This window comes from Sphingomonas sp. 35-24ZXX, from assembly GCF_000786215.1.
Lineage (GTDB): Bacteria > Pseudomonadota > Alphaproteobacteria > Sphingomonadales > Sphingomonadaceae > Blastomonas.
This window is the reverse complement of the sequence record NZ_JROG01000007.1, coordinates 54,404-169,429: the sequence shown is the minus strand read 5'-3', so window position 1 is coordinate 169,429 and position 115,026 is coordinate 54,404. Positions and strand designations below refer to the sequence as shown.

At 64.8% G+C, this 115,026-nt stretch carries 106 protein-coding genes (1 of these 106 running past the window's edge); 68 read left to right on the top strand and 38 right to left on the bottom strand.

The features are described 5' to 3' along the window. The 24 genes from LI72_RS13875 to LI72_RS13765 all read left to right on the top strand — a co-directional run. Positions 1-741: the end of a cytochrome c3 family protein gene (locus LI72_RS13875; protein ID WP_033926530.1), read on the top strand. The gene continues 1,131 nt to the left of window position 1, outside the view; the window shows 741 of its 1,872 coding nt (coding positions 1,132-1,872); its start codon lies beyond the left edge, outside the window; it ends in the stop codon at positions 739-741. A 44-nt stretch (positions 742-785) separates the two neighbouring features. Continuing rightward, positions 786-1,634 (top strand): phosphodiesterase, encoded by an 849-nt coding sequence (locus tag LI72_RS13870; RefSeq protein ID WP_033926529.1) that lies wholly within the window; start codon positions 786-788, stop codon positions 1,632-1,634. A 159-nt stretch (positions 1,635-1,793) separates the two neighbouring features. Further along, positions 1,794-3,968, top strand: a complete 2,175-nt coding sequence (locus LI72_RS13865; RefSeq protein ID WP_033926528.1) for a M3 family metallopeptidase — start codon at positions 1,794-1,796, stop codon at positions 3,966-3,968. A 114-nt stretch (positions 3,969-4,082) separates the two neighbouring features. Beyond that, positions 4,083-5,072: a cysteine synthase A gene (locus tag LI72_RS13860; RefSeq protein ID WP_033926527.1), complete on the top strand. Its 990-nt coding sequence runs from the start codon at positions 4,083-4,085 to the stop codon at positions 5,070-5,072. A 57-nt stretch (positions 5,073-5,129) separates the two neighbouring features. Next, entirely contained in the window at positions 5,130-5,444 is a 315-nt protein-coding gene (locus LI72_RS13855) for a hypothetical protein (RefSeq protein ID WP_156139622.1), read from the top strand. Further along, positions 5,441-6,238: a Gldg family protein gene (locus tag LI72_RS13850; RefSeq protein ID WP_052129850.1), complete on the top strand. Its 798-nt coding sequence runs from the start codon at positions 5,441-5,443 to the stop codon at positions 6,236-6,238. Before LI72_RS13855 ends, LI72_RS13850 begins: the two co-directional genes overlap by 4 nt. 301 nt (positions 6,239-6,539) lie before the next feature. Continuing rightward, positions 6,540-7,034, top strand: coding sequence for a division/cell wall cluster transcriptional repressor MraZ (locus LI72_RS13845; protein ID WP_033926525.1), 495 nt, complete (start codon positions 6,540-6,542; stop codon positions 7,032-7,034). Continuing rightward, positions 7,034-8,053, top strand: coding sequence for a 16S rRNA (cytosine(1402)-N(4))-methyltransferase RsmH (rsmH, locus tag LI72_RS13840; RefSeq protein ID WP_052129848.1), 1,020 nt, complete (start codon positions 7,034-7,036; stop codon positions 8,051-8,053). Before LI72_RS13845 ends, rsmH begins: the two co-directional genes overlap by 1 nt. Next, on the top strand, positions 8,050-8,655 hold the full coding sequence (locus LI72_RS19130; protein ID WP_052129846.1) for a hypothetical protein: 606 nt from the start codon (positions 8,050-8,052) through the stop codon (positions 8,653-8,655). The genes rsmH and LI72_RS19130 overlap by 4 nt, the downstream gene beginning before the upstream one ends. After that, entirely contained in the window at positions 8,652-10,376 is a 1,725-nt protein-coding gene (locus LI72_RS13830) for a peptidoglycan D,D-transpeptidase FtsI family protein (protein WP_033926524.1), read from the top strand. The genes LI72_RS19130 and LI72_RS13830 overlap by 4 nt, the downstream gene beginning before the upstream one ends. Positions 10,377-10,473: 97 nt before the next feature. Then, positions 10,474-11,901: a UDP-N-acetylmuramoyl-L-alanyl-D-glutamate--2,6-diaminopimelate ligase gene (locus LI72_RS13825; protein WP_033926523.1), complete on the top strand. Its 1,428-nt coding sequence runs from the start codon at positions 10,474-10,476 to the stop codon at positions 11,899-11,901. Beyond that, a complete protein-coding gene (locus LI72_RS13820; RefSeq protein WP_033926522.1) occupies positions 11,898-13,316 on the top strand; it encodes a UDP-N-acetylmuramoyl-tripeptide--D-alanyl-D-alanine ligase in 1,419 nt (472 codons plus the stop codon). The genes LI72_RS13825 and LI72_RS13820 overlap by 4 nt, the downstream gene beginning before the upstream one ends. Then, on the top strand, positions 13,316-14,386 hold the full coding sequence (gene mraY, locus LI72_RS13815; protein WP_033926521.1) for a phospho-N-acetylmuramoyl-pentapeptide-transferase: 1,071 nt from the start codon (positions 13,316-13,318) through the stop codon (positions 14,384-14,386). The genes LI72_RS13820 and mraY overlap by 1 nt, the downstream gene beginning before the upstream one ends. Then, positions 14,383-15,723, top strand: coding sequence for a UDP-N-acetylmuramoyl-L-alanine--D-glutamate ligase (murD, locus tag LI72_RS13810; protein ID WP_033926520.1), 1,341 nt, complete (start codon positions 14,383-14,385; stop codon positions 15,721-15,723). The genes mraY and murD overlap by 4 nt, the downstream gene beginning before the upstream one ends. Continuing rightward, positions 15,720-16,967 (top strand): FtsW/RodA/SpoVE family cell cycle protein, encoded by a 1,248-nt coding sequence (locus tag LI72_RS13805; RefSeq protein ID WP_231562480.1) that lies wholly within the window; start codon positions 15,720-15,722, stop codon positions 16,965-16,967. Before murD ends, LI72_RS13805 begins: the two co-directional genes overlap by 4 nt. Beyond that, a complete protein-coding gene (gene murG, locus LI72_RS13800) occupies positions 16,964-18,154 on the top strand; it encodes an undecaprenyldiphospho-muramoylpentapeptide beta-N-acetylglucosaminyltransferase (RefSeq protein ID WP_033926519.1) in 1,191 nt (396 codons plus the stop codon). The genes LI72_RS13805 and murG overlap by 4 nt, the downstream gene beginning before the upstream one ends. Then, positions 18,151-19,563, top strand: a complete 1,413-nt coding sequence (gene murC / locus LI72_RS13795; protein WP_033926518.1) for a UDP-N-acetylmuramate--L-alanine ligase — start codon at positions 18,151-18,153, stop codon at positions 19,561-19,563. Before murG ends, murC begins: the two co-directional genes overlap by 4 nt. Before the next feature lie 26 nt (positions 19,564-19,589). Continuing rightward, positions 19,590-20,471, top strand: coding sequence for a UDP-N-acetylmuramate dehydrogenase (gene murB / locus LI72_RS13790; protein WP_033926517.1), 882 nt, complete (start codon positions 19,590-19,592; stop codon positions 20,469-20,471). After that, complete coding sequence (locus LI72_RS19660) at positions 20,468-20,965, top strand: DUF4262 domain-containing protein (RefSeq protein WP_197051916.1); 498 nt, start codon at positions 20,468-20,470, stop codon at positions 20,963-20,965. The genes murB and LI72_RS19660 overlap by 4 nt, the downstream gene beginning before the upstream one ends. Beyond that, the gene (locus tag LI72_RS13785) at positions 20,962-21,912 is read left to right on the top strand and encodes a D-alanine--D-alanine ligase (protein WP_081985000.1); all 951 of its coding nucleotides are present in this window, start codon (positions 20,962-20,964) and stop codon (positions 21,910-21,912) included. Before LI72_RS19660 ends, LI72_RS13785 begins: the two co-directional genes overlap by 4 nt. Continuing rightward, positions 21,896-22,789, top strand: a complete 894-nt coding sequence (locus tag LI72_RS13780) for a cell division protein FtsQ/DivIB (RefSeq protein WP_033926516.1) — start codon at positions 21,896-21,898, stop codon at positions 22,787-22,789. The genes LI72_RS13785 and LI72_RS13780 overlap by 17 nt, the downstream gene beginning before the upstream one ends. Further along, positions 22,786-24,099, top strand: a complete 1,314-nt coding sequence (ftsA, locus tag LI72_RS13775; RefSeq protein WP_197051915.1) for a cell division protein FtsA — start codon at positions 22,786-22,788, stop codon at positions 24,097-24,099. The genes LI72_RS13780 and ftsA overlap by 4 nt, the downstream gene beginning before the upstream one ends. A 137-nt stretch (positions 24,100-24,236) precedes the next feature. Next, the gene (ftsZ, locus tag LI72_RS13770) at positions 24,237-25,676 is read left to right on the top strand and encodes a cell division protein FtsZ (protein ID WP_033926515.1); all 1,440 of its coding nucleotides are present in this window, start codon (positions 24,237-24,239) and stop codon (positions 25,674-25,676) included. A 137-nt stretch (positions 25,677-25,813) separates the two neighbouring features. Then, on the top strand, positions 25,814-28,216 hold the full coding sequence (locus LI72_RS13765) for an SPOR domain-containing protein (RefSeq protein WP_033926514.1): 2,403 nt from the start codon (positions 25,814-25,816) through the stop codon (positions 28,214-28,216). A 15-nt stretch (positions 28,217-28,231) separates the two neighbouring features. Here LI72_RS13765 and LI72_RS13760 read toward each other — a convergent pair whose 3' ends face one another. The 3 genes from LI72_RS13760 to LI72_RS13750 form a co-directional block, all read right to left on the bottom strand. Further along, a complete protein-coding gene (locus tag LI72_RS13760; protein WP_033926513.1) occupies positions 28,232-29,566 on the bottom strand; it encodes an ABC1 kinase family protein in 1,335 nt (444 codons plus the stop codon). A 74-nt stretch (positions 29,567-29,640) separates the two neighbouring features. Then, positions 29,641-30,609, bottom strand: coding sequence for a radical SAM protein (locus tag LI72_RS13755; protein ID WP_033926512.1), 969 nt, complete (start codon positions 30,607-30,609; stop codon positions 29,641-29,643). A gap of 48 nt (positions 30,610-30,657) precedes the next feature. Beyond that, positions 30,658-31,629: a bile acid:sodium symporter family protein gene (locus LI72_RS13750; protein ID WP_033926511.1), complete on the bottom strand. Its 972-nt coding sequence runs from the start codon at positions 31,627-31,629 to the stop codon at positions 30,658-30,660. Positions 31,630-31,708: 79 nt separating this feature from the next. Here LI72_RS13750 and LI72_RS13745 point away from each other — a divergent pair, with 79 nt between their 5' ends. After that, positions 31,709-32,632: a glutaminase gene (locus LI72_RS13745; RefSeq protein ID WP_033926510.1), complete on the top strand. Its 924-nt coding sequence runs from the start codon at positions 31,709-31,711 to the stop codon at positions 32,630-32,632. Positions 32,633-32,682: 50 nt separating this feature from the next. Then, positions 32,683-33,258, top strand: a complete 576-nt coding sequence (locus LI72_RS13740; RefSeq protein ID WP_033926509.1) for a hypothetical protein — start codon at positions 32,683-32,685, stop codon at positions 33,256-33,258. On the opposite strand, the gene LI72_RS13735 is transcribed toward LI72_RS13740, so the two are convergent. Then, a complete protein-coding gene (locus tag LI72_RS13735) occupies positions 33,221-34,270 on the bottom strand; it encodes a CaiB/BaiF CoA transferase family protein (protein ID WP_033926508.1) in 1,050 nt (349 codons plus the stop codon). The genes LI72_RS13740 and LI72_RS13735 overlap by 38 nt on opposite strands. Before the next feature lie 389 nt (positions 34,271-34,659). Here LI72_RS13735 and LI72_RS13730 point away from each other — a divergent pair, with 389 nt between their 5' ends. Further along, entirely contained in the window at positions 34,660-37,149 is a 2,490-nt protein-coding gene (locus tag LI72_RS13730; protein ID WP_052129845.1) for a TonB-dependent receptor, read from the top strand. A 143-nt stretch (positions 37,150-37,292) separates the two neighbouring features. Here LI72_RS13730 and LI72_RS13725 read toward each other — a convergent pair whose 3' ends face one another. From LI72_RS13725 to LI72_RS13695, 7 genes are read right to left on the bottom strand one after another with little or no spacing between them, the layout of a single operon-like run. Beyond that, positions 37,293-38,264 carry a type II secretion system F family protein gene (locus LI72_RS13725; protein WP_033926506.1) on the bottom strand — a complete coding sequence of 324 codons (972 nt, stop codon included), beginning with the start codon at positions 38,262-38,264 and terminating at the stop codon, positions 37,293-37,295. A gap of 43 nt (positions 38,265-38,307) precedes the next feature. Continuing rightward, positions 38,308-39,279 carry a type II secretion system F family protein gene (locus LI72_RS13720; RefSeq protein ID WP_033926505.1) on the bottom strand — a complete coding sequence of 324 codons (972 nt, stop codon included), beginning with the start codon at positions 39,277-39,279 and terminating at the stop codon, positions 38,308-38,310. A 57-nt stretch (positions 39,280-39,336) separates the two neighbouring features. Further along, a complete protein-coding gene (locus LI72_RS13715; protein ID WP_033926504.1) occupies positions 39,337-40,632 on the bottom strand; it encodes an AAA family ATPase in 1,296 nt (431 codons plus the stop codon). Beyond that, a complete protein-coding gene (locus tag LI72_RS13710) occupies positions 40,629-41,270 on the bottom strand; it encodes a CpaD family pilus assembly protein (RefSeq protein ID WP_033926503.1) in 642 nt (213 codons plus the stop codon). Before LI72_RS13710 ends, LI72_RS13715 begins: the two co-directional genes overlap by 4 nt. A gap of 30 nt (positions 41,271-41,300) precedes the next feature. Then, positions 41,301-42,977: a type II and III secretion system protein family protein gene (locus tag LI72_RS13705; RefSeq protein ID WP_052129844.1), complete on the bottom strand. Its 1,677-nt coding sequence runs from the start codon at positions 42,975-42,977 to the stop codon at positions 41,301-41,303. Then, positions 42,974-44,005, bottom strand: a complete 1,032-nt coding sequence (gene cpaB, locus LI72_RS13700; protein ID WP_033926502.1) for a Flp pilus assembly protein CpaB — start codon at positions 44,003-44,005, stop codon at positions 42,974-42,976. The genes LI72_RS13705 and cpaB overlap by 4 nt, the downstream gene beginning before the upstream one ends. A gap of 41 nt (positions 44,006-44,046) precedes the next feature. Next, positions 44,047-44,520 (bottom strand): A24 family peptidase, encoded by a 474-nt coding sequence (locus LI72_RS13695; protein ID WP_033926501.1) that lies wholly within the window; start codon positions 44,518-44,520, stop codon positions 44,047-44,049. Between the two features lie 21 nt (positions 44,521-44,541). Between LI72_RS13695 and LI72_RS13690 the strand changes: the two genes are divergently transcribed. The 3 genes from LI72_RS13690 to LI72_RS19655 all read left to right on the top strand — a co-directional run bounded on the left by LI72_RS13690 (position 44,542) and on the right by LI72_RS19655 (position 46,876). Continuing rightward, positions 44,542-45,525 (top strand): alpha/beta fold hydrolase, encoded by a 984-nt coding sequence (locus LI72_RS13690; RefSeq protein WP_033926500.1) that lies wholly within the window; start codon positions 44,542-44,544, stop codon positions 45,523-45,525. Further along, positions 45,525-46,637 carry an NAD(P)/FAD-dependent oxidoreductase gene (locus LI72_RS13685; protein ID WP_033926499.1) on the top strand — a complete coding sequence of 371 codons (1,113 nt, stop codon included), beginning with the start codon at positions 45,525-45,527 and terminating at the stop codon, positions 46,635-46,637. Before LI72_RS13690 ends, LI72_RS13685 begins: the two co-directional genes overlap by 1 nt. Positions 46,638-46,699: 62 nt before the next feature. Continuing rightward, the gene (locus tag LI72_RS19655; protein ID WP_081984993.1) at positions 46,700-46,876 is read left to right on the top strand and encodes a YegP family protein; all 177 of its coding nucleotides are present in this window, start codon (positions 46,700-46,702) and stop codon (positions 46,874-46,876) included. Positions 46,877-46,897: 21 nt separating this feature from the next. Here the strand turns inward: LI72_RS19655 and LI72_RS13680 are convergent, their stop codons facing one another. Beyond that, complete coding sequence (locus LI72_RS13680; RefSeq protein WP_081984991.1) at positions 46,898-48,028, bottom strand: DUF2891 domain-containing protein; 1,131 nt, start codon at positions 48,026-48,028, stop codon at positions 46,898-46,900. Between the two features lie 148 nt (positions 48,029-48,176). Between LI72_RS13680 and LI72_RS13675 the strand changes: the two genes are divergently transcribed. From LI72_RS13675 to LI72_RS13645, 7 genes are all read left to right on the top strand, one after another. After that, entirely contained in the window at positions 48,177-49,604 is a 1,428-nt protein-coding gene (locus tag LI72_RS13675) for a circularly permuted type 2 ATP-grasp protein (RefSeq protein ID WP_033926498.1), read from the top strand. A gap of 31 nt (positions 49,605-49,635) precedes the next feature. Continuing rightward, on the top strand, positions 49,636-50,577 hold the full coding sequence (locus LI72_RS13670) for an alpha-E domain-containing protein (RefSeq protein WP_033926497.1): 942 nt from the start codon (positions 49,636-49,638) through the stop codon (positions 50,575-50,577). A gap of 53 nt (positions 50,578-50,630) precedes the next feature. Next, complete coding sequence (locus LI72_RS13665; protein ID WP_033926496.1) at positions 50,631-51,530, top strand: transglutaminase family protein; 900 nt, start codon at positions 50,631-50,633, stop codon at positions 51,528-51,530. A 103-nt stretch (positions 51,531-51,633) separates the two neighbouring features. Further along, on the top strand, positions 51,634-52,365 hold the full coding sequence (locus LI72_RS13660) for a proteasome-type protease (protein ID WP_033926495.1): 732 nt from the start codon (positions 51,634-51,636) through the stop codon (positions 52,363-52,365). A gap of 41 nt (positions 52,366-52,406) precedes the next feature. Then, positions 52,407-53,810 (top strand): PQQ-dependent sugar dehydrogenase, encoded by a 1,404-nt coding sequence (locus tag LI72_RS13655; protein ID WP_033926494.1) that lies wholly within the window; start codon positions 52,407-52,409, stop codon positions 53,808-53,810. Positions 53,811-53,900: 90 nt separating this feature from the next. Next, positions 53,901-54,137, top strand: coding sequence for a hypothetical protein (locus tag LI72_RS13650; protein WP_033926493.1), 237 nt, complete (start codon positions 53,901-53,903; stop codon positions 54,135-54,137). 5 nt (positions 54,138-54,142) lie between these two features. Then, positions 54,143-54,457, top strand: coding sequence for an HPF/RaiA family ribosome-associated protein (locus LI72_RS13645; RefSeq protein WP_033926492.1), 315 nt, complete (start codon positions 54,143-54,145; stop codon positions 54,455-54,457). A 75-nt stretch (positions 54,458-54,532) separates the two neighbouring features. Here the strand turns inward: LI72_RS13645 and LI72_RS13640 are convergent, their stop codons facing one another. Further along, positions 54,533-56,734, bottom strand: coding sequence for a M13 family metallopeptidase (locus LI72_RS13640; protein ID WP_033926491.1), 2,202 nt, complete (start codon positions 56,732-56,734; stop codon positions 54,533-54,535). 162 nt (positions 56,735-56,896) lie between these two features. After that, positions 56,897-58,582, bottom strand: a complete 1,686-nt coding sequence (locus LI72_RS13635; protein WP_052129843.1) for an alkaline phosphatase D family protein — start codon at positions 58,580-58,582, stop codon at positions 56,897-56,899. 214 nt (positions 58,583-58,796) lie between these two features. Here LI72_RS13635 and LI72_RS13630 point away from each other — a divergent pair, with 214 nt between their 5' ends. The 9 genes from LI72_RS13630 to LI72_RS13590 all read left to right on the top strand — a co-directional run bounded on the left by LI72_RS13630 (position 58,797) and on the right by LI72_RS13590 (position 71,065). Next, positions 58,797-59,207, top strand: a complete 411-nt coding sequence (locus LI72_RS13630; protein ID WP_033926490.1) for a tetratricopeptide repeat protein — start codon at positions 58,797-58,799, stop codon at positions 59,205-59,207. A 428-nt stretch (positions 59,208-59,635) separates the two neighbouring features. Continuing rightward, positions 59,636-61,186, top strand: a complete 1,551-nt coding sequence (locus LI72_RS13625; protein ID WP_033926489.1) for a hypothetical protein — start codon at positions 59,636-59,638, stop codon at positions 61,184-61,186. A gap of 76 nt (positions 61,187-61,262) precedes the next feature. Further along, positions 61,263-63,977, top strand: coding sequence for a TonB-dependent receptor domain-containing protein (locus LI72_RS13620; RefSeq protein WP_033926488.1), 2,715 nt, complete (start codon positions 61,263-61,265; stop codon positions 63,975-63,977). A gap of 192 nt (positions 63,978-64,169) precedes the next feature. Continuing rightward, positions 64,170-65,075: a type II secretion system protein N gene (locus LI72_RS13615; RefSeq protein ID WP_081984989.1), complete on the top strand. Its 906-nt coding sequence runs from the start codon at positions 64,170-64,172 to the stop codon at positions 65,073-65,075. Beyond that, positions 65,072-67,270 (top strand): type II secretion system secretin GspD, encoded by a 2,199-nt coding sequence (gspD, locus tag LI72_RS13610; protein WP_033926487.1) that lies wholly within the window; start codon positions 65,072-65,074, stop codon positions 67,268-67,270. The genes LI72_RS13615 and gspD overlap by 4 nt, the downstream gene beginning before the upstream one ends. A gap of 95 nt (positions 67,271-67,365) precedes the next feature. Further along, positions 67,366-68,862, top strand: a complete 1,497-nt coding sequence (gene gspE, locus LI72_RS13605; RefSeq protein ID WP_052129923.1) for a type II secretion system ATPase GspE — start codon at positions 67,366-67,368, stop codon at positions 68,860-68,862. Beyond that, on the top strand, positions 68,855-70,060 hold the full coding sequence (gspF, locus tag LI72_RS13600) for a type II secretion system inner membrane protein GspF (RefSeq protein ID WP_033926486.1): 1,206 nt from the start codon (positions 68,855-68,857) through the stop codon (positions 70,058-70,060). Before gspE ends, gspF begins: the two co-directional genes overlap by 8 nt. Continuing rightward, on the top strand, positions 70,057-70,539 hold the full coding sequence (gene gspG, locus LI72_RS13595) for a type II secretion system major pseudopilin GspG (RefSeq protein ID WP_156139619.1): 483 nt from the start codon (positions 70,057-70,059) through the stop codon (positions 70,537-70,539). Before gspF ends, gspG begins: the two co-directional genes overlap by 4 nt. Further along, on the top strand, positions 70,511-71,065 hold the full coding sequence (locus tag LI72_RS13590; protein WP_231562479.1) for a GspH/FimT family pseudopilin: 555 nt from the start codon (positions 70,511-70,513) through the stop codon (positions 71,063-71,065). Before gspG ends, LI72_RS13590 begins: the two co-directional genes overlap by 29 nt. On the opposite strand, the gene LI72_RS13585 is transcribed toward LI72_RS13590, so the two are convergent. From LI72_RS13585 to ypfJ, 3 genes are all read right to left on the bottom strand, one after another. Further along, positions 71,066-72,232: an alpha-hydroxy acid oxidase gene (locus tag LI72_RS13585; protein WP_033926485.1), complete on the bottom strand. Its 1,167-nt coding sequence runs from the start codon at positions 72,230-72,232 to the stop codon at positions 71,066-71,068. Between the two features lie 130 nt (positions 72,233-72,362). Continuing rightward, positions 72,363-72,890 (bottom strand): hypothetical protein, encoded by a 528-nt coding sequence (locus tag LI72_RS13580; protein ID WP_033926484.1) that lies wholly within the window; start codon positions 72,888-72,890, stop codon positions 72,363-72,365. Between the two features lie 77 nt (positions 72,891-72,967). Next, on the bottom strand, positions 72,968-73,843 hold the full coding sequence (ypfJ, locus tag LI72_RS13575; protein ID WP_033926483.1) for a KPN_02809 family neutral zinc metallopeptidase: 876 nt from the start codon (positions 73,841-73,843) through the stop codon (positions 72,968-72,970). Between the two features lie 156 nt (positions 73,844-73,999). Here ypfJ and LI72_RS13570 point away from each other — a divergent pair, with 156 nt between their 5' ends. From LI72_RS13570 to LI72_RS13560, 3 genes are all read left to right on the top strand, one after another. Then, positions 74,000-75,154 (top strand): patatin-like phospholipase family protein, encoded by a 1,155-nt coding sequence (locus LI72_RS13570; RefSeq protein WP_052129842.1) that lies wholly within the window; start codon positions 74,000-74,002, stop codon positions 75,152-75,154. Positions 75,155-75,181: 27 nt separating this feature from the next. Then, a complete protein-coding gene (locus LI72_RS13565; RefSeq protein WP_052129841.1) occupies positions 75,182-75,775 on the top strand; it encodes a DUF4893 domain-containing protein in 594 nt (197 codons plus the stop codon). 70 nt (positions 75,776-75,845) lie between these two features. Next, positions 75,846-77,186 carry an amidohydrolase gene (locus LI72_RS13560; protein ID WP_033926482.1) on the top strand — a complete coding sequence of 447 codons (1,341 nt, stop codon included), beginning with the start codon at positions 75,846-75,848 and terminating at the stop codon, positions 77,184-77,186. Here the strand turns inward: LI72_RS13560 and LI72_RS13555 are convergent, their stop codons facing one another. Continuing rightward, complete coding sequence (locus tag LI72_RS13555; protein ID WP_197051914.1) at positions 77,187-78,005, bottom strand: division plane positioning ATPase MipZ; 819 nt, start codon at positions 78,003-78,005, stop codon at positions 77,187-77,189. A gap of 114 nt (positions 78,006-78,119) precedes the next feature. Between LI72_RS13555 and panC the strand changes: the two genes are divergently transcribed. Beyond that, complete coding sequence (gene panC / locus LI72_RS13550; RefSeq protein WP_033926481.1) at positions 78,120-78,965, top strand: pantoate--beta-alanine ligase; 846 nt, start codon at positions 78,120-78,122, stop codon at positions 78,963-78,965. A gap of 106 nt (positions 78,966-79,071) precedes the next feature. After that, on the top strand, positions 79,072-79,368 hold the full coding sequence (locus LI72_RS13545) for a sel1 repeat family protein (protein WP_033926480.1): 297 nt from the start codon (positions 79,072-79,074) through the stop codon (positions 79,366-79,368). A gap of 1 nt (position 79,369) precedes the next feature. On the opposite strand, the gene LI72_RS13540 is transcribed toward LI72_RS13545, so the two are convergent. From LI72_RS13540 to LI72_RS13515, 6 genes are all read right to left on the bottom strand, one after another. Further along, a complete protein-coding gene (locus tag LI72_RS13540) occupies positions 79,370-81,421 on the bottom strand; it encodes a S9 family peptidase (protein WP_033926479.1) in 2,052 nt (683 codons plus the stop codon). Between the two features lie 71 nt (positions 81,422-81,492). Then, positions 81,493-82,641, bottom strand: coding sequence for a GNAT family N-acetyltransferase (locus LI72_RS13535; protein WP_033926478.1), 1,149 nt, complete (start codon positions 82,639-82,641; stop codon positions 81,493-81,495). Beyond that, positions 82,638-83,438: a glycerophosphodiester phosphodiesterase family protein gene (locus LI72_RS13530; protein ID WP_033926477.1), complete on the bottom strand. Its 801-nt coding sequence runs from the start codon at positions 83,436-83,438 to the stop codon at positions 82,638-82,640. Before LI72_RS13530 ends, LI72_RS13535 begins: the two co-directional genes overlap by 4 nt. Then, positions 83,410-83,877: a RidA family protein gene (locus LI72_RS13525; protein WP_033926476.1), complete on the bottom strand. Its 468-nt coding sequence runs from the start codon at positions 83,875-83,877 to the stop codon at positions 83,410-83,412. The genes LI72_RS13530 and LI72_RS13525 overlap by 29 nt, the downstream gene beginning before the upstream one ends. A 26-nt stretch (positions 83,878-83,903) precedes the next feature. Then, positions 83,904-84,575, bottom strand: a complete 672-nt coding sequence (locus tag LI72_RS13520) for a hypothetical protein (protein WP_033926475.1) — start codon at positions 84,573-84,575, stop codon at positions 83,904-83,906. Between the two features lie 16 nt (positions 84,576-84,591). Continuing rightward, complete coding sequence (locus LI72_RS13515) at positions 84,592-84,882, bottom strand: DUF3572 family protein (protein WP_081984982.1); 291 nt, start codon at positions 84,880-84,882, stop codon at positions 84,592-84,594. Positions 84,883-84,958: 76 nt separating this feature from the next. Between LI72_RS13515 and LI72_RS13510 the strand changes: the two genes are divergently transcribed. Further along, positions 84,959-85,321, top strand: coding sequence for a response regulator (locus tag LI72_RS13510; RefSeq protein ID WP_033926474.1), 363 nt, complete (start codon positions 84,959-84,961; stop codon positions 85,319-85,321). A gap of 30 nt (positions 85,322-85,351) precedes the next feature. Here the strand turns inward: LI72_RS13510 and LI72_RS13505 are convergent, their stop codons facing one another. Next, positions 85,352-86,599, bottom strand: coding sequence for an acetyl-CoA C-acetyltransferase (locus LI72_RS13505; protein WP_033926473.1), 1,248 nt, complete (start codon positions 86,597-86,599; stop codon positions 85,352-85,354). A gap of 67 nt (positions 86,600-86,666) precedes the next feature. Next, positions 86,667-88,532 (bottom strand): ABC-F family ATP-binding cassette domain-containing protein, encoded by a 1,866-nt coding sequence (locus LI72_RS13500; protein ID WP_033926472.1) that lies wholly within the window; start codon positions 88,530-88,532, stop codon positions 86,667-86,669. 267 nt (positions 88,533-88,799) lie between these two features. Here LI72_RS13500 and LI72_RS13495 point away from each other — a divergent pair, with 267 nt between their 5' ends. The 6 genes from LI72_RS13495 (at position 88,800) to LI72_RS13470 (ending at position 93,813) form a co-directional block, all read left to right on the top strand. Then, entirely contained in the window at positions 88,800-89,423 is a 624-nt protein-coding gene (locus LI72_RS13495) for an EF-hand domain-containing protein (RefSeq protein ID WP_033926471.1), read from the top strand. Positions 89,424-89,525: 102 nt separating this feature from the next. Further along, positions 89,526-90,260 (top strand): response regulator, encoded by a 735-nt coding sequence (locus LI72_RS13490; protein ID WP_033926470.1) that lies wholly within the window; start codon positions 89,526-89,528, stop codon positions 90,258-90,260. Further along, positions 90,257-91,675, top strand: coding sequence for a sensor histidine kinase (locus LI72_RS13485; RefSeq protein WP_033926469.1), 1,419 nt, complete (start codon positions 90,257-90,259; stop codon positions 91,673-91,675). Before LI72_RS13490 ends, LI72_RS13485 begins: the two co-directional genes overlap by 4 nt. Positions 91,676-91,735: 60 nt before the next feature. Further along, a complete protein-coding gene (gene hemB, locus LI72_RS13480) occupies positions 91,736-92,749 on the top strand; it encodes a porphobilinogen synthase (protein WP_033926468.1) in 1,014 nt (337 codons plus the stop codon). A 4-nt stretch (positions 92,750-92,753) separates the two neighbouring features. Next, positions 92,754-93,305, top strand: coding sequence for a gamma carbonic anhydrase family protein (locus LI72_RS13475; RefSeq protein WP_033926467.1), 552 nt, complete (start codon positions 92,754-92,756; stop codon positions 93,303-93,305). A gap of 1 nt (position 93,306) precedes the next feature. Then, positions 93,307-93,813 carry a PAS domain-containing protein gene (locus tag LI72_RS13470; RefSeq protein ID WP_033926466.1) on the top strand — a complete coding sequence of 169 codons (507 nt, stop codon included), beginning with the start codon at positions 93,307-93,309 and terminating at the stop codon, positions 93,811-93,813. 11 nt (positions 93,814-93,824) lie between these two features. On the opposite strand, the gene LI72_RS13465 is transcribed toward LI72_RS13470, so the two are convergent. Then, positions 93,825-94,079: a hypothetical protein gene (locus LI72_RS13465; RefSeq protein ID WP_033926465.1), complete on the bottom strand. Its 255-nt coding sequence runs from the start codon at positions 94,077-94,079 to the stop codon at positions 93,825-93,827. Positions 94,080-94,252: 173 nt separating this feature from the next. Between LI72_RS13465 and LI72_RS13460 the strand changes: the two genes are divergently transcribed. Beyond that, on the top strand, positions 94,253-94,615 hold the full coding sequence (locus LI72_RS13460) for a DMT family protein (protein ID WP_033926464.1): 363 nt from the start codon (positions 94,253-94,255) through the stop codon (positions 94,613-94,615). A 58-nt stretch (positions 94,616-94,673) separates the two neighbouring features. Further along, complete coding sequence (locus LI72_RS19125; RefSeq protein WP_052129840.1) at positions 94,674-95,210, top strand: thermonuclease family protein; 537 nt, start codon at positions 94,674-94,676, stop codon at positions 95,208-95,210. A gap of 9 nt (positions 95,211-95,219) precedes the next feature. On the opposite strand, the gene LI72_RS13450 is transcribed toward LI72_RS19125, so the two are convergent. From LI72_RS13450 to LI72_RS13425, 6 genes are all read right to left on the bottom strand, one after another. Next, positions 95,220-96,227 (bottom strand): retroviral-like aspartic protease family protein, encoded by a 1,008-nt coding sequence (locus tag LI72_RS13450; protein WP_052129839.1) that lies wholly within the window; start codon positions 96,225-96,227, stop codon positions 95,220-95,222. Between the two features lie 82 nt (positions 96,228-96,309). Next, positions 96,310-98,718: a ligase-associated DNA damage response DEXH box helicase gene (locus LI72_RS13445; protein ID WP_052129918.1), complete on the bottom strand. Its 2,409-nt coding sequence runs from the start codon at positions 98,716-98,718 to the stop codon at positions 96,310-96,312. Between the two features lie 69 nt (positions 98,719-98,787). Next, positions 98,788-99,468: an NnrU family protein gene (locus LI72_RS13440; protein WP_033926463.1), complete on the bottom strand. Its 681-nt coding sequence runs from the start codon at positions 99,466-99,468 to the stop codon at positions 98,788-98,790. 61 nt (positions 99,469-99,529) lie between these two features. Continuing rightward, a complete protein-coding gene (locus tag LI72_RS13435; protein WP_033926663.1) occupies positions 99,530-100,837 on the bottom strand; it encodes an amidohydrolase family protein in 1,308 nt (435 codons plus the stop codon). An 8-nt stretch (positions 100,838-100,845) separates the two neighbouring features. After that, positions 100,846-102,264: an amidohydrolase gene (locus LI72_RS13430; RefSeq protein ID WP_033926462.1), complete on the bottom strand. Its 1,419-nt coding sequence runs from the start codon at positions 102,262-102,264 to the stop codon at positions 100,846-100,848. Positions 102,265-102,305: 41 nt separating this feature from the next. Further along, complete coding sequence (locus LI72_RS13425; protein WP_033926461.1) at positions 102,306-103,889, bottom strand: peptide MFS transporter; 1,584 nt, start codon at positions 103,887-103,889, stop codon at positions 102,306-102,308. 153 nt (positions 103,890-104,042) lie between these two features. Here LI72_RS13425 and LI72_RS13420 point away from each other — a divergent pair, with 153 nt between their 5' ends. Next, positions 104,043-104,636: a nitroreductase family protein gene (locus LI72_RS13420; RefSeq protein WP_033926460.1), complete on the top strand. Its 594-nt coding sequence runs from the start codon at positions 104,043-104,045 to the stop codon at positions 104,634-104,636. Between the two features lie 4 nt (positions 104,637-104,640). Here the strand turns inward: LI72_RS13420 and LI72_RS13415 are convergent, their stop codons facing one another. From LI72_RS13415 to LI72_RS13405, 3 genes are all read right to left on the bottom strand, one after another. Continuing rightward, positions 104,641-104,904: a hypothetical protein gene (locus LI72_RS13415; protein ID WP_033926459.1), complete on the bottom strand. Its 264-nt coding sequence runs from the start codon at positions 104,902-104,904 to the stop codon at positions 104,641-104,643. 123 nt (positions 104,905-105,027) lie between these two features. Then, positions 105,028-105,246, bottom strand: a complete 219-nt coding sequence (locus LI72_RS13410) for a toxin-antitoxin system HicB family antitoxin (protein ID WP_033926458.1) — start codon at positions 105,244-105,246, stop codon at positions 105,028-105,030. An 8-nt stretch (positions 105,247-105,254) separates the two neighbouring features. Further along, positions 105,255-106,169, bottom strand: coding sequence for an SPFH domain-containing protein (locus tag LI72_RS13405; protein ID WP_081984977.1), 915 nt, complete (start codon positions 106,167-106,169; stop codon positions 105,255-105,257). Positions 106,170-106,383: 214 nt separating this feature from the next. On the opposite strand from LI72_RS13405, the gene LI72_RS13400 reads away from it, so the two are divergent. After that, on the top strand, positions 106,384-106,662 hold the full coding sequence (locus LI72_RS13400) for a hypothetical protein (RefSeq protein WP_033926456.1): 279 nt from the start codon (positions 106,384-106,386) through the stop codon (positions 106,660-106,662). A 16-nt stretch (positions 106,663-106,678) separates the two neighbouring features. On the opposite strand, the gene LI72_RS13395 is transcribed toward LI72_RS13400, so the two are convergent. Next, the gene (locus LI72_RS13395; RefSeq protein WP_033926455.1) at positions 106,679-107,101 is read right to left on the bottom strand and encodes a hypothetical protein; all 423 of its coding nucleotides are present in this window, start codon (positions 107,099-107,101) and stop codon (positions 106,679-106,681) included. A 150-nt stretch (positions 107,102-107,251) separates the two neighbouring features. Between LI72_RS13395 and LI72_RS13390 the strand changes: the two genes are divergently transcribed. The 3 genes from LI72_RS13390 to LI72_RS20065 all read left to right on the top strand — a co-directional run bounded on the left by LI72_RS13390 (position 107,252) and on the right by LI72_RS20065 (position 111,069). Then, the gene (locus LI72_RS13390; RefSeq protein ID WP_231562478.1) at positions 107,252-108,793 is read left to right on the top strand and encodes a M20/M25/M40 family metallo-hydrolase; all 1,542 of its coding nucleotides are present in this window, start codon (positions 107,252-107,254) and stop codon (positions 108,791-108,793) included. Positions 108,794-108,874: 81 nt separating this feature from the next. Next, on the top strand, positions 108,875-109,996 hold the full coding sequence (locus tag LI72_RS13385) for a zinc-binding dehydrogenase (RefSeq protein ID WP_033926453.1): 1,122 nt from the start codon (positions 108,875-108,877) through the stop codon (positions 109,994-109,996). 140 nt (positions 109,997-110,136) lie between these two features. After that, positions 110,137-111,069: an STM4504/CBY_0614 family protein gene (locus LI72_RS20065; protein ID WP_156139618.1), complete on the top strand. Its 933-nt coding sequence runs from the start codon at positions 110,137-110,139 to the stop codon at positions 111,067-111,069. Positions 111,070-111,196: 127 nt separating this feature from the next. Here LI72_RS20065 and LI72_RS13380 read toward each other — a convergent pair whose 3' ends face one another. After that, complete coding sequence (locus tag LI72_RS13380) at positions 111,197-112,078, bottom strand: LysR family transcriptional regulator (protein WP_033926452.1); 882 nt, start codon at positions 112,076-112,078, stop codon at positions 111,197-111,199. A gap of 123 nt (positions 112,079-112,201) precedes the next feature. Between LI72_RS13380 and LI72_RS13375 the strand changes: the two genes are divergently transcribed. Genes LI72_RS13375 through mmsB form a run of 3 tightly spaced genes read left to right on the top strand, consistent with a single transcriptional unit; the run spans position 112,202 to position 115,001 of the window. Beyond that, entirely contained in the window at positions 112,202-113,701 is a 1,500-nt protein-coding gene (locus LI72_RS13375) for a CoA-acylating methylmalonate-semialdehyde dehydrogenase (RefSeq protein ID WP_033926451.1), read from the top strand. Between the two features lie 16 nt (positions 113,702-113,717). Continuing rightward, the gene (locus LI72_RS13370; protein ID WP_033926450.1) at positions 113,718-114,125 is read left to right on the top strand and encodes a VOC family protein; all 408 of its coding nucleotides are present in this window, start codon (positions 113,718-113,720) and stop codon (positions 114,123-114,125) included. Then, the gene (gene mmsB, locus LI72_RS13365) at positions 114,126-115,001 is read left to right on the top strand and encodes a 3-hydroxyisobutyrate dehydrogenase (RefSeq protein ID WP_033926449.1); all 876 of its coding nucleotides are present in this window, start codon (positions 114,126-114,128) and stop codon (positions 114,999-115,001) included. Positions 115,002-115,026: the final 25 nt, after the last annotated feature.

Below are 115,026 nucleotides of genomic sequence, written 5' to 3'. Positions count from 1 at the left end.
TCCGATTGCCACCAGGCGGACAAGAACAATGTCGGCTTTGTGGAGGTCGACATGGAGAAGAGCTGTGCGATGTGCCACAGTCTGGCGTTCGACAAGATCGGTGGGACTTTCCGCACCCTTCGCCACGGCCAGCCCGAACAGGTGAAGGCCGATCTGCGTGCTTTCTATCGCTCCACCCCGCCAGCGCGGCCGATCAATCTGGGCAGCCTGGCGCGCCAGCGGCCCGGTGTCGTCAACTCGCGCAGGACCGCGTCCGATTATGCGCGCGCGGTGAACTTCCGCGGTGGCCGCGCCGATCAGGCTATCCGCCAGGTCTTCAGCCGTGGCGGTGCCTGTTACGACTGCCACGTCGTTGTCCCGCCCTCGTCATCGGGCGCTCTCGACTTCCGTATTGCACCGGTCGCACAGACCAGCCGCTATCTGCAGAAGGGCTGGTTCACGCACGATGCGCACGACAAGGAAGAATGCACCAGCTGCCACCTTGCCGAAAAGTCGACCGAGGCATCGGACCTGCTGTTGCCCGGGATCAAGGATTGCCGCACCTGCCATGTGGGCGAAACGGGCGAATCGTTGAACAAGGTGAAAAAGCCGGTCGAATCGACCTGCGCAATGTGCCACGATTACCATGCCGACAAGGGGGCTCCATGGCTGCTTCGCGAGCAAGACAAGAAGAAAAAGCGGCCAGAGATAACGGCCTCGATGGCGCATCCGGGCGGCGCGGCGGCCCGATTGCGACGATAGAGGACGGCACCTGCACCACCCAAGACGAAGGATCGAAGCGCCGGATGCTGATTGCTCAGATCACCGATATTCATCTGGGCTTCGATCCGGACAATCCGGCGGAATTCAACCGCAAGCGGTTGGACCAGGTCATCGCGATGCTGCGCGATCTCGATCCGGTGCCCGATATGCTGCTCGCGACCGGCGACCTGATCGACCGGGGCGACGAGGACAGCTATCGGCGGCTTCGCAACGCACTCTCGGTCTGCCCCTTTCCGGTCTATATGTGCATGGGCAACCACGACCAGCGTGATACCTTTCTGGCGCAGTTTCCCGATGTCCCGACCGCGGACGGCTTCGTCCAGTATGAGGTGGACGCAGGGCCGATCCGCCTGCTGGTACTCGATACGCTGGAAGAGGGGCGTCATGGCGGCGCGTTCTGCGAAGTCCGCGCCGACTGGCTGCGCGCACGCCTGGCCGAACAGACCGATCGGCCGACGCTGATCGTCCAGCACCACCCGCCGATCGAGGTGGGGATCGAGTGGATGAACACCCATCCCGAGGAACCCTGGGTGGAGCGGCTGCGCGGCTGCTTTGCCGGCCACAGCAACGTCATCGGCATGGTGTGCGGCCATGTGCATCGTGCGATCGTCAGCAGCTGGAGCGGCTTTCCGGTGGCGATCTGCCCGTCGAGCGCGCCGCAGGTGGCGCTCGAGCTGGCTCCGATCGATCCGGATGTACCCGATGGCCGCAACATGATCATCGCCGATCCGCCCGCCTTTGCGCTGCACTGGTGGAACGGGCGCGAGCTGATCACGCATTACGAAACCGCCGACGAACACGTGATGCTCGCGCGCTATGACGAGAAGATGCAGCCTCTGGTGCGCAGCCTGCTGGCCGAAAGGCCCAGCTGATCCCTGACTGATGGCCCTGCAGGGCTGGAAACCCGAAGCTGGATGTGCGACCACGGGCCATGGGCTTGGGGTTGCCGCAAAGCGGCGCATCCCCTTGCGACCCCAGTCCGGCTGCCCACATGCGGTGGCAGCGGGTGGGCACCGAAAAAAGGGATCATCATGGTAAAGACATTTCTGCTGATGGCAGCATCGGCATTGGCCGTGGGCACGGCCATGCCCGCGATGGCGCAACCGGCGGCTCCGGCCAGCACCGATGCGCAGGCAAAGCTGATCTATCAGGACTGGACTGGTCCTTACGAAGGCGTGCCGCCCTGGGACCAGGTATCCACTGCGGCGTTCCCGGCGGCGATCCAGGCGGCCATGGACGAGCTGAAGGCCGAGTATGAGGCGATCGCCACCGACAAGAGCGAACCCACCTTCCAGAACACCAACCTTGCGCTCGAAATGGCGGGCGACAAGATGGACCGCGTGTTTGCGATGTGGGGCGTCTATACCAGCAACCTCGCCGACAAGCAGGTCCGCGCGCTGCAGGCCGAATGGGCGCCGAAGATCAGCAAGTTCTACAACGAACTGACGCTCGATCCGCGCATCCTCGCCCGCATCAAGTCGGTTTATGACCGCCGCCAGACGCTGGGCCTCGATGCCAAGCAGATGCGGCTGCTCGAGCGCGATTATGACGGGCTGGTGCGGGGCGGCGCGCTGCTCGATGATGCAGCCAAGGCGCAGCTGATCGCGATCAATGGCCAGCTTGCGGGCCTGTATTCGACCTTCAACGAAAAGCTGCAGGCGGACGAGGAAAAGTACATCGTCATCACCGACAAGGCCGAACTGGCAGGACTGCCCGACAGCTTCGTCGCTTCACTCAAGTCGGCGGCGGAAGAGCGCAAGGTCGATGGTTGGGTGCTGGTCAACACCCGGTCGGTGATGCAGCCGGTGCTGGAGAATGCCACCAACCGCGCGCTGCGCGAGAAGGTATGGCGTTCGTATGTGATGCGCGGCGACAATCAGGACGCCAACGATACCAACGCCACAATCGCGCAGATCCTCAAGCTGCGCCAGCAGCGCGCCGAGCTGTTGGGCTTCAAGACCCATGCGTATCTGCGGATGGACGACACCATGGCCAAGGATCCTGCACGCGCCATGGACCTGATGATGAAGGTCTGGCCAGCAGCCGTGGCCAGGGTCCGCCAAGAGGTCGCCGACATGCAGGCGGTGGCCGATCAGGAAGGCGCGGGCCTGAAGATCGAGCCGTGGGATTATCGTTTCTATTCTGAGAAGGTGCGCAAGGCGAAATACGATCTCGATCAGAACGAGATCAAGCCGTACTTCCAGCTCTCCAAGATGATCCAGGGCATGTTCGATGCCGCCGGCAAGCTCTATGATCTGGAGTTTAAGGAAAACACCGGCGAGGTGCCGGTCTTCCACCCCGATGTCACCACCTATGTCGTCACCAACAAGCTGACCGGCGAGAATGTCGGATTGTTCTACATGGATGCCTATGCCCGCACCGGCAAGCGCTCCGGCGCCTGGGCGACGTCGTATCGCGCGCAGCAGCGGCTGGGCGGGGACCGCAATGTGCTGGCATCGAACAACAACAATTTCGTCAAGCCTGCGCCGGGCGAACCTGCACTGATCAGCCTGGATGACGCATCGACGCTGTTTCATGAATTCGGCCATGCGCTGCATTCATTGCTGACCGATGTCGAATATCCCGGCCTGCGCGGCACGCCGCGCGACTTTGTCGAATATCCCAGCCAGGTGAACGAGAAATGGTTGCTGACGCCGTACATCCTCCAGAACTACGCGACCCATTCCAAGACCGGCGAGCCGATCCCGGCGGAGCTGCTGCAGAAGATCAACGCCAGCGAGACCTTCAACCAGGGCTTCTCGACCGTCGAGTATCTGTCGTCGGCGATCGTTGACATGAAGCTGCACAACCGCACCGATCCGGTCGCCGATCCGCGTGCGTTCGAAAAGGCGACGCTCGCCGAAATCGGCATGCCCTCGCAGATGGTGATGCGCCATCGCCTGCCGCAGTTCGGCCATCTGTTCTCGTCGGACAGCTACTCGGCGGGCTATTACAGCTATCTGTGGTCGGAGACGATGGACGCCGATACCTGGGCCGCGTTCGAGGAATCGGGCGATGTCTGGAATCGCGAGATTGCCGATCGTTTCCGCAAGACGTTGCTGTCGACCGGCAACGAGTCCGAGCGGGTCGAGGCCTATCGGGCGTTCCGCGGGCGCGATCCTGACGTGAATGCGCTGCTCAAGCGCCGGGGCTTCCCGACCACGACGGCAGCCGTTGCTGCCCCGGCAGCGGCGGATCGCGACTGACCCTGTACGCCTCGCGGCTGGGATATGGCGGGCGTGCTCCGCCATATCCCAGCTAGGGGCGTGACAACAGCAACTGGCTTGCCGCCCCGCGGGTGCCAGCCTATCTATCCCCCGATGACAACGATCCCCAGCACGCTCGACCTGATCGGCAACACCCCGCTCGTCCGTCTCGCTGGCCCCAGCGAGGCCGCCGGATGCGACATCTTCGGCAAATGCGAATATGCCAACCCCGGCGCATCGGTGAAGGATCGCGCGGCGCTCTACATCGTGCGCGATGCCGAGGAACGCGGCACCCTGCTGCCCGGCGGCACGATCGTCGAGGGAACGGCGGGCAACACCGGTATCGGCATCGCGCTGGTGGCCAATGCCAAGGGCTACAAGACCATCATCGTCATGCCCGAGACGCAGTCCAAGGAAAAGATGGACACATTGCGCGCGCTGGGGGCCGAGCTGGTGCTGGTGCCGGCGGCGCCCTATGCCAACCCGGGCCATTTCGTGCATACCTCGCGCCGGATCGCGGAAGAGACCCCGGGCGCGGTCTGGGCGCAGCAGTTCGACAACATCGCCAATCGCCGCGCGCATATCGAGGGGACGGCCGAGGAAATCTGGGCGCAGATGGACGGCCGCATCGACGGCTTCACCTGCGCGGCGGGCACCGGCGGCACGATTGCCGGTGTCGGCATGGGCCTCAAGGCGCACGACCCCAATGTCACCATCGCGCTCACCGATCCGCACGGCGCGGCGCTGTTCAATTACTTTGCCAATGGCGAGCTCAAGGCCGAAGGCTCGTCGGTGGCAGAGGGCATCGGTCAGGGCCGCATCACCGGCAATCTCGAGGATGCACCGATCGATACCCAGTTCCGCATTTCCGACGAGGTCGGGATGTACTGGGTGCAGCGGCTGCTCAAGGAAGAGGGGCTGTGCCTCGGCCTGTCATCGGGCATCAATGTCGCAGGCGCGGTGGAACTGGGCAGGACATTGGGCGCGGGATCGCGCGTCGTGACCATCCTGTGCGACACCGGCTTTCGCTATCTGTCGACGCTGTACAACCCCGAATGGCTGCGCGCCAAGGGATTGCCCGTCTTCCCCTGGCTGGCCGATTGACCTATATTGCCACCCATGGTCGCTGACAAAGCCCGCAACACCGGGGGCACCCCCATCATGCATCGCCTGCAGATCGGCGTTGGCGGCATCTTCGCGGTGCTGGTGACGGTGGCGCTGGCCGACATGCTGCTGCAGCGCGCCGGATCGGACGCGCCGGTGGAAAGCGCGGGCGTGATCGATCCCGGCCTGCCCGAAGCGTCCGCACCCCCCGTCGTGCAGACCCCGGCAGCCAGCGAGCCGCTGGTCGATCTGGGGGTCGTCCCCGATCTTCCCGCCGAGGGCACGCAGCACAGCGCCGGGGGGCAGACGCCGGTTGTCGGCGAACTGCAGCCTGATCCGCAAGCCGGTCCGCCCGCACAGCCCCAGCCGTGACCGGGCGAGCGGTCGCCCTGGCGGCGATAGCGCTACTGGCGGCGGCCTGCTTTCCTGCTTCCACCACCGAACGCGGTTCGCGCGATGACGCGGCATCACCGCTATCGGCGACCCCGATTTTCCCCAATCTGCCGCGCCAGCGGATCGTGCTGATGAGCAGCCTGCCGCTGGTCTATGGTGCCGGGGTCGACATGGCGGGCATGATCGCGGGCAAGGCCCGGCCGCATCCGCTCTACAGCGCGCTGGTGCAGGACCATGATCTCGTCGTCGCCGATGTGCTCGATGGCAAGGCGTTATCCGGCGCGCGGCTGATCGTGCTGGTGCAGCCGCGCGCGCTGACGCCGCAGGAACTGGTGGCGCTGGACGGGTTCGTCCGGGGCGGAGGCCGGATGCTGCTGTTTGCCGATCCCCGGCTCGAATGGCCGGCCGGCATGGGGCTGGGTGATCCGGCCGGGCCGCTGCGCAGTTCGCTGGTTTCGCCGTTGCTCGCGCATTGGGGGCTGGAGCTTGTCGACCCCGGTCTCGACCAGGTCCGTCTCGCACCATCGCAGGCGGTGCTGGTGCATCCGGGGCAGTTCGGGGAACGGCCGGGGAAATCTGGGGACGCATCCTGCCGCATCGCCGCAGAGGGCCATGTCGCGCGGTGCAGCGTGGGGCGGGGCAGGGCGGTGCTAATCGCCGATGCCGATCTGCTCGACCCGGAAAGGATCGATGTTTCCGCTGATTCGGCGCGCGCCAACCGGCAATGGGTCCACGATATTGTCGCTGAACTGGACGGGGAGGACAGCTCTTGAGCGATCCGACGAACAGGGTCTTCGTTTCGTCCCGAATCTGAAGTACTGACCCCAATATTGCCGGGTTGGACCCAAAAAAACCCTTCCATCCCCAAATCTCCCCTGTTATGGATGCCCTTAATCGGGGTTCAACCATTTGTGATGTCCTGCCCTCCTGCGGTGCTTGCGCACCTCGGGCGCATGAAGACTTTATCCCTTGCCTGGCGAGGGAGAGTCGTCGGCAGGGACAGGGCAGGCCAACGGAACACCCCCGAACAGTCAGGGAAACGCATCGGCGCGGATTAAGGGGTGAATTGACCAAGTGGCGGAAATCAGTGCCTTTCTTGGTTCTGCATTGACCACCATCGACCCCAAGGGCCGGATGGCCATCCCGGCTATCTTCCGCAATCCCATCATCACCAGCTCCAGCGGCGAAAGCTCGGTCGTCTTCTCGTACAACGCGCAGGCGCAGTGCCTGCAGGGCTATGGCACCGAGCGGCTGTCCGCGCTGCTGGCGCAGATGCGCCGCCGCGAGGAGCTGGCCAACGAATCGGGCGAGGAGTTCCGCACGGAGATCGTCGGCGGACCCCGCTTCAATGCGACCGCGACGATCAGCTTCGATGGCAGTGGCCGCCTGATCCTGCCCAAGATGCTGGTCGCCATGGCCAAGATCGAAAAGCACGTGTTCTTCAGCGGCAACGGCACCGATTTCAGCGTCTGGGGCGTCGAGCATCTGCTGACGCTCGACGATCCGCGCCTGGCGTCGCACCAGTTCAATGCCCGTTTCCTGATGGAAGAGCTGGGGGGCAAGCGCTGATGGCCGGCCCAGCAACTCCCGACGCAATACCCGGCGCAACCCGCGGCACGCTCCGCAGCGACGCGCCGCACATTCCGGTGCTGCTCGATGAGGTGCTCGACGGCCTCGCCATCCAGCCCGGCGAAGTGCATGTCGACGCGACCTTTGGCGCGGGCGGTTACAGCCGTGCGATGCTGGGCGCTGGGGCCAGCGTCCACGGTATCGACCGCGACCCCGATGCGGCGGCAGCCGGTGCAGCGCTCGCGCTCGAGACCGATGGGCGCTTCGTCTTCCATGCCGCGCGCTTCTCGCAGATCGCGCACGTGCTGCGCGAAGCGGGCGTCGCTCAGGTCGATGGCATCGTGTTCGACATCGGCGTCTCGTCGATGCAGCTCGACCAGGCAGAGCGCGGTTTTTCGTTTCAGTCCGATGGCCCGCTCGACATGCGCATGGGCCAGGACGGGCTGAGCGCGGCGGATTTCGTCAACACCGCCGATGAAGCCGATATTGCCGACATCCTCTACTTGTATGGCGAAGAGCGCCAGTCGCGCCGCATCGCCCGCGCCATCGTCGCCGCCCGTCCGTTGCAGAGGACGCTCGAGCTGGCGACGGTGGTGCGCAAGGCTCTGGGCTATCGCCCGGGTGCGCCCAAGGACCCCGCGACGCGCACCTTTCAGGCGATCCGCATCCATGTGAACGGCGAGCTTGATGAACTGCGCGACGGCCTGGTCGCCGCAGAGGCGATGCTGGCCCCCGGCGGGCGGCTTGCGGTTGTCAGCTTCCACAGTCTCGAGGATCGCATCGTCAAGCGCTTCCTGAAGGCACGCAGCGGCAGCGAAGGCGCGGGCTCGCGTCACCTGCCCGACATGTCCGGCCAGCGCCGGGCCCCCAGTTTCGAGAAACCCGCCAGGCCGACCCGGGCGGGCGAGGCCGAATGCGCGCGTAACCCCCGCGCGCGTTCGGCCACCTTGCGGGTCGCGGTTCGCAGCGAGGCTCCGGCCTGGGGCGCGGACGACGATGCGGAAAGGCGTGCGGCATGATCCTGGCAGTCAAGCGCCTCAAGACCATCGGCTGGATCGCCTTGATCTTCATCGTGGCCATCGCGCTCTACCCGCTGTCGCTGAGCGTCGCGACGCTGCGCAGCGACCTGACGCGGACCGAGCGCGACATCCTGCGCACCCGCGCCGAGATCCGCTATCTGGAAACCGAATTCGCCACCCGCGCCAGCCTGGCGCAGCTCGCGATGTGGAACGACCTGGAATATGGCTATGAGGCGCCCAGCGCCGCGCAATATCTGGATGGCGAGCGCGAACTGGCCAATCTGGGCGATGCGACCAAGCCGCTCGACCGGCCGGTGCGGGTGGCCGCGATGACCATCAAGCCGCAAGCCGAACCTGCCGCGATCAAGCCGGCCGAGCTGGCCGCCAATACCGTCAAGACGCCCGAGCCGCTGTCGGTTTCGGCGAGCGTGGCGATCATCAGCCCGGCGCGCGCGGCTACTGCCGCAACCGCGCCCAAATCTGCCAAGGCAGAGCCGGGCACCGGCGGCAAGGCGGAAGGCCGCCGGCTGCTCGACGACCGGCTGCTCGACCGGATCAACAAGCAGGCCGATGCCGAACTGAAGAAAACGGGGGGACAATGACCGCGCTTGCATCTGGCAGTCACAGGGTCCGTCTGGCCAGCAAGCGCCAGCATCTCACGCTCACCGCGCAGGTTCGCCTGGTTGCGGTGCTGGCGCTGTTTGGCCTCGGCATGGGCGCGATCCTGCTGCGGTTGACCTTCATCGGTGTGTTTGGCGAACAGGCGCAGGCCGCGTCGCGATCAGCGCTGGTCGATCCAGGCCGCGGCGACATTGTCGACCGCAACGGTGTGCCGCTCGCGCGCACGATCGATGGCTATGCCGTTCGCGTCGTGCCTTCCCGGCTGATCGGTGATCGCAAGGTGCTCGCGGGCAAGCTCGCGGCAATCTTCCCCGATACCAGCGAAGAGCGTTTCCTGAAGCTGCTCAGCCGCGACAAGCCCACCTATCTGCGCCACCGCGCAGTGCCCGAAGAGGTCAACCGGGTGCATGCGCTGGGCGAGGTCGGCATCGAGTTCCCGCGCGAGAAGGAGCGTTTCTACCCGCAGCTGCAGCTCGCAGCGCACGTGCTGGGCTATGTCCACCCCGATGGCCATGGCGTCTCCGGCATGGAGCGCGCGATGGACGCCGACCTCATCGACCCCAAGAAGCGGCTGACCCCGTCCGCGCTGTCGGTCGATATCCGCGTGCAGGCAGCACTGGAGGACGAACTCGGCCGGGCGATGAAGTCCTATGATGCCAAGGCCGCCGCTGGCCTGGTGCTCGATGTCGAGACCGGCGAGGTGATGGCGATGACCTCGCTCCCGAGCTTCAACCCCAACCGTTTCGATGCCAGCAGCGCAGCGTTCGAGGCCAATCAGGTCACCTATCGCTTCTTCGAGCTCGGATCGACCTTCAAGCCGCTGACCGTCGCGGCCGCGATCGATGCGGGCACCGTCACCGACCTGTCGCGCCGCTATGACGCCAGCCGCCCGCTGAAGGTCGCAGGCTTCCAGATCCGCGATTCCCACTCGTCGGGCCGCTGGCTGAACGTGCCCGAGACCCTGGTGCACAGCTCGAACATCGTGACCGCGCAGATCGCCGATGAACTGGGGCCTGAACGTCTGCAGGCGGTGATGCGCAAGCTGCATTTCGATCGTCAGGCCGAGATCAACCTGCGCGAGCGCGCCAAGCCGCTGTGGCCCGCGCAATGGGGTCGGCTGACCAACATGACCGTAGGCTACGGTCATGGCATCGCGGTGACCCCGCTGCATCTGGCGTCGGCTTACGCTGCCATGGTCAACGGCGGGCTCTATCGCCCGGCCACGCTGATGAAGCTGAACCCGGCCGACGTGCCGCGCGGCGAACGGGTGTTCAAGGCCTCGACCAGCGCCCGGATGAACCAGCTCCTGCGGATGATCGTGCGCGACGGCACCGGCCGCAAGGCGGAGGCTCCGGGCTTTCGCGTTGGCGGCAAGACGGGCTCGGCCGAAAAGCCGGGTGCAGGCGGATATCGGCGCAGCTCGGTTGTCGCGACCTTCGCTGCGGCCTTCCCGATGGATGCACCGCGCTATGTCGTGATCATCATGATCGACGAGCCTTCGGGCAACCAGGCCTCGTCCTTCCAGCGGACCGCGGGCTGGACCGCAGCGCCGGTGGTGGCGCGGCTGGTGCCGCGCATCGGCCCGATGCTGGGCATCATTCCCGACGATCGCCGCGATGTCGATGTGTCCGAACTGATGCCGCTGCTGTGGAAGGCTCCGGTCAAGGCGGCCGCCAAGGCGTCGGGAGATGACCCGGCATAGGCGATTATACATGGGCCGCGCGATGCAGGGGGTTGCATCTGCGCGGACCAGACATAGAGGAGGCAGGAATTTTTAGGGTCGCAACAAAGGGACGCACATGAAATTGGGTGAACTGGCATTGGGCCTGTCGAGCGACGATGCGGCGCTGACGGTGACCGGATTTGCCATCGATCACCGCAAGGTTGCGCCGGGCACCGTTTTCGGTGCCTTTGCCGGTGCGCGCTTCAACGGCGAGGATTTCATTGCAGATGCTGTCGCTTCGGGTGCGGTTGCCGTCGTGGCAGCCCCCGGCGCCGTGGTCGAGGGTGCAGTTCACATCGCCGATGCCGAGCCGCGCCGTGCCTTTGCCCAGATCGCCGCGCGTTTCTTTACCCCGGTTCCCGCGCATGTCGCCGCCGTCACCGGCACCAACGGCAAGACCTCGACCGCGGAAATGACTCGCCAGCTCTGGCGCATGGCCGGGCACAATGCCGCCTCTATCGGCACCCTCGGCGTCACCACTTCGGTCGATCAGTCCTCCACAGGGCTGACCACCCCCGATATCGTGACGTTCCTCGGCAACATGTCGGGCCTGGCGCGCGAAGGCGTCACTCACGCGATCTTCGAGGCATCGAGCCACGGTCTGTCGCAGTTCCGCACCGAGGGGTTGCCGGTGCAGGTTGGCGCGTTCACCAACCTCAGCCGCGATCACCTCGACTATCACGGCACGATGGAGGCCTATTTCGAGGCCAAGATGCGGCTGATCGACGAAGTTGTCGTCGATGGCGGCCATTTCGTGGTCTGGGCGGATGACGAATGGTCGGCCCGGGTCATCGACCGGGCGACGGCGCGCGGCCTGCAGCTGATGACCGTCGGCAGCGCGGGCGAGGCGATCCGTCTGGTCAGTCGCACCCCGACCCAGCTCGGCCAGCAGCTCGTGCTCGCGCATGATGGCAAGGAAGTGAAGGTCAACCTGCCATTAATCGGGGCCTATCAGGCGGCCAATGCGCTGGTGTCTGCAGGGATCGTGATCGCGGCAGGCGGGGCTCCGGCACAGGTGTTCGATCACATGGCGCGGCTGCAGCCGGTGCGCGGCCGCCTGGAACGCGCGGTGATCACGCGGGCCGGCGCGCCGGTCTATGTCGATTATGCGCACACGCCCGATGGCCTGCAGGCTGCGATCGAGGCGCTGCGCCCGCATGTCAGCGGCAAGCTGATCACCCTGTTCGGCGCAGGCGGTGATCGCGACACCGGCAAGCGCCCGCAGATGGGCCAGGTGGCGAGCGAGCTGTCCGATGTCGTGATCGTCACCGACGATAACCCACGTTCCGAGGACCCGGCGAGCATCCGTTCCGCGATCATGGCGGCCGCAACCGGCGCGACCGAGATCGGCGGGCGGCGCGAGGCGATTGCCGCAGCCATCGCGATGGCGGGCAAGGACGACATCGTGCTGCTGGCAGGCAAGGGGCACGAGCAGGGCCAGATCGTCGGCGACCGCGTGTTGCCGTTCGACGACGTTCAGGTTGCGCGGGAGTGCGCGGCATGACCCTCTGGACCTCTTCCGAGATCGCCGAAGCGACCGGCGGCACCGCCTCGGCCGACTTTGTCGTGCAGGGTGTCGCCTTTGACTCGCGCGAGATCATGCCAGGCGACCTGTTCGTCGCGATGCGCGGCGAGGCGACCGATGGGCACCTGTTCATCGACCGCGCGATCGCAGCGGGCGCAGCAGGGGTGATCACCGAGCAGGCCGTCGATCATCCGCATGTGCTGGTGGCCGACAGCAGTGCAGCGCTCACCGCCCTGGGCCATGCCGCCCGCGCGCGCAGCACCGCGAAGATCATCGGCGTGACCGGCTCTGCGGGCAAGACCGGCACCAAGGAAGCGCTGTTTCACGCGCTGGACCGCATGGCGCCTGGCGCGGTGCACCGGTCGGTCAAGAGCTACAACAACCATGTCGGCGTGCCGCTGAGCCTCGCACGGATGCCGCGCGATGCGCGCTATGGCGTGTTCGAGATGGGCATGAACCACGCTGGCGAGCTGGCCGAGCTGACCCGCATCGTGCGCCCGCACATCGCCATCATCACCACCATCGCGCCTGCGCACATCGGCAATTTCAGCAATGGCGAAGAGGGCATTGCCGATGCCAAGGCCGAGATCTTTCAGGGGCTGGAGCCCGTTGGCACCGCGATCGTGCCGCACGACAATCGCCATTATCCGCGCCTTTACGATGCCGCACGCCGCTGCACCGACACGGTGCTGCGCTTTGGCAGCCAGGCGGATAGCGAGACCCGCCTGATCGACGCGATCCGCGCGCCCGAGGGTGGCTCGATGATCACCGCACAGATTGGCGAGGCTCGCCTGTGCTTCCGCGTATCAGCGCCCGGCGACCATTGGGTGATGAACGCGCTGGCGGTGATGACCGCGATCGAGGCGGCGGGCGGCGATCTGGCGGTGGCCGGGCTGGCGCTGGCCGATCTGCCCGGCATGTCGGGCCGCGGCGAGCGTCGCACGGTGGCGACCCCCGGAGGCGGCAGCGCGCTGCTGATCGACGAGGCGTACAACGCCAACCCGGCATCGATGGCTGCAACGCTGGCGCTGCTGGGGCAGGAACAGGCCGGGCGCCGCATCGCCGTGCTGGGCGCGATGAAGGAACTGGGCGAGACGTCCGATACCTATCACGCAGGCCTTGCCGCACCGGTGATCGCTGCGGGCGTGGCGCATGTCATTCTGGTCGGCGATGAAATGGCACCCTTGGCCGATGCGCTCGCCAATTCGCTTGAGTGGCAGGGCACAATCGCGCATGTGCCCGCCGCCGATGCGGCGCTGGGCGCGCTGCAGGGTTTGTTGGCCGATGGCGATGCTTTGCTCGTCAAGGGCTCCAATTCCGTGGGATTGTCCGCACTCGTGCGCGCGCTGGCCGAACAGCCAGCCGCTACCGCCGTGGTGCGGGAGGGGGTTTGATGCTGTATCTGCTGGCGCAATATCTGGACTTTGAAGGTCCGCTCAATCTGGTTCGCTATCTGAGCTTCCGCTCGGGCGCAGCGATCCTCACCGCGCTGGCGATCGGCCTGCTGATCGGCCCGCGGTTCATCATGATGCTGCGCACCCGGCAGGGCAAGGGCCAGCCGATCCGCACCGATGGTCCGCAGACCCACCTTGCCAAGCGGGGCACGCCGACGATGGGCGGGCTGATGATCCTCATTTCGCTGACCACATCAGTGCTGCTGTGGATGGACCTGTCGAGCAGCTTTGTCTGGGCGTGCCTTGCGGTGACGCTGGGCTTCGGCCTGATCGGATTCCTCGACGATTTCGACAAGGTCCGCAAGGCCAGCCACAAGGGCGTGTCCGGCAAGGTGCGGCTGCTGGGCGAGTTCATCATCGCAGGCGTCGCCAGCTGGGTGATCCTGGGCGAGACCGGCACCTTGCTCTACGTGCCCTTCATCAACTACCCGCCGTTCGACCTTGGGCTGTTCTACATTCCGTTCGCGGCATTCACCATCGTCGCCTTCGGCAATGCAGTGAACCTGACCGACGGGCTCGACGGGCTTGCAACCTTCCCGGTGATCATCGCCAGCCTCACCTTCCTGCTGATCGTCTACATGGTCGGCAACGCCAAGTTCGCTGCCTATCTGGGCATCCCGCATGTACCGGGTGCGGGCGACCTTGCGATCTATTGCGGCTGCATCATCGGTGCGTGCCTCGCCTTCCTGTGGTTCAACGCCCCACCGGCTGCGGTGTTCATGGGCGACACCGGATCGCTGGCACTGGGCGGCGCGCTGGGTGCGATCGCGGTCGCCTCGCACCATGAAATCGTGCTCGGCATCGTCGGCGGTCTGTTCGTGGTCGAAGCGATGTCGGTGATCATCCAGGTGTTCTTCTTCAAGCGCACCGGCAAGCGCGTCTTCCGCATGGCACCGATCCATCACCATTTCGAGCAGCTTGGCTGGGCGGAATCGACCGTGGTGGTGCGCTTCTGGATCATCTCCCTGGTGCTGGCCTTGGTCGGCCTGGCGACGTTGAAGATCCGTTGATCACTTCGCCCGCCTTTGCCGCGAAACGCTATTGCATCCTCGGGCTTGCGCGCTCCGGGCTGGCGACGCTTGATGCGCTGATGGCCTCAGGGGCGGAATGCACCGTGTGGGACAATCGCGAGGAAGCGCGCGAGACGGCCGTGTCGCACCACCCGCAGGTGCTGATCGGCGATCCGATGGAGATCGAGCTTGCCGGTTTCGACGGTCTGATCGTCTCGCCCGGCGTGCCGCTGAACCGCCATCCGGTGGCCGATCGCGCGCGCGCAGCGGGCGTGCCGATCATCGGCGATATCGAACTGTTCGCGCTGGCCCGGCCCAGCCTGCCGCCGCACCGCGTGGTCGGCATCACCGGCACCAACGGCAAGTCGACCACCACCGCGCTGATCCACCATATCCTGCACGAAGCGGGCGTGCCGACGATCATGGGCGGCAACATCGGCCTGCCGATCCTGTCGCAGCCGCCGCTGTCGCCCAATGGTGCCGGCACCGGGGTCTATGTACTGGAACTGTCGAGCTACCAGATCGACCTGACCTTCAGCCTCGACTGCGATGTCGCGGTGCTGCTCAACATCACGCCCGATCATCTCGATCGCTACAACGGGTTCGAAGGCTATTGCGCTGCCAAGGCGCGGCTGTTCGCGATGCAGCAGGACCCGGGCCATGTCGCGGTGATCGCCACCGATGACGAACCCACCCGCGCCATCGCTGCCACGCTGAGCTCGCCGGTCGAGGTGCACGCCGCCGATATTTCCGCGACCGACCAACTGGCTTGGCCCGCATTGCAGGGTCCGCACAATGCGCAGAACATCGCGATCGCGCTGGCCGCAGCCGAGGCGCTGGGCCTCGATGCGCAGCGCACCCGCGCGTCGCTCGCCACCTATGCCAGCCTGCCGCACCGGATGGAGCGGACGGCCGAGCATCGCGGTGTGCTCTACGTCAACGACAGCAAGGCGACCAATCCCGCCTCGACCGCGCCGGCGCTTGGCGCCTTTTCGCGCATCCACTGGATCGTCGGCGGGCTGCCCAAGGGCGACAATCTGGATGAATGCGCCGAACATTTCGGTCATGTCGTGCACGCTTATACCATCGGCGAGGCCGGCCCCGCCTTTGCCGACCAGCTCGAGCAGGTGATGCCGGTGACGCGGTCCGAGATGCTGGCGAGCGCCGTGCGCAGCGCGATGGATAATGCCCAGGCCGGCGAGGTGGTGCTGCTGTCGCCCGCCTGTGCGTCGTTCGACCAGTTCCGCGATTTCGAAGCGCGCGGCGATTGCTTCCGTCAGGTCGTCGATGCGCTGATCGCCCAGGATTTGAGCCAGCAGGAGGATGCCACGCAATGAGTGATCTGGCTGCCACCGCCCCCGGTCTGCCGCCCGCCGCCACCGGTCTTGCCGGTCAGCGCGCATACAAGCTGCCGCGCAATCTCAGCCGCAGGCTGGGGCGGAGCGACCGTTCGCAGCTGGCAATCTGGTTCTGGGAGCTCGATCGCGTGCTGCTGGCGATGATCCTGATGCTGATCGCCATCGGTCTGATCGCGGTGCAGGCGGCCTCTCCCGCCAGCGCGCGCCGCCTGTCGACAGCGACCGAAACGCTGAGTCCGCTCTATTTCTTCTACCGCCAGCTCGGCTGGGTGATCGTCAGCTTGGGCTTCATGTTCGTGGTCTCGATGCTGCCCAAGCGCGAAGCGCGACGGCTGGCGATCATCATGGCGTGCGTGTGCTTCGTGCTGCTGATGCTGGTGCCCATCGCGGGCAATACGGTCAACGGCGCCAAGCGCTGGATCGGCTACGGCATCGGCATTCAGCCGTCGGAATTCCTCAAGCCTGCCTATGCGGTGACCATGGGCTGGATCGTCTCGCTGCGCGTCAAGGATCCCACGCTTCCGGTGCTCAAGCTGTCTGCGGCGATCACCGCGTGCATCGCGGTGCTGCTGATGCGCCAGCCCGATCTGGGTCAGACGATCATGTTCCTGGGCATCTGGTTCACCTTGATGCTGCTCGCGGGCCTCTCGATGCAGGTGGTCGCAGCCGGTGTCGGCCTAGGCGCGGTCGGCATGACGGCGGCCTATTTCTTTTATCCCGTCGCCACCCAGCGCATCAACGGCTGGCTGTTCGGCGCGGGCGAATATGACCATGTGATGTTCGCACACAAGACGCTGACCGGCGGCGGCCTGATCGGCACCGGCCCGGGCCTCGGCACCCACAAGTTCAACCTGCCCGAGGCGCATACCGATTACATCTTCTCGGTGATCGGCGAAGAATTCGGCCTGCTTGCCTGCGCGGCCATCGCCCTGGTCTATTTCGCGATCATCGCGCGCATCTGCATGCGGCTGCTCGAGGAACGCGACCTGTTCACGATCATGGCGGTGGCGGGGCTGACCGCGCAGCTGGGCGGCCAGGCGTTCATCAACATTGCGGTGAACCTGCAGCTGTTCCCGTCCAAGGGCATGACCCTGCCGTTCATCAGCTATGGCGGATCGTCGATGATCGCGCTGGGCATCGGCGCGGGATTGCTGTTGTCGCTGACCCGGCGTAATCCGTTCGAAGAGCGCAGCATGCTCGGATCGGACTGGAGCCAGAAATGACCGTTTCACGTCATTACGTGCTCGCCGCAGGCGGCACCGGCGGGCATCTCATCCCGGCTTATGCTCTTGCGCGCGAACTGCAGCAGCGCGGGCATCACATCGCCCTGGTGACCGACGAGCGCGGCGCCAAGATCCCCGGCATCTTCGAGGGCGATCAGGTGCACATCCTGCCGCCGGGCCGGATCGCAGGCGGCCCTCTAGGCTGGCTGCGCGGCATCAGGGGCATCTGGGCGGGCCGCAACATGGCGCTCAACCTGTTCGAGAATTTCCAGCCGACCGCTGTCGTGGGCTTTGGCGGATACCCGGCGCTGCCGACGCTGCTTGCGGCGCAGAAGGCGCGCATCCCGACGATCATCCATGAACAGAACGCGGTGCTGGGCCGGGTCAACCGGTTCATGGCGGGCCGCGTCAACGCGATTGCCACCGCCTACAAGCAGGTCGACCGGCTGAGCCCCCAATATGCCGACCGCACCCATGTCGTCGGCAACCCGGTGCGCGATTCCGTGCTGGCCTTGCGCGGCGAGAATTACCCGCCGCTGCTGGAAGATGGCGTGTTCCGCGTGCTGGTCACTGGCGGCAGCCAGGGCGCGCGTGTCCTCTCCGAAGTGGTGCCCGATGGCCTGGCGATGCTGCCGGTCAATCTGCGCCGCCGGTTGCAGGTGGTGCAGCAGTGCCGCGAGGAGGACATAGAGGCCGTGCGCGCCAAATATGCCGCGTATGGCATCCCGGCAGAGCTTGCCACCTATATGAACGACCTGCCCGAAAAGCTGGGCTGGTCGCATCTGTTCATCGGCCGCGCAGGCGCCTCGACGATCGCCGAGCTGACCGCTGCGGGCCGGCCCGCGATCCTGGTGCCGCTGCCCAGCGCGATGGATGATCACCAGACCGCCAATGCGCGCGAGATGGTCAAGGCGGGCGGCGCACGGTCGATCCGGCAGGAGGCGTTCACCCCCAAGGAACTCGCCAAGCAGATCCAGAAGATGGCGCTCGATCCCCACGCGCTGGAGAATGCCGCGCTGGCCGCGCACAAGTGCGGTTACCCCAATGCGGTTCGCGATCTGGCGGATCTGGTGGAAAGTTTTGGCGGTGCGCCGCTGGTCGATGTCATCCGCGTGGCGCCATCCGCCAAGGGGCATGCCATCGGCGGCGAGGCGCTCGCGCGCGATACGGAAAGAGCAGAAGCATGAAGGGCGTCGGAATCGACATCGGGACCATCCATTTCATCGGCATCGGCGGCATCGGCATGTCCGGTATCGCCGAGGTGATGCACAATCTGGGCTACAAGGTTCAGGGGTCCGATATTGCCGAGGGCTATGTCATCGAGGGCCTGCGCAAGCGCGGCATCAAGGTGATGATCGGCCACAAGGCGGAAAATCTGGGCGATGCGGCGGTGGTGGTGACCTCGACCGCGATCAAGCGCGGCAATCCCGAGGTCGATCTGGCGCTCGAGACGCGTGTCCCCGTGGTGCGTCGCGCCGAAATGCTGGCTGAGCTGATGCGCCTGAAATCCACCGTCGCGGTGGCCGGCACGCACGGCAAGACCACGACCACGTCGATGATCGCGGCAATGCTCGATGCCGGCGGGATCGACCCCACCGTGATCAACGGCGGCATCATCAACAGCTATGGCTCCAACGCGCGTCTGGGTGCGAGCGAATGGATGGTGGTCGAGGCCGACGAGAGCGACGGCAGCTTCCTGCGGCTCGACGGCACGATCGCCGTCGTCACCAATATCGATCCCGAACATCTCGACCATTATGGCAGCTTCGACGCGGTCAAGGATGCTTTCGTCGAGTTCGTCCAGAATGTGCCCTTCTACGGCGCAGCGATCCTGTGCCTCGACCATCCCGAGGTCCAGGCGATCCTGCCGCGCGTCAAGGACCGGCGGATCGTGACCTATGGGTTCAGCGCGCAGGCCGATGTCCGCGGCGACAATGTCGTCTCGATCCCCGGCGGCAACCGCTTCGACGTCACCGTACGCGAACGCGATGGCTCCACCCGTCAGATCACCGGCATCGAACTGCCCATGCCCGGCCGCCACAACGTGCAGAACGCGATCGCCGCGATCGCGGTCGGCCTGCAGATGGGCATGGAAGACAGCGACATCATCACCGGCTTTGCCAAGTTCGGCGGGGTCAAGCGGCGCTTCACCAATGTCGGCACCATCGATGGCGTGACGATCATCGACGATTACGGCCATCACCCGGTGGAGATCCGCGCGGTGCTGGCCGCAGCGCGCGAGGGCGTGCAGAACCGCATCATCGCGGTCGTGCAGCCGCACCGCTATTCGCGTCTCGGCGATCTGATGGACGAGTTCCAGCAGGCGTTCAACGATGCCGATATCGTCTATGTCGCGCCGGTCTATGCCGCGGGCGAGGACCCGATCGAGGGCGTCAGCGCCGAGGCTCTGGCCAGCGGCCTCAAGGCGCGCGGCCACCGCCAGGCGCGCACGATCACTGGCGCTGACGAACTCGCCGATCTGCTGGCGTCCGAGGCGCAGGATGGCGACATGGTCATCTGCCTGGGCGCAGGCGACATCACCAAATGGGCAGCGGGCCTGGCAGACGCTATCGGCGCACGGAGAGTGCCTGCGTGATTTCAACCGCGCCTCGTCCTGAAACCATGCCCGATGTGCGCGGCAAGCTGACGGCGCAAGCGCCGCTGGCCCCGCTGCTGTGGTTCAAGACCGGAGGCGCGGCCGACTGGCTGTTCGAGCCGAAGGACGCGGACGATCTCGCGCAATTCCTGGCCGCGCTCGACCCCTCTGTGCCGGTGATGGCGCTGGGGCTGGGATCGAACCTGATCGTGCGCGATGGCGGCGTTCCTGGCGTCGTCGTGCGGCTCGGCAAGGCGTTCGCGCAGGTCGAACGCACCGGCGACATGACCCTGCGCTGCGGGGCAGGGGCTTCAGGCATCCTTGTTTCCTCCACCGCGCGCGATGCGGGCATCGGCGGGCTGGAATTCCTGCGCTCGATCCCCGGCACCGTCGGTGGCTTCGTGCGGATGAACGGTGGCGCTTATGGCCGCGAGGTCAAGGATATCCTGATCGACTGCGACGTGGTGTTGCGCGATGGCTCGCGGCGCACACTGGCGCTGGCGGACTTGCACTATACCTATCGCCATTCCGAGCTGCCCGATGGTGCGATCGTGATCGGGGCGACCTTCACCGGTTCGCCCGCCGAGCCCGCCGCGATCCAGGCCGAGATGGACTGCATCGCCGCCTCGCGCGAGGCGAGCCAGCCTTTGCGCAGCAAGACCGGCGGATCGACCTTCAAGAACCCCGAAGGCCACAAGGCTTGGGCCCTTGTCGATCAGGCGGGCTGTCGCGGCCTGACGATCGGCGGCGCACAAGTGAGCGAAAAGCACACCAACTTCCTGATCAACACCGGCACCGCCACCAGCGCCGACATCGAGGCGCTGGGCGAGGAAGTCCGCGCGCGGGTGAAGGCGCAATCGGGCGTCGAGCTGGAATGGGAAATCCAGCGGATAGGGGTTGCGACGTGAACTTTGACCCTTCGTTGACAGATTATGAGCGGGAGATTTTCTCGAATGTGGCGAAATTCGGCTGCCATTTGACCACTGTATTTGATCCGCATGACGATCTGAGACTGTTTACCTATTCGACTGGATTTACGTTCACAATAGATCAGGGTGATGTGATAATATTTGGACTTCCCAGCAATGTTTCTAGCAATGTCATCAAAAAGCTGCTCGTAAAATGTAAAGATGGCCTGATCATGACAGATGGAATGTCTGTTTCCGGTTTGTTGAATGATTTTGATATTGTTATAAAGAAAATAATTCCGGGGAATATTTCAATAGAAGAATTTAATTCTGCAAATTGGTTTCATTATCTAAAATTTGGAAGGCCGCTTGATCGTGCTTTCCAATTGGTTTGGCCGGATAGCACCAATGGATTTTTCCCATGGCAACAAGGATGTGGCGCGGATGTCATCGAATTGCAGCCAGCTCTGTACCTTGAAGGGCTGAAGCATTGACCCTGTCCAAGCTCCATATCGCCGTGCTGATGGGCGGCTGGTCGGCTGAGCGCGAAGTCTCGCTGATGAGCGGCGAAGGCGTGGCCAAGGCGCTGGAGTCGCGCGGACATACTGTGACCCGCGTCGACATGGACCGCAATGTCGCAGCCGTGCTGGCGGGAATTCGCCCCGATGTGGTGTTCAATGCCTTGCACGGCACGCCGGGCGAGGATGGCAGCGTGCAGGGCATGCTCGATCTGATGCAGATCCCGTACACGCATTCGGGGCTCACCACCTCGGTGATCGCGATCGACAAGGTGCTGACCAAGCAGGCGCTGCTGCCGCATGGCATTCCGATGCCCGGCGGTCACATTGTGCGCTCCGAAAGCCTGTATGCGGGCGATCCGCTGCCGCGCCCCTATGTGCTCAAGCCCGTCAACGAAGGCTCGTCGGTCGGCGTCGCCATCGTCAAGGCGGACAGCAATTATGGCGACCCGATTGCGCGCGATGCCGTGGGACCATGGCAGGAATTCGACGAGCTGCTCGCCGAACCTTTCATCAAGGGCCGCGAACTGACCACCGCCGTGCTGGGCGACCGCGCATTGGGCGTCACCGAGCTGCAGACCAAGTCGGGCTTCTACGATTACGACGCCAAGTATACCGATGGCCTGACGCTGCACATCTGCCCGGCGGATATCCCCGAGGACATCGCGGCGCTGTGCATGGATCTGGCGCTGCGCGCGCACAACATTCTGGGCTGCAAGGGGGCTTCGCGCTCGGACTTCCGCTGGGACGACGAAAAGGGCGCCGACGGGCTCTATCTGCTCGAGGTCAACACCCAGCCGGGGATGACGCCGCTCAGCCTGGTTCCCGAACAGGCGGCGCACATCGGCATCAGCTATGCCGATCTGGTAGAAATCATCGTGGAAAGCGCATTGGGGGGCACCCGGCATGACGACACGGATTAAACGCGGCACATCGGCCAAGCGCGGGGCGACCCGCGCCAAGCCGCGCACCGCCCAACGATCGCGCACCAACGCCGCGCTGGCGCGGCTGCCGTTCACCGAGGCGCAGCTGCAGAAGGCTGCGACCATCGGCGTGCTCGGACTGCTGGCACTGGCAGGCGTGATCACCGCGCAGTTCATGGGCCTGCCCGGCATGGTGCAGGAAGAGATGGCGCTGGCCGCCGGGCGCGCGGGCTTCGAGGTCAAGAAGGTCGAAGTGCGCAACGTCGACAAGATGAACGAGCTCAAGGTCTACGAGATCGTGCTGGCCCAGAAGGACCGCTCGATGCCGCAGGTCGATCTCGAAGAGCTGCGGCGCGAGCTGACCCGGTTCAGCTGGATCGCCGATGCCCGCATCTCGCGCCAGCTGCCCGATACGCTGATCGTCGACATCGTCGAGCGCGAGCCGCTGGCGGTGTGGGAAGATCGTGGGCGTGTGATGCTGGTCGACGCCGAAGGCGTCGCGCTGGAGCCGAGCCCGGGCCAGATCGACCCCAAGATGCTGCGCATCGTCGGCAAGCGCGCCAATGTGCGGATCGGTGACCTCACCGAACTGCTCGACGCAGCGCCCGCGCTGACCCCGCAGGTGAAAGAGGCTGAATGGGTAGGCAACCGCCGCTGGAACCTCACCTTCCACACCGGTGAGGTGCTGGCGCTGCCCGAAGGCGACGAGCTGTCGCAGGCGGCTTTGGTCAATTTCGCGCGGATGGATGGGGTCAACCGGCTGCTCGGCAAGGGCGTGACCTATTTCGACCTGCGCGATCCCGAACGCGCGTATCTGCGCCGACCGCGCGAAATGGGCAAACCAGAGGGCGATGCGATGGCATCGGCAGCACAATGAGCGGCGGCAAGGGACGCAAGGGCGGCGCGGCCGTCCCCCGGATCGAAAAGACCTTCGGCGCGCTCGATATCGGCTCGTCCAAGGTCAGCGCGATGATCGTCGGGCGCACCGACGCGGGCGAACTGCTGGTGCTGGGCACCGGCCAGCGCGCCAGCGAGGGCGTCAAGCGCGGCTATATCGTCGACATGGCGGCGACCGAACTGGCGGTGCGCGAGGCGGTGGAACAGGCCGAGCGGATCGCGGGTCTCAATATTGATCATGTTCATGTCGGCTGCACCTCGGGCGGGCTTACCAGCACCATCGCGCGGGTCGAGATCGACCTCGGCGGCGGTCGCATCGACGAGGATGATGTCGACCATCTGCTGGCCGCCGGTCGCGAGACGATCCAGCCCGGCGGGCGCATGGTGCTGCACGCGCAGCCCGCGCTCTACACGCTGGATGGCGCGACCGGGGTCAAGAAGCCGATCGGGCTTCACGCCGAGCGCCTGGGCGTCGATATTCACGTCGTGTTCGCCGATGGCGCGCCGGTGCGCAATCTCGACCAGACCGTCGCTGCCGCCTATCTGGGTGTCAGCGGCATCGTGGCCGCGCCGATCGCGGCGGGCACGGCGTGCCTGGGCGAGGAAGAGCGCGAATTGGGCGTGGCGCTGGTGGAGATGGGCGCGGCTGTCACCAACATCTCGCTGTACGCCGGCGGCATGCTCGTCGGGCTGTTCACCATCCCGTTCGGCGGCGCGGACATCACCGATGCGATCGCATCGGCCTTCGGACTGCGCCGTGCCGAGGCAGAGCGGATCAAGTGCTTCCATGGCGCCGCGACATCTTCGCCGCGCGACAACCACGACATGATCGACCTGCGGCTGCCCGAAGAGGACAGCAAGCTCGTCGGCGCCGGCACACGGCCCGACGACCGCCATTCGATCAGCCGCGCGCAACTCGTCTCGGTGATCCGCCAGCCGCTCGATTATCTGATCGGGGAAATCACCAAGGGTCTGAAGGAACTGGGCTTTACCGGCGCGCAGGGTCAGCGGATCGTGCTCACCGGCGGTTGCGCCGAACTGCGCGGCCTGGCCGACCACATGCAGGTGGCGCTGGGCCGAACCGTGCGGATCGGCCGCCCGACCGGGCTTGCTGGCCTGCCCGACGCGCATGCGGGACCTGCGTTTTCGACGCTCGCAGGGCTCGCACTGTTCGCGGCGGACGAGCCGGTCGACATTCGCAGCATTGCATCCAGCTATCAGCAGGTGCATCGCCATTCCGGTGCGGCGGTTCTGCAGCGATTGTGGCGGGCGCTGGCCGGGAATTTCTGAGCATGGAGCGCGTTTCATCGCCCAATACGCACGAAGCGGTGGAAAAACCCGATTTTTTGGGTGAATTAGCGAATCAATCTGTGCAATGTGCATCTGGTAATTTGCTTCAGAATTATGAAGCAGGGGAGAATTAAGGCATGAGCATCACCATCGGACCGCCGACCGTCGACGAACTGCGCCCGCGCATTGCGGTGATCGGGATTGGCGGCGCTGGCGGCAACGCTATCGCCAACATGATCGCGGCCAATGTCGAGGGCGTCGATTTCATCGTTGCCAATACCGACGCGCAGGCGCTGAATTCGTCCACCGCCGAACAGCGCATCCAGCTGGGCCCCGATGTGACCCAGGGCCTGGGCGCAGGCTCGCGGCCCGAGGTCGGACGTGCGGCGGCAGAAGAGACCGTCGCTGACATCGAGGCGATCCTCGAAGGCACGCACATGTGCTTCATCGCCGCCGGCATGGGCGGTGGTACCGGCACCGGTGCGGCCCCCGTCGTCGCCAAGGCTGCGCGCGATCGCGGCATCCTGACCGTCGGCGTCGTCACCAAGCCGTTCACGTTTGAAGGCACGCGCCGCATGCGCGCGGCCGAGGCCGGGATTGCCGAGCTGCAGAAGAATGTCGACACGCTGATCGTCATTCCCAACCAGAACCTGTTCCTGGTCGCCAATCCCAACACCACCTTCAAGGAAGCGTTCCAGCTGGCAGACGAAGTGCTGCAGCAGGGCGTGCGCTCGATCACCGACCTGATCGTCAACCCGGGCCTGATCAACCTCGACTTTGCCGATATCCGTTCGGTGATGCGCGAGATGGGCAAGGCGATGATGGGCACCGGCGAAGCCGAAGGCGATGGCCGCGCGCTGGAAGCGGCCGAACGGGCCATTGCCAACCCGCTGCTCGATGGCGTGTCGATGAAGGGCGCCAAGGGCGTCATCGTCTCGATCACCGGCGGCGACGACATGCGCCTGATGGAGGTCGACGAAGCGGCCAACCACATCAAGGAACTGGTCGATCCGGATGCCAACATCATCTGGGGCAGCGCGTTCAATCCTGATCTCGAAGGCAAGATCCGCGTGTCGGTGGTGGCCACCGGCATCGATGGCGATGCCTTGCAGCAGACGGATGACTCTCGCCCGTTCTCGCTGAACCAGAGCGCACCGCGCGCCTTCAGCGCACCTGCGCCCGCACCCGCCCCCAGCTTTGCCGCTGCGCGTCCGGCACCGGCTCCTGCGCCCGCGCCTGCTCCGATGGCCGCCGCCGAGCCTGAAGCACTGGATCTGGGCGTTGCGGCCCAGTCGCTTGACGACCATGGTGGCGGCGCAGACGAACTGCTGCTCGATACTGCCAGTGCCGAGCTGCCCGCAGAACCTGCCGTTCTGGGCCAGGCTGCACCCACGACCGAACCGGGTGTCGTCGCCGCCAAGGCGCCGCGCGTGACCACCGGTGGCGGTACGCTGTTCGAGCGCATGTCCAGCCTGTCGCGGGGCGGTGCCCGCAGCGAGGAAGAGGAAGGCGACGAGACCACCGATGCGCCGCCGCTCAACATTCCGCGCTTCCTGGGTCGCCAGAACAACCAGTGATATCTTTGCCCGCCGTCCTGTCTTGCGACGGCGGGCAAAACGTTCCCGCAAGCTGTCGAATGCCCGCCACGCCCTGCCGTGCACCTGTGATGGCAGCGCTTGCATTCGCCGTTACAACGCGCGACTGACGGGGCGATATGGCATTGAAACCGTTTTCGCGTCCCTTGCGCCTGCGCGTGGCCAGCTGGCTGCTCGCAGCGGCAAGCCTTTCGCTTTCCCCCGCCTTCGCGCAGGAGGAAGGCCCGGATTCGCCCGGAGCGGATGAGACCGGCTATTCGTCGCTGGATGTCTCGGCCCCGCGCGGAACGCGCGAGCTGCAGAACGCGCTGCAGCGGCTGGCCCTCAACCCCGGCGATGTCGATGCGCTGATCGATGGCGGCAACGCGGCGCTGCTGCTGGGTGATCCGCAGGCGGCGATCGGCTTTTTCGCGCGCGCGGACGAGATGTCGCCGGGCAATGGCCGGGTCAAGGCCGGGCTGGGGTCCAGCCTGCTGCTCAACGAAAACCCCTATGAGGCGCTGCGCCTGTTCGAGGAAGCCAAAAGGCTGGGTGTCCCCGAGACGGTGTTCGCCTCGGACCGGGGCCTCGCGTATGATCTGGTCGGCAATTCCAATGCCGCCCAGGCCGATTACGAGCTAGCGCTGCGGCGCGGCGGCGACGACGAGACCATCCGGCGCTATGCGCTGTCACTCGGCATTTCGGGCGATCGGGCTGCTGCCGAAGCGCAGCTCGATCCGCTGCTGCGCAAGCGCGATGCCGCCGCCTGGCGCACCCGCGCGTTCGTGCTGGCGGTCAGCGGCGATGCCGAAGGCGCAATCGCAATTGCCGATGCCACCATGCCCCGGCGGATGGCGGCATCGATCCAGCCGTTCTTCCGCTTCATGGGCAAGCTGACCCCGGCGCAGCAGGCGGCAGCCGCGCATTTCGGCCAGTTTCCGCAATCGGCGGCGATCGGCAAGGATGATCCGCGCAACCGGCAATATGCCTCCGCGGGCAGCCCCCGGGTCCGGTCCAGCCGGGCCGATGCCGGGCTGATCCCCGCAGGCGAGCCTCTGGGCCCGACGACCGACAGCAAGGCACGCAAGGTCGCCAAGGTCGACAAGTCGCAGCGGCGTAGGCCCGGAAAACTCTCGAAGAAGGAGCGCGAGGCAATCGCGCTGGCGCAGGCAGAGGCCGCTGCCAAGCCGGTTCCGGTGCAGACCCGGCCTCCGGGGCCCGTGCCACCGTCCGATCTGCTGATCCCCGGGCGCGGAACGGGTGCGTCCGACACCGGCGGCTATGGGCAGACGGCGCGGGCGACCGTGCAGCCCCTGCCGGGCTCCTATGCGTCGGCTCAGCCGTCGCGCGCGACGGTGCAACCTCTGCCTGGATCGTCGTCTCAGGTGCGCTCGCCATCTCCTGCGCCGAGCCCGGCGCCGCGCGCTGCCGAGCCTGCGCCAGTGCGTATCGCTGCAGCCCCCACGGATGCCGGGCAGAGCCCGCTGGATGCACCGCGCGGTGCTGTCAGGGTCGATGCCATGCCATCGGGCGAGACAGCCGCCGCGCAGAGTGCAGCCGCGGCCCGAGCCGCAAGGCTGGAGTCGGTGCAGACCAAGGTGGCGACCGCCAAGCCGGTGTTGCTTCCGGGTGTGAAGGAATTGCCGCGACCGGGCTTCGATTCGGTGCCTGCCGCGGCCAGCCCGCCGCCGCCTTCCGTCGCACCCCAGCCGACGACCCAGCCGGTAAACACGCAGCCTGCGAAGACTGTCGCACAGCCGGCGCAACAGGCGATGCAGTCCGTTCAGCCTGCGCCGACCGGGGCAGGCGCATCGCAGGCCTTCGATCTCGCGCAAATGGGGCCTCCGGCGCCCGCGCCATCACCCGGCAGCGCTGTACCCTCGAGCGTCGCACCAGCGCCTTCAGGGCCAGCGCCGACGCTCGCCAGCGCTGCGCCGACTCCAGCCACGGTTCAACCCGTGCCCGCTGCGCCCGAGCCTGAGCGCGTCAGCCTGGCTGCGGTGATCGCGAGCATCCAGGTTCCGGCGGCGGAACTCGCGCCGTCTGCAGACGCAGTCGATATCACCAAGCTGACTCCTGCGGCCAAGAAGCCGGATGAGGCAGATGCCGCGAAGAAGGCAGAAGAGAAAAAGGCCGCCGACAAGCTGGCTGCGGACAAGCTGGCCGCGGACAAGAAGGCTGCCGACAAGAAGGCGTCAGACGACAAGAAGCTGGCCGAGAAAAAGGCTGCCGATAAAAAGGCGGCAGCGGCCAAGAAGGCCGCGCCCAAGCATCCCAAGCGCTATTGGGTGCAGGTCGCAGGCGGTGCAAACCGCGCCGATCTGTCCAAGGAATGGAAGCGGCTGACCAGCACCTCACCGGCCGTGTTCAAGGGCAAGCAGGGCTGGTGGACGCCGCTCAACGCCACCAACCGCCTGCTGACCGGACCATTCGGAAGCGCTGCCGAGGCTCAGGCGTTCGTCAACACATTGTCCAAGAACAAGCTGTCGGGCTTCTCGTTCACCAGCCCCGAGGGCCAGGAAGTCACCAAGCTGGGCGGCTGATCGTGGCGCGCGCCGTCACAGGGCGGCGCGGATCAGCCGGTGGACATTGGTGTTGGCCTTCAGGCGGCTGCCGATCAGGAACACGCCGCCGATCTTGCGCTGGATGAACAAGGTGTCGACCGGCGGAATCTGCCAGAACGTCCGTTCCTTGGCGAAGGCCATGCCCTCGTCGCGCAATTCCATCGTCATCTCGTTGGAGGTGAAATCGAACGGCGCGTCGATGCGCAGCGGTTCGAAGGCGGTATCGAACATGCCCAGCACCGCCACCTTGTGGTTTTCCGGTGCATCGGGATGCAGCATGCCCAGCGTCAGGCCGCCCTCGCGCATCCGGGCGATATCCCGCTCCATCCCGCCGCGCAGAAGCGTGCGATAGGCTTCGGACACCCTGTCGGCCACGATCCGCGTTGCGCCGAAATCCAGCAGCACCAGCTTGCCGCTCTCCGGATCGAAGCGGTAGTTGGCAAAATTGGGGTCGGTCTGCATCAGCTGGAAGTCGAACAGCTCGCGCAGCAGCAACTCGACCAGCAGCTCGACGATGCGGTCGCGCTGCGGCTGGTCCAGCTGCACGGTCTCTTCGACCGCGATGCTCTCGATATAGTCCATCGCCAGAATGTCGGAGGTGGTAAGGTCTGCATGCAGGGCAGGAACCCGGAAATGCTGGCTGCCCGCGAGCAGTTCGCCAAAGCGGGCAAGGTGCCCGGCTTCATGCGTGTAGTTGGCCTCTTCGTGCAGCTGCGCCTTGGCATCGGCCAGCATCGGATCGATATCGAGCTCGGGCGGCAGCAGCCCGGTGAGCTTGATCAGCGAGGCGACATTGTCGACATCGCTGTCGATGCTCTGGCGCACGCCGGGATATTGCACCTTGATCGCAAGGTCACGGCCATCGAGCGTTCGTGCGCGGTGCACCTGACCGATCGAGGCCGCAGCGATCGGCTTGAAGTCGAAGCTGGCAAAGCGCTTTTCCCAGCCGCGGCCCCAGTTCTGATTGAGCACGTTGCGCAGCTGGCCCTGTGGCATGTGCTGGGCATCGGCACGCAACCGGGCGAGGATGTCAGCAAGTTCGGGCGGCAGGAAGTCGCCGGTGTCCATCGACATCAGCTGACCCAGCTTCATCGCCGCGCCGCGCATCGTCGCCAGCTTGTCGGCGATCTTGCGGGCATTGGCGGGCGTCAGCAACAGTTCGCCGACGCTGGGGCGCTTGCCTTGCGCCCATTGCTTGGCGCCATCGACCAGCATCGTGCCTGCAATGCCGCCCGCCATGCTGCTGAACCCGGCAAACCGGGCCAGACGGCCGCTGGGAACAGCCTGTCCGGAGGATTGATCGGCACGACGCGTTTTGGGGGGAAGCATGCGGGGTGTTGACCTGTGCGCGCGGCAGCATCGGGATAGATGCGCGCGTGGCCGTTATGTAGGTGCGCTGCGGTTCAGCTGCAACTTGCCCCGCCCAATACGCAGAAGCGGGCGCAGTGCGGATGGTTGAGCGAGACTGCGCGCGACGCTTCGGCCAGGGTCGCCCCCATGTCGAACCCCGGGTCGTACGGCAGCAGCGTACAGGCAGCGACCGTCGGGCGGTCGGTGCCCTTGTGCTTCACCACCATCCGGCTGGTTGCGCACATCATCGCATCGGGGCTCTTGCCCAATATGTCCCAGCATCCGGTGCTGATCTCGGCAATATCGGCGCCAGCCTCCATTTCGGGGAACATCACGAACCGGGCAGGGGCATCCACATCGATGGCAAGCCCATGGTGCGCAAACAGCGCGGCAAAGCCAGCGCGGGCCTCCGCATCGCTTTCATGCGCCAGATGTCGTCCGGCCACCGCGATGGCAAAGCCGTGCGCTGCCAGCCATTGCAGGCCGGATATCGCCTTGTCCCAGCTGTTGGCTCCGCGCTCGGCCTCGTGCACAGCTTGCGTGTAATGGTCGAGGCTCACCCGCACGGTCAGCCTGTCGCCAAATCGGGCGTTGAGGTCGAGCAGCGCCGTCTCGTGCCGCCGCATCGGGCGCATCGCGTTGGACAGCACCAGCACCTCGAACCCGCGCGACAGGCACAGATCGAGGATGGCGATGATGTCCGGGTTCATGAACGGCTCGCCGCCAGTCAGTCCGATTTCTCGCGTCGGCAGAGCGGACAGCGCAATCTCGTCGAGATAGGCGGTCACCTCGGCCAGGCTGATATAGACGAGCGCATCGTTGCGCGGTGAGCTTTCGATATAGCAGCTCTTGCAGGCGAGGTTGCACAGCGTGCCGGTGTTGAACCACAGCGTGTCCAGCCGGGTCATGCCGACGCTGGCGCGGGGCTCTCCCTTGGCCGTGATATTGGGATCGCGAAACTTGGCAGGGTCGAGCCGGGGCACGCCGAGCATGGCGAAGGGGCTGGCGGTGTCGGTATCCATCACCCTGTGTGTATCACCGCGCGCTGCGCTTTGGCCAAGCGAAAAACGTCAGTCGTCGTGGTGTTTGGCCAGCCGTGACGCCAGGGGCGCAGAGAGGACCAGCTGGAACTGGTGATAGATCAGTGCGGGCAGAATCACGATGCCGGCCTGGGGTCCTGCAAACAGGATCGCGGCCAAGGGCGCGCCGGTGGCGATGCTCTTGTGCGATCCGGCAAACAGCAGGCTGATACGGTCGGCGCGTGGCAGGCCGAGCACGCCGCCCAGCCCCCAGGCCGCCAACATCGCCAGTATCAGCATGACCAGGATGATCGCGCACAGCAGTGCAATCGCGGCCCAGCCCAGAGCCTGCATCTGGCCTCCCGCGACCGCCGAGCTGAAGGCGACATAGACGGCCAGCGCAATCGCGGTGCGATCCAGCAATGTGAGCAGCGGCTTGTTGCGCATCGCCCAGGCATTGAGCCAGCCTTGCGCCAGTTGCCCCAGCGCAAAGGGCAGCAGCAGGATGGCGACGATCCGCAGCACGGTGTCGCCGCTGATCGCCGCGCCCCCGTCCGATCCGATCAGCAGCACGACCAGCAGCGGTGTCATCACGATCCCCGCCAGGTTGAGCAGTGCCGATGCCATCACCGAGGCAGCGATATTGCCGCCAGCCAGCGACGAATAGCTGATCGCCGATTGCACCGTGGACGGCAGGATGCCCAGGAACATCAGCCCGATCACCAATCCGTGCGGCAACAGGCTGGCAGGTGCGGTGGCCGCCGCCAGGCCCAGCACCGGCATGAAGGCAAAGGTGAACGCGAAGATCAGCCCCTGCAGCCGCCAGTTGCGCATCGCGACAAGCACTTCGGCCCGGGGCAGGCGCAGGCCATGCAGGAAGAACAGCAGAAAGATGGCGGCCGACACGCCATAGCCTGCATAGACCGCAGCCTGGCCGGTCACCGGCAGCAGCGCGGCGACGAGAACCGTCAGCAGCAGCGTCAGAACGAAGCGGTCGGGGATCAGGCGGGTGAGAATCGACATGTCATTTCCCCCTGCTATGTTTCGGCAAGGGGTGCAACGGCTTGCACAGCCGCACCGCGTGATAATTGGGGGCAGGGCGATGGACTGGCAGGCGATCACGCATGCGATCGAGACGGCGGTGGCGCCGCATATCGGGACCGGCAAGGTGGCGGATTACATTCCTGCGCTGGCCCGGGTCGATCCTGCCAAGTTCGGCATGGCGATCGTGCTGGGCAATGGCGAGATGATCACTCTGGGCGACAGCCACGAGCCGTTCTCGATCCAGTCGATCTCCAAGGTGTTCACGCTGTCGATGGCGCTGCGCCAGTATGACGAAGCGGTGTGGGACAGGGTGGGCCGCGAACCTTCGGGCAGCGCCTTCAATTCGATCATCCAGCTGGAAAGCGAAAAGGGCATTCCGCGCAATCCGCTGATCAACGCCGGCGCCATCGTGGTCACCGACATGCTGGTCGCCGCGAGCGGGCGCGATGGCATGGTGGCAGAGCTGCTGGCGCGCTTTCACCGGTTGTCGGGCGATGCCAGCATCGCGATCGACGAGGAAGTGGCAGAGTCGGAATCGGCGACCGGATCGCGCAACCGGGCGCTCGCCCATTTCATGGCCGCGTTTGGCAACATGGCCAACCCGGTGGAAGACAGCCTGCATGCCTATTTCCGCCAATGCGCGGTGCGGATGAGCTGCCGCCAGCTGGCGCGCGCGGCGCTGTTCCTGGCGTTCGATGGCTGCGACCCGATCAACCGCGAACAGCTCGTCACCCGCGAGAACTGCCGCCGGATCAACGCGGTGATGATGAGCTGCGGCCATTACGACAACAGCGGCGATTTCGCCTATCGCATCGGGCTGCCGGGCAAGAGCGGCGTCGGCGGTGGCATATTGTGCATTGCGCCGGGGCACGGCGCGATCGCGGTCTGGTCGCCGGGCCTCAATGCTTCGGGCACCTCGATGGTCGGCGCGATCGCGCTGGAGGAACTGGTGGAAGCGACCGGGTGGAGTGTTTTTGTGTGAGCAGGGTCAACGAAAGGAATTAGAAAGGCAAGATAGGTAACTTCCTCTATATGAACGCAATTACACTCAATCTGGTGGAAGAAGCTGCACGTGGCTGGGAGGCAATGGACGATCAGGTCCATCTTTGGCGAGGTCGGTGCATCGACTGTTTTACCGAAGCCGAACGTTCGATCAGCCAGACCTTAATCTTCCTTCGCGAACATTTTGGGCATGAGTTTGTCGTCAAGCAGGGCCATCTTTTTGGGCAGAAGCTGACCGACTTGGGAGAGGCGTTTGCCCAACCAAAAATTCAAGAGATCAAGACAGCGAAAAAAGCGGCTCAGGCGCTAGAACGGTTTGTGCAATATGCCGAACTGCGTAAGGATTTGTGCCACGGCGACATGACCGTCTACGCGAACAGGCAGGGCCTTTGGTTGGCGCAGTTCAAAGTCATTTGTCTTGGAAGCCAGACCGTGAAGACTCACCAGATGGTCATTGATCATGACAGCGCAGATGAGACGCTAAAGTTGCTGCGAAAAACCGTGCAAAGCCTTTGCAAATGTCTCGCCAACTTTATGGAAACACCCCCCGAATCGACCGTCTCCCCCTCTAGCCCATCCGCACCGGCGGCGCCGGCGTCTCGCTGAAACGCGGGGCAGGGGCGGGCTGGAGGATGCCGTCCACCTCGACGAACGTTCCGCGTTCCTTGTTGTGCGGGTGCTCTGGCGCCTCGGTCAGGCTCAGCACGGGCGCGAAGCAGATATCGGTATGCTCCATGATGGCGCACCATTCGTCGCGCGTCTTGGTGAGAAACAGGGCCGTCAGCCTGTCCTTGAGCGGGCCCCATTGGCGCGGGTCCATCTGCAGGTCGAAGGCGGGGTCGGAAAGGCCTGCCTTCTCGCGCAGCAGCGCATAGAATTGCGGCTCGATCGACCCGATCGAGATGTACTTGCCGTCGGCGCATGCATAGGTGTCATAGAAATGCGCGCCGGTATCGAGCAGGTTGACCCCGCGCTCGTCGCGCCACTGTCCGTTGGCGAGGAAGGTATAGGTCATCGCGGAGAGAACGGCGGCGCCGTCGGTCATCGCACAATCGATCACCTGTCCCTTGCCGGTGCTGCGCGCTGACAGGATGCCCGCGACCATGCCGAACGCCATCATCATGCCGCCGCCGCCGAAATCGCCGACGGCATTGACCGGCGGGGTCGGTTTCTCGCCCGCGCGGCCATAGCTGTGCAGCGCGCCGGACAGTGCGATATAGTTGATGTCATGCCCGGCCAGCGGCGCATAGGGCCCGGTCTGGCCCCAACCGGTCATGCGGCCGTAGACCAGCGCCGGATTGTCGCCGAGCAGCACGTCAGGGCCCAAGCCCAGCCGCTCCATCACGCCGGGACGAAACCCTTCGATCAGCCCGTCTGCGCTGCGGGCCAGTTCGCGCACCTTTGCGATGCCCTCTTCGGATTTCAGGTCGACCGCGATTAATTCGCGATTGCGGTTGAGGATGTCGCGGCTGCCGGAATCGCCCACTTTGCTCCGTCCCGACGCCCGCTCGACACGAACGACTCGGGCACCATGATCGGCCAGCATCATCGCCGCAAACGGACCCGGGCCGATGCCCGCCAGCTCGATGATCGTTACTCCCGACAGCGCTCCGCCCATGTCATTCACCTGTTTAATTACTCGATTAAAACAGTGCACGCTAACGCCCGTTGCCAGCTTTGCAAGGGGGCACTTGGGCCGGGGCGCTGTTGCACTGCCGCACGGGGCGGACGCGTGCCGCGCCAGTCTCAACTTACCGTAACGTCAACGCAATGCTGCACTGCAATATGTTGATAAAGCGCGCATTTCCGCGCGTTGCGGAAAGATGCAAAAACATCACCGCTACATTAAAAAATTGCATTCATGCATCCGATGTGACAATTTTCTTCCAGCACCAGACATCGCCTGAAGAGCGGTGGGGGGCAACGGCAAGACTGATAATCTGCTTGTGGGAGAAGAGGATGCGCACTTTGTGGAAGCCCGTTCTGGGCTTGCTTTGTACTGTCTCGATGACATCGGTTGCTCAGGCGCAGGACGCGCAGGATCGCGAGGCGCCTGAGCGTGATGTCATCATCGTCACCGCGACGTTGCGCGCGGCCGATGTGCAGGACATTCCCATCGCGGTGACCGCGGTCAGCCCGGAACAGCTTGATCGCCAGAACGTGCAGGACATCAAGTCGCTGACGTCGATCTCGCCCAGCTTCAACGTCCAGTCGTCTCAGACCGAAAGCCAGGGCACCTCGATCCGTATTCGCGGCGTCGGCACCACCGGCAACAACACCGGGCTTGAAAGCTCGGTCGGCGTATTCATCGACGGCGTGTACCAGTCGCGCCCCGGCATTGCGCTGGGCGATCTGCTCGATCTGGAGCGGCTCGAAATCCTGCGCGGGCCCCAGGGCACCCTGTTCGGCCGCAATACCTCGGCCGGCGCGCTCAACATCACCACGCAGCGTCCTGACCTGAACGACGTCAAGGCGTTCGGCAACGTGACGTATGGCAACTATGATTTCTTCAATGTGCAGGCCGGGGTCAGCGTACCTCTGGTCAACGATCAGCTCGGTTTCCGCCTCTCCGGTGCCTATCGCAAGCGGGATGGCTATCTGCGCAGCGTCACCGTGCCCGGCGCTCGCAGCGGCAACCGTGACCGGTATGTCCTGCGCGGCCAGTTGCTGTGGGAACCTTCGCCGGACGTCAGCATCCGCCTGATCGGCGACTATGCCAAGGCCGACGAGAACTGCTGCGATGCGGTGATCGTTCGCGAAACCGAACTGCTGCCCTTCTTCGCCTTCCATGGCCTGCCCAACAGCGGCGTTGCGGCCTCTGGCCAGCAGGCGCTCAACCGGTTGCAGACCAACAGCCAGCTGTTCAACAACGATACCGAGCAATACGGCTTCTCGGGTGAGCTGAAGTGGGACATCGGACCTGTCCAGATGACCTACATCGGCTCCTACCGCCATTTCGAGGCATCTTCGGACCAGGAATCGGACTTCATCGGCCTCAACGTGTTCAGCTCGGGGGCGGGTTCGACGGCAGCGCCGACGACGCCCAGCAACGGCGGTCCGATCGAGACGATGACGCATGAACTGCGCTTCCAGGGCAGTGCGTTCAACGACGCGCTCGATTTCCTGGTCGGCGTCTATTATTCGGACGAGCAGATCGATGAAATCCAGTCGCTGACCCTGGGCACCGATTTCCAGCGGGCGGTGAGCGCGGGCAACTTTGCCAATGCTGCGGGCGTCAATCCGCTGTTCGCGCTGACGGCGCTGGGCAACGGCGGGGTTCCTGTCAACGCTGCGGGTAACTTTGCCGTCAACCGGTTCCAGCAGGACGCGGAGAGCTTCTCGATCTTCACGCACAACGTGATCAACTTCACCGACAATCTTAGCCTGACGCTGGGTGCACGCTATGTCGATGAAAAGAAGCGCGGCAGCTTCGATCAGCTCGCAGCAAGCTCGCCAGCGTGTCAGGCGATCACCAATGGCGTGATTGCGGGCACCATTCCGGCGGCGCTCCGCGCGGGCGCGCTGGGCCTGACCTGCTTCCCGTTTGCAACCTCTGTGGGCATCACGGTTCCCGGGACCAGCGGCACCGTGCTCGCCAGCTCGATCCCCGGCCTGCCGCTGCCGCGCGAATATGATCTGGTCTTCAAGGATGACGAGCTGACCTACACCGCGCAGGTGGCGTACAACAGCAACAACGGGTTCCTCGCTTACGCCGGGTTCAGCCATGGCTTCAAGTCGGGCGGTTTCAACCTTGACCCGGCAGCTGCGGCGCTGGGGGCCGACCCGCGCTTCAACTCGGAAAAGGTCGATGCCTATGAGGCGGGGATCAAGACCGAATTCGCCAACGGCCGCGTCCGTGCGAACCTGGCGGTGTTCCACATGGACATGACCGACTTCCAGGTGCTGGAATTCACCGGCGTGCAGTTCCAGACGTTCAACGTCGCGGCGGCCAAGTCGACCGGTGTGGAACTTGAAATGTTCGGACAGTTCAGCTCGGGCATTTCGGTCAACCTGGCGGTCACCTATGCCGATGCCCGCTATCCGCGCAACTGCGCCGCAGGTGTCGTCGGCACGCCGCAGACCCTGGCCACCATCCGCAGCCTGTGCGGGGCCGATCTGACCAACGCGCCCAAGTTCACCGGCGTCTTCGGTATCACCTATGACAAGGAGATCACCGACTCCGGCTGGAAGATGCTGGCCAACTTCAACATCAACTATTCGGACGACCGCCGCACCAGCACCTCGCCGCTGGACAGCAATGGCCTGCCGATCCCGCTCGACATTCAGGACAGCTATTTCAAGATGAATGCCCGTCTTGGCTTCACCACACCGGATGACCGCTTCTCGTTCGAATTGTGGGGCACCAACCTCAACAACGAGATTACCCGCGGCATCACGGCCAACACGCCGCTGCGGGGCGGTGCAGGCACGCGCTCGCGCATCGGCTTTGTCGAGGAACCGCGCATGTACGGCATCACGCTGCGCGCAAAATATTGAGGGTTTGAACGGATTGATGGGGGACACTGCCTGAGCCGCGGCGATGCCGGACAGATCGGGCAGTGAACATCAGTGACCTGGGGCGGCGCCGGCAACGGCAGCCGCCCCTTTTTTCGTCACGATGAAGGACGGTCGATCCGCAGTTACTGCTTGCCGAAGGCGTCGGCGATCGAGCAGGCCGCCGGGCCCAGGATGACCACGAACAGCGTGGGCAGGATGAACAGAATCAGCGGAATGGTCATGATCGCGGGCAGGCGCGCGGCCTTTTCCTCGGCGCGCATCATGCGCTCGTTGCGGAACTCGGCGGACAGCACGCGCAGCGCGGAGGCCAGCGGCGTGCCGTATTTCTCGGTCTGGATCATGGTGGTCACCACGCCGCGCACCGAATCGAGCGCAACGCGATAGGCGAGGTTCTCGAACGCCTGGCGCCGCTCGGTCAGGAACGCGAGTTCGATCGCGGTGAGCGCGAATTCGTCGCCAAGCTCGGGATAGGCGCGGCCCAGTTCCTTGGCGACACGGTTGAACGCAGCATCGACGGTAAGGCCGGCTTCCGCGCAGATCACCAGCAGATCGAGCGCATCTGGAAGACCCTTGCGGATGGCATCGGTGCGCTTGGTGATGATGTTCTGCACGAACAGGTCAGGCGCCTTGTAGCTGCCGACCAGGATCGCGGCGAACAGGCCGAACTTCTTCATCGGCGTCCAGTCTGGCACCAGCACGCCCAGGCCATAGATCAGCAGCGCGGCCAGCCCGCCCAGCGCAATCGGCAGCACCATGCGGCCAAAGATGATCGCGACCGCGATATCCTTGGACCGGATGCCCGCCTGCGCCAGCTTCTGCTGCGCCGCTTTCAGCTGCTCGTCCTGCAGCACCCGCAGCGACTGCAGCGTGCTGCGCATCTTGTCGGTGGTGTCGTTCTTGTGGACGATCTTGGCGCGCTTCTTGGCCGTCGATGCGGTGATCCCGGCCTTCAGCTGCTCGCGCCGCTCATTGAGCGCCTTGACGCGCTTGGCCATGGGATCGCGCACCGTGGTCGCGGCATAGATCGCGATCAGCACCGCCAGCGTGGCAACTGCGGCAAGCAGCGTCGCCACCATCACGACATCGAACCCCATCAGGGTCGGATTGGCTATTTTCTGCACGTAACCCTCCCCCCGATCAGATTTCGAAACTGACCATCTTGGCCATGATGAAGACGCCGATGCCCATCCAGACGAGCCCGCCGATGCCGGCGATCATCAGGCGCTCCTGGTAGAAGAAGCCTGCAAGATAGGCGGGGTTGACCCACCAGATCATCAGGAACACGAGGAACGGCAGCGAGCCGACGATATAGGCCGAAGCCTTGGATTCCGAAGACAGAGCACGGATCTTGAGCTTCATCTGGGAGCGCGAGCGCAGCACCGCGCCCAGGTTCGACAGCGTTTCGGCAAGGTTGCCGCCGGTCTCGCGCTGGATCGCCAGGGTGATGCAGAAGAAGTTGAATTCGGGCGTCTGGAGCCGGTTTGCGCTTTCCTGCAGCGCATCTTCCATCGACCGGCCGATCTTGATCCGCTCGGTCACCAGCTTGAATTCCTCGCCCACAGGGCCTGGAACCTCCTTGGCGACGACCTGCAGCGTCTCGGTGACCGGAAGGCCGGAGCGCAGACCGCGCACCAGCAGATCGATGGCATCGGGAAAGCGCGCGGTGAACTGGTTCAGGCGGCGCTTGATGAAATGGCCGACGATCATGTGCGGCAGGCCAAAGCCCAGCGCCGATCCGATGAACAGGCTCATCATCATCTGGCCGGTGCGCAGGTACACCGCGATGGCGACCAACAGGCCGAGGCCCAGAACGACCTGCCCGAACTGCACCACTGTCCAGCTCTTGCCGGTCATCGCCAGGCGGCGACCCAGCATCTGGATCTTGGTCAGCTGCTCACCGGTCTGGTTGAAACGGGGCTTGCGGTTGGCAATGGCCTTGCGCATCTGCGCTTCGACCTTGGCGCTGGCACTTTCGCTGTGGCGCTCGCGCACGGCGAGCACCCGGCGCTGCAGCTCCTTGCGCGATGACGGGCCGGAAAAAGCCATGACGAGCAATCCGAGGATGCTCGCAAGGCCCGCCGCCAACAGCAATGTCTGCACCATATCCATGCGCCATCTACTCGCAATGTCGGACCGCCACCCTTTTGGGAGAAGCGGCGGATCCGGTTACTTCTTGGCGGGCTTGCCCGACTTGCCCGGCTTGGCAGGCAGCAGCGACTTGAAATCGCCAAACTTGCCCAGCAGCGATTTCTTCGCTCCGCCGGTGTCCTTGTCTGCCACCGCTTCTTCTTCGGCCATGCCTAGGCACCGGTCGGTCAGCGATTTCATCACCGCACCGCCCTTGGTCGACTTGCCCGCCTCGCAGAACGGCTGGCCCAGCTTGGCTGCCTGGGCCGCGGTCTTCGGGTCCGACGGAATGAGGAAGTCGATCTTGCGCTCGATCGTGGTCTCGAAGTCGGCGCGGCCGATTTCCAGCGCCGCCGGCTGCACCTTGTTGGCGACCACCAACACGCGCGCGGCAGGCGCGTTCGATTTGAGCCAGGCGAGCAGCCGGATGGCGTCGCGCGCCGACGCCAGCGTCAGCTCGGTGACCAGCACCGCGATGTTGGTTTCGGCCACCAGGTGCGGGTAATCGATCAGCATCTGCCGGGGCAGGTCGACCACGGTGTTCTCGAAGGCGTGGCGGAACTCTTCCTGCAACTGGAAGAACGCGGTGCCATCGGTGATCAGCGGCGAGCTGATCGGCGCTTCGGCTGACAGGATCGACAGCTTGTCGTTGGCCTTGATCATCGCGCGTTCGATGAACAGGCCATCGATGCGGCTGGGATTGTCGATCGCATCGGTGAGCCCGCGACCCGGTTCCAGGTCCATGGTCAGCGCGCCGGTACCGAAATGGAGGTCCAGATCGAGCAGGGCGGTCATCCGGCCGGCGTTCTTGCTGAGCTGCCAGGCCAGCGAGGTCGCCACGGTGGAAGCGCCGACGCCGCCACGCGTACCGATCACCATGATTCCGACATGCGCCTTTTCGGTCGCAGCCTCACCAGGCTTCGGCGCATTGAGCATCGCCTGTGCCTGCAGGATGGTGTCGCGGATCTGGTCCGGCCCGACGGGCTTGAGCAGATAGTCGTGCAGGCCGCTGGCGATCAGATCGCGATACAGGCGCACGTCGTTGACCTGGCCCATCGCGATGACGACGGTGCCGGGCTCGCACACTTCTGCCAGCGCGTTGATGTCGTTGAGCGGATCACCCGATTCCGACAGATCGACCAGCAGGATGTTCGGGCTGGCGGTGATCGAAAGCGACTGCACCGCGTTGCGCAGGCCGCCCTTGCTGCATTTTTCCGGCGGCCAGCCCATGTTGATGGCCATCGCCCGGACAATGTCCAGCGTCGCATCGTCACAGATATACGCCGCGAACTGATCGCGGTTGGCGGCTACGCCTGGCTTCCAGGGTGCGTTCACTGTGATCCTCCCGGCTGAAGCGTGCTTTCCTTGAGGCCATTGGCGCCCGTCGGCGGAGCCTCGCGATATTGCTTGATGACGGTGTCGGACCGCTGGGTCGAGGTGGTCGGGCCACCGGCCTCGCCGCGCACCAGGTCTTCCTTGTTGGCGACCATCGCAGCGATATTGCTGTTCATGGCGCAGCCGTAGTTGCTGCTGGTCGCATTGCGATAGTTCATTTCCAGCTTGGTCTGCCAATCCGGACAGCCCGGGACGCTCGCCAGCGTGCGGGTGACGACAACGCGGACCGTGCCCGAGGCAATCTGCCCCGTGGTCACAGGTGCGATATCGCCCACCAGCAGGCCGTGGCGCGAAGCGGCGGCCTCGACCGCGGCCTTGACCACGACATTGCGGCCGGCCGGGTCGTCAATCGCGACGCGGTCGCCATAGCCAAGGTCCATCGCCTGGAACCATTCGGCGAGACGCCGCTGTTCCTGCGCGGGCAGCGAGCCGCCCTGTGCGTTGAGATCGAGCGTGTAGTTGTTCCGCGACACCACCGGCTGGTGAACGCTTTCGAGCATCCGGTTGCTGGCCATGTTGCCACAGCCCGACAAGGTCAGCACGGCCGCTGCGGCGATGGCTGCATGATAAGCGCGCATTGATATTCTCCTCAGAGCGGGTCGCTGGCCTTAATCGAACGAAAAACCGGGGGCGGCGGCCATATCGGTGGACTTTCCACCCGTCTTGGCCTTGCCCTTCCTCGCATCGCGCTGCGGCTTTGCGGGGGCAGAGGGCAGCGCGCGCGGATCGGCTGACAGCGCACCGAATTCGGGAGCACCACCGCCTTCGGCCGGGGCCACGCTGGGCTTGGGACGATCGCCGCCCGAGATACCATCGGACTGCTGGTTGTTGATCAGCCGCTGCGCCTCATCGGGGGTGCGGAAGCCATCGGTGGGCAGCTTGATCTCGTTGGCATTGACCGGCTTGACCAGATACGGCGTCACCACGATCACCAGCTCGGTCTCGCCCTTGCGGAAGTTCGAGGACTTGAACAGGTTGCCCAGCACCGGCATGTCGCCCAGGCCCGGTGCCTTGTCGACCAGATCCTGCGAGTTGTTGCTGAGCAGGCCGGCGATCATGAAGCTTTCGCCCGAGCCAAGCTCGACCGTGGTTTCAGCGCGGCGGGTGGTCAGCGCAGGGACCTGGAAGCCGCCCAGGGTGACCGAGCCTGCCGACGACAGTTCGGACACTTCGGGGCGCACGCGCATCGAGATGCGGCCATTGGCGAGGACGGTGGGCGTGTAGGACAGGCTGACCCCGAAATTCTTGTATTCGATGGTCGTCGCGCCCAGGCCCTGGTTGATCGGGATCGGGAACTCGCCACCGGCAAGGAAGTCTGCAGTTTCGCCCGACAGCGCGGTAAGGTTGGGCTGCGACAGGGTGGTCACCAGACCGACCTGCTCGGCAAGGTCGAAGGCGCTGGCGATATCGACACCGAACAGGCGACCGGCGGCCTCGATGGCCGTCTTGCCGTTGATGGCGGTGTTGAAAGTGGTCGTCGTGCCGCCGGCGACGAATTGTCCTGTGGCAGGATTGAACGGCAGCGATAACGATCCGGCAGGCAGGCCGAACTGGGCCGATGCGTCGATGCGCGGCAGGTTGCTGACGTTCAGCGTGTCCTGGATGGTCGCGAAGTTGCGCGAAGCGCGCGACACGCCGACATTGAAGCCACCGGTCAGATCGCGGGTCAGCAGGTTCGCGCCGATTTCCTTGACCAGCGAACGGCTGACTTCGGCGATCCGCACCTGCAGGTTGACCTGCAGCGGGGTTGCGGTCTGCAAGCGGCTGATCACCTTGACATTGTCACCGACAAAGGCCTGCACCAGCCGTTCGGCCTCGGCGCTGTCCACCGGGGCACCGACCGTGCCGGTGAGCAGGACCACGCCGTTGAGCGTGCTCACGCGCACCTTGGCATCGGGCATGGCGAGCGTCAGCATCTGGTCGATCGAATCGAGGTTCGATCCGACCCGCACGGTGGCGGAATAGACCACCTGGCCCGCCGCATTGCTGGCGTACAGCGTCGTTTCGCCGCCCGCCTTGCCGAAGACATAGAGTTGCCGCGAGGACTTGACCTGCACATCGGCAACGCCGGTGTCGGCGACGAACAGGTCGGTCATCACGCCGGGCAGCTGGATCAGCTGGCCGCGTCCGATCGACAGGACCAGGGTTTCGGCCGGGCGCTGCGTGGCGGACTGGGCAATGGCCGTGCTGCCGGTGAACGGGGCGAGGCCCGTCAGCGAACCGATCGCTGCCACCGCTCCGCACAGAAGAGCGCCCTTGAGGATCTTGGAATAACGCATGGTCATTTTCCTCCGACCGGAACTTCGGTCACTGAATTTCCGCGAGCGACCCTGACGACCGGGCCCCTGGGCACCATCGGCGCTGCGACGCTCGCCGGAGCGCCCGAAGCGGTTGCCGGGCCGGACATTTCACCCTGGCGGCCACCCTTGGACTGGGTCGGGACCGAACGACGCTGGAAGCGCGACACATCACCGCCGGTGACAAAGGTCACGTCGGTGTCGACGGGCCGCGTGGCAAACGCCTTGATCAGCTTTTCCTCGGTCTTGCGGTCGGCACCCTCGGGCAGCTTGATGTCGCCTGCGGCCATCGAGCGTTCGAGCTCGGCCTCGTTGTCGGCGATCGAGCGCAGCGACAGGCTGAGCGTGCCGATGGTCTGGGCGACGGCAATCTTTTCCGCCAGCTTGGGCGTGGCTTCGACCGTCACGGTGGTGAAGGCGATGACCTCGGTCTTGCCCTCGGCGTTTTCTGCGTTCACACGCTGGTCGGTGGCCAGCACGCGCAGGTTGCGGATGATGGTTTCAGAGGCGTTGAGCGGTGGGCCATCGTCGCCGCCGACCGACTGGGTCAGCACCAGGTCGACGCGGTCACCCGGAAACACAAAGCCTGCCACGCCGGTGCGGGCAGACACAGGGACGGTCACGGCGCGCATGCCAGGGCCAAGCGCCGCCGCCAGGAAGCCCCGGTCGCCGGGCTTGACCAGCGAGCCCTGCGTCACCGGCTGTCCGGCGGTGATCGCATTGCGCACCACGGTGCCCAGCAGCGACTCGACGTTGGATTCGGCTTCGATGAAATAGGCGTTGCTGACGAGCTCGCTCGGCCAGGGCTGGAAGGCGACGCTGTCGGGCGTGATGATCGTGCCGACGGGCAGCGAGCGGTTGGCCACCAGCACCCGCGGACCGGTCGGAACCGCCTGTTGCGGGGCCGCCGTCACCTCGGGCGCTGCCGATCCGGTGAAAAGGCTCCTGGCGAGAAACGCCGTGCAGAGCGCGATCACGAGCGCTCCTACCAGCAGGATGACTTTCCGTTTATCCATGGCGTTGACAGCCCCCAAAGTCCTTCAGAATGTTGATCTTTTCACGCAAAATGGTTAAAAAACCGTTCGCCAACGGGCCATAGCGCCGCAAAAGCGATGGCAACGCCGTAGGGCACCTCCGGTTGGCCCGGCCGCTTGCGCATCCGGTGCTCCGCCAGCACCACCAGGGTCAGCGCCGCGCCGACCAGCGACATGATGATCGTGATCCGGGCCATTTCGATCCAGGGGAACCACAGGGCGATCGCGCCGATCAGCTTCACATCGCCGCCACCCATCGCGCCGATCGCGAACATCAGCGCGAAGAAGACGAACACCCCGGCACCCAGCGCCAGCTGCAGCGCCATGTCGGGCCAGACGGACAGGCCGCAGGCCCACCAGAAGAGCGGAGCGCTGAGCGCGATGGCGGCGTTGAGCCAATCCTCGATCTCGCGGCGCAGGATATCGGTATAGGCCGCGTGCAACAGCGCGATTGCCAAGGCAGCCAGCAGACCGTAGACGAGAGGACCGTTTTCCATGGGAATTGGCGTATAGCGGCGATGACTTACCAAAAAGTAACCATTGATCGGCGCGCCATTCCGGCGGGCGCGGTCGAAAGCCGCTGGACTGCACCCGATGGCTGGGCGCTGCGCCGCATCGACTGGATGGCCGACGGGGCGGCGCGCGGGTCGATCCTGTTCATGCCCGGGCGCGGCGACATTTACGAAAAATATCTCGAGACACTGGCCCACTGGCAGGCTCTAGGCTGGAACGTCACCTCAGCGGACTGGCGCGGGCAGGGCGGCAGCGGCCGCATGACCGACCACCAATATGTCGGCCATATCCAGGATTTCGCACAGTGGATCGAGGATATTGCCGGTTTCTGGGCAGAATGGGCGGCATCGCATCCTGGCCCCCATGTGATGGTCGGTCACTCGATGGGCGGACATCTGGTCGCTCGCGCCATCCAGGAACAGCGCATCGCGCCCGATGCGGCGGTGCTCAGCGCGCCGATGCTGGGCCTCAAGGGGCTGGGGCTGCCGATGTCGTTTGGTCACATGGTCACGCGCGTCATGCGCGGGCTGGGCAATCCCGAGCGCCCGGCATGGAAGGTCAGCGAAAAGCCGGCCTCACCGCTCGCCATCCGTCAGACGCTGCTGACGCATGATAACGATCGCTATCAGGATGAGCTGGCATGGTGGGCCCAGCGCCCCGAGGTCGTGATGGGTCCGGCCAGCTGGCACTGGGTCGAGCGCGCGTATGAATCGAATATCCGGCTCAACGCGCCCGGCCAATGGGAGAAGGTGCGCGTGCCGATGCTGCTGATCGGCACCAGCGCCGACCAGCTGGTCGACAACAAGGCGACTCTCGCTGCGGCGGCACGCATCCCCGGGGCCGAACTGCTCGCCTTCGGACGCGAGGCGCGGCACGAGGTGTTGCGCGAGGTCGATCCGATCCGTGACCGCGTGCTGCAGACCATCGACGATTTTCTGGCGCGCAAGGCCAGCGCAGCGGTGACCGAAAGGGTCGGGGCCACAGCCTGATGCCGGATTATGACGTCGTCATCGTCGGCGCCGGGATCGCCGGGGCCAGCCTTGCGGCAGAGATCGCACCGCACTGCCGGGTCCTGGTGGCCGAGGCCGAGGACCGGCCCGGCTATCATTCGACGGGGCGGTCCGCTGCATTCTGGGCGGAAAGCTATGGCGGACCCAAGGTCCAGCCCTTGACCACCGCGTCGGGGCCCTGGCTACACTCGCCGCCACCGGGCTATGGCGACCGCAGCTTCCTGGCCCCGCGCGGCGCACTGACCCTTGCGCGAACCGGCGAGGAGCATCTGCTCGATGCATTCGAGGCGGATTTCGCGGGGTCCGGCGTGCAGATGGAGCGCTGGTCGCGCGAACGGCTCGATGCGCTGCTGCCGGGACTGGCGAGCGATATCCAGGCCGCGATCTACGAGCCCGACTGTCAGGACATCGATGTCGGCGGTCTGCACCAGGCCTTTCTGTCGGTCGCGCGGCGGGCCGGCGCATCGATCGCCTTGCGTTCGCCGCTGGAGCAGGCGGCTTATGCAGGTGGGCAGTGGACGATCACGCTGGGTGGCAATCAGGTCAGCGCGACCTGGCTGGTCGATGCCGCAGGCGCCTGGGCCGACCCGGTTGCCGAGCGCGCGGGCGTGCGGCCTCTGGGGGTGCAACCCTACCGCCGGACCGTGCTGCAGCTGCGCACCACACCTGCGGCATCGCCCGATCTGCCGCTGACCCTTGGCATCAAGGGCGACTATTATTTCAAGCCCGAGGCGGGCCGGCTATGGCTGAGCCCGCATGACGAGACGCCCGAGGACCCCGCCGACACCGCACCCGACGAGCTTGACATGGCGCTGGCGATCGACCGGTTCGGGCAAGTGGTCGACTGGAAGATCGAGGCGGTCGAGCATCGCTGGGCGGGGCAGCGCAGCTTCGCGCCCGACAGGCTGCCGCTGATCGGGTTTGCGGCCGATGCGCCGGGCTTCTTCTGGTTCGCAGGCCAGGGCGGCTTCGGTATCCAGACCGCGCCTGCCGCCGCGCGATTGGGCGCTGCGATCCTGCTTGGCCTCACGCCCGATGCGATGATCGCGGGCATCGACGCGCAAATGTATAATCCGGCAAGGTTCGGCTGAACGCGCTGGCAGCGCTGGCCCGAGTTGATTACCATCGGCCCCGGTTTGAGGGAGACGAGTCGATGGCGCACAGCTTTGAGATCACCAAGGACAAGGCCGGCGAGTTCCGGGTGCGGTTCAAGTACAATTCGGAAGTGATGTTCACCACCGAAGGCTATGCCAGCAAGGCGTCGGCGAAGAACGCGATCGAATCGATCAAGAAGAACGGCCCCGAAGCCCCGATCGAAGACAACAGCTGAGCCGGGGCACCGCGCGCAAGGTCAGCAGCCCGCGATCCCGCGCTTCGTCGTGAGATAGGTCGCAAAGCTGCCCAGCCAGTGGCTGCCTTCGTAGTTCTTGTCGCTGACCGCGGCGAGACCACTCGTTGCGTGTGCCTTGGCGGTGGCCTGCAGCGCCACAATCCGCGCATCGCCTTCGGGCAGCGCGCTGGCGATGCCTTCCATCGCCCAGGCGCGCGACAGGTTGACGCCATCGAGATGCACCAGCTTGCCATCGGTGGGGTCACGCACTTCGCCGGGCGTCAGCCAGTCGGTCGACCCATCGGCTGGTATCTGCGGCAGGAACCGGCCCAGCCACGCCGCATACTCGGCCTGCGGCATCACTCGCCGCATCAGATCGGCCTCCATCAGGCAGGGGGACAGAAAATCCTCGCCCGAAGGCTCATACGCCAACGGACAGTTCACATCGGCGCGGTGGAATTCGAGCGCCTTGTCGGCGAGCTGCTTTTCGAATGCGGCATTGCCCGTCTGCCGGGCGTAGTCGATCATCAGGCCAAAGGCGAAGGCGCTCTGGTTGTGCGTTCCCAGCCGGATCGGATAGGCCAGCTTGGGCAGCCAGGCCTGGGTTTCGGCCACGATCTTGTCCTCCAGCGGGCGGAGTGTCTCGCGCCAGGCCTTCAGCTTGGGATCGTCGCTCTCGTCGAGCTCGGCCACCAGCTGCAGCAGCCATGCGGTGCCATAGGGTCGCTCGAACCCCTTGCGACCTTCGCCTTCGATATATTTCAGCTCCGCAGCGATATTCTCGGCCGTGAAGCTGCGATCGAGCGCAGCGAGGATCGCAGGCTTCATCGGCGATTGTGTATCGGTCTTGAGGATGCGGACCAGCAGCCAGTGACCGTGCACCGAGCTGTGCCAGTCGAAACAGCCATAGAATGCCGGGGTCAGCTCGGCCGGGGTCCGCGCGTCGGCAGCGCCGTTCAGCACATGCGAAATCTTGTTGGGATATTCCTTGTGGACACAGGTCAATGCCAGTCGGGCGAAGCGGTCGTTCACCGCATCGGGGCGTGCATCGGGGATCGCTGCCTGCTGCGTCTCCTTGCCCGCTTCGGGAGACCCGCATCCAGCAACCAGCACAAGGCTGGCGAGCGCCATCCCCATCGAAAATTTCAGCATGCGTGTCCCTTCCGCGTGTTTCGCGGCGAATACACACCAGTCGGGCGGGAAGGGCAAGCGCGGCGGGAGACCAGGGGCAAATGCGGGATGAAGGGTCAGGAATTTCCCATCTTGCGGCAGTGCACAATAGCTGTCACATCTTGTGCCAATGACAGGGGATAATCCGCACTTTGATGAGATGCTGCTGCCCGATGGTTCGGTGCGCGCGCCCTATAGCGACTTTTGCGACTGGTACAGCGCCCAGGATGCCGCGAGGCTGCGAACCAAGGCGCGCGATGCGGAGAATTTCTTCCGCCGCACCGGCATCACCTTTGCGGTCTATGGCGAGGAAGAGGCGAGCGAGCGGCTGATCCCGTTCGATATCGTGCCGCGTATCATATCGGGCCGCGAATGGGCCCGGCTCAGCCGCGGCATCGAGCAGCGGGTGCGCGCGATCAACGCATTTCTCCACGATATCTACCACCGGCAGGAAATCCTGCGCGCGGGCCGCGTGCCGGTCGAGCTGATCGCCAAGAACGATGCCTATCTGCCGCAGATGATCGGCATGGATCCGCCAGGCGGCATCTACACCCACATCATCGGCGTCGATATCGTGCGCACCGGGCCGGACCAGTTCTATGTGCTCGAGGACAATGCGCGCACCCCGTCGGGCGTGTCGTACATGCTCGAGAACCGCGAGACGATGCTGCACATGTTCCCGGAGTTGTTCCGCAAGAACAGGGTGCGCGAAGTTTCCGATTATCCGCGCAAGCTGCGCCGATCGCTCGCTGCCAGTGCGCCGCGCGGCTGCGCAGGTGCGCCCGAGATCGCGGTGCTGACCCCGGGCATCCACAACAGCGCCTATTTCGAACACAGCTTCCTCGCCGACCAGATGGGGGCCGAACTGGTCGAGGGACACGATCTGCGCGTCGTCGATGGGCGTGTCGCGATGCGCACGACCCAGGGCTACCGCCCGATCGACGTGCTCTACCGCCGCGTCGATGATGATTATCTCGATCCGCTGACCTTCCGTCCGGATTCGGCGCTGGGCGTGCCGGGGATCATGGACGTGTACCGTGCGGGCGGCATCACCATCGCCAATGCGCCGGGCACCGGCATTTCCGACGACAAGGCGATCTACAGCTACATGCCCGAGATCGTCGAATTCTATACCGGCGAGAAGGCGATCCTGGAAAACGTGCCCACCTGGCGCTGCTCCGAGGCGGATTCGCTGGCCTATGTGATGGAGCATCTGCACGAACTGGTGGTCAAGGAAGTTCACGGATCGGGCGGCTATGGCATGCTGGTCGGACCTGCGGCGAGCCGCAAGGAACTCGCCGCCTTCCGCGACAAGCTGAAGGCGCGGCCCGGCAACTATATCGCGCAGCCCACGCTGGCGCTGTCGACCGTGCCGATCATGACCCGGCAGGGGCTGGCACCGCGCCATGTCGACCTGCGGCCGTTCGTGCTCGTCTCGCCCAACGGCATCGACATCACGCCCGGCGGCCTGACGCGGGTCGCGCTGAAGAAAGGATCGCTGGTGGTCAATTCCAGCCAGGGCGGCGGCACCAAGGACAGCTGGGTGCTCGACGAATGAGTGCCGCTGTGGTGATCGAGGGGGCGCGCTGATGCTGGGCAAGACGGCAGGCGGCCTGTTCTGGATGCAGCGCTATCTGGAGCGCAGCGAGAATATCGCGCGACTGGTCGACGCCGGTTTCCGCATTGCGCTCACCCGGTCGGAAGCGGCCGAGGACGAATGGGCATCGGTGCTGACCACCGCCGGGGTGCGCCAGGCCTATTCGCAGCGCTACGACAAGGTCGATGGCTCCAGCGTCATCAACTTCCTGCTGCGCGACAAGGCCAACCCATCGAGCGTGATGTCGGTGATCGAAAGCGCGCGCAACAACGCCCGTCTGGTGCGCACCGCGCTGACCCGCGAGGTGTGGGAAGCGACCAACGAATGCTGGATGACGCTGAAAGAGGCACTGCGCACCCAGATTTCGGACAACGACCTGCCGGATGTGCTCAGCCTGATCCGCCAGCAGAGCGCGCAGGTCCGCGGCGCGCAGAGCGGCACGATGATGCGCAACGACATCTATTTCTTTGCGCAGCTTGGCACCTTCGTCGAGCGCGCGGACAGCACCGCGCGCATTCTGGACGTCAAATATTACGTGCTGCTGCCCTCGCTGTCCTATGTCGGCTCCAGTCTCGACAATGTGCAGTGGGAAACGATCCTGCGGTCGGTCTCGGCCTATCGCGCGTTCCGCTGGCTCAATCCGGGCGAGACCAACCCGCGCAACATCGCCCAGTTCATGATCCTCGATCAGGTGATGCCGCGTTCGTTGGCGTTCTGCGCCAGCCGGATGGCGAGCGCGCTCGAGGCCATCGCGCGCGAATATGGCGGGGCAGGGGAAAGCCTGGCGCTGGCCTCGGCGCTGAGCCGCGAGCTGGCCGGCACCAATATCGACATGATCGTGGACAATGGGCTGCACCAGTTCATCCAGGATTTCATCAAGCGCAACAACGCCATTTCCGCCCAGATCGAGCAGGAGTTCCGCTTCTATCATTGAGGCGGAGAGCGACATCGATACGGGGCGAAACATTTAAGGGTACCGGGTCAACCATGCGGCTGCATATCGTCCATCGCACGTCCTATCATTACGATACGCCGATGCCTTACGCGCTGCAGCGGCTGCGGATGATCCCCAAGGATTCGGCCGGCCAGCGCGTCATCCGCTGGAAGACCGATGTCGAGGGCGGCACCAAGCAGGTCGAATATTTCGATCATCACAACAACCATGTCGAGCTGTTCAGCTTCAACCCCGATCAGCATCAGGTCGTGATCCACTGCGAAGGCGAGATCGAGACCAGCGACCGGGCCGGAATGGTCGGGCAGCACGGCGGATCGGCGCCGCTGTGGTACTTCAAGCGCGAAACCCCGTTCACGCGGGCAGGGCCAGGCATCCGCAAGCTGCTGCGCCAGTTCGACGACCCCGGCACCGCGCAGGGCGACTCGGCGCGACTGCACGCGCTGTCCGAACTGGTGCGCGGCGCGGTTGCGTATGAGATCGGCCAGACCGGGGCCACCACCACCGCCGAAGAGGCGCTGAGCGCAGGCCATGGCGTCTGCCAGGATCATGCGCACCTGTTCATCACTTTGGCCCGGCTGCTGGGCTATCCCGCGCGCTATGTCAGCGGATATCTGCTGATGAACGACCGCATCGACCAAGATGCCGGGCACGGCTGGGCCGAGGTCCACGCCGATGGTCTGGGCTGGGTCGGGTTTGACATATCGAACGGCTATTCGCCCGACGAGCGCTATGTCCGCGTGGCGACGGGCCTGGATTATCGCGAGGCCGCACCGATTGCCGGGATCACCTTCGGTCGCGGCAGCGAAGCGATGACCGTCACCCTGAAGGTGGAGGAAGGCCAGTCCCAATCGCAGTCGCAATCGCAAGGCGGGCAGGCACAATCTCAATCCCAGCAGTCGCAATCGCAGTCCCAGGGCGGGGTTCCGTCCTAGCGGTTTTCCACATGCAAAACCGGGCAGGCGGCATTCGCCCTTGACCGATTGTTGCGCATGATCCCTTATGAACCTCATGCGAATAAAGGGGGAGGACGCTCCTATGACATATTGCGTCGGGATGCGCCTGGACAAAGGGCTGGTGTTCATGTCGGACACCCGGACGAACTCTGGTGTCGACAACATCAGCACCTTCAAGAAGATGTTCACCTGGGAAAAGCCCGGTGATCGCTACATCACCATCATGACGGCCGGCAATCTGGCGACGACCCAGGGCGTGGTCAGCGTGCTCGAGGAACGGACCAAGGCCCCGCACGAGCGCAAGCCATCGATCATGGAAGCGCCCACGATGTTCCAGGTGGCGCGCATCATCGGCGAGGCTCTGCGCGACGAGATCAGCCGCACGCGCTCGATTGCCGGCCAGACCGCGTCCTCCGCCTTCAGCGCGACGATGATCGTCGGCGGCCAGATCAAGGGCATGGATCCCAAATTGTTCATGGTCTACCCCGAAGGCAATTTCATCGAGGCGGGCGACGACACGCCGTTTTTCCAGATCGGCGAGACCAAATACGGGCGGCCCATCCTGGTGCGCGCCTATGACCGCGACATGTCGTTCCACGACGCGATCAAGCTGCTGATGGTGTCGTTCGATTCGACCATCAAGGCGAACCTCTCGGTGGCGCTGCCGCTCGATCTGCAGATCTACGCGTCCAACAGCTTCGCCGGGCGCAACCGCCGTATTTCGGCCAGCGATCCCTATTACAACCTGATCGCCGACCAGTGGAGCGATGCGCTGAAGAACGCTTTCCACTCGCTGCCCGATTATACCGGGTGATGGCGCTTGCATGGGTCAGCCTGCCGACCTAATTTGGCGGCATGACAAACAAAGCGCGCAACATCCTCATTTTTCTGGGCCTTTCCACCGCACTCGTGGGAGGCGCCGGCTGGTATCTGCTGAGCGGCGACACCGCAGAGCTTGATATCGCCGAGGTCAGCGGGCCCTCTCCGGTGATCTCCGCACCGCGCAAGGAAACTTTCCCGACGATCAATGTCGCAGACGTCAAGGTCTGGGGCGCGGGCGAAGCGCCCGAGGCAGCGCAAGGCCTGAAGGTTGCGCGGTTTGCTGACGGTCTTGATCATCCGCGTTCGATGCTGGTGCTGCCCAATGGCGACGTCCTGGTTGCAGAAACCAACAGCCCCCCGCGCGAGAACAAGGGCGTCGAGGGCTTTGTGATGCGCCTGCTGATGAACAAGGCGGGCGCGGGCGTGCCTTCGGCCAATCGTATTGCGCTGCTTCGCGATGCCGATGGCGACGGCAAGGCCGAGGTGAAGACCGCGCTGCTCGAGGGGCTGAATTCGCCTTATGGCATGGCCTTGGTGGGCGACACGCTGTACGTCGCCAATACCGATGCGCTGATGGCCTATCCGTTCACGCCGGGCACGACCAAGATCACCGCCAAGGGCCGCAAGATCATCGATCTGCCCTCGCAGAAGCCCAACAATCACTGGACGCGCAACCTGCTGGCCAATGCCGATGGCAGCAAGCTGTACGTGTCGATCGGCTCTGCCACCAATATCGCCGAAAAGGGGCTGGAGGCCGAAAAGGGCCGTGCGCGGATCATCGAGGTGGATCTGGCGACGGGCAAGAAGCGCGATTATGCCGTCGGCCTGCGCAACCCCGTCGGCATCGCCTGGGAGCCCAATTCCGAGGCCCTGTGGACCGTGGTCAACGAACGCGACATGCTGGGCTCGGACCTGGTGCCCGATTACCTGACCCGGGTCGATGCCGGGATGCACTTCGGCTGGCCGTGGAACTATTGGGGCGGCTATGAGGATTTCCGGGTCGAGCCGCGCCGCCAGGAACTGCGTGAATATACCCGCAGGCCCGACTACGCGCTCGGCAGCCATGTCGCGCCGCTGGGGCTGACCTTCGCCAGCAAGGCGGCACTGGGCGGCGGCTTTGCCAACGGCGCGTTCGTCGCGCTGCATGGTTCGTGGAACCGCAAGCCGGCCTCCGGCTACAAGGTCGTGTTCGTTCCCTTCGGCAGCGATGGCCGCCCGGCGGTGAAGCGCAATGCTGATGGCAAGGTCACTGCGGGCTTGCCGGTCGATGTCCTGACCGGCTTCCTCTCCAAGCAGGGCGATGCCAAGGGGCGGCCCACCGATGTGACGATCGATGCCACTGGCGCCTTGCTGGTGACCGACGATGTCGCCGGGATCGTCTGGCGGGTGAGCAATCCGCAGGTCAAGGCCAAGCCGGTCGAAACCGCCATGCGTTGAACGCTGCCCCCCTCCCGCCTGCGGGAGGGGATGAGACGCATTCCTTCATCAATACAGGAACTTGGCGCGGCCGCCGTGCGTAGATGACGCATGAGCAAGACACATGAAAACCCGACGCCCGCGTCCGAACAGACCCGTCTGTCCGAAAAGGCGCTGAAGCTGAACCAGCAGGACGAGCAGCGGCAGGATGCCGATTATCTCGACCGTCAGACCGATACCCCGAACGAGGGGCGGATCGCCGAGCCTGGCGACCATAACCCGCCGATGGGAGCGCTCGATGCCGAAGGCCACCGGCCTGTGCTCGAACGCTCCAGAAAGGTGAGGTGAGCGGCATGTTGATCCAGTTCAATACCGACAACCGCATCACCGGTGACGAGGCCTTGGCCGCGCAGGCCGAGGACATCATCGCTTCCCGCCTCAACCGCTTCTCGTCGAAGCTGAGCAGGGTCGAGGTGCATCTGGCCGACGTCAACGGCCCCAAGGGCGGCAGCGATGATATCGTCTGCACGATCGAGGCGCGGCCCGAGGGTGGCAAGCCGGTCACCGTCAAGGGCAATGCCGGCCAGGTCGAAAGCGCGCTGCGCGACGCCGCAGACAAGATGCAGGCGTTGCTCGATACGCACTTCGGCAAGCTCCGCACCCACTGACGCGCATTCCAAATGCAAAAAAAGGGCCCGCTGTCACGGCAATGACAACGGGCCCTTTCATGTTCTCGACCGGCGTTACCAGATGCGGATGCGCTGTTCCGGCGGCAGGTACAGCGCGTCGCCCGGCTGGACGTTGAACGCCTTGTACCATTCGTCGAAATTGCGGACGGTGCCGTTGGCGCGGTAGTTCGGCGGCGAGTGCGAGTCCGTCTGCAGCTGCTGACGCAGCGCCTGTTCGCGCGACTTGTTCCGCCACACCTGCGCCCAGGCCATGAAGAAGCGCTGATCGCCGGTCATGCCGTCGATCACCTTGTCCTCCTTGCCATTGAGGTGGATCTTGTAGGCGCGATAGGCCATCGAAAGTCCGCCGACATCGCCGATGTTCTCGCCCAGGGTCAGCGCGCCGTTGACGCAGGTCTTGCCGTCGTCGAGCGGGCACAATGCGCTGTACTGCGCGACTAGCGCGCTGGTCAGCTTCTTGAAATTGGCCTGATCCTCGGGCGTCCACCAGTCGCGCAGCACGCCATCTCCGTCCGACTTCGATCCCTGATCATCAAAGCCATGGCCCATTTCGTGGCCGATGACTCCGCCGATCGCGCCATAGTTCACTGCCGGGTCGGCCGACAGGTTGAAGAACGGCGGCTGCAGGATTGCGGCCGGGAAGACGATCTCGTTACGCGGCGGCGAATAATAGGCATTCACCGTCTGCGGCAGCATGAACCATTCGGTCTTGTCGATCGGCTTGCCGAGCTTGCCGATATTGTCCTTGTAGGCCCATGTCCCCGCCGCGATCGCGTTGTCGAGCGCCTTGCCGGGGGTGATCTTCAGGCTGTCATAGGTCTCGAACTTTTCGGTGTAGCCGATCTTGGGGGTGAACTTGGCCAGCTTGTCGCGGGCCTCGACCTTGGTGGCTTCGCCCATCCAGGTGATGTCGGTGAGGTTCGCCGCCATCGCCTTGCGCAGGTTGCCGACCAGCTCGTCCATGGCCGCCTTGTTGGCCGCCGGGAAATAGCGGTCCGCATAGATCTTGCCGACGATCTCGCCCATCGATCCTTCGACCGCCGCCACGCCGCGCTGCCAGCGTTCGCGCTGCTTCTGCTGACCGCCCAGGACGGTGCCGTAGAAGGCGAAGCTGGCGGCATCGATGTCCGAAGGCAGCACGCTGGCCGCGCTCGACAGGAAGCCGGCTGCCAGCCACGCCTGCCAGGCCTCGATCGGCGCGGTGTTGGCGAGCTTGAACAGCGCGGGGATGCCGCCGCCGAGCTTGGCCGCCTGTTCGGGGGTCATCTTTTCGGTCGCCAGCTCTTCAGCCGTCGGGGTCAGCTGCCGCACGACGAATTCCTGCTGGCCGTCGACACCCACCGTCTTGATGAAGGTCTCGACCGGAAAACCGCCGCCCAGCGCGATCATCTCGGCCTTGGTCATCTTGTTATAGGTGATGTTGCGGTTGCGGCCGACGGCGCGGTCCCAATGCTCGGTCGCGATCGCCTTCTCAAGATCATAGACCATCTGCGCGGCCGCTGCCGGATCGGGATAGCCTGCCTTGCCCATCAGGAAGGTCAGATACTGCATATAGGCAGCGCGGATCTTCACGTTGGCTTCGCTGTCGACCAGATAATAATCGCGGTCGGGAAGGCCGATGCCCGCCTGGGTCACCTGGAAGATGTACTTGTCGGTCTGCTTGGAATCGATGTCGACAAAGCCGGCAACCGGGCTGCGGAAACCGGGGGTGCCGAACAGCTTGGCCAGATCCTCGCGGGTCTTGGCGGCCTTGATCTTGTCGAGATAGGGCTGGGCAGGGGCCAGGCCCGCTGCATCGATCGCCGCCGTGTCGAGATAGGCGTTGTAGAATGCGGCGACCTTGCCTGCGCCAGTCTGCGGATCGGGCTTGGTCGCGGCCAGCTCGTCGATGATCTTGCGCACGCGCTGCTCGGACTTTTCCGCCAGCAGAGTGAACGCGCCATAGCGCGTGCGATCTGCGGGCATTTCGAACGTGTCGAGCCACTTGCCGTTGACATAGGCATAGAAGTCATCGCCCGGCTTGATGGCGGGGTTCATCAGCGTGGTATCGACGCCCCAGGTGCCCCAATAATCGCGCGCGGTGGTGGTGATGCCCTCGGCATCGGGCGTGCCGCTCATCGAGGCATCGCCCGGCGCGTCGGCATCCTCGATCAGCAGATCGATGTCGCTCGTCTGACTCTCAGGCGCCTGCGCTCGCGCGGGCACCGTGGCCAGCGCGATCAGCGCGGCCGATGCAAACAGGATATTCTTGACCATTCATAGCTCCCCGGATGTCTGATTGTGCCCGCACGTGCGGGCAACCGCTGGCATCCCGCAAGATAGCGGGCAGCGGCTATGGGCGAGAGCGTAGAGAGACGCCCGTCCGCCCGCCAGGCTTTTCGGCAGGCGGCAGGTCAGCGTCGACAAACGGCGTGGCGATCAGCTGTCTGCGGTGTCGCTCACCGGGCTCCAGCGCGACCAGCCGGGTTCGGAGATGGTCTTGCGGCCGGGGAGCACGCTGCGGCTTTCGGTGCCGGCGAGCTCCGTGGACTGTTCGCGGATGGTGCGCATCGCGTGCCAGTGCGATGTGGCCTTTTCCTGCGTCAGGTTGACCGTCATATAGCCGCGGATTCCGGTATCGGCCCATTTGAGCTGCGGATTGCCGCGGATCAGCGCGCCGGCGACATCCTTGGCCGGAATTGTCGGAGCATACGCTTCAAATCCCGGCGATGTGACCGCATGGCCTGCGAACTCGACGCCAGCCGGCTTGCCATCGGCGGCAAGATCGAAGCCCCAGCCGTTGTGGCTATCGCCCGACAGCACGACAAGGTCGGCATCCACCCCCTGCGCTGCCTTGAGCAGAGCCTCGCGCTGCACGGGGTAGCCGTCCCACGCGTCCATGTTGAACGGAAGGCCCGCCTTGCTCGCGGCCAGACCTGCGGCCGATCGGGTGCGGACGATCTGCGGCGCGTCCTTGGGCACCCAGTCAGCGGTTTCGAGCGGCAGCTTGAGCGATCCCATTACGCATTGCTGCGCCCAGACCTGCCAGCGCGTGCCCGATGCCTTGGATGCCTTGAACTGCTCACCCAGCCAGCGCGCCTGATCGTCACCCAGCATCCGGCGCGACGGGGCCATCCAGGTCTCGTCGCGGAACTTGGCGAGCGCCTGTGCGAGGTCACCGCCGCCGGCAAACGCCTCGGCCAGCTCGGCAGGCTTGTCGCGTCCGGAAAGGCGGCTTTCGGTGCGGATGATAGTGGCGAGATTGCCGATCTGGTAGCTGCTCCACAGCGCATCGGCCGGGGTCAGGTCGGCGACCGGCATCCATTCGCGATAGACCTGTTCGGCGATGCGCCGCCGGGTCGCATAATCGCCCTCGGTCGCATCCTGATGGTTCTGCGCGCCGCCCTTCCAGGCGTCGTTGGCGATTTCATGATCGTCCCACATCGCGATCATCGGCACGCTCTGGTGCAGGGCCTGCAGATCGGGATCGAGCCGGTAGCTGGCATAGCGCAGACGGTAATCGGCCAGCGTCACCATCTCGTGGTCGGGCTGCACCATGCGCCCGGCCAGCGCCTGGCCGCGGGTGGGATACACATCGGGACCGTATTCATAGATATAGTCGCCCAGATGCAGCGCCAGATCGATATCCTTGCGCGCGGCGGCATGGCCATAAGCGTTAAACCAGCCGAAGGGCAGGTTGGAGCATGAGAACACGCCGAGGTTGAACGCGCTTGTCTCCCCCTTCGGCAGCGTGCGCGTGCGCCCGATCGGCGACTTGCTCCCATCGGCGGCGACGAAGCGATAGAAATACCAGCTGTCGGGCTTCAGCCCGGTGACGGTGATCTTGGCGATATGATCGCGCGCACCGCTCGCGGTGACCGATCCGCCGCCCACGGTCTTGGCGAAATCGGGGCTGGTCGAAAGCTCAGCGGTGAGGCGGGTGTCGCTGTCGCCGACGAAGCGCGTCCACAGCAGCACCGAATCGGCGCTCGGCTCGCCGCTCGCCACCCCATGCGAAAACCCGCGCGCCGATGTGAATGCCAGCGCAGCGCCTGGCAGCGACAGCGCGGCAAGGCCGAAGGTGCCGGCCTTGATGAGCAGCCTGCGATCGATCGTCATGGTCATGGGGGTGGCCTCTCCTGCGGAATCTTGGGTTTTGCGCATCGGACAGCGCCGGGGCCTTTTGGTCAAGAGCGATGTCGGGCGTGTGACAATCCGCAAAAAAGCCGAAAATTACAGAAATATGACATTAAGGAGTATTTTATGTGACATCCATATTGCCACGGCTGTCACATAAGCGTAGCATTTGCCTTGTCACCAACAGAAAGGACATGATGACATGACCACCAAAGTTATCGCAATCGCGGCCCTGGCCGCCCTCGGTATGGCTGCTCCGGGCATTGCCCAGCCTGTGCAGAACCGGGCGGCGGCGACCGAAATCGGCTATGAGACTGGCGCGCTGGGCTATGCTGCGCTGCTCAAGGGCAATTATCCGGCCGCGCTCGAACAGATGCAGGCCGCCGAAAAACAGGTTTCTCCGGCCGCCCGTCGTGATCCCGCAAGGTTGATCAACATGGGTCTGGCCTATGCCAAGATGGGCGACATGGTCTCGGCACGCAGCCACTATCAGGCGGCGATCGACACCGAGCGGTCGTTCGATGTGATCCTGGCCGATGGCCGGGTGATGGACAGCCGGGTCGCGGCGCGCCATGCGCTTCGCCGTCTCGATCAGGGCTATGCCAGCCGCTGATCGCGCAGCACCTTCATACCTCAACCTTCAGCAGCCCGGTCGAACATGGTTCGGCCGGGTTTTGCATTGTCCCCGCGCCCGACTGTTGCCGATTGGCCACCCATGAGCGGCATAATGGGGCGCGGCGATGGTCTGCAACCGTCGCGCAATGCCTCATTTCGGCACACGACCGCTCGCTCTGGCTGAATGAAAATGCTATAAAATCAAGATGATGATGCACAAATAGCGTCGATTGTCGCACGATTTTCACAAATGACTCCGAAGAGTCACAAACCTGACTCCCATCTGTCATCAAAATGGCCCCGCAGGTTCATCATGCCTGCCTATCAGCCCCCTCGAGCGACGTTCCAGGGGGTGGAATCACATCATCTCCGCTCGTTCCTGAAAAGCCGACAGCCAGTTCTGTCCAGATTTGCGGAGATTCCAAGATGCTCAATGCACGTGTTCGTTCGGTCCTGATGGCTTCGGCCGCTGCCCTGGTGGTGACGGCCTGTGGTGCAGACGATGTCGCATCGCCCGGTGAAGGCGTGGTCGTTGTGCCCGCCCCGGCTCCGGCACCTGCTCCGGCCCCCGCGCCGACCCCCACTCCGACGCCGACCCCGACCGGCCCGGCTGCCGATTGCCCCAATGGCACCGCCAATGTCGGCACCATCACGCTGGGCGGCGGCGCGGTTGCCCGCAACTGCCAGCTCTCCGGCACGCTGACGACCAACCTCGTCATTCCGCGTCGCGCCGGCACCGTCTATTCGCTTTCGGGCCGCGTTCAGGTCGGCGTCGATGTCGGCCCCACCGGCAACACCGGCACCTCGGCCATCCTGACCATCGAGCCGGGCGTGACCTTCTTCGGTTCGTCGGGCGCGGACTTCCTGCTCGTCAACCGCGGTTCGCAGCTGTTCGCTGAAGGCACCGCCGAGCGTCCGATCATCTTTACCGCCCGCGACAACATCACCGGAACCGCCACCGCCAACTCCAAGGGCCTGTGGGGCGGCGTCGTGATCCTCGGCCGTGCGCCGCTGTCGGATTGCGCCACCGGTTCGCCGACCAACCCGGGCGGCACCCGCACCGATTGCTCGGGCGTGGTGGAAGGTACCAACGCCAACTACGGTGGCGCCGTGCCGACCGACAACTCGGGCCGCATTTCGTTCTTCCAGGTTCGCTATTCGGGCTTCGAAGTGCAGCCGGGCAACGAGCTCAACGGCATCACGCTGGCCGGCGTCGGCTCGGGCACGTTCTTCCAGAACGTCCAGGTCTACAACAGCTCTGATGACGGCATCGAATGGTTCGGTGGACGCGTCAACGGCCGCAACCTCGTCGGCCTCGGCAATGACGACGACACGTTCGACATGGATCTGGGCTACAAGGGCTTCAACCAGTTCCTCATCGGCGTGCAGACCGCCAGCGCCAACCACGTGATCGAAGGCGATTCGAACGGCAACGAACAGGCAGAACCGCGCACCGCGTGGTCGATGTCGAACGCGACCTTCGTGTCCACCCAGACCACCGCTGACGAAGCGGCGATCCTGCTGCGCGGCGGCATGGACTTTGCCGCGTTCAACAGCGTGATCAGCGGTCCGGGCTGGTGCCTCGATGTCGACAGCGCCGTGACGATGCAGGCGACTGGCACCGCCGGTGCCGGCGACGAAGCCGGTCCGCCGCGCTTTGAATCGGTGTTCCTCAGCTGCCCGAATGCCTTCACCGACGATGGCAACGTCACCGTGGCGGCAATCCAGGCGCTGTTCACCGCCGGATCGAACAACACCACCAACGGCACCTCGACGCTGTCGGGCATCTTCATCAACGGCGCGAACGAAACCGCGCGTCCGGTGTTCAACGTGACGTCGATCAACAGCTTCTACACCGCAGTCACCTATATCGGTGCGGTGCGCGATGCTGCCGACACGCGCTTCCAGGGATGGACCTGCGGCCTGTACAGCACGACGCCTGCTTGCACCGCCGTGCCGAGCATTCCCACGACCTGATAGCAGACCGCTGACCGGATGCGGGGCGGCGGCGAACAAGCGCCGCCGCCCCTTTTTTGAATTACTGGAGGGACTCATGGCGAAAATCACGCCGCTTTCATTCGCTGCATTGCTGATGGTCAGTACCGGCCTGGTTTCGCCAGCCGCATTTGCCCAGGAAGCGCCTCCCCCTGCGCCGCAGGCCGATCCCGCAGAGTCTGCTGTCGAAGAGCCGGTTGAAGAAGAGATCGAGATCTCGGGTCCCGGTGCTGGCGGCAATGAAGAGATCGTGGTGCGTGGCCGCTTCATCCCCAATCCCATCAAGGCGACGCCCGAAGTCGTATCGGTGTTGAGCGAGGCGGATATCGCCCGCACTGCCGATGGCGATATCGCAGGCTCGCTGCAGCGCGTGACCGGCCTCAGCGTCGTCGGCGGCCGCTTCGTGTTCGTCCGCGGCCTGGGCGAGCGCTATTCGCTCGCGCTGCTCAACGGCTCGCCGCTGACATCGCCCGACCCGCTGCGCCGTACGGTGCCGCTTGACATCTTCCCGACCAGCGTCATCGCCTCGACCACCATCCAGAAGAGCTATTCGGTGGATTATCCGGGCGAATTCGGTGGCGGCGCCATCAACCTCACCACCAAGTCGGTACCCCGCGATCCGTTCTTCAAGATCGAATTCGGCACCGGCGGCGACACGATCACCACGGGTGAGGTGGGCTATACCTATTTCGGTTCGTCGACCGACTTTACCGGCTTCGACAATGGCGCGCGTACCTTGCCCGCCAACCTGCGCAACGCTTTTGCATCGGGCAACCCGATTGCGGCCGGCGCCAATTTCACCGCCGCACAGGTGCGTGACCTGACCGCAAGCCTCGCTAATGCCAACACCTCGCTGATCCAGCGCAACAACAACATCCCGGTCAACTTCTCCGGCCAACTGAGCGGCGCGACCAGCTTTCTGGTGGGTGATGTCAACATCGGCATCGTCGGTGCCGCCGGCATCAACAACACCTGGCGTACGCGCGGCGGCGTCCAGCAGATTTCGCAGGGCATCGTTCCGGTGGCCGGCGTCGATACGCTGCTGCCCGACATCAACTTCAACTATCTGACCACCGAGAACCGCATCGTCGTCAACGGCCTGTTCGGCGTGACCGCGGATGTCGGCGAGCACAAGTTCAAGCTCACCAACATCTACATCCGCGATACGCTCAAGGATGCGTCGATCCGCGAAGGTATCGACGCGCGCGTCACCGATACCCGGCTGATCAACCGGAGCCGCACCAACTGGTTCGAACGTCAGCTGATGAACACCCAGTTCGTCGGCGAGATGAAGTTCGACAATTTCCGCCTCAACTTCCGCGGCAGCTACGCCAATTCGCAGCGCGAAGCGCCGTACGAGCGGACCTTCGACTATACCTTCAGCGCCCTGGCCAACGACTTCGTCAATGACCTGCAGTCGGCGGGCGAAGGCGCGCGTATCGCGTTCAGCGATCTCGACGACAACGTCTATGGCGCCAATGTCGATCTGGCCTATGAAACCGATATCGGCGTGCCGATCACCTTCTCGGCCGGCTATGCCTATTACAAGAACGACCGTACCTCGATCCGCCGCGACTTCCGCTTCCTGAGCGGCAACGGCCCGCTGCCCTTCGCTGTGTCGCAGCAGCGCCCCGACTTCCTGCTCTCGGACTTCAACGTCTATACCTATGACGTGCGCCTAGTCGAAACCTCGGGCACCAACGGCGCAGCGGCCTATTCGGCGGGCCTCGAGGTCCATGCAGGCTATGTCCAGTTCGAGGCCGAACTGGCTGAGAGCCTGAGGCTGCAGGCGGGTGTCCGCTATGAGGATGGTGACCAGTTCGTGCTGCCGATCGACCTGTTCGGTCTGGGCAGCGCCAATCTGGTGGCGACCAACATCAAGAAGGACGACTTCCTGCCGGCGGCGACGCTGACCTGGAACCTCGAAGAGAACATGCAGATCCGGTTCGCCGCATCGAAGACGATTGCCCGCCCGCAGTTCCGCGAACTGGCGCCGCAGCAGTATCTCGATCTGGAATTCGACCGCACCTTCTTCGGCAACCCATTCCTCAAGAACAGCCGCCTGATCAACCTGGAAACGCGCTTCGAATGGTATTTCGATCGCGATCAGCGCCTGACCGCAGCGGTGTTCTACAAGGACATCAAGGATCCGATCGAGAACCTGGGCTTCCGCCAGGGCGACAACTTCTTCACCACCTTCGCCAACGCACCGACGGCGACGCTGTACGGCGCGGAAATCGAGCTGGTGAAGTATTTCGACATGATCGATCTGGGCGGTTCCTTCTTCGACGAACGCCGGATGCTGCTCGCGGGCAACTATACCTTCACCAATTCCGAGGTGAAGGTGACCGCGCAGGACCAGATCGCCGATCCTCTGAGCGGTGCGATGGTGCCGGCCTCGACGATCTTCCGCACCGGCGGTTTCGCGCTGACCGGCCAGTCCGACCATATTGCCAACGTCCAGTTCGGCATGGAAAGCACCGGCGAGCGGTTGTCGCAGCAGACGATCCTGCTGTCTTGGAACAGCAACCGCGTGACCAACCGTGGTCCGGCGGGACAGCCCGACTTCGTCGAATTCACCGGTCCGCGGCTCGACTTCGTCTGGCGCGAAGGCTTCAAGCTGTTCAACCGGGTGGGTGAACTCAAGTTCGAGGCGCGCAACCTGCTGAGCACCGATTATGTCGAGTTCCAGCGTCTCAACAACTCGCTGATCCGCAATAACGCCTATGAAATCGGCCGGGCCTTTTCGATCAGCGCTTCGCTGGAATTCTGATCGCGCATCCTTGCCGATAGACCTGCAAAGGGGGAGCCGGTGGCGACCGGCTTCCCTTTTTGCGTCCAGACTGTGCCTGCAAACGCGACAGGCCATTCAAATATCTGTCACAAACTGGTAATCCAAGCGTCATCCAGCGCGCCTAGCAGCGTCTGAGGGCCATGGGGATCGGCCTGCAACGGGGAGTGATTCGTGGCATCAGCGGCCCAAAATGGCGCGCAGACCGGCCTCAGTGCTTCGCTTTCCCGATTCCGGTCGGCGCGATTCGAAGCCGGGAGCACCGGGCTTGGGCGCTTTCTGCCCCAGGGCCTTTATGGCTGGTTGCGGGCCCTGCTGGTGCTGGCTTTGGTAATCCAGGTGGCGCGGCTTGTCTGGACAATCGTCACCCCGATTGCGCCGCTGGGCGACTGGCAGGCGCGCACCGCCAACGTGATGTCCCCTGCTGCACGGGCCGCGTTGTTCGCGAGCTTCGACGGTTTTGATCGGGCGGCGGCCGCAGGCGATGCCAGCGCAGCGGTCACCTCGCTTGACCTGACGCTTTACGGATTGCGGATGAACGAGGCGTCGGGCGGTGGTTCGGCGATCATTGCCGGATCGGATGGCGTCCAGCGCAGCTTCGATGTCGGCGAAGAGGTATCGCCCGGGGTCAAGCTGGTGCAGGTGCTGTTCGACCATGTCGTGATCGAGCGCAGTGGTGCGCGCGAAAGTCTGTTTCTCGATCAATCGGTACCAGCGGATACCGTGGGCGATGCGCCGCTTGGCGCGGCTCCGCCCGCAGGCGCAGGCGCACCCCCGGTGGTTCAGGCCCCGGGACCGCTGACGCCCGAGGCGATCACCGGCGGCATCGGTTTTGCACCGCGCACCGAAAACGGCCGCGCGACCGGCTTTGCGGTGACCCCCAAGGGCGATGGTTCGGTGTTTGCGCAGGCCGGGTTCAAGCCCGGCGACATCGTGATTGAAATCAACGGTCGCAAGGTCGCGTCCGCCGCCGACGGCGCCGCGCTCTCCGGGCAGATCCGCCCGGGCGCACGCCTCTCGCTTGTTATCGAACGTGGCACGGAAACCCTTCCCATTGCCCTGATCATCCCGGAAAAATGAAAAAACACAGCTCTCTTTTCGCGCTGGGCGCGGCACTCGCCCTGGCCACGCAGCTGGCATCCCCGCTGTTTGCGCAGCACAGCCTGAACGTGCGCGACGCCGATGTCCGCGCCTTTATTGAGGACGCAGCCTCGGTCACGGGCCGCACGTTCATCATCGACGGCCGTGTGCAGGGCAAGGTTTCGGTCGTGACCGATCGGCCGCTCAGCCGCAGCGAATATTTCGAGGTGTTCCTCTCCACGCTGCGCGCCAACGGGCTGATCGCGGTGCCGACCGCCAACGGCGCCTACCGCATCCAGCCGACAGATGGCGCAGCATCCGCGCCGGGTCGGATCGGCAGCCGCGGCGGGCAGAACGAGTTCGTGACCGAGGTGTTCCGCCTGCGCGCGATCGACGCGACCACCGCGGTGGAAACGCTGCGGCCTCTGGTCAGCCGCGAGGGATCGATCACCGCCAACCGCAGCGGCAACAGCTTGGTCGTCGCCGATTATGCCGACAACATCCGCCGTATCCGCGCGCTGATCGGCCAGATCGACCGCGACAACGCGACGACACAGGTCATCACGCTCAGCCATGCCGGCGCGCGCGAGATTGCGATGACGCTGCAGCAGCTCGCACCCGCGCCCGGTGGTGGCGCGGAAGGCGGCGGCGGGGGTGCGCCTCTGGTCTCCGTCGTGGCGGTCGACAGCAGCAATTCGGTCGCGCTCCGCGGTGATGCGCCGACCGTCGCGCGGCTGACGGCGATCGCCAAGGAGCTGGATGCGCGCGCCGCCAATGGCAGCGAAATCCGCGTCATCTGGCTGGATTACGCCGATGCCGAGCAACTGGTGCCGGTGCTGCAGATGATGGTCGGCGGGCAGGGCGGCGGCAGCGTCCAGCCGATGGCCGCTGCGGCGTCTGCTGCGCCTTCGGCCAATGGCGCGACGCCAGCAGCGGCCTCTGCTCCGATCGGCGGCGCGGTGGGCCTTTCCAACGGTCGCGGCACGGCGATAATCACGCGCTATGAGGGCGCAAATGCGGTGATCATTTCCGCACCGGTCGATGTCCAGCGTTCGCTCGCCGAGCTGGTGCGCCAGCTCGATATCCGCCAGGAGCAGGTGCTGGTCGAGGCGATCATCGTCGAGATTTCGGACCGCGTCGCGCGCGAGCTGGGCGTCCAGTTCCTGATCGGCGGCAAGGACATTCCGTTCCTCGTCACGCCGTTCTCGAATGTCGCGCCCAATATCCTCGATATCGCGGGCGGCATTCTCGCGAATGATCTCGACGAGACCACCACGGTGATCAACGGCGATACCGTGACCACCAGCACCAACAGCGCGGTGGGCGACTTCCTGAGGCAGAACGCGGCCAACCGCATTCTGGGTGCGCGGGGCGGATACACCGGCTTTGCCGCCGATATCGGCAACAACCGCGTGCTGGGCGCGATCATCAATGCCGTGCAGGAAGACAGCGAGTCGAACATCCTCTCGACCCCGTCGCTGACCGTGAACGACAATGTGCAGGGCTCGATCCTTTTCGGTCAGGAGATCCCGATCAGCACCGGCGAAGCGCTGTCGAACAATTTCGACAACGCCTTCCGCACCATCCAGCGCCAGAATGTCGGCATCGAGCTGGAGGTGAAGCCGCAGATCAACGCGGGCAACCAGGTCAAGCTCGACATCCGGCAGGAGGTCAGCTCGATCGTCGGCCCGGTCAGCAACGATTTCAACGAGCTGATCATCAACAAGCGCGAGGTGAAGACCACGGTCACGGTCAAGGACCGCGAAATCATCGCCTTGGGCGGTCTGCTCGACGACAACGAGCGGCGGACGATCCAGAAGATTCCGCTGCTGGGCGATATTCCGCTGATCGGCGAGCTGTTCAAGTCGCGCGGCAAGGAGCGGACCAAGACCAATCTGATGGTCTTCATCCGCCCGACGATCCTGCGCACATCCGAGGACGCGCAGGCCATCGCCGCGCGCCGCTACAATTACGTGCGCGCCGCGCAGATCGAGTTCAACCCCAAGGCCGAGCCCTCGCTCGACACGATAGTGCGCGATTATCTGGGAGCAAACGTGCCGGTGGCGCCGCCCGCAGGCCCGACCGACCAGGTGATCAGCCCGCGCGCGATGCCCAGCAGCGCTCCGCTCGACAGCACGACTTTGCCCCCGAGCAATGCAGAGCAGCTGCCGCCGATCAATGGAGGCCAGCCATGAAGATCCGAAAGGGCGATACGAGCGAGGGAGCCGCCGATCCGGCCGCGATCGCCGATGCGCCGATCGATCTGGCGCCCGACCGTGCGCTTGCGCGGATGATGCTCGACATTCCCTATGGCTTCGCCCGCGACAACGGTGTCGTCATGCTGGGCGAGGCGGACGGACGGATGAAGGTCGCGCTGCGCGAAGGCGCGGACCCGATCACCTTGCTTGAAGTCAGGCGCTATCTGGCGATGCCGTTCGATGTCGAGCTGACCCCGGTCGCGCAGTTCGAGCGCTACCTGTCCGATCATTACGCGGTCGAGGGCAATGCCGCCGCGATGGCGCATTCGATGAACATCGATGGCGGCGATCTGGAACTGCTGGCGAGCGATCTGCCCAGCGCCGAAGATCTGCTCGACAGCGCCGACGACGCACCCGCGATCCGCCTGATCAACGGTGTGATCGCCGAGGCCGCGCGCCAAGGCGTGTCGGACATCCATATCGAGCCTTATGAAACCGGGCTGGTCATCCGCATGCGCATGGATGGCGTGCTGCAGGAAAAGCTGCGCATGCCGCCCAATGTCGCCCCGGTGATCGTCAGCCGCATCAAGGTGATGGCACGCCTCGACATTGCCGAACGTCGCGTGCCGCAGGACGGCCGCATTGGCCTCACCATCGGTGGCAAGCTGCTCGATGTGCGCGTTTCGACATTGCCGAGCCGGGCTGGGGAGCGCGTCGTGCTGCGCCTGCTCGACAAGGAAAATGCCAATATGGATCTGGGGCTGCTGGGCATGAGCCCGCGCACCCACAAGATCCTGGCGGAGGCGCTGACCGAGCCCAATGGCATCATCCTGGTCACGGGTCCCACCGGATCGGGCAAGACGACCACGCTCTATTCGTGCCTGAAGCAGCTCAACGATGGCTCGCGCAATATGCTGACCGTCGAGGATCCGGTCGAATATGCGATCGAGGGTGTCGGCCAGACGCAGGTCAACCCCAAGGTCGGCCTGACCTTTGCCGCGGGCCTTCGCGCCATCCTGCGCCAGGACCCCGATGTGGTGATGATCGGCGAAATCCGCGATCACGAAACCGCCGAGATTGCGGTGCAGGCCTCGCTGACCGGGCATCTGGTGCTGTCCACCGTCCACACCAACGATGCCATCGGTGCGATCACCCGCATGCGCGACATGAAGATCGAGCCGTTCCTGCTCGCGTCGACCTTGCGCGCGGTGGTCGCGCAGCGGCTGGTGCGGCGGCTGTGCCCCGAATGCCGCGAGCCGGTGCAGGCCGATGGATCGCTCGCCTCGCTGCTCGGCTTCGACAAGGGCACCGTGGTCTATCGCCCTGTCGGCTGCGATTCGTGCAACCATACCGGCTTTGCAGGGCGTATCGGCGTGTTCGAGGCGGTGCGGGTCGACGAGACCATCCGCCGCCTGATCAACGACAATGGCGACGAGGCGATCATCGCCCGACATGCCTTCCTCAACGCGCCGAACCTGGGATCTGCTGCGCGCGAACTAGTACGGACCGGCCAGACCACGGCGGAAGAGGCAATCCGCATTTCGCGGCGTGAGGCGGAACCTGTGCCGCCCGAAATGATCGATGGCTGACTTTGCCTATCGGGTGATCGATTCGGCCGGGCGCGAGCGGGAAGGGCGCATCCGCGCGCCGTCCGATGCGCAGGCGCGCGCTGCGTTGATCCGCAAGGCGTTCCACATCGTCACCGTCACCCCAGCACCGCCGCGCAAGGCGTTCCTGACCCAGCGCGTCGCGCGATTGAGCCCCAAGCAACTGACCCTGTTCACCCGGCAGATGTCGTCGCTGATGAGTGTGAGCCCTTTGGAAGAGGCGCTGCGCACGATCAGCCGCCAGACCGAAAAGGCCAATGCCCGCGAGGTGCTGATCAACGTCCATGCCGGCGTGATGGAGGGCCAGTCGCTCGCCGAGGCCATGGCCCGCGAGCCGCGCAGCTTCCCGCCGCTCTATCGCGCGATGATCAGCGCGGGCGAAAGCTCGGGCTCGCTGCCGGTGATCACCGAGCGGCTGGCCGCGCTGCTCGAGCAGCAGGCCGAGGTGCGCGGCAAGCTCATCTCCGCGCTTGCCTATCCTATCATCCTCACGCTGGTTGCGATCGGCGTTGTTGCCGGGCTGATGATCTCGGTGGTGCCACGCGTGGTCGAGCAGTTCGATAACGCGCAGACCCAGCTGCCGCTGATCACCCGCATCGTCATCGGCATTTCCGCCGTGCTGGCTGATTACTGGTGGCTGATGGCGCTGGTGCTGCTGCTGGCAGGTCTTGGCTTCTGGCGCGCGATGAAAGTGCCCGCGTTCAAGTACCGGGTCGATAGCTTCGTGCTCAAGCTGCCGTTCATCGGGCGGCTGATCCGTGACATGAACGCGGCGCGGCTCGCGCGGACGCTGTCGACCATGGTGCAGAGCCGCCTGCCGCTGCTCGAGGGCATGAAGCTCACCACCCGCACGGTGCGCAACAGCGTGCTGCGCGAAGCGCTGGAAGAGGCCGTCGAGGCGATCCGTTCGGGCGGTTCGCTGTCTGCCGCGCTGCGAAATGCGGGGACATTTCCGCCTCTGCTGGTGTATCTTGTCGCCAGCGGCGAGAGCGCAGGCCAGCTTGACACCATGCTGGAGCGCGCGGCCGATTATCTGGAGCGGGAGTTCCGCAACTTCACCTCCACCGCGATGGCGCTGCTCGAACCCGCCATCATCGTGGTGATGGGCGGGGCAGTCGCCCTGATCATCCTGTCGATCCTGCTGCCGATCCTGCAGCTGCAAAACCTGACTGGCTTATGAGGACCAACATGCTGAATATCCGATCCGCGCTGTTGAAGCGTCTGTCGCCCAAGGCGCGCAAGCGTGCCAACGGATTTACCCTGGTCGAGCTGATGGTGGTGATCTTCATCATCGGTCTGCTGGCGACGATCGTCGTCATCAACGTGCTGCCCAGCCAAGACCGCGCGATGACCGAGAAGGCGCGCAGCGACATTGCGACCTTGAGCCAGGCGCTCGAGATGTACCGGCTCGACAATCTTGCCTATCCGGGTTCGGCCGAGGGCCTGAATGCGCTGATCACCGCGCCGCCGACGCTGGCGCAGCCGGGGCGCTATCGCAGCGGTGGGTATATCAAGAAGCTGCCGCAGGACCCCTGGGGCCGCCCCTATCAGTATATCAGCCCCGGCACGACCGGCGCGTTCGATCTCTATTCGCTGGGTGCCGATGGCGCGCCTGGCGGCGAGAACGAGAATGCGGACATCACCGCCGATGGGGCTTGAGCCCTCAAAACCCCTCCCCAGCAAGCTGGGGAAGGATTTCAGGAACGGCTTCACCCTGATCGAGCTGATGGTGGTGCTGTTCATCATCGGGCTGGTGGCAGGCGCGGTGGTGCTTTTGATTCCCGGCGACAGCGCGGCGCTCTCCGAAGATGCCGACCGCTTTGCCGCGCGCGTCGCGGCGGCGCGTGACGAGGCGGTGGTGAGCGCGCGCCCCATCGCGGTGTGGATCGCGCCTTCGGGCTATGGCTTCGATGTGCGGCAGGACCGGCAATGGGTGCCGCTGAACGCGCGCACGCTTGCGAACCGTGACTGGAAGCCGGGGACCATGGCGCGAATCGAGGGCGAGGCAGCGGAAACGGTGGTGCCTCCAGGCGCGGACCCCGCAGCCGCAGCGCCATCACGCGCGCGCTTCTGGTTCGACAGCACGGGCCTGCCCAACATGCCGGTCACCGTGCTGCTCTCGCGCGGTGCCAACAGCGACCGGATCGTGATCAGCGCAACCGGCGAGGTCGGTCGCCCCAAATAGTCAGCGCCAGCGCAGGTTGTCGCGCCCCAGCTGATCAAGCCGGGTCGCCCCCATCAGCTTCATGCCGCGTTCGATCTCGCCGCGCAGATTGCTCAGGGTCCGCTCGACACCGCGCTGCCCCCCGGCGGCGAGCGCATAGAGGTACAGCCGCCCGCCCGAACACGCCTTGGCGCCGACGCTCAGCGCCTTCAAAACATGCGTGCCACGGGTGATGCCGCCATCGCAGATCACCTCGATCCTGTCGCCGACCGCATCGACGATCTCGGCGAGCTGGTCGAACGGCGCGCGGCTGCCGTCGAGTTGCCGACCGCCATGGTTGGACACCATGATCGCGGTCGCCCCGATCGCGACCGCGCGGCGCGCGTCCTCGACGCTCATGATGCCCTTGAGGCAGAACGGGCCGTCCCAGGCCTTGCGGATGTCCTCGGCCATCGCCCAGTCCATGTTCTGGTCCAGCATGGTGTTGAAATAGTCCGCGACCGAGATTGCCGCGTCGCTGCCCGCTGCGACATGGCTTTCAAGATTGGGCAGCGAGAACCGCTCGCGCGCCAGATAGTTGAGCGTCCATCGCGGGTGCATCGCAAAGCTCGCCGCGGACGAGGGGGTGAGCTTGGGCGGCGAGGTGAAGCCGGTGTGCAGGCAGCGTTCGCGCTTGCCCGAGACGATGGTGTCGACTGTGAGCGCCAAGGCATCGAACTTGGCCGCCTTGGCTGCCTGGATCAGCGCGGCGTTCAGGCCTTTGTCCTTGTGGACGTAGAGCTGGAACAATTTGGGGCTGGCGATGCTGTCGCCGATCTCGGCCAGGCTGACGGTGGCGAGCGAGGAGATGCCGAAAAAGGTGCCGAACTTTTCCGCCGCCGCGCCGACCGCTTTCTCGCCGCGCCAGTGGAACAGGCGTTGCAGTGCAGTGGGGGAGAGGAACAGCGGCATGTCGATCTTGCGCCCCATCAGCGTTGTCGACATGTCGATATCCGCCACGCCCGCGAGCACATTGGGAACGAGGTCGCATTCCTCGTAGGCCGTGGTGTTGCGGTTGCGCGTGACCTCGTCGTCGGCGGCGCCATCGATATAATGGAACACCGGATAGGGCAGCTTCTTGCGCGCGAGTTCGCGAAAATCATCGACCGTGTGGCAATCGGCCAGCCGCCGCACCGGAAAACGTCGCATTGATATGTGCCCCTGACTCGATCCGAAATGCCGTGTTCCGGCAGTGACCGGAACCCAGAGCGACGGCAGTGCCATCTCGCCCCTGGACTCTGGCTTTTGCCGGAGAACGGCATTTCATCAAGGGCGGATTTTACTTCAGGCTGGCAGGCGCAGGCGCGGACGGGTATTTGCAGCCCCGCTGGAGGCCCACGCCCTTGAGGAAGCTGCGCCGGACGACACCTGCATAGACGGCAGCATTGTAGCGGCGCTCCTGCGCTGCGGCGCCCGAAATCTCGCGGATCACGCCGCGAAACGGAATGATCGAGTTGACGATCAGCCCGCCGACCTTGCCTGCGGTGTCCTTGCGCTTGTCGTCGCGGGTGGCTTCATAGGGAACGTCGAGGTCCTCTCCGAGCACCGCGTCCATATCGCCGATCGCGCTGCGGATTTGCGCGCAGGTCTTGATGCCGACCAGCGAATAGGGCTTGTCCTGAATGGCAATCAGGTTCTCGGGGATATCCTTCTTGTCGATGCCGACATCCTGGACCGGCTGGCTGACGACATCTTCTGCGACCTTCTCGGTGGTGCGCGGGCGGTCGGCGGCCTGGCTCTGCGCGGCTGCAGGCAGGGCGCTGGCGAGATAGGCAAGGCTGGCGAGCGTGATGGCGGTGCGGTGCATGGTGGGTCCCCTAGTTTTGCATCAATACCAATGGCTTTCCGGCAGCTACGCGCAGGCCTGCAAAACGATGCGCCGCCTTACAACCGGGCCGCGCTGAACGTATCGCATTGCGCTGGATCCCCGGTGCTCAAGCCCTTTTTCAGCCACGCCATGCGCTGTGCCGACGTGCCATGGGTAAAGCTTTCGGGCACTGGCCTGCGTCCGGCGGCCTTTTGCAGCGTATCGTCGCCGATCGCGTTTGCGGCGGTCAGCCCTTCCTCGATATCGCCCGGTTCGATCCGGTCCTTGTTGCGCGCGGCCCAGACTCCGGCATAGCAGTCCGCCTCCAGTTCCATCCGCACTTGCAGTTCGTTGCCTTCGGCCTCGCTGGCCTGCTGCTGGGCGCGGCGCACCTGATTGGATCGGCCGCTGATCGTCTGGATATGATGGCCGACTTCATGCGCGATGACATAGGCCTGCGCGAAATCGCCCGCCGCGCCGAAGCGGGTGGCGAGCTCGTCGAAGAAGCTGGTGTCGAGATAGATGCCGTTGTCGGCGGGGCAATAGAACGGGCCCATCGCGCTTTGCGCCGCGCCGCAGCCTGACTGGCCATTGCGATCGTAGAAGGTGAGCGTGGCCGGCTGGTAACGCTCGCCCTGCGCCTTGAACAGCGCACCCCAGGTGTCTTCGGTGCTGGCGAGAACCTGGCAGCTGAACTTGCTCTTTTCGTCCACCGCACAGCTTTGCGCGGCGTTCTGCCCGCCCACCTGCGTCTGGACGGGCGCACCACCGGGCAGGCCGCCGCCCTGCATCAGTTCCATCGGGTTGATGCCGAACACCAGCGCCGCGATGCCCAGGATCAGGATGGTGCCAATGCCCATCTTGCCGCCGCCGATGGGGAAGCGGGGGCCGCCGCCTGATCCACCGCGCTGGTCGGCAATATTGTCGCTGGTGCGATAGTCGTCGAGCTTCATGCGCGCAGTGTTCCTTTTTCGCCTGTCGGCACGAACACTAACACCGGGGGGAGCGATTTAGCAGCACAGATTTTTTCAGCGATTTGCGTTATTGTGCAGTGCGTCATAAATGGGCAGGTCCCGGCGGGCCGCTCGCCACAGTTTGAGGAAATTCCCATGCCCGGTTCCCAGGACTCGATCGATACCCAGTCCGCAGCCGTCCCGCTTCCCCCCACGGTCGCGTTGGTTCTGCAGGGCGGTGGGGCCTTGGGGTCCTACCAGGCCGGTGTGTTCAGCGAGCTGGTGCGCCAGAACGTCCGCATCGACTGGGTGGCCGGCATCTCGATCGGCGCGATGAATTCGGCGATCATCGCAGGTAACGAACCGGGGCTTGCCTGCCAGCGGCTGCGCGAATTCTGGGAGCTGGTGACATCGGGCACGATGGATCTGGCCTGGGGCAACAGCGACTATTTGCGCGAGCTCAACCATTTTGCCGGCGCGGCCACCGCAGCCACCATCGGCGTTCCGGGCTTCTTCCGCCCGCACATGATGCCGGCGTCCTTCGCCTGGCCCGGCACGCCCGCAGCCGTGAGCCTGTATGACACCACGCCCATGGTCGAGACGCTGAACCGGTTTGTCGACTGGGACCGGCTGAATAACGGCCCGGTGCGCTTTTCGGTAGGCGCGGTGAACGTGGAATCGGGCAATTTCTACTATTTCGATACGCGTGATCCCCAGGGACCGCAGACCATCGATGCGCGCCATGTCATGGCCTCGGGCGCGCTGCCGCCGGGCTTTGCGCCGGTGGAGATCAACGGCAAGCATTACTGGGATGGCGGCCTCGTCAGCAACACGCCGCTGGCCTATGTGCTCGACAACCAGACCAGCGACATGCTGGCCTTCCAGGTCGATCTTTTCCCCGCGCGTGGCGATCTGCCGACCAAGTTTGCCGATGTCCTCAGCCGCGAGAAGGACATCCGCTATTCCAGCCGCACCCGCCAGGTCACCGATTACTATCTGAAGCTGCGCCGCGAGCATGCCGCGTTGCGCAACGTGTTGGCGATGCTGCCGCCCGAGATGTGCTCGATGCCCGATGTCCAGCGCATGCGCGCCCTGGTGGAGGACAACGCGGTCAACATCGTCCACCTGATCTACAACGTGCAGAAATGGGAAAGCGGCATGCGCGACTTCGAGTTCTCGCGCGCAACGATGGACATGCACTGGAACCAGGGAATCCAGGCCGTTCAGGCGGCGATGAGCAAGGGTGACCTGCTGGCGCAGAATATTCTGGACGGAAAGACCGCCGCGTTCGATCTTGTGCCGCATCGCTGAGCGACGCGAACGAGGAGACAACGCGATATGATGGGGATTTTCTTGCGCGCGCTGGCCGCTGGCGGCTTGCTGTTGGCGACCGGTGCCGTGGCTGCGGACCGCTGGCAGGATGCCATAACGCCGGCGGACAAGGCGCGGCTGGAGCAGCGCGATGCCGCCTTCACCGCGGCTCTCGCCGAAGTGAGGGCTTCCGAATTTGCCGGTGATCTGGCCAGGAACGCGCTGCTTTATGATTCCAGCAAGCGGCTGGACAATCCGCTGCCTCCGGAAGGCAAGTATCTGTGCGCGACGCACAAGCTGGGCGGGCAGTTTCTGGCGTTCATCGCCTATCCGGATTTCGTCTGCGCGGTCTATGGCGAGGGCGACAAGCGGCAGTTCGTCAAGCTGACCGGGTCGCAGCGCCCGGTGGGTTTCATCCATGCCGATGGCAAGCGCAATGGCGTTTTTCTGGGGTCGCTGATGCTGGGCGATGATGAAGGCCTTGTGCCTTATGGTCAGGACAAGGAACGCGATCTTGTCGGCACCGTCGAGCGGATCGGCAAGGACCGCTGGCGGATCGTCTTCCCGCGCCCCTATTACGAATCCACAATGGACATCATCGATCTGCGGCCGATGCGCTGAATTCAAAATCCGCTGGCATAATGCGATCAACACGTTAGCCTTCGCCCCAACTTTGTCTGGGGAGACATTCATGCCGTTTGCACCGTCGTTCGTGCGCAATCTTGCCGTATCCATTCTCGCGTTGACGGCCAGCCTGCCCGCTCAGGCGCAGGACACGATCCGGGCGGACATCTCCGCCGACATGCCCGGCCTGATGGAAATCTACCGTGATCTCCACGCCAATCCCGAGCTGAGCTTCCAGGAGGTGAAAACCGCCAAGAAGCTTGCCGCCGAAGCGCGCAAGCTGGGCTTCGAGGTGACCGAAGGCGTCGGCAAGACCGGCGTCGTCGCGGTGATGAAGAACGGTCCCGGCCCGGTGGTGATGCTGCGTGCCGACATGGACGGGCTGCCGGTGGTCGAGCAGACGGGGCTGCCCTTCGCCAGCAAGGTGCGCGCGATGAGTCCGGCGGGGATCGAAACCGGGGTGATGCATGCCTGCGGGCATGACACGCACATGACCGGCTGGGTCGCGACCGCGCGCCAGCTGGTCAAGCGCAAGGCCGAATGGTCGGGCACCCTGGTGATGATCCTGCAACCAGCAGAAGAAATCGGCTCGGGCGCGCTCGCCATGCTGAACGACGGCTTGTTCACGCGCTTTCCCAAACCCCAGTACGTGCTCGGCTTTCATGATGCCGCGCAGGCGCCAGCCGGGTTCATCGGCTATACCCCGGGCTTTGCGCTCGCCAATGTCGACAGCGTCGACATCAAGGTGAAGGGGCTGGGCGGGCACGGCGCCTATCCGCAATCCACCAAGGACCCGATCGTGCTGGGCGCGCGCATCGTCACGACCTTGCAGACGCTGATCAGCCGCGAGCTTGATCCGCAGGATGCCGCCGTGGTCACCGTCGGCAGCTTCCAGGCGGGCGCCAAGCACAACATCATTTCGGACGAGGCGACCTTGCTGCTCACCGTGCGCAGCTATTCGGACGAGACCCGCGCCAAGATCCTCGACGGGATCAAGCGCATCGCCAAGGGCGAGGCAATCGCTGCGGGCGTGCCGGAGGGCAGGATGCCCGAGGTGAAGCTCGCCGACACCTTTACGCCGGCGGTCTACAACAGCCCCGAATTCACCCAGGATATCGGCACTTTCCTCAAGACCCGCTTTGGCGACAAGCGCGTCGCCCAGGTTGCACCGTCGATGGGCGGCGAGGACTTCAGCCGCTTCTACCGCGCCGACCCGGACAACATCACCAGCCTGATCTTCTGGGTCGGCGGAGTGCCGCTGGCCGAATACAACAAGGCCAAGAAGGAGGGCATCGAAATGCCCTCGCTGCACAGCCCGTTCTGGGCACCCGAGGCAGATACCGTCATCGCCACCGCCGCCGAAGCGATGACCGCGATGACGCTCAGGCTGATGCCCAAGGCACCCTGATCAGATCAGCTGCGGCTGGCGCTCGGACGAGCGGCTGCCGACACCCGGGAGGTTCAGCGCAGACACCATCTCGCGCAGTTCCTGCCGCGCGATGATATGGCTGGTGCCGAGGTCTGCCAGATGCCCCTTGTCGAGCAGCGTGAGGCCCGACGGGAACAGCTCGCGATAGACCACGCGTTCGGACAGGCCCTGCACATAGCGGAAGCCGACCCGCTTGGAGAGCTCGGCGAGCGCCGCATCGAGCCTGCGCTTGTTGCGGGCGTCGGTCTGCTGGGTGCGGTTGCGCAGGACCACCCAGTCGATCTCAATTCCGTCGGTCTTGGCGCGCGCCTTGCGCGCTTCCCAGATCAGTTCGGCATAGAAGCTGAGGCGGCGGACCTTGAAGTTTTCAGGATCCACCTGGCCGATCAGGTCGAAATCGACGAAGCTGTCGTTGAGGGGGGTTACAAGCGTATCGGCGCGCGTGGCGACAAAACGGGCGAACTTGTCGTCGCGGCCCGGCGTGTCATAGACCAGAAAGTCGCAGTCTTCGCTCATCCTGGTGACGAGCTGCTCGAGCCGTGCCTGATTGTCGTCCTGGAAGACCTCGAACCGGGGGGTCGGCAGGTTGATGTTGCGCCGCTGCAGGGTGGCGACGCGGTTTTCCAGATAGCGATGCAACGTGCGCTGCCGCGGATCGAGGTCGATCGCGCTCACCCGGAAGCCCAGATAGGACAAAGCGACGGCGACATGCACCGCGCTGGTCGATTTGCCGGTGCCGCCCTTTTCATTGGCAAACACGATATGGTGCGTGGACGCCTTGCGCGTCATCATGTCCATGGTCTTTCCAGCCCCTTCCAGCAGGCCCGACAATGTGCCAGTGCTGATGTGTGAATCGCGTGCGGTGCGTGCCGCACCCCATAGCGGCAGTTCCCTATCGGAGGCTTAGGCAAGGTGCAAATCATACGTCGGGTTGACAGGTTGCGGTCGGCTGTATCGCTGCTCAGAAGGCAGGGCGGGCAGGTGGCGCTGGTTCCCACCATGGGGGCGCTGCACGCCGGACACATGCAGCTGGTCAAGGAAGCCAGGCAGCGTGCCGACCATGTTGTCGCGTCGATCTTCGTCAATCCCAAGCAATTCGGCGCGAACGAGGATCTCGATGCCTATCCGCGCATGGAGGAAAGCGACGCCGCGATGCTGAGCGAGGCCGGGGTCGCGATCCTGTGGGCGCCCGATGTCGATCAGGTCTATCCTCCGGGCTTTGCCACCAGCGTCAGCGTGGCCGGGGTCAGCGATGGCCTGTGCGGCGCGGCGCGCCCGGGCCATTTCGATGGCGTTGCGACCGTGGTGGCCAAGCTGTTCAACCAGGTCCAGCCGGACATGGCGCTGTTTGGCGAGAAGGATTATCAGCAGCTCGCGGTGATCCGGGCGATGGCGCGCGATCTCAACTTCGGGCTCGACATCATTGGCGTGCCGACGGTGCGCGATGCCGATGGCCTCGCGCTGTCGTCGCGCAATGCGTATCTGACGCCGGACGAGCGCGCGGCGGCCGCGATGCTGCCGCGGGCGATGCAGGCAGGCATTGCGGTGATCGAGGCCGGCGGGGCCGTGGAGGATGCCACCGGCGGTATCGAACAGGCATTGCTCGCCGCCGGTTTCACCTCGGTCGACTATGTCACGCTCGCCGATGCGGTGACGCTGGAGCCGCTCGAAAAGGCCGACAGACCCGCGCGTTTGCTGGTCGCTGCGCGGATCGGGAAGACCCGGCTGATCGACAATATGGCAGTAGCGTCACACTGAATGTAAAACTTCTGGCATGGTAACTGCCGGATTAACCATTTTTTTACCACGCCAACACACTGTTCGCCTGTCGGGTGACCCGGCCATGCATAGAGGAGCATGTACGATGGCAAACAGTCTGAAGTCAGCAACGTTTCTGATCGAAAGCAAACTGGCCGCTGCCGCGCGCGGTGACATCAACGCCTATTTCGATCTGGGGGTGGCATTTTCCACCGGTGGACATGGCGTCAATGTCGATCTGATCGAGGCGCACAAGTGGTTCAACCTCGCCGCCGTGAAGGGCCATGAGGAAAGCCAGCTGTGCCGCGCGGAGATTTCCGAGGAAATGACCGCACGGCAGATCGCCGAAGCCCAGCGCGAAGCCCGCGCCTGGCTTCAGCAGATCGCAGCCCGCGCCGCCTGACCTATTGCGCTGCCGGCTTGCGGTAGCGCTCGAACCAGGCGAGGATCGCTGACGCCTTGGCCGCGCTTTGCGATGGCCGCGCCGCGATGCCGCCATGGCTGGCGCCCGGCACCTTGACCAGCGCCGTCGGTACGCCGACCAGCTTGAGCGCGGTATAATACTGCTCTGACTCGCTGACCGGGGTGCGATAATCCTCGCTGCCGACGACAACCAGCGTCGGCGTCTTCACATTGGCGACCAGCGACAGCGGCGAACGTGCCCAATAGCTCTGCTGGTCTTCCCACGGCATCTTTCCGAACCAGTATTTCGCAAAGAAGGCAGGGCCATCTGCGGTCAGCGCTTGGCTGGTCCAGTTGATCACCGGCTTTTGCGTCGCGGCGGCCTTGAATCGGTCGGTCTTGCCGACGATCCAGCTGGTCAGGACCCCGCCGCCCGATCCGCCAGTGACGAACAGCTGTTCGGGATCGGCGATGCCGTCGGCGATCGCCTTGTCGACCATCGCGATCAGATCGTCATAATCGTTGCCCGGATAGGCATGGTGGATGAGGTTGGCGAATTCCGCGCCATAGCTGGTCGAACCGCGCGGATTGACCGAGAGCACGGCATAGCCCGCAGCGGCATACAGCTGGTTGTCGGTCGAGAAATGCGGCCCATAGGCAGAAAACGGTCCGCCATGGATTTCGAGCACCAGCGGCACGCGGGCACCCGGCACGTGATCGGGCGGCAGGGTGAGCCAGCCTTCGATTTCGCGGCCATCGAAGGTCGAGGCCGTGGTCATCTTGCGGACCTCGCCCAGCCGCTTGGCCGCCATCAGCGATTGGTTGAAGCGGGTCAGCGCGCGCGTCTTGCCGCCGCTCGCCAGCATCACATCGGCAGGCCTGGTGGCATTGCCGCCCGAATAGGCGATCGCGCCGGACTTTGCGATGCTGAACGAACCGCCCGAATAAGGCCGGTCGAGCGACGGGCCGGTGAGGCCGCGCACGATTTCGCGCACCGATCCGTCGAGGTCGATGCGCGCGACCAGGGTTTCGCCATGGTCGTCATATTGCGCGATCAGCGCCTGACCATCGGGTGCCCAGACCAGGGTGTCGATGCTGCGATCCAGCGAGGGTGCGACCGCGCGCTTGCCCGATCCATCGCGGTTCATCACATAGGCTTGCGCGTTGTGATAGCCGAGCAGCTTGTCGTCGAACCCCAGATAGGCGATCTTGCTGCCATCGGGGGAGACCACTGGCGATCCGTCCGGTCCGTCGCGGTCGGTGAGCGGGGTGATCGCGCCGGTGGCGATATCCAGCGCATGGATTTCGGCGTCGAGCGGGTCACTCTCCCAGTCCGCTGAGCGGTTGCCCGAGAAATACAGCGTCTTGCCATCTCGGCTCCAGGTCAGGCCGCCGCCGTCGTTATACTCGCCAAAGCTCAGCTGCCGGGGCGCGCCGCCGGTCGCGGGCACCACGAAGATCTTGTCGAAACCGGGCTTCAGGTATCCCGCACCATCGGCGCGGTAGGTCAGCAGGTCATAGGTTTCCAGCGGGGCGGCCCAAGTCGCGCCCTCGGGCTTGACCGGAGCCTGGCCCAGCCTGGGGCCTTCGGCGGGCACGAACATCGTATAGGCAATCTGCGTGCCATCGGGCGACCAGGCGATGTTGCCCGGACTTTCGGGCAGGCCGGTGATGCGGACCGCTTCGCCGCTGGCCATCCAGCGGACATACAACTGCGGCGCGCCGCCCTCTGCTGTCGAGACATAGGCGAGGCGCTTGCCATCGGGCGACCAGCGCGGCTGGCTATGGCTGCCGGGCCCGGCGGCAATCGGGGTCATCTCGCCAGTGCTCGCATCGACCAGCCAGATCGACGACACCGCCTTGTCGGCCATGATGTCGTTGGCGCGGCGGACAAAGGCGATCTTGCCGCCATCGGGCGCGATCTGCGGATCGGCCGCGACCTCGAGCGAAAACAGGTCCTGGCCGGTCAGCCGGGTATCGGGCGCGGCCTGGGCCAGCAGGGCGGTGGGGCTGGCAAAGGCAAGCAGCAGGGCAGCTAGACGGATCGGGCGCATGGGAAGGGGCTTTCTGCTGGAATCGCAACGGGTTGCAGATATGCGCAGCGTGCGCCGGGCGCGCCCGTGCGTCAAGCGTCAGATGGGCCGCGCTTGAACGGCAGCATCTGGGTCAGCATTTCGCGATCGGCAGCGACCGCAGCGCGCTCACGCACCAGGAAATCGGAGACAGCACGGCGAAAGCCGGGATCCGGCAGATAGTGTGCCGACCAGGTGAGTTCGGGCGCATAGCCCCGCGCCATCTTGTGCCCGCCCTGCGCGCCCGCTTCGACCCGGGTCAGCCCACGCGCGAGCGCCGCATCGATCGCCTGATAATAGCACAATTCGAAATGCAGGAACGGCTTGTCGACGGTGCAGCCCCAATAACGGCCATAGAGCGTGTCGCTGCCAATGAAGTTGAGCGCTCCCGCGATCGGGTGGCCGTCGTGCAGCGCAAGGATCAGCAGGATGCGATCCGCCATCGTCTGGCCCATCAGGCTGAATGCCTCACGGGTGAGATAGGGCTGGCCCCATTTGCGCGCGCCGGTATCCTGGTAGAACACCCAGAACGCGTCCCAATGCGCCTCGGTAATCTGGTCGCCGCTGAGGTGGACGATCTCGACGCCTTCCTGCGCCTTGGCCCGCTCCTTGCGCAGGTCCTTGCGCTTGCGCGAGGTCAACGACCCCAGAAAGCCCTCGAAATCGCCATAAGCCTCATCGTGCCAGTGGAACTGCGTGTCGGACCGCAGCATCCAGCCCGCCTGCTCGAACATCGGCAACTGCGCAGGATCGATAAAGGTCGCGTGGACCGAGGACAGGCCGTTCTGTTCGGCAAGGTTCTGCGCGGCGGTGAGAATGGGCAGCGACCAGACGGGATCGTTCAGCAGGATACGCGGGCCCGTAGCTGGGGTAAACGGCACGGAGATCTGCAACTTGGGATAATAGCTGCCGCCGGCGTTTTCCCAGGCATGCGCCCAGCTGTGGTCGAACACATATTCGCCCTGGCTGTGGCTCTTGAGATAGGCGGGCAATGCGGCAACCAGCGCGCCGTCCTCGCCCTTGATCGTGATCGGCGCGGGCGTCCAGCCTTTCCCTCGGCCGACGCTGCCCGAATGTTCGAGCAGGCTGAGAAAGGCGTGGCTGACAAACGGATTGGCAGGCCCTGCGAGCGCATCCCACTGGCCCGCATCCAGCGCGGCAATGCTGCGACCGACCTCTGCGGTGATCGCGCGCTCGCTCATGCGCCGAGCGCGCTTTCGGCCGGAGCACCGCGCTCGAAGATCGGCGCATCGGCATGCTCGGCCGCAATCGCGTGCTGCTCGTCGCTCCGCACTGTCCAGGTGAGCACCGGCAGGCCGCGAGCGCGCTGGCTGGCGGCAAACGGGCTGGGCAGGTCGCGCACGTCATAGGCCAGAAAATCGGGCTTGGCCTGCCATAGGTCGCGATGGCGCTGCAGATTGCCCTTCCAGCCGCGCGCCTCCTCTTCGGTGATCACCAGCCCGCGCGTGATATGCCTGGCCTGACGCCGGAACCACGCGCCGACGGCGGGGTCGAAGCTCATCACCGCTGCCTTGCCGCCATAGCCTTCGAGCGCGCGGCGGACCGCCAGGCACAGCGGCGCAACATGGCCTCTTTCCGATTTGATCTCGATCAGGATCGGCGCGCGGCCGCGGACCACGCCCAGCACCGCGCCGAGTTCGGCGATCGCGCCGTTCTGGCCGAGCAGGCGAACCTGGGTGAGTTCGGCTGCCGTCTTGCTGGCGACGCGGCCCTGCGCCAGCGTTAGCCGGCCCAGCGAAAAGTCATGGAACACCACCGCGCGATTGTCGCCGCTGCGCTGGACATCGCATTCGATGCCATGGCCAGCCGCAATCGCGGCGGTGAAGGCGGGCAGGCCGTTCTCCAGCACCGGCCCGTCCCACATGCCGTCATGCAGCCCGCGATGGGCATAGGGCTGCTCTCCCAGCCAGCTGATGCGACGCTGCTCTGGCGGTGGCGCCAGCCAGCGGTCAAGCAGGCCGAATGGCGACAATGGCATCGATTTCCACCGCTGCACCCAGAGGCAGCACGGGCACGCCCACCGCGCTGCGCGCGTGCTGGCCTGCGGGTCCGAACACCTGGACCATCAGGTCCGATGCGCCGTTGGCGACCTTGGGCTGGGCGTTGAATTCGGGCGTGCTCGAGATGAATGCGCCCAGCTTGACGATCCGCTCGACCCGATCGAGCGAGCCCAAAGCTGCCTTCATCTGCGCGATCAGCATGATGCCGCAGGCGCGCGCCGCCGCTTCACCGGCTTCGAGCGAGACATTCTCGCCCAGCCGGCCGGTGACGACCTTGCCATCGACAAAGGGCAGCTGGCCGGAAATGAAGAGCATGCCGCCTGCCTCGACGGCCGGGACATAGGAGGCGACGGGGGCCGCCGGCTGGGGCAGTTCGACGCCCAGTTCGGCGAGTTTGGCTTCGATGCTGTCGGTCATGGGTCACATTCCTCAAAAGTTACGGATCAGGCCGCAGCCTGGATGCCGGGGGCAGGGGCCCCCTGGGCGAAACGTTCGAGCACCCAGGCCAGTGCATCGTCCCACCGGTCGATGCGGGCATGGGCGTGGCCGGCGTTGGCAGCACAGGCGATGTGCGGGGCGAGGCCCTCTTCGCCGACCATGTGCAGCCGCCACACTTCGGGCACGTGCTCGGACGCCGATTCGTGATGCTGCGGCAGGTCGTCGACGAAGATCGCCACGCTGGGATTGTGTTCCTCGACGATCCGCCGGAGCGGCTCGCCCTTGGGCCCCTGGTTGCACACCACGCGGTGGTGGATGCCGAAGCGCGCGAGCTGCTGGCTGCGCGCCTCCTGGCGGTCATCCATCAGATTGGTGAGCACGACGATATCGGCATGCTCGCCGATCGCCTTCAGCGCCTCGATCGCCCCGGGGATCGGCATCTGGCGGTGCATCTCGGTGTCGAAGAACGCGCCCAGCAGTGGCCAGATATCGCCGGGCTTGATCGCCTCGCGCGTCTTGCGGTCGATCAGCGCCTTGGCGAAGTCTCCGCCGGAAAAGTCGAAATCGATATCATGCTCCTCGCCCAGCCATTCGCGGAACGGGGCGACCATGTACAACAGCACCTCGTCGCAATCGGTGACCAGCAGCGGACGGGAAGAGGCGGGGTGAGCGTTCATGCAATCTCCATCGGGTTCAGCACTGGCGTTCCAGCTCGATGCGGGCGTTGACCAGCCGCACAGGTGTGGTGCCCACGGCTTCGGCCGCCGCCACCAGGTCTGATTCATTGCCCTCGAGATAGCGGATGAACTCGGCAAGGATGGCGGGATTTCCAGCGCCGCTGCGCAGGTCGTCGGCGGTCATTCCGGTCAGCGCCAGCAGCCGCGAGGCCCGGTCCGGATCGCCCAGGATCCACCCCAAAGCGAGCAGCGCCAGCGTTGCCGAATCCTCTGCGCCTGGTCCGTCTGTCCTGATTGTGTCGCCCACGGCTTTCGCCTACATCCGCATGCTTGAGGGTCAACCGCCGGAGCCTTCCGGCCCGACAGATTGGATTAGCGGTTCAGTGGCAAAAAGAGTGCTGGTTGTCGAGGATAACGACCTTAATCGCAAACTTTTCTGTGATCTCCTCACCGCGCACGGCTTTGCCGTCGAGGGGCTGGCCGATGGGCGTGAGGTGCTGGAGCGCGCGCGCCAGTTCGTGCCCAGCCTGATCATCATGGATATCCAGCTGCCGCATGTCAGCGGGCTCGAGCTGATCGAGGCGATCAAGGGCGATCGTGACTTGCGCCTGATCCCGATCATGGCGGTCACTGCGTATGCCGGCAAGGGCGACGAGGACCGGATTCGCGCGGCGGGCGCGGAAGGCTATGTTTCCAAGCCGGTATCGATCGGCCCGTTCATGGCGGCGGTGAACGCGCTGCTGTAACAGCGCGCCCACCGGGCCAGGATTTCACCTTCAGATGCGTTCGATGATGATCGCGGGGGCCATGCCGCCCGCGGCGCACATCGTGATCAGGCCATAGCGGCCGCCCGAGCGCTCCAGCTCGTCGAGCGCGGTGCCGATCAGCATCGATCCGGTTGCACCGATCGGATGGCCCAGCGCCATCGCGCCGCCGTTGATGTTCACCTTCTCGCGGTCGAGTTCCAGGTCGCGGATGAACTTTTCGGCGACCACGGCGAAGGCTTCGTTGATTTCCCAGACGTCGATATCGTCCTTGGTCAGGCCCGCGCGTTCCAGTGCCTTTTTCGCGGCGGGGACGGGGGCGTTGAGCATCAGCGTGGGGTCATCGCCCATGTTGATATAGGTGACGACGCGGCCGCGCGGCTTGAGACCGTGCTTGTCGGCATAGTCCTTCGATGCCAGCAGCACCGCAGCCGCGCCATCGACCACGCCCGAGCTGTTGCCGGCATGGTGGACATGCTCGATCTTGAGGTCGGGATAGCGCCGGTTGATCTGCTTGCGGAAGGTGGTGCCGCCAATCTCAAAATCGGCCATGCCGGCAAAGGCGGGCTTCAGCGCAGCCAGGCTCTCGGCGGTGGTGTCGGGGCGGGGAAACTCTTCCTTGTCCAGCGCCACGCTGCCATCGGGGTTGTGGACGGGGACCACCGACTTGTCGAAACGGCCTTCTGCCATCGCCCGCGCGGCGCGCTGCTGGCTGACCAGAGCGAGTGCATCCAGTGCCTCGCGCGAAATGCCTTCCATCGATGCAATCGCATCGCCGCAGACGCCCTGATGCGACTGGGGGTGCAGTTCATCGAGCGCGGGGTTGTGCGATCCCATCAGCGGCGGCGGCATGCCGGCATTGGCTTCGGCCGCGCCGACCGTCTGGGTGTAGCTCATCATCTCGGTGCCGCCCGCGATGACGCAATCTTCCATGCCGGACATGATGGCTGCGGTTGCCAGGTTCACCGAGGTGATGCCGCCTCCACAAAAACGGTCCAGCGTCATGCCACTGGCCTTAACGTCGAAGCCCGCTGCCAGCGCCGCCATACGGCCCAGATCACCGCCCTGCTTGCCCTTCTGGGTCGAGGTCGACCAGATGACATCATCGACGGTCGCGGTGTCGAGATTGTTGCGATCCTTGATCGCCTTCAGCACGGTCGCGGCCAGATCCTGCGGGTGCAGGTGCGACAGCGCGCCCTTGCCAGGCTTGCCGACCCCACGCGGGGTGCGGACAGCGTCGATGATATAGGCTTCGGCCATGCTGGTATCCTCTCGGTTGTTGCAATTTAACCGATCAGTTAAAGCATCGCCGCAGCGCCAGCAAGCGTCAATTCAGCGCTTCGAGCTTCTCGTTGCATTCCAGCCATGCGGCCTCGGCCTCGGCCAGCTGATCGCCCAGCGCCGCGCGGCGGCGCGACAGTTCGCTCATCGTCAGCTTGGTGAGCTCAGGCTTGGCCGACGACGGATCGAACATGGCCCGGTCGATATCCGAACACTGCGCCTGCAGCTCGGCCACCGCCTTTTCCGCCGCCTTCACCTTGTTCTCGATCTTGCGCACCTGGTCGCGGTGGAAGGCATCGGCCTTCTTGTCCTTCTTCGACATCTTGGGCTTGGCCTCGCCCTTGGGCTGGTTGATGCCCAGGATGAAGTCCATATAGTCGCGCATGCTGCCGTTGTACTCGGTCGCGGTCCCGGCATCGACCAGCACCAGCCGGTCGGCAGTCAGCTCGACCATATGGCGGTCATGGCTGATCAGGATGACCGCGCCGGTATAGTCGTTGAGCGCCTGCACCAGGGCCTCGCGTGCGTCGACATCAAGGTGGTTGGTCGGCTCGTCGAGGATCAGCAGGTGGGGGGCGTCGCGGGTGATCAGCGCCAGCGCCAGCCGCGCGCGTTCGCCGCCCGAAAGCGTTCCGACCTGCGATGTTGCGCGATTGCCCGAAAAGCCGAAGCGGCCGAGCTGCGCGCGCACTGCGGCAGGCGTGCGGCCCTTCATTGCGCGGGTCATCTGCTCGAGCGGCGTGCTGTCGCTTTCAAGCTCTTCCACCTGATACTGGGTGAAATAACCGATCTGCATCTTGCCCGCGGTGTTCATCGCGCCTTCCTGCGGCGGCAGCTGCGCGGCGAGCAGGCGGGCAAGCGTGGTCTTGCCGTTGCCGTTGCGGCCCAGCAGCGCCAGCCGGTCGTCGGGATCGATCCGCAGGTTCAGGCGGCGCAGGATCGGGTTGTCTTCGGCATAGCCGACTGCCGCCAGATCGAGTGTGATCAACGGCGGACGCAGCTCGGTCGGGTTGGGGAAGTCGAAGCTGAGGCTCGGGTCTTCCATCAGCGCGGTGATCGGCTGCATCTTGGCGAGCATCTTGGCACGTGACTGCGCCTGTTTGGCGGTCGAGGCACGGGCGCTGTTGCGCGCGACATAATCCTGCAGCTTGGCACGCTGTGCATCCTGCGAGGCCTTGGCGGCGGCGAGCTGCGCGGCGCGTTCGGCGCGCTGGCGCTCGAAGCTGTCATAGCCGCCGGGATAGAGCGTCACCTTGCCGCCCTGCAGGTGCAGGATGTGGTCGACGACATTGTTGAGCAGGTCGCGCTCGTGGCTGATGACGATCAGCGTGGCAGGATAGGCCTTGAGGAAGTTCTCGAGCCACAAGGTCGCTTCGAGGTCGAGGTGGTTCGACGGTTCGTCGAGCAGCAGCACGTCGGGCTGCGAGAACAGCAGCGCACCCAGCGCCACGCGCATCTTCCAGCCGCCCGAAAAGCTGTCGAGCGGGCGGTTCTGCATCTCGTCGTCGAAACCCAGCCCGGTGAGGATGATCGCTGCACGCGACGGCGCGCTATACGCATCGATCGCCAGCAGGCGTTCGTGCAGATCGCCCAGCCGGTCAGGGTCTTCGCAGGTTTCTGCCTCGGCGAGCAGGCTGGTGCGCTCGACATCTGCGGCAAGCACGGTATCGAGCGGGGTCATCGCACCGTGCGGCGCTTCCTGCGCGATATAGCCCAGCTTGGCGAGGCGCGGCATCTCGACTTCGCCGTCATCGGGCTCGAGCTCGCCGATCATCACCTTCATCAGCGTCGACTTGCCCGCGCCGTTGCGGCCGATCAGCCCGATGCGGCTGCCCGGCGGAATGGCGGCGGTCGCGCCGTCCAGGATCGTGCGGCCGCCCAGACGGACCGTGATGTTGTTCATCGAAAGCATGGGGGCAGCGCCTATCAGGACACGGCGCATTCGCCAAGCATGTATGCTGCAATGCAGCGCACCCATGGCGTCGCGATCTTGCACGGACATGAACGGGTGGGTCGATCCGATACATTTTGCGACACTTTTGCTGCCAGACCGGCAAACCTGTGCGACATTGCGGTTCTAGAACGGATCTCAAGGAAGTCGCCCCGGCCATTATGCCCCCCTGCAGGCCGGGGCGGCTTCCTACCTGATCGACCCCAAGTTTCACAAAGGAATGCCCCCATGAAGAAGACCCTTATCGCCGGAGCCGCGCTCGCCGCGATGCTGTCCGGCACCATCGCCGTCGCCCAGCCGGCTCCCGGCAAGATGCGCGGCCCCGATGCCAATCAGGATGGCGTCATCACCCAGGCCGAAGTCCGCACCCAGGCGCAGACGATGTTCGCGCGGATGGACGTCAACAAGGACGGCAAGATCGACAAGGCCGATCGCGAGGCGCGGATGGCCGAACGCTTCAAGAAGCTCGACACCGATGGCAGCGGCGAGGTGAGCCTTGCGGAAATGACCGCAGCGCGTGAAGCCCGCGAAGCCAAGCGCGCCGAGCGGATGAGCATGCGCGCCGAGGCAGGCAAGGGTGAACCCGGCGCTCGCCAGGGCGGCAAATGGCGCGGTGGCCCCGGCAAGGGCATGCGCGGTGGCCATCGCATGGGCATGCGCGGCGGCATGATGCGCCTCGACACCAACAAGGACGGCGCGATCACGCTCGCCGAATTCGAGGCCGGTGCACTCGAACGCTTCAAGCGTCAGGACACCAACAACGACGGCCAGGTCACCAAGGCCGAACGCGAGGCCGCCCGCGAAGCGATGAAGCAGCGCTGGCAGGACCGCCGGGCCGCTCCCCAGAGCTGATCTTCAAGCCCTGCACAAGCTTCCGGCCCCCGGCGCAGATTCCCCTGATGCGCCGGGGGCCGGTTGCCTTTGTCGCTGCCAACCGGCACATGCGGATTCACCATGACCGATGCCCCCCATATCCTGCTGATCGATGACGAGCCGAGCCTGCGCGAACCGCTCGCGGAATATCTGGTGGGGCAGGGCTTTGCCGTCACAGAGGCGGGCGATGCCGCGAAGGCGCGCACATTGATGCGCGACCAGCGCTTTGCGATCCTGCTGCTCGACATCATGATGCCCGGCGAGGATGGCCTCAGCCTGTGCCGCCATGTCGCGGCGCAGTCGGAAATTCCGGTCATTCTGCTCACCGCCAAGGGCGAGGCGATGGACCGGATCATCGGTCTGGAAATCGGTGCGGACGATTATGTCGTCAAGCCGTTCGACCCGCGCGAGCTGGTGGCGCGGATCAAGACCGTTCTGCGCCGCGCGGCGCGCGCGCCCCAGCCGATCGAGGACGCGGTGCAGGGCTTCGAGTTCGATGGCTGGCGGCTCGATACCGTCAAGCGCCGCCTGACCGATCCCGATGGCGCCCTGGTGCCGATCTCGACCGCAGAATTCAAGCTGCTGCAGGTGTTCTGCGAGCATGCGGGCCATGTGCTCAATCGCGATCAGCTGCTCGACCTCGCGCATGGCCGCGAGGCGCATCTGTTCGACCGCGCGATCGATAACCAGATCAGCCGGTTGCGCAAGAAGGTGGAAGCCGACAACCGGACCCCGCGGCTGATCAAGACCGTATGGGGCGGGGGCTATACGCTGGCGGCGCGAGTGCGGCGACTGGCGAGCCCCGACAGCCCATGAAGCTGGTCCAGCGGCTGTGGCCGTCAAGCCTTTCCGGCCGCCTGCTGCTCACCATCGCGCTCGCCTTGCTGGTCGGGCAGCTGCTCAACGCCGCGCTGATGGTCCGCGCCCAGCGCGAACAGGCGATGGACCGCGTTGCCGCAGAGGCGGCGGTGCGGCTGATTGCGGCGACCGATCGGCTGGAGCAGGGGCGCCCGCTGCGCGAGCGAATGCTGGGCCGGATGGGGCGCGCGCCCGGGCTGCGCTTCCGGCGGACCCAGCTGACCGACACCAGCCCGATCACGCCTCAGATGCAGCGCGTCCCCGGTCTGGTCTCGCGGCTGGATGCCATATTGCCCAGCTATGGCGTCAGCTATCGCCGGATCGAGGCAGTGACGGTGAAGGCGCCGCCGCGCGCACGGCGCATGGAACGACTCGCCGCAGAAATTGGCGGCCGCAACGACCGTCGCATCCGGCAGCTGGCGCTGGTCGCGATCGAGCGACCCGACGGCCGCTGGCTGAGCGTGCATGTGCCCGTGGCCGAGGCATCGGGTCGGATCGTCGCCACCATCATCGCGCAGACGGTGGTGCTTTATCTGGTGATGCTGGTGCCCCTGATCTGGCTGACGCGGCGGATCGCCCGGTCGATGGGCACGCTGCGCGAGGGGGTGGCGCGGTTCGAACGGACGCAGGAAGCCGAACCGATCGAGCCTTCCGGCCCCAGCGATCTGGTCGCTCTGACCCGGTCGTTCAACGCGATGAGCGCACGCATTTCCGCGATGCTGAACGAAAAGGACGTGATGCTGGGCGCGATCGGGCATGACCTCAAGACGCCGCTCGCCGCGTTGCGGGTGCGGGTGGAATCGGTGCCCGACGAGCGCCACCGCAGCCGCATGGTTGCCAGCATCGACGATATCACCCGCACGCTCGACGACATTCTGTCACTGGCCCGCATCGGGCGCACGGGCGAAGTGGCAGAGCCGGTCAATCTGGTCGCGCTCGTCGAAATGATCGCCGAGGAGTTCCACGACCTGGGCGAGGATGTCGCGCTGGCGGATGCGCCACGCATCGTCGCGCCGTTGCAGCTGACCTGGATCCGCCGGGCGCTGCGCAACGTCATCGGCAATGCGGTGCGCTACGGCGAACGGGCGAGGGTCAGCATTGCATCGACCGCTGGTGCTGGGTCCGGCAGCGTCGCGATCACCATCGACGATGATGGCCCGGGCATTCCCGATGACCGGATCGAGCAGATGTTCGAGCCGTTCACCCGGCTGGAGGCCTCGCGCAACATGGCGACCGGCGGCACCGGCCTGGGGCTCACGCTCGCGCGTGCCATCGCGCACCAGCATGGCGGATCGCTGACACTGCAGAACCGCCGCGGCGCGGGCGGAGCGGTCGAAGGCCTGCGCGCGGTGCTGACGCTTCCGGTGGGCTGATTTTCGCTGCTTTGGGGGAACTATCTTTCCCTGCGCGAACGCACCCGCTAAAGCCGTTGCATGACGCACAACTCGCCCACCGCCGCCTATCCCGCTACCCGCCTTCGCCGCACCCGCGCCACCGCGTGGAGCCGCAGCATGGTGCGCGAAACCAGCCTTTCGCCCGCCAATCTGATCTGGCCCTTGTTCGTCACTGAGGGCGAGGGGGTCGAAGAGCCGATCGCATCCTTGCCCGGCGTATCGCGCTGGTCTGTCGACCTGATCGTCGAGCGCGCGCGCGAGGCGGTGGAGCTTGGCATTCCATGCCTGGCGCTGTTTCCCAACACCCAGGCCGATCGCCGCAGCCAGGACGGGGCAGAGGCGCTGAACCCCGACAACCTGATGTGCCGCGCGATCCGTGCGATCAAGCAGGCGCTGTGCGACAGCATCGGCGTGCTCACCGATGTCGCGCTCGACCCTTATACCGCGCACGGCCAGGATGGGCTCGTCGACGACGAAGGCTATGTGCTCAACGACGCGACGGTCGAGGTGCTGGTCGGACAGGCGCTGAACCAGGCGGCGGCGGGCGCAGACATCATCGCGCCGTCGGACATGATGGACGGTCGCATCGGCGCCATCCGCGCCGCGCTCGAGGCGCACGGTCATCACAATGTCCAGATCATGAGCTATGCCGCCAAATATGCCAGCGCCTTCTACGGCCCATTCCGCGATGCAGTAGGCTCTTCGGGGCTGCTCAAGGGCAACAAGAAGGGCTATCAGATGGACCCGGCCAATGCCGAAGAGGCGCTGCGCGAAGTCGCGATGGACATCGCCGAAGGCGCGGACAGCGTGATGGTGAAGCCGGGAATGCCCTATCTGGATATCGCTGCCAAAGTGAAGCAGGCCTTCGGGCTGCCAACCTATGCCTATATGGTCTCGGGCGAATATGCGATGATCGAGGCGATGGCCGCGGCAGGGGCCGGGGACCGCGATGCCGTGGTGCTGGAGAGCCTGCTCGCCTTCCGCCGCGCCGGGTGCAGCGGCATATTGACCTATCATGCGCCGCATGCGGCCAGACTGCTGGCAAAGGGCTGATCCGATGGATGGCGTTTCGATCATCACGTTGCACGGCAAGACCCCGCGCATCCACGACAGCGCCTTCATCGCGCCCGGCTGCCGCATCATCGGCGATGTCGAGATCGGCCCCGATGCGAGCGTCTGGTACAATTGCGTGATCCGGGCCGACGTCAACCGCATCGTCATCGGCGCGCGCAGCAACGTGCAGGATGGCACCGTCATCCATTGCGACAGCCCCCGCCCCGGCCAGCCCGAGGGCTTTCCCACGCTGATCGGCGAGGATGTGCTGATCGGCCATCTGGCGATGGTGCACGGCTGCGTGCTGGAAGACCGCGCCTTTGTCGGCCTGGGGGCGATCGTGATGGACGGCTGCCGGATCGAGGGTGATGCGATGCTCGCCGCCGGCGCGATGCTGACCCCTGGCAAGGTCATGCCTTCCGGCCAGCTCTGGGGCGGACGTCCGGCGCAGTACATGCGCGACCTGCCCCCGCCTGCCATCGCAGGCATGCGCATCGGCGTGGCGCATTACGTCGAAAACGCCAAGGCGCACAAGGCAGCCACCAGCAGGGATTGACGTGGGCACGGCGCTGATCGAGCATTTACCTTGGGCATGCGCGCTGCTGGCAACGCTGGCGGCGCTGGAGCTCTTGCGCCGGTTGCGTCTGGCCCGGCGGCGGGTGCTTGCGCTCAGCCGCGATCACAACCGGGTGACACTGTCGCTGGACCTGGCCTTGTCGATCGGCCGGATGGGAAGCTGGCAGTTCGAGCGGGCGGATTCCTCGCTGTTCTGGTCGGACGAGGTGTTCGCCATTCATCAGCGCGACCCAAGGCGCGGCCAGCCCGGGCTGGAGGAGGCGATCGCCTATTACCATCCCGATGATCGGTTGACGGTGGCCGACGCGGTGCAGCGCGCGCTCGACCATGGCGAGGATTATGACTTCCGCGCCCGGATCATCACCGACAGCGGCGAGCAGCGCGAGGTGATGTCGCGCGGAACATGCCGGTTCGACCGGGATGGTACCCCCATCGGCATGCTGGGATACATTATCGATATCACCGCAGGATCTGCCGGCCAGGGCTGAACCCTCGGATATCAGACCTTGCGATAGTCCCGCGGCGGCACGAAGCGTTCGCCGCGCGCGCGGGCCATCATCGCTTCGTCGGCAATCGCGGTCTTGCGCTCGACCGCCGCGATGCGCGCCTTGCGTCGGGTCAGGCCTCCGCTTTCCTCTCCGATCGCCGTTGCGATCTTGCGGATTTCCTCGCCGCGCGTACCGATGATCAACGCCAGAAAAACCGATGCGAGCGAGATCGACAGGAACGAAATGAACAGATTGTCCGGTGACATACTGACCCCCAATGTTCTGGTGTTGAACAAGATGTGCGTGTCCCTGGTTAAGCGCTGCTTGGCACCAAAGGTTAAGCAGGCGTTGACGACAGATTTATCTTCTCTTTACCTCCTGCCGCCGCTCGCCATCCCGCATCGGGCAAATTTCGCCGAACCTTCCTGAGAGTTTTCCCATGCCCAGCCAGATCGCGCCTACCGTGCTGCTGCTCGCCGTCTCGAATATCTTCATGACCACCGCCTGGTACTGGCATTTGAAGGGCGGGCCGGAGGCCGCCGCTGCGCGGCCGATCATCTGGGTGATCGCGACCAGCTGGGGCATCGCGCTGATCGAATACTGCTTTGCCGTGCCCGCCAATCGCATCGGCTTTGCCGCGGGCTGGACGCCGGGACAGCTCAAGATCGTGCAGGAGGCGCTCGCGCTCACCATCTTCGGAATATTCATGGTCACCGTGCTGGGCGAGGCGCTGGGATGGCGCCACATCGCGGCGTTCGCTTGCATCATGGCGGGGGTGGGATTTCTGTTCGTGGGCAAATGAGGCCACGGCCCACCGCACGGGTAAGGTTTGATTTACCTGTGGCAGGGATGATCGGTGCATGGCCAGGCAATCCCCCACACTCGTGTTCGCGCAGCCTGCTGCCCCCAGCCGCCGACCGGTCGTACTGGCGATTGCGCTGGCGGCACTGGTGGGCTGGAATGCGCCCGACTGGCTGGCTGGCTGGACGAAGCCGACGGCAGATATGCCGGGAGCTCTGGCCATTTCGGCCAGTGCACCTGCGGACGCCAGCCAGATCTATTTCCCGATTTGCGGCGGCGGGCAGCGCTACACCTGCGTAGTCGATGGCGACACCTTCTGGTTGCGCGGCGAGAAGATTCGCGTGTCGGATATCGACACGCCCGAGGTGTCTTCACCGCGCTGTCCCGCCGAACTCGCGCTCGGCCGCCGGGCGACCAACCGGATGCAGCAGCTGCTTAATGCGGGGCCGTTCGTGCTCGAACCCGCCGATCGCGCCGAGGACCGCTATGGCCGCAAGCTGTTTCGCGTCACGCGCGCCGGCGAGAGCCTGGGGTCCGCGCTGGTGGGCGAGGGGCTTGCTGTCTGGTTTGGCAACGGTCGTCCCGACTGGTGCTGAGCGCGCGGGTCAGATCCGGGCGCGTTCGGGCTTGCGCGGGGAACTGGAGGGCATGTCGAACAGCACCCGGCGCTGCTTGAAATCGATCATCATCCGGTTGAACAGCCTGAGCGTGCTCATGCCCAGCAGCAGCGCGGGCGTCTTGTCGAGCCCCAGCTCGCGAAACGCATCCGCGTCGGCGAACACGATCGGCACATAATCGAACTGCGCCCGGCCGATGCGGAAATCCTGCGCCAGACCTGAATCGGCCATGATCGTCTGTCCGGTGACCGATGTCAGGCTGGCCTGCTGCGCGCTGGCCTGATTGGCGGTTCCCAGTCGCTTGAGCAGCGCCATATTGCCGATGTTCGATTGCGCACCGGTATCGATGACCACGTTAACGCGCTTGCCGCCGATGGTGGCATCGGTGAAGATCAGCTGCCCGGACTTGCGCCGTGCGCTCACCACGATCTCGAAATCGCCGGTGCGCACGCGTTCGGTCACATCCTCGACGGTGATCGCGTTTTCCAGAAAGTCGAACAGGATGCGCTGGTCCTGCAGGCCATCGAGCCCCAATATGCCATCTGCGCCGATATGGTGCGGCTCCAGCATCGGCGCGACCAGCTCGCCATAATTGCGGCGGCCCAGCGTGACTTCGGGCAGATAGACCGTCTGCACCATCTTGCTGCCCGCGATGCTCACCAGCCGGGCGATCTGGGCAAATTCCAGCGCCAGGATCGAGGCGATATCGCGCGACACCACCGTGCGCTCGGAGCCGGTATCGATCATGAACGAGAACGGCCCGCGGCCATCGATGCTGACCGGGACGGTCATGCGGCTGGCGCGGTCGCGCGCGATCGCGATGGTCTCTGCATCGAACCCCGGCGCATCGGCGGCGGTGAAATCGCCGACCGTGGTCTTGGGGTAAGCAGCAAGGGCGTCGGACGAGGCGGGTGCCGCCTCCTGGGCCGAGACGGAAGGCGCAGCGGCAAGCGCCGCGATCAGGGTGAACGCACCGGCGAGCGGGCGGAATGGCATCGATCGGGTCCTCTCACACGCTGCGATTTCAACGGTCTTTGCGTGCGCCGCAGACGTATCACAGCGGGCGCGCATCGCGCAATCAATCCGCGCGCATCGCGGTGGCCGCAAGGCTCTCGGCCTCGATCAGCAGCGCATCATCGGCCGAGCCCTGCGCCACGCTTTCGCGCCCGATCATCACCAGCACCGGCACCGCCAGCGGGCTGACCCGTTCCAGATCGACATGCAGCATGGTGCCTGCCGCACGGTCGAGCAGATCGCCCAGCCTGCCGACATCGGTCATCCGGGCCCGCGCATCGGCCCAGGCGGCTTCGAGCAGCACATGGTTGGGCTCGTACTTGCGCAATACGTCATAGATCAGGTCGGTCGAGAAGGTGACCTGCCGCCCCGACTTCTTCTTGCCGGGATGCTGGCGCTCGACCAGCCCGCTGATCACCGCCACCTCGCGGAACGCACGTTTCAACAGATAGGAATTCTGCACCCAGTCGGTGAATTCATCGGCGAGGATGTCGGCGGAAAACAGTGCGGCGGGGTCAGTGACGGGCTTGAGGCTCCACACGGCGAGCGCATAGTCGTTGGCGACAAACCCCATCGGCTGCAGCCCGCGACTTTCCATCCGCCGCGTCAGCAGCATGCCCAGCGACTGGTGGGCGTTCCACCCTTCGAACGGATAGCAGACCATGTACTGCCGCCCGTGGTGCGGGAACGTCTCGACAAGCAGCTGGTCGGGCTCGGGCATCGCCGAGCGATAGTCCTGCATCTCGAGCCACTCGCGCACATCATCGGGAAAGCGGCCCCAGCCGGCACGGTCGGTGAGGAAGCTGCGCACGCGCGACGACAGATGCGTGGTCAGCGGCATGCGCGCGCCGTTGTAACTGGGGATCTGCGTCGCCCTCGCCGAGGCCTTGACGACAAGGTCCAAGTCCTTGATCCGCTCGACCTCCAAGCCCATGCCGGCAAAGATGAAGGTGTCGCCGGGCGAAAGCTGGGCTGCGAAATCTTCTTCCACCCGCCCCAGCGAGCGGCCGTTCTTGAAGCGCACATCGAGCATCGGCGTGTCGACGATGATGCCCGCGTTCAGCCGGTATTGCGCGGCGAACTTGGGGTGCACCAGCCGCCAGGTGCCATCGGGCAGGCGCAGCAGCCGCTTGAACTTGTCATAGGCCTTCAGCGAATAGCCGCCGTTTTCGACAAAGCCGAGCACGCGCTGGAAGGCGTCGCGGTCGAGCGCACTATAGGGCAGCGCGGACTGCACCTCGGCCAGCATCGTGTCTTCGTGGAACGGCCCCGCACAGGCCGCGCCCAGTATGTGCTGCGCCAGCACGTCGAGCCCGCCGGGGCGAAAGCTTTCGCCATCGCGCTGGCCTTCGGTGACCGCATCGAACGCCGCCTGCGCCTCGAGATATTCGAAACGATTGCCGGGGACGAGGATCGCGCGGCTGGAGCAATCGAGCCGGTGGTTGGCGCGGCCGATGCGCTGCAACAGCCGCGAGGATCCCTTCGGCGCACCCATCTGGATCACGCAATCGACATTGCCCCAGTCGACGCCCAGATCGAGGCTGGCGGTGGCGACCAGCGCGCGCAGTTCGCCGCGCGCCATCGCGCCTTCGACCTTGCGCCGCGCCTCGACCGAGAGCGATCCGTGATGGATGCCGATCGGCAGGTGCGCCTCGTTGAGCTCCCACAATTTCTGGAAGATGAATTCGGCGAGGAAGCGCGTGTTGCAGAAGACCAGCGTCGTCTGGTTGCGGGTGATCTCCTCGAGCACCTGCGGCACCGCATAATGGCCGCTGTGCCCCGCCCAGGGCACGCGGTCATCGGTGATCAGGATCGACAGGTCGGGCTCCGCGCCGGGCTCGCCCTCGACCAATGCCACGGTGTTGATATCGCCGAACGGCGCGAGCCAGGCCCTGTAGGCATCGGCATCCGCGACAGTCGCAGACAGCGCCACGCGGCGCATCTGCGGCGCGATGCCCTGCAGGCGGGAGAGCGACAGGCTGAGCAGGTCACCGCGCTTGGACGTGGCAAAGGCATGGACCTCGTCGATGATCACGGTTTTCAGCCCGGCGAACATCTCCGCGCTTTCGGGGTAGGACAGCAGCAGGCTCAGCGATTCGGGCGTGGTCAGCAATATGTGTGGCGGGCGGGCGCGCTGCCGCGCCTTGCGGTCGGAGGGCGTATCGCCGCTGCGAGTTTCTATGGTTATGCCCAGCCCCATTTGCTGCACCGGGGTGAGCAGATTGCGCTGCACATCGTGCGCCAGCGCCTTCAGCGGCGAGATGTAGAGCGTGTGCAGCCCGTCATGACCCGCCCCATCGGCAAAATCGCGCAAGGTGGGCAGAAACCCCGCGAGCGTCTTGCCCGCGCCGGTCGACGCGACCAGCAGCGCATGCCGTCCGGCCTCGGCCTCGGCCAGCATGGCCAGCTGATGTTGTCGGGGTGCCCATCCGCGCTGCGCAAACCAGTCGGTGATGATCGGGGGCAGCGCCATGGGCAGGATATAGGGCGCGCGTGCGGTCAACTAAAGGGGCAGGCAACTAAAGGGCTAGGGCGCCCCGCCTCACCACCAGCGGAAGATACCGGCCGCCCCAACGCCTGCCGGCATATGCGCCCATTGCGCCGCCAGCCAAAGGAGCGTGCCTCCGATCAGCGCCAGCCAGCCGGGAAAGGCAACGCCGCGTGCGAACGGAAGGAAGCTGGTGCGCGCCTGCCAATGCAGCCAGGCATCGCCCATCAGCACGAACTTCTTGCCGTCCTGCAGCCTGGCCCCGACCAGCGCGAGAATGATGATCGCACCGCACAGGATGAAGGTATCCGGCCGCGGCGCGACGAGGATGTGCGACACGCCCCACAGCGCAAAGCTCCACATCATCGGGTGGCGGGTGATGCGAAAGACGCCCGCCGGCTCCTTCACCGCGATCTTCTTGGCGGCAGCTTCCGGCACCGGCAGCGCCGGATTGCCGATCAGCGAGCCTGCAAACAGGATGGCGGCGATCAGCATCAGCACGGTGCTGACCGCCCAGATGCCATCCCCGGCGGTCCAATAGGGTGTTGCGATGGGCGCGCGGCGGAAGCCTTCGACCATCAGGAAGAAGGTCGCGAACGACACCAGAGTGTAGACCAGCTGGAAACCCTTGTCGCCCAGCCGCGCCACCAACGGGGCTCGCAAGGGGTGAGACATCGCGAAATGGCTGCCGACAAAGCCGATCGCCCCCGCCAACAGCATCGCATAGCCCTGCATCACCGCTCTTCCCCCTGTCGCCGGAAATGCCGAGTGTCAGCGAGTCCCCGTGGTGGGCATACTAGCGCTCATAGGCTTTTGGCAAAGCCCCTTCCTGCGGGGTGCGATAGCGGTCACGCAGCCGTGCCTGGCGATTGTCCAGCGGCTGCTGGACGCCGTCGATCATCACCGCGACCGGTGCGGACGAGAGCTCCAGCGGATCGCCGTCCCAGATCACGACATCGCCCTGGCGGCCGGGCTTCAGGCTACCCAGCATGGCGTCGACGCCCATCGCCTGGGCCGGGCCCGAGCTGATCGCGGCAAAGGCCTGATCCCAGGTCAGCCCCGTGGCGCCAGGCACGCGCTGCAGCGCTACCAGATTGCCGGCATATTGCGGCGAGTAATGCAGCCGGTGTGCCTCGTTATCGTTGATCATGCCGATCGCGACCGTCACGCCCGCGCGCTTCATCCGGCCGATGTTCGACTGGGTGGCGGCGGTTTTCTCGAAGTCCGATGGCAGGTCGTTCAATGCCGATGCAATCACCGGGATGCCGGCGGCGGCAATCTGGTTGGCGACCAGCCAGCCTTCGGACACCCCGACCAGCACCAGCTTGAGCGAGGGGAACTCCTCGCGCAGCTTGATGACGTTCAGAATGTCGGCCGCCCGCTCGACATGCACTACAAGGCGGATTTCGCCATTCACCACCGGCACCAGCGCCGCAGCATCCTGGCGGTTGAGCAGGGCATCGTGCGGATGGGCTGCCACGCCGCGCTGGCCCGTCGCCAGCGCACGCGCCTCGATCAGCGAGTTGCGAAACTCGAGGAACGCCGAGGCGCGGCTGCCGCCTGCCTTGGCCGAGCCCGTCTCGCCCAGTTCGACGAACTGGAAGGCGCGGCCCTTGGTGACCGCGTCATAGTCATCGCCGAGGTCGATCACCGCGCCCATTCCGGCAAAGATCGAAGCGGGTGCGGCGGGGGCCACGACAGCACGGGTGATCCCCGCCGCGCGGTTGACCGCAATCGCGCTGACCTTGGCATTGATCGCCGGGACCACATCGATCGCGGCGGAAAATTCGCCCCGGCCGGCGCTGCTGTCATTGGTCTCGTTGACCGCCTCGACCTCGATCAGGCCCAGCCGGGTAAAACCGGCGAACAGGCCAGGTGTCACCCAGCGACCGCTGGCATCGACCACCTGTGCGCCTGCGGGCACGGCAACGCCTGCACCTGCCGCGACGACCTTGCCATCGCGCAGCACCACGGTGCCGCCCTCGATCGGCGCGCTGCCATCACCGATGACGACCTTGCCGCCGGTGATCGCGACCGTCTGGGCGGCGAGGGGGGCTGCAAACAGCGTTGCAGCGGCGGAGACGAAGAGGAGCGCCTTGTTCATGTTACGGCTCATTTCGTGTCTCCCTCACCCGGCTGGCCCAGCTCGAAATCGCTCACCGGACGGCGCTTGGGATCATTCGCATCATACAGCATCGCGCCATCGACCCAGACCTTTTCAGGCCGGGCATAGACCGACAGCGGATTGGCATTCCACAGCACGACATCGGCCATCTTGCCGGGCCTCAGGCTGCCGGTCTGGTCGGCAATGCCCATCGCCTTGGCGGGGTTGTAGGTCAGCCAGCGGATCGCGGTGGCATCGGTGATGTTGAAGCCCATGCGGCGGCCATCACCCAAGGCCTTGGCGGCTTCCTGGTTCAAGCGCTGGATCTGGTCCTGATCGTCCGAATGGATGATGGTGCACGCACCTGCGTTCTGGATGATCGCGGCATTCTCTGGAATGCCGTCATAGGATTCCATCTTGAAGCCCCACCAGTCGGCCCAGACGGCGGAACAGATGCCGTTGGCCTTGAGCAAATCGGCGATCTTGTAGCTTTCCACCGCGTGGTGGAAGGTCGAGACGGTATAGCCGAACTCCTTGGCCATATCGATGACGATGGCCATTTCATCGGCACGATAGCAGTGGTTGTGGATCTGAATCTTGCCTTCCAGCGCGCCCTTCAGCGTATCCATGCCGATGTCGCGCGCAGGGGGCGTGCCGCCCTTCTTTTCATACTCGTCCCAGCGTGCCTTGTACTCGGCGGCGCGGGCCCAGGTCTGGCGGTTGACGGCCAGATTGCCCATGCGGCTGGCGGGCTTCTGGTTGCGGCTGCCATAGACGCGCTTGGGGTTCTCGCCGCACGCCATCTTGAGGCCGTAAGGCGCGCCGGGGAACTTCATGCCCTGCATGGTGCGGGCAGGAACGTTCTTGAGCGTGACCGAACGACCGCCGAACAGGTTCGCGGAACCGGGAAGGATCTGCAGCGACGTGATCCCGCCATTGGCGAGCGCGCGGCTGAAACCGGGGTCCTGCGGCCAGACCGAATGTTCGGCCCAGACGTCAGCGGTGACCGGGCTGGTCGCCTCGTTGCCGTCCGAATGCGCCTGCACGCCGGGCGAGGGATAATCGCCCAGATGGCTGTGGATATCGATGATGCCCGGCGTCACGAACTTGCCGGTGCCATCAATCACCGTGATATCGGCAGGGATCGGCGTGTCCGCACCGCCGACCGCGGTGATCTTGCCGCCAGAGAAGAACACCACGCCGTTGTCGATCTGGCCGCCTTCGCCATCGAAGATGGTGACGTTGCGGATCGCCGTCGCCGCGCCGCCATAAGGCTTGTACGTGCTGGGATAGGGGTTCTCGTCAAAGCTGACCTTCGCGGCCTTGGGGGCATTGCTGCTCGCGGTGGAAGGTGCCTCGGCACTTGTCGTATTGGCGCAGCCGACGACCAATATGGCCGCCAGCGGCGCAGTGAACCCGTATCGCATAGATGTTTCCCTGTCGCAGTTCGGTAGTGGGTGTGCGCGGATCAGACGCCGCGGGTGGCCGGATGGACGCCCGCTGCCTGGTTTTCGGCCAGCTCGGCTTCGCCCGCCAGCGGCTCTGCATCCTGCAGCGTGTCGAGGTGCATCAGCTTCTTGATCAGCGGAGCAACGACGAGCACGGCAATGCCGACGCCGATCGCGATCCAGCCGATGTTCGAATAGACGTCGAGCACCGTCTGCTGGCCCGCGCCTTCGCCGCTTGCCGCTTCAGAGCCGGTGGCCGCCGCGATCAGACCCGCGACGAAATTGCCCGAGGCTGATGCGAAGAACCACGTGCCCATGATCAGCGAGGCCATGTGCGCCGGCGCCAGCCGGTTCATGGCGCTGAGGCCGACGGGCGACAGGCACAGCTCGCCCATGGTGTGGAGTAGGTAGATGAGGAAGATGAACAGCACCGGGGTGGGCACGCCTTCGCCGGTGGCGGCAGCGCCTGCCACCAGCACCAGGAAGCCCGCGCCCAGCTGGATCATCGCCAGGCCGAACTTGGCAGGCGCCGAAGGCTCAAGCCCGCGGCGGCCCAGCCAGGTCCAGATGCCGGCGAAGAACGGCGCCAGCAGCACGATGTACATCGCGTTGACCGACTGGAAGACCGAGGCGGGAACCGCGCCGCGATCGACATAGCGGTCGGTGTAGAGGTTGAGCGATGAACCGGCCTGTTCGAACAGCGCCCAGAACAGGATCGAGCCCAGGATCAGGAACATCGCAGCGAAAATGCGGTCGCGATCATGCGGTTCCAGCTTGGTGACCGCGGTCAGCAGCACATAGCCGACCAGGATGATGCCCGAGCCCAGCAGCAGCCAGCCGACCACGTCCTGGTACTGGATCAGCGCCCAGATGCCGAGAACCGCGGCGATGCCGACGCCGTAGATCAGCCATTCCTTCTTGATGCCCATGACGGGAGCAGCGAGCGCGGCGGCATCGGGCGATTCGCCGCGTCCGCACAGCAGCGGCTTGCCGAGGATGAACACGATCAGGCCCAGCAGCATGCCGATGCCCGCTGCGCCGAAGCCATAGGACCAGCCATAGGTTTCACCCAGATAGCCGCAGGCCAGCGAGCCGAGGAACGCGCCCAGGTTAATGCCCATGTAGAAGATGGTGTACGCGCCATCGCGCCGCACATCGGTGCGCGGATAGAGCTGGCCGACGATCACCGAGATATTCGCCTTGAGAAAGCCCGAACCGACGATGATAAACGCCAATGCCAGCCAGAAGATGCTGAGCGATGCGGGATCCTGCCCGCCGGTGCCCTCGAAACCCATCAGCGCGTGGCCGAAGGTCAGCAGCACCGCGCCAAAGGTCACCGCCTTGCGCTGGCCCAGATACCGGTCGGCCAGATAGCCGCCGAGCACCGGGGTAATGTAGACCAGAGCGGTGTAGGCGCCGTAGATGACGCCCGATTTCTCGTCCGAAAACAGCCAGTGCTTGGTGAGGTAGAAGATCAGCAGCGCGCGCATGCCGTAATAGGAAAAGCGTTCCCACATTTCCGCGAAGAACAGCACGTACAGCCCCTTGGGGTGTCCCAGAAACGTGCCCTTGGAATCGCCGCTGACGGCATAACCGCTGGCCATTATCGCATATCTCCCGTCGATTTTTTGTTGGCGGCCTGTCCCTGGGCCGTCCATAGCGTGGCGGCCAACCTAGACAAAAATGCGCGGGTGTGAAGCGCCTTGTTGCAGTTGTTACCAGACTGCCGCTTGCGCCCCTGCTGCCGGAGCCTTTGCGTGACCGAATTCAATGACCTTTCCTCGCTGACCCGCTATCTTGCCACCCGCCGTTCGGGCAGCCCGCGCGCGATGATCGCGCCGGGGCCCGATGCCGCACAGATCCGCGAGATCGTGGCGACCGCACTGCGCACGCCCGACCATGGCAAGCTCAATCCGTGGCGCGTGGTGCATGTCGCGGGCGACCAGCGCGATGCGCTGGCGCAAGGCCTGACGCAGGCCTATCGCGCCGAAAAGCCCGGAGCCGGGCGGCTGGAGATCGAGGCGATGGAGACCTTCGCGCGCCACGCACCCGAGATGCTGGTGGTTTTGTTCTGTCCCCGCGAATCGAGCAAGATTCCGTTGTGGGAACAACAGCTTTCGGCAGGCGCGTTCGTGATGAACCTGCTCCATGCCGCCCACGCGCGGGGCTTCGTTGGTGGCTGGATCACCGGCTGGCCCAGCTACAGCGATATGGTGCGCAATCTGTTCGGATCCGCGCCCGAGCAGATCGCGGGCTTCGTCTATATGGGAACCGCGGGCCAGCCGCAGGAGGAACGGCCACGGCCGGAATTCGATGCCGTGTTCAGCGAGTGGCAGCCTTCGCTACGCTGATCTCTCAAGCCCTGTCGTCGCCTTCGGGCACGTCGTCCTCGCCATCCAGACCCGCCGCTTCTTCCTCGGCGAATTCGAGCGTGATCGCTGCGTCGAGCTTGTCGAGCGGCTCGGTCTTCGATTCCTGCTTGTGCGCCAGCTGCGCGGCGCTGTCCCAGGCCTTGGCGGCAGCCAGCGCAATGTTGCGGCGGTTGGTCAGGGTTTCGGTGGCAGCCTTGGCGATCTGCAGGCTTTCCTGCTCGCGGCAGAATTTTTCGGTGACGCGCACACTGTGCCCTCCTTGGCGTTGGCTGGTTTTGCAACCGGGGGAGAGGCGGGCGCGGGACTGCGCTTCATCGCGCTGGTCCCGGCCGATAGCGGGACGATAGCAGCCTTGCGTCCAAAACGCGAACTATACCTCGGGATCGTCCGAACCCTCCTTGGGTGGACGCCCCCTCGGTCGCTGTTCAGGGGCTGCCACCTTGATCCCCCGCCGCGCCAGCGCCTCGCGCAGCAGCACCTCGATTTCCGCATTCACGCTGCGGAACTCGGATGCGGCTGCGCGCTCGATCGCCGCATGAAGCGACGGCTCGAGGCGCAGGGCGAAGGATTTCTTGGGGGGTGCGACCATGGTTCAGCTCAATAGAGCGATCCTGCGTTGACCACGGGCTGGGTATCGCGTTCGCCGCACAGCACCACCATCAGGTTGGAGACCATCGCGGCTTTGCGCTCGTCGTCGAGGTTGACCACGTTCTTCTCGCTCAGCATCGCCAGCGCGTGCTCGACCATGGTCACCGCGCCTTCGACCAGACGCGAACGCGCCGCAATGACCGCCTCGGCCTGCTGACGGCGCAGCATCGACTGGGCGATCTCGGGCGCATAGGCCAGATGCGTCAGGCGGCATTCGTCGATCTGCACACCGGCAGCGGCGACACGTTCGTGCAGCTGCTTTTCCAGTTCGTGGTTGACCTCGGAAGCATCACCGCGCAGCGTCACCTCGTCGACGTTGAAATCGTCATAAGGGTAGCGCGCGCCGATGACGCGGACCGCGCTTTCGATCTGGATGTCCACGAACTCCTGATAATTCTCCACATCGAACAGCGCCTTGGCGGTATCGGCGACGCGCCAGACGACATTGGTCGCCATCTCGATCGGGTTGCCGCGCAGATCGTTGACCTTGATCGTGGCCGACGTGACGTTGTGCACGCGCACCGAGATTTTCTTGCGGCTGAGCCAGGGCCAGCGCCAGCGCAGGCCGGTGTTGCGATCGGTGCCCTTGTAGCTGCCAAACAGCTGGATCGCGGCGGCCTCGTTGGGGTTGAGCATGTAGAAGCCGCTGATGATCAGCAGAAACGCGATACCGCTGACGATCATAATGGCAAAGCCCAGCGGATTGCCGCCCTTGGCCATGCCGACCCCCAGAACGGGAAGCGCCATCGACACCAGCAACAGCAGCAGGAAGATATAGCCGTTGAACGTGCTCGCCGGGCTTTCGACGCTCGCTACCATGGCCCCCGATGGGTGGCTGCTGCCTGCTGTGGAATGCTCTTGCATGTGTGACTCCCTCCGACTCAAATTGTGATATCATATTTATATCAAATATCATGTTTGGCAACAGGGATTTGCGCCGCGCGTTGCGGACGCAATATGCCGCGCATCACAACGGGCTGCGGCCGATGGTGTAGAAATGCGGTGAACGGTTCATCGCCCCAGGAAACCGTTTCGCCGACCGCGCGTAATGACGGTCACAGTTTTGAGGAAAACGGCCATGACGATGCACTATCCCCGGCTCTCGTTCGACCCCGGCCACGCGCTGGCGGCAGGCCACGCCTTTGCGCGCCGCATTGCCGGTCGCGGGTTCATGCCGCTCTACCATGCTGGCCACGTCAATCATTGCCCCGGATGCGGCGGCAAGAGCTGGCACGTCGGGCGGATGAGCGCGGAATGCGCGGTGTGCGAGACCGCGATCCCGCTGGCCGATGTCGCCGCGCAACCGATGCAGCCGCTTTACCGCGTCACCCGCAGCCGGACGGCGCACGCCGACTGAGGACGGAAATGCTGAGTCAGTGGCGGGCGAATTGGCCCATCACCGCCGGGTAGAATTCGTCCTCTTCCCACCGCACCCGGGCCTGCAACCGGTCGCTCAGGCCGGTGAAGACCGACAGGAAGCCGCGAGGATCGCTGACCACCGCCCGTTGCGGCCAGCTCGCATTGCATTCCATCAGATCGCCGCGCCAGGCGAGCAATTCGTCATGGAAGCGCCGGATCAGGGCCGCCTTGGTCGGGTCGCTCTGCAGTTCGCGCGCGCGCGCATTGATCAGCGCAATCTCTTCGCCGCAATGCCGGTTGACCATCTTGGACAGCGCCATGCGCTGCGCCGGCAGATGCTGCAACGCATCGGACGATCCCGTTGTGACGGTCGCCACTATCCCCTTGGCCAATCCCACTAGCTGGTCGTGATGATCGGCAAACGCCTTGCTGGTCATGAACTGTGCCCGTGTTGATGGCGACTGCCAGCAGAAGGTAGCCCCATATCCGGGGATTTAGGTTGGCGAGGTTTACGGGAGGTTACCGCTTGCGCGGTTCGTCGCGGTGATCCAGTCTCGCAGATCCAAGCCATTGAGGGGTAAGCCAGAATGTCACAAACACCGCCGTCATCCGCCACGCGTCGTCAGATGCTCCGTTCGGCCGCGCTGCTGGGTTCGGGCGTGGCGCTGACCGCTGGCGCAGGCCCCGCGCTGGCCGCAGCCGAAGGAGAGATGGCACGCATCCGCAAGGCGGCGGAAAGCAGCCGCGATGCGGACATCCGGCGCATCCAGGACTGGATCAAGCTGCCCTCGATCGCGGCGGAAAACCTGAACATGGCCGAAGGCGCAGCCTATATGGCGGACCTTGCCAAGTCGGCCGGTTTTACCGGCGTCGCCACCGTCCCGTCCGATGGCCATCCCGGCGTGTTCGGCGTGATGGACAATGGCGCCAAGCGGACTTTGGGCATCTATTTCATGTACGACGTGAAGCAGTTCGACCCGGCGGAATGGTCCTCGCCGCCGCTCGATGCGCGGATCGTCGACAAGCCCGGCTGGGGCAAGGCGATCATGGGCCGCGGTGCGGTCAACCAGAAGGGGCCGCAGGCGACCTTGCTCGCAGCCTTGCACGCGATGAAAAAGGCTGGCGTCACCCCGCCGGTCAACCTGGTCCTGATCGCCGAGGGCGAGGAAGAGATCGGCTCGCCCAATTTCAAGCAGATCGCGACGCGGCCCGATGTGCTGACCGCGCTCAAGACATGCGAAGGCATCTTCATCCCCGCAAGCTGGCAGGGCGCGAACGGTGAGGTGCAGGTCAACCTGGGCTCCAAGGGGGTGATCGAACTGGAGCTGGTCGCCAGTGGCGCAAAATGGGGCAGGGGCCCCAAGGGCGATGTGCATTCCAGCTACAAGGCGATGATCGATTCGCCGGTCTGGCGGCTGGTGCAGGCGCTGCAGACGCTGGTGACGCCCGATGGCAACAATGTCGCGATCGGTGGCTGGTCCGACAATGTCCGCCCGCTGTCCGAGCGCGAAAAGGCGCTGATCGCCGCCGCCACCAAGACCATGGACGAAGCGCAGATGAAGCAGGCGTTCGGCGTTACCCACTGGATCGACAATCTGCCGCTCGACCAGGCGATGATGCGGCTGGCGCAGGAGCCGACCGCGAATATCGAGGGGCTGGTCGCGGGCTATACCGGCCCGGGCGGAAAGACCGTGCTGCCGGGCAGGGCGGTCGCCAAGCTCGATTTCCGGCTGGTGCCCAACCAGACCCGCGCCGAGGCCGAAGCCAAGCTGCGCGCGCATCTGGATAAAAACGGCTTCAGCGATGTCGAGGCCAATGTCTCGGGCGGGTACGACCCGACCGAGGTCGCCGAGGACAGTCGCCTCATCAAGGCGGAGCTTGCGGCCTATGCCAAGCTGGGGGTCAAGGCGAACCTCAACCCGCGGCTCGCAGGGTCCTGGCCGGGCGCGGTGTTTACCGCCCCGCCGGTGAGCATCCCCGCAGGCCATTTCGGCATCGGACATGGCAGCGCGCAGCACGCACCGGACGAATATTATGTGGTGGAATCATCCAACCCCAAGGTCGCCGGGATGACCGATGCGACCCTGGGCTATGCCGAGATCATGTACCAGCTGGCGAGTGTGCGATAGGCAAGGCGTTGTCCGCCAGTCGGGCGAGGGGCTGGCGCGGCGCTTGCGGCGAGGCAAACGAGGTTGCATGAGGTGACGCATATGAAGATCACCGCAGCCATTCTCGATAGCATCGGCCACACCGGCCCTTTCGCTGATACCCACCCGTTGCGCCTCGCCGAGGTCGATCTCGCGCCGCCGGGCGCAGACGAGATGCTGGTCAAGATTGAGGCGGCGGGGCTGTGCCATAGCGACCTTTCGGTCATCAACGGCGACCGCCCGCGCCCGATGCCGATGGCTCTGGGGCATGAGGCGGTCGCGACCGTCATCGAGCCGGGCGCGATCGCCGCCAAGCATTTCGCACAGGGCGACCGCGTGGTGCTGAGCTTCCTGCCCTTGTGCGGATACTGCCCCAGCTGCCATTCGGGCGAGGGGTATCTCTGCGGCAACGGCGCGGCGGCGAACGGCGCGGGCACCTTGCTCGGCGGCGAGCGGCGGCTGTCCGAGAATGGACATCCGGTGCAGCATCATCTGGGCTCGTCGGCCTTCGCGACGCACGCGGTGGTCGACCGGCGCTCGGCGGTGAAGATCGATAGCGACATTCCGGTGGAGATCGCCGCGCTGTTCGGCTGTGCGGTTCTCACCGGCGCGGGCGCGGTGCTCAACAGCGGGGCGCTGCGCGCGGGCGAAAGCGTGGTCGTCTATGGCCTGGGCGGCGTCGGTCTCGCCGCCTTGATGGCCGCAATCGCCGGCGGCGCGCATCCAGTGATCGCGATCGATCCGGTGCCCGCCAAGCGCGCGCTGGCGATGGAACTGGGCGCGCTCGCCGCAGTGCCGCCCGAGGACGGCGAGGACGCGGTGATCGCTGCACTGGGCCGCAAGCCCGATCTGGTGATCGAAACCGTTGGCAAGGCGGCGGTGCTGGCGAAAGCCTATGGCCTCGGGCGGCGCGGCGGGCGTATCGTTACCGTCGGCCTGCCCAACCCGGCGGACATGCTCTCGATCCCCGCGGTCTCTTTGGTCGGCGACGGCAAGACGCTGATGGGCAGCTATATGGGCAACGCCATCCCCTCCCGCGACATCCCCCGCTACATCGCCCTCTGGCGCGCAGGCCGGATGCCGGTGGAGAAATTGCTGAGCTCGGTGAGCCCGCTGTCAGAGATCAACGCGCTGTTCGATGAACTGGCGAGCGGGACGGCGATCCGGCAGGTGGTGGTGCCTTAAGGGAACAAATTTTTCACCTCTTTTGCCATTTCATGTGCCCACACCGTCCAAGCACGATACATAACATTTGCACAACACCGAAAACCTGCCATGTTTGATATTAGGTTGTTGGGTATTGGTATATTAAGGCTAGTTGAGTAATGGCAATATTCAAACTGTTTTCGAAGCGGCAGGCAGAAGCTACCCGGTCAGGACAGGAAGACGTCTACCAATATGATGTTATACCTGAGCGGCTTCGTGTTCAAGTCCATCAAATTGCGTTAGAATCAATCGGATTGGTTGGTGATAAGGGCGACGTTCTAAGTGGCCCAGAATCAAATCAACTTTGGATAGAAATAGACAAAGCATTTCGACGAGAAAAGGGCCTTGACTCGCTAGCTTCTGGAAATTTTGCGGGCTCCAGAGTACTGGCTTTTATGCGTCAATGCTCGACTGAGGATTGGTTGGATCTACTCGAGCTAATCGCAACCGCTGCTCAAATTATGGCTCATGACCAGAATGGTTATGAACGACAAAAATGGCAGGTTTCTCTAATTGGGCAGGATGCAATAGATGAGCTGAACTATCGGCTGCGCGAAGCGGGCGTAGGTTATCAGCTAGAAGGGACAAGCCTCATCAGAGTGGATAGTCAGTACATTCACGCCGAGATTGTTAAGCCTGCGATAAGCCTCCTAAGTGGGAAGGGATTCGAAGGCCCAAGGCAGGAATTTATCTCAGCACATGAGCACTACCGATGCGGAGAGTATCGACAAGCCGTAGGCATGGCCGCGAATGCGCTCGAGAGCACCTTTAAATCTATATTTGAGAAAAATAATTGGGAATATTCGAAAAAGGCGAGAATTTCAGATTTAGTGAAAGTGGCGAAAGCTCACGGCCTTTGGCCGGATTATCTTGACGGCAGTTTCGATCAATTGGTATCTACACTTCAGAGCGGCTTGCCAAAGATACGAGACAATGATTCATCTCACGGTCAAGGCGCGAAACCAAAAGAAGTGCCTGGATACATCGCGGCCTATGCACTTCATTTGTCCGCAAGCAAGATCGTTTTTATCATTGAAGCAGCCAAAAAATAATATAGCATTCTGACCTCCATCCAAAATTCATCTTGCTGCTCTTCCGCTGGCCCCTCTCAACTGTGCCTAGCCAGCAAAGCTGGCAAGGCTTCGTATCTCTCCCCTAAAGGGGAGAGAGCAGGCGGCCTCAATCCCCCGGCGCGATCTTCCGCGCGACATCATCCAGCCAGCCGATAAACGCATCCACCCGCGCGAGCTTGCGCATGTCGCGGTGGACCACCAGCCAGAAGCTGCGGTGGATGGTCACGCTGTCCGCCAGCACCCGCTGCAGCCGCGCGTTCTGCTCGCCCATGAAGCACGGCAAAATGCCCACGCCCGCGCCTGACGCGATCAGGCTGTGTTGCACGTTGATGCTCGAGCTGGTCAGCACCGGTTCCAGCCCGGGGCCGATCTCGTCGAGATAGCGCAGCTCGTCGGCATAGATGAAATCGGGGATATAGCCGATCAGCGGGTGGCGGCGCAGGTCGTCCACGCTGGCGATCGGCCCGGCGGCGGCGAGGTAATCGCGGTCCGCATAGACGCCGAGCTGATAGTCGACCAGCTTGCGCACCTTGAGCGGGCCCGCTGTCGGGCGCGAGAGCATGATCGCCAGATCCGCCTCGCGCTTGCTGGGGTTGAGGAAGCCGTTGGTGGCGACCAGCTCGATGCGGATCGCGGGGTGGCGGCGGTGGAAATCGGGGAGGTTGCGCGCAATGATCCACGCGGCAAAGCCCTCGGCAACGCTTACCCGGATGGTGCCGGCAAACACCGTCTGCTCGCCGGTGAGCTCGGTGCGCGCGTCGACCAGCGACTGTTCGGCGCCCTCGGCATAATGCAGCAGCTTGCGGCCATGTTCGGTGAGCGCGATGCCCTTGCCGCTCGCCTCGAACAGGGTGGATTGCAGATCGCCCGACAGCCGCGCAAGCCTGCGCGCCACCGTGGTCGGGTCGATCTCCAGCCGGCGCGCAGCCTCTGCCACAGAGCCCGCGCGCGCAAGCATCAGGAAGATGCGCAGATCGTCCCAGTTCATAAGGCACCCGCTCTCCGACCATGGCTTTTATGCAGCCTGTTGTGACGTTTTTACGCAATTGCTTGCAGTTATGCCAGAGGCTAATGCGGTGCCCAAGCGACAAGCACATTCAGGAGAGCGATCATGCGCACCGTCACCCACCGTCTGGCGAGCGGTACCACCGCCCCGGCGAGCCCCCGCCAGTCCGACATTTTCGATCCCAACAGCGGTACCGTTCAGGCCAAGGTCGATCTGGGCAACCGCGCCGTGCTCGACGCCGCGGTCGATGCCGCGCTCGCCGCGCAGCCCGCCTGGGCCGCGACCAACCCGCAGCGCCGTGCACGCGTGATGTTCGCGTTCAAGCAGCTGGTCGAAGCGAATATCGACGAACTCGCAGCCCTCCTGTCGAGCGAGCACGGCAAGGTCCATGCCGACGCCAAGGGCGATATCCAGCGCGGTCTTGAAGTCATCGAATTTTGCTGCGGCATCCCGCACGCCTCGAAGGGCGAATACACGCACGGCGCAGGCCCCGGCATCGACGTCTATTCGATGCGGCTGCCGATCGGCATCGGCGCAGGCATCACCCCGTTCAACTTCCCAGCGATGATCCCGATGTGGATGTTCGGCCCCGCGATCGCCACCGGCAACGCCTTCATCCTCAAGCCGTCCGAGCGTGACCCCTCGGTGCCGGTGCGTCTTGCCGAACTGATGAGCGAGGCAGGCCTGCCCGATGGCATCCTGCAGGTCGTGCATGGCGACAAGGAAATGGTCGACGCGATCCTCGATCACCCGGCCATCGCGGGCGTATCGTTCGTCGGATCGTCCGATGTCGCACATTATCTCTACCAGCGCGGCGTCGCTGCGGGCAAGCGCGTCCAGGCGATGGGCGGTGCGAAGAACCACGGCATCGTCATGCCCGATGCCGACCTCGACCAGGTGGTCAAGGATCTCGCGGGCGCGGCCTTCGGTTCGGCGGGTGAACGCTGCATGGCGCTGCCGGTGGTCGTCCCCGTAGGCGACGAGACCGCAGACCGTCTGCGCGCCAAGCTGATCCCCGCGATCGAGAAGCTGCGCCTCGGCGTCTCGTCCGATCCCGATGCCGATTACGGCCCGGTCGTCACCGCCGCACACAAGGCCAAGGTCGAAGGCTGGATCCAGACCTGCATCGACGAGGGCGCAGAGCTGGTCGTCGATGGCCGTGGTTTCACGCTGCAGGGTCACGAGAACGGCTTCTTCGTCGGCCCGACCTTGTTCGACCGCGTCACCACCGAGATGAGCAGCTACAAGGAAGAGATCTTCGGCCCCGTGCTGCAGATCGTCCGTGCGGCTGATTTCGAGGAGGCCGTCGCGCTGCCCAGCAAGCACCAGTATGGCAATGGCGTCGCGATCTTCACCCGCAACGGCCACGCCGCGCGCGAGTTCGCCGCGCGGGTCAATGTCGGCATGGTCGGCATCAACGTGCCGATCCCGGTGCCGGTCGCCTACCACACCTTCGGTGGCTGGAAGCGCAGCGCGTTCGGCGACACCAACCAGCACGGCATGGAAGGCGTCAAGTTCTGGACCAAGATCAAGACGATCACCTCGCGCTGGCCTGACGGTGCGGTCGACGGCGGCAACGCCTTCGTCATCCCGACCATGGGCTGAATGGAGATTTGAAGCTGTGCGGCTAGCCTATACCGCCTATCTGGTTCGCGACTATGACGAGGCCATCGCCTGGTTCGTCAGCGCGCTGGACTGGACTTTGCTCGAAGACACGGACCTTGGCGGCGGCAAGCGCTGGGTCCGGGTTGGACCTGCCAGTGGCGGCGAGCTGCTGCTGGCGCGGGCGACCTCGCCGGAGCAGGCGGCGGCCGTCGGCAGGGAAGTAGGCGGGCGCGTCGCCTTCTTCGTGCACACCGGCGATTTCGACGGCGATTACGCGCGGATGCTGGCAGCGGGCGTCACGTTTGCCGAAACCCCGCGCAACGAGGCTTATGGCCGGGTCGTGGTGTTCGCGGACCTGTATGGCAATCGATGGGATTTGATCGAATCGCGCGCAGACGCGGTTGAAGACAACGGAGAGACTTGAATGGCGACCATCGGATTTATCGGCCTGGGCAACATGGGCGGCGGCATGGCGGCGAATCTGGCCAAGGCCGGGCACAAGGTCATCGCGTTCGATCTTTCGGGCGAGGCGCTGGCCCGCGCGGGCGCGGCGGGATGCCATCCGGTGTCCGATCCCGTCCAGGCAGTGAGCGATGCCGATGTCGTTGTCACCATGCTGCCCGCGGGCAAGCACGTTGCCTCGGTCTATAACGACACCGTGTTCGGCGCGGCGCAAGCGGGCACGCTGCTGATCGATTGCTCGACCATCGACGTCGATACCGCGCGCGAGGTTGCTTCGGCGGCGAAGGAGCGCGGGCTCGAGGCGGTCGATGCACCGGTTTCGGGCGGGATCGCGGCGGCCAATGGCGGTACGCTCACCTTCATGGTCGGCGGGAGCGCGCAAGGGTTCGCGCGCGCCGAACCGATCCTGGCCGACATGGGCAAGGCGGTGATCCACGCGGGCGACAATGGCGCAGGCCAGGCGGCCAAGATCTGCAACAACATGCTGCTGGGCGCGACCATGGCCGCAACCTGCGAGACCTTTGCGCTGGCGAAGAAGCTGGGGCTCGACCTGCAGACCTTCTACGACATCTCGTCCAAGGCCTCGGGGCAGAGCTGGTCGATGACGAGCTATTGCCCGGTCCCCGGCGTGGGGCCCGCGAGTCCTGCGGACAACGGCTATGCGGGCGGCTTTGCCGCCGCGCTGATGCTCAAGGACATGCGGCTTGCGCTCGATGCGGCGAAGGCCAGCGGCGCAGCTGTGCCGATGGGCGAACGGGCGGAGGCGATCTACGCCGCGTTCGTGGAGGCCGATGCGCAAGGTCTGGATTTCAGCGCGATCATTACCGCGCTGGAATGAGCGGCAGAGGGGGAGAGACGTTAGG

Excerpts from the sequence above, each read along its gene's own strand:
- LI72_RS13870 (WP_033926529.1), top strand. The coding sequence starts at position 786 with ATGCTGATTGCTCAGATCACCGATATTCATCTGGGCTTCGATCCGGAC.
- LI72_RS13865 (WP_033926528.1), top strand. The coding sequence starts at position 1,794 with ATGGTAAAGACATTTCTGCTGATGGCAGCATCGGCATTGGCCGTGGGC.
- LI72_RS13860 (WP_033926527.1), top strand. The coding sequence starts at position 4,083 with ATGACAACGATCCCCAGCACGCTCGACCTGATCGGCAACACCCCGCTC.
- LI72_RS13855 (WP_156139622.1), top strand. The coding sequence starts at position 5,130 with ATGCATCGCCTGCAGATCGGCGTTGGCGGCATCTTCGCGGTGCTGGTG.
- rsmH (WP_052129848.1), top strand. The coding sequence starts at position 7,034 with ATGGCCGGCCCAGCAACTCCCGACGCAATACCCGGCGCAACCCGCGGC.
- LI72_RS19130 (WP_052129846.1), top strand. The coding sequence starts at position 8,050 with ATGATCCTGGCAGTCAAGCGCCTCAAGACCATCGGCTGGATCGCCTTG.
- LI72_RS13830 (WP_033926524.1), top strand. The coding sequence starts at position 8,652 with ATGACCGCGCTTGCATCTGGCAGTCACAGGGTCCGTCTGGCCAGCAAG.
- LI72_RS13825 (WP_033926523.1), top strand. The coding sequence starts at position 10,474 with ATGAAATTGGGTGAACTGGCATTGGGCCTGTCGAGCGACGATGCGGCG.
- LI72_RS13820 (WP_033926522.1), top strand. The coding sequence starts at position 11,898 with ATGACCCTCTGGACCTCTTCCGAGATCGCCGAAGCGACCGGCGGCACC.
- mraY (WP_033926521.1), top strand. The coding sequence starts at position 13,316 with ATGCTGTATCTGCTGGCGCAATATCTGGACTTTGAAGGTCCGCTCAAT.
- LI72_RS13805 (WP_231562480.1), top strand. The coding sequence starts at position 15,720 with ATGAGTGATCTGGCTGCCACCGCCCCCGGTCTGCCGCCCGCCGCCACC.
- murG (WP_033926519.1), top strand. The coding sequence starts at position 16,964 with ATGACCGTTTCACGTCATTACGTGCTCGCCGCAGGCGGCACCGGCGGG.
- murC (WP_033926518.1), top strand. The coding sequence starts at position 18,151 with ATGAAGGGCGTCGGAATCGACATCGGGACCATCCATTTCATCGGCATC.
- murB (WP_033926517.1), top strand. The coding sequence starts at position 19,590 with ATGCCCGATGTGCGCGGCAAGCTGACGGCGCAAGCGCCGCTGGCCCCG.
- LI72_RS13780 (WP_033926516.1), top strand. The coding sequence starts at position 21,896 with ATGACGACACGGATTAAACGCGGCACATCGGCCAAGCGCGGGGCGACC.
- ftsA (WP_197051915.1), top strand. The coding sequence starts at position 22,786 with ATGAGCGGCGGCAAGGGACGCAAGGGCGGCGCGGCCGTCCCCCGGATC.
- ftsZ (WP_033926515.1), top strand. The coding sequence starts at position 24,237 with ATGAGCATCACCATCGGACCGCCGACCGTCGACGAACTGCGCCCGCGC.
- LI72_RS13765 (WP_033926514.1), top strand. The coding sequence starts at position 25,814 with ATGGCATTGAAACCGTTTTCGCGTCCCTTGCGCCTGCGCGTGGCCAGC.
- LI72_RS13760 (WP_033926513.1), bottom strand. The coding sequence starts at position 29,566 with ATGCTTCCCCCCAAAACGCGTCGTGCCGATCAATCCTCCGGACAGGCT.
- LI72_RS13755 (WP_033926512.1), bottom strand. The coding sequence starts at position 30,609 with ATGGATACCGACACCGCCAGCCCCTTCGCCATGCTCGGCGTGCCCCGG.
- LI72_RS13750 (WP_033926511.1), bottom strand. The coding sequence starts at position 31,629 with ATGTCGATTCTCACCCGCCTGATCCCCGACCGCTTCGTTCTGACGCTG.
- LI72_RS13745 (WP_033926510.1), top strand. The coding sequence starts at position 31,709 with ATGGACTGGCAGGCGATCACGCATGCGATCGAGACGGCGGTGGCGCCG.
- LI72_RS13740 (WP_033926509.1), top strand. The coding sequence starts at position 32,683 with ATGAACGCAATTACACTCAATCTGGTGGAAGAAGCTGCACGTGGCTGG.
- LI72_RS13735 (WP_033926508.1), bottom strand. The coding sequence starts at position 34,270 with ATGGGCGGAGCGCTGTCGGGAGTAACGATCATCGAGCTGGCGGGCATC.
- LI72_RS13730 (WP_052129845.1), top strand. The coding sequence starts at position 34,660 with ATGACATCGGTTGCTCAGGCGCAGGACGCGCAGGATCGCGAGGCGCCT.
- LI72_RS13725 (WP_033926506.1), bottom strand. The coding sequence starts at position 38,264 with ATGGGGTTCGATGTCGTGATGGTGGCGACGCTGCTTGCCGCAGTTGCC.
- LI72_RS13720 (WP_033926505.1), bottom strand. The coding sequence starts at position 39,279 with ATGGATATGGTGCAGACATTGCTGTTGGCGGCGGGCCTTGCGAGCATC.
- LI72_RS13710 (WP_033926503.1), bottom strand. The coding sequence starts at position 41,270 with ATGCGCGCTTATCATGCAGCCATCGCCGCAGCGGCCGTGCTGACCTTG.
- LI72_RS13705 (WP_052129844.1), bottom strand. The coding sequence starts at position 42,977 with ATGACCATGCGTTATTCCAAGATCCTCAAGGGCGCTCTTCTGTGCGGA.
- cpaB (WP_033926502.1), bottom strand. The coding sequence starts at position 44,005 with ATGGATAAACGGAAAGTCATCCTGCTGGTAGGAGCGCTCGTGATCGCG.
- LI72_RS13695 (WP_033926501.1), bottom strand. The coding sequence starts at position 44,520 with ATGGAAAACGGTCCTCTCGTCTACGGTCTGCTGGCTGCCTTGGCAATC.
- LI72_RS13690 (WP_033926500.1), top strand. The coding sequence starts at position 44,542 with ATGACTTACCAAAAAGTAACCATTGATCGGCGCGCCATTCCGGCGGGC.
- LI72_RS13685 (WP_033926499.1), top strand. The coding sequence starts at position 45,525 with ATGCCGGATTATGACGTCGTCATCGTCGGCGCCGGGATCGCCGGGGCC.
- LI72_RS19655 (WP_081984993.1), top strand. The coding sequence starts at position 46,700 with ATGGCGCACAGCTTTGAGATCACCAAGGACAAGGCCGGCGAGTTCCGG.
- LI72_RS13680 (WP_081984991.1), bottom strand. The coding sequence starts at position 48,028 with ATGCTGAAATTTTCGATGGGGATGGCGCTCGCCAGCCTTGTGCTGGTT.
- LI72_RS13675 (WP_033926498.1), top strand. The coding sequence starts at position 48,177 with ATGACAGGGGATAATCCGCACTTTGATGAGATGCTGCTGCCCGATGGT.
- LI72_RS13670 (WP_033926497.1), top strand. The coding sequence starts at position 49,636 with ATGCTGGGCAAGACGGCAGGCGGCCTGTTCTGGATGCAGCGCTATCTG.
- LI72_RS13665 (WP_033926496.1), top strand. The coding sequence starts at position 50,631 with ATGCGGCTGCATATCGTCCATCGCACGTCCTATCATTACGATACGCCG.
- LI72_RS13660 (WP_033926495.1), top strand. The coding sequence starts at position 51,634 with ATGACATATTGCGTCGGGATGCGCCTGGACAAAGGGCTGGTGTTCATG.
- LI72_RS13655 (WP_033926494.1), top strand. The coding sequence starts at position 52,407 with ATGACAAACAAAGCGCGCAACATCCTCATTTTTCTGGGCCTTTCCACC.
- LI72_RS13650 (WP_033926493.1), top strand. The coding sequence starts at position 53,901 with ATGAGCAAGACACATGAAAACCCGACGCCCGCGTCCGAACAGACCCGT.
- LI72_RS13645 (WP_033926492.1), top strand. The coding sequence starts at position 54,143 with ATGTTGATCCAGTTCAATACCGACAACCGCATCACCGGTGACGAGGCC.
- LI72_RS13640 (WP_033926491.1), bottom strand. The coding sequence starts at position 56,734 with ATGGTCAAGAATATCCTGTTTGCATCGGCCGCGCTGATCGCGCTGGCC.
- LI72_RS13635 (WP_052129843.1), bottom strand. The coding sequence starts at position 58,582 with ATGACCATGACGATCGATCGCAGGCTGCTCATCAAGGCCGGCACCTTC.
- LI72_RS13630 (WP_033926490.1), top strand. The coding sequence starts at position 58,797 with ATGACCACCAAAGTTATCGCAATCGCGGCCCTGGCCGCCCTCGGTATG.
- LI72_RS13625 (WP_033926489.1), top strand. The coding sequence starts at position 59,636 with ATGCTCAATGCACGTGTTCGTTCGGTCCTGATGGCTTCGGCCGCTGCC.
- LI72_RS13620 (WP_033926488.1), top strand. The coding sequence starts at position 61,263 with ATGGCGAAAATCACGCCGCTTTCATTCGCTGCATTGCTGATGGTCAGT.
- gspD (WP_033926487.1), top strand. The coding sequence starts at position 65,072 with ATGAAAAAACACAGCTCTCTTTTCGCGCTGGGCGCGGCACTCGCCCTG.
- gspE (WP_052129923.1), top strand. The coding sequence starts at position 67,366 with ATGATGCTCGACATTCCCTATGGCTTCGCCCGCGACAACGGTGTCGTC.
- gspF (WP_033926486.1), top strand. The coding sequence starts at position 68,855 with ATGGCTGACTTTGCCTATCGGGTGATCGATTCGGCCGGGCGCGAGCGG.
- gspG (WP_156139619.1), top strand. The coding sequence starts at position 70,057 with ATGAGGACCAACATGCTGAATATCCGATCCGCGCTGTTGAAGCGTCTG.
- LI72_RS13590 (WP_231562479.1), top strand. The coding sequence starts at position 70,511 with ATGCGGACATCACCGCCGATGGGGCTTGAGCCCTCAAAACCCCTCCCC.
- LI72_RS13585 (WP_033926485.1), bottom strand. The coding sequence starts at position 72,232 with ATGCGACGTTTTCCGGTGCGGCGGCTGGCCGATTGCCACACGGTCGAT.
- LI72_RS13580 (WP_033926484.1), bottom strand. The coding sequence starts at position 72,890 with ATGCACCGCACCGCCATCACGCTCGCCAGCCTTGCCTATCTCGCCAGC.
- ypfJ (WP_033926483.1), bottom strand. The coding sequence starts at position 73,843 with ATGAAGCTCGACGACTATCGCACCAGCGACAATATTGCCGACCAGCGC.
- LI72_RS13570 (WP_052129842.1), top strand. The coding sequence starts at position 74,000 with ATGCCCGGTTCCCAGGACTCGATCGATACCCAGTCCGCAGCCGTCCCG.
- LI72_RS13565 (WP_052129841.1), top strand. The coding sequence starts at position 75,182 with ATGATGGGGATTTTCTTGCGCGCGCTGGCCGCTGGCGGCTTGCTGTTG.
- LI72_RS13560 (WP_033926482.1), top strand. The coding sequence starts at position 75,846 with ATGCCGTTTGCACCGTCGTTCGTGCGCAATCTTGCCGTATCCATTCTC.
- LI72_RS13555 (WP_197051914.1), bottom strand. The coding sequence starts at position 78,005 with ATGGACATGATGACGCGCAAGGCGTCCACGCACCATATCGTGTTTGCC.
- LI72_RS13545 (WP_033926480.1), top strand. The coding sequence starts at position 79,072 with ATGGCAAACAGTCTGAAGTCAGCAACGTTTCTGATCGAAAGCAAACTG.
- LI72_RS13540 (WP_033926479.1), bottom strand. The coding sequence starts at position 81,421 with ATGCGCCCGATCCGTCTAGCTGCCCTGCTGCTTGCCTTTGCCAGCCCC.
- LI72_RS13535 (WP_033926478.1), bottom strand. The coding sequence starts at position 82,641 with ATGAGCGAGCGCGCGATCACCGCAGAGGTCGGTCGCAGCATTGCCGCG.
- LI72_RS13530 (WP_033926477.1), bottom strand. The coding sequence starts at position 83,438 with ATGCCATTGTCGCCATTCGGCCTGCTTGACCGCTGGCTGGCGCCACCG.
- LI72_RS13525 (WP_033926476.1), bottom strand. The coding sequence starts at position 83,877 with ATGACCGACAGCATCGAAGCCAAACTCGCCGAACTGGGCGTCGAACTG.
- LI72_RS13520 (WP_033926475.1), bottom strand. The coding sequence starts at position 84,575 with ATGAACGCTCACCCCGCCTCTTCCCGTCCGCTGCTGGTCACCGATTGC.
- LI72_RS13505 (WP_033926473.1), bottom strand. The coding sequence starts at position 86,599 with ATGGCCGAAGCCTATATCATCGACGCTGTCCGCACCCCGCGTGGGGTC.
- LI72_RS13500 (WP_033926472.1), bottom strand. The coding sequence starts at position 88,532 with ATGCTTTCGATGAACAACATCACGGTCCGTCTGGGCGGCCGCACGATC.
- LI72_RS13495 (WP_033926471.1), top strand. The coding sequence starts at position 88,800 with ATGAAGAAGACCCTTATCGCCGGAGCCGCGCTCGCCGCGATGCTGTCC.
- LI72_RS13490 (WP_033926470.1), top strand. The coding sequence starts at position 89,526 with ATGACCGATGCCCCCCATATCCTGCTGATCGATGACGAGCCGAGCCTG.
- LI72_RS13485 (WP_033926469.1), top strand. The coding sequence starts at position 90,257 with ATGAAGCTGGTCCAGCGGCTGTGGCCGTCAAGCCTTTCCGGCCGCCTG.
- hemB (WP_033926468.1), top strand. The coding sequence starts at position 91,736 with ATGACGCACAACTCGCCCACCGCCGCCTATCCCGCTACCCGCCTTCGC.
- LI72_RS13475 (WP_033926467.1), top strand. The coding sequence starts at position 92,754 with ATGGATGGCGTTTCGATCATCACGTTGCACGGCAAGACCCCGCGCATC.
- LI72_RS13465 (WP_033926465.1), bottom strand. The coding sequence starts at position 94,079 with ATGTCACCGGACAATCTGTTCATTTCGTTCCTGTCGATCTCGCTCGCA.
- LI72_RS13460 (WP_033926464.1), top strand. The coding sequence starts at position 94,253 with ATGCCCAGCCAGATCGCGCCTACCGTGCTGCTGCTCGCCGTCTCGAAT.
- LI72_RS19125 (WP_052129840.1), top strand. The coding sequence starts at position 94,674 with ATGGCCAGGCAATCCCCCACACTCGTGTTCGCGCAGCCTGCTGCCCCC.
- LI72_RS13450 (WP_052129839.1), bottom strand. The coding sequence starts at position 96,227 with ATGCCATTCCGCCCGCTCGCCGGTGCGTTCACCCTGATCGCGGCGCTT.
- LI72_RS13445 (WP_052129918.1), bottom strand. The coding sequence starts at position 98,718 with ATGGCGCTGCCCCCGATCATCACCGACTGGTTTGCGCAGCGCGGATGG.
- LI72_RS13440 (WP_033926463.1), bottom strand. The coding sequence starts at position 99,468 with ATGCAGGGCTATGCGATGCTGTTGGCGGGGGCGATCGGCTTTGTCGGC.
- LI72_RS13435 (WP_033926663.1), bottom strand. The coding sequence starts at position 100,837 with ATGAACAAGGCGCTCCTCTTCGTCTCCGCCGCTGCAACGCTGTTTGCA.
- LI72_RS13430 (WP_033926462.1), bottom strand. The coding sequence starts at position 102,264 with ATGCGATACGGGTTCACTGCGCCGCTGGCGGCCATATTGGTCGTCGGC.
- LI72_RS13425 (WP_033926461.1), bottom strand. The coding sequence starts at position 103,889 with ATGGCCAGCGGTTATGCCGTCAGCGGCGATTCCAAGGGCACGTTTCTG.
- LI72_RS13410 (WP_033926458.1), bottom strand. The coding sequence starts at position 105,246 with ATGGTCGCACCCCCCAAGAAATCCTTCGCCCTGCGCCTCGAGCCGTCG.
- LI72_RS13405 (WP_081984977.1), bottom strand. The coding sequence starts at position 106,169 with ATGCAAGAGCATTCCACAGCAGGCAGCAGCCACCCATCGGGGGCCATG.
- LI72_RS13400 (WP_033926456.1), top strand. The coding sequence starts at position 106,384 with ATGACGATGCACTATCCCCGGCTCTCGTTCGACCCCGGCCACGCGCTG.
- LI72_RS13395 (WP_033926455.1), bottom strand. The coding sequence starts at position 107,101 with ATGACCAGCAAGGCGTTTGCCGATCATCACGACCAGCTAGTGGGATTG.
- LI72_RS13390 (WP_231562478.1), top strand. The coding sequence starts at position 107,252 with ATGTCACAAACACCGCCGTCATCCGCCACGCGTCGTCAGATGCTCCGT.
- LI72_RS13385 (WP_033926453.1), top strand. The coding sequence starts at position 108,875 with ATGAAGATCACCGCAGCCATTCTCGATAGCATCGGCCACACCGGCCCT.
- LI72_RS20065 (WP_156139618.1), top strand. The coding sequence starts at position 110,137 with ATGGCAATATTCAAACTGTTTTCGAAGCGGCAGGCAGAAGCTACCCGG.
- LI72_RS13380 (WP_033926452.1), bottom strand. The coding sequence starts at position 112,078 with ATGAACTGGGACGATCTGCGCATCTTCCTGATGCTTGCGCGCGCGGGC.
- LI72_RS13375 (WP_033926451.1), top strand. The coding sequence starts at position 112,202 with ATGCGCACCGTCACCCACCGTCTGGCGAGCGGTACCACCGCCCCGGCG.
- mmsB (WP_033926449.1), top strand. The coding sequence starts at position 114,126 with ATGGCGACCATCGGATTTATCGGCCTGGGCAACATGGGCGGCGGCATG.